Genomic DNA, 113618 nt, shown 5'->3' on the forward strand with positions numbered 1-113618 from the left:
CCGAGCGCCACCAGTATAGCCCCGACGGTCACCGCCCCGAGCGGCAGGGTGCCGTACAGGAGCGTCTGCGCCGTGGGGAGGAACGGCGACCCGGGAGCGCCCACGGCGTCAGCCGGCGGAAGGGGAGGCACCTCCACCGTGTTCGGCGTCGGCTGCGGCTCGGGCGCGCCGGTGCTCTCGGCCCGCCGGTACAGTCGCACCCACTCCCGCAGGTCGCCGAGCGGATTCTGCGTCACCTCCGGCACGGTCGCCGTGAGAGCCGCTGCGGCATCGATCAGCCCGTAGCCGTAGAGCGGATCGGGCACAGCAACCCCGGGCACGGGACGCGCGGTGGAGATGATCCGGTTGATGACGTTGGCCGCGTCGAGGTCGGGATAGGCGGAGCGCACCAGAGCGGCGACCCCGGCGACGATGGGGGCTGCCCCGCTGGTGCCGTTCCACGACACGACCCTGCCGTCGGCGGAGATGCCGAGGAGGTTCTCACTCGGTGCGGCGACGCCGATGGTGATCCCCTGCGTGGAGGCCTCCACACTCGCACGGCCCGCGGGGTCGACGCCGCCGACGGCGAGCACGCCGGGGATGGTCGCCGGAGCTCCGACCCGCGTCGTGCCGGTGCCGCGATTGCCCGCGGCCACCACGACGACCACGTCGTTGTCGAAGGCGTAGAGGAACGCATCATCCCAGCTGGGGTCCCAGTCGGGCGTGTTCGTCGTCAGCGAGAGGTTGATGATGTCGGCGCCGTTGTCCACGGACCAGCGGACGGCCTCGGCGATCTGCTCGGCGAAGGGCACCGGGGAGGAGTTGCCCACGCCGATCGAGACGGAGAGCAGTTCGGCCGCAGGCGCCACGCCGATCATGCCGGTGTCGGGACCGGTGCCGCGCGCCGCGGCGAGCGAGGCGACCCAGCTGCCGTGATTGCCGTCGACCGCGCCGACCGGCAGCCGGCCGTCGGGCGCTCCGATGTCGGAGACATCCGTGCCTCCGACGACCGCGCCGGCGAACTCGACGGGTCCGCGGCCGATCCCGGTGTCGATGATGGCGATGCGGGAGCCCTCACCGCGCGTCGTGCGCCACGCGTCACGGATGCCGTAGTCGTCGAGCCAGTACTCCGCCGCGCGCACCGGGTCGGTCGCCGCCGTGTCGGGGGTCGGCGTCGCGGCCGCGGCCGGGGTGACCAGACCCCCGATCAGACCCGCGACGACGAGCCCGATCGCCGCGGCCCGGCCGCGGCGGGTCATCCGCTCTCCTCCGGCGGGCAGGCGCAGACCTCGGACGACCACGCAGCCCGGGACAGTGCGGCATCGCCGACCGGGTTCACCCCGGGGCCGGCAGCGAGGGCGTGCGCCGCCAGCGCGTGAAGGCACTTCACGCGCGTGGGCATGCCACCCGCGGATATCCCGGCGATCTCGGGCACTTCGCCGAACTGCGCTCGGTCGGCGAGGTACTGCTCGTGGGCCCGGCGGTAGGCCGATATCAGCTCGGGGTCGGCCTCCATCTCTGCGAGGAGCTCGGGCATCACGTGTCCGGCCTCGAGCGCCGACATCGCGGCGGTCGCGGCGGGGTGGGTCAGGTAGTAGAACGTGGGGAACGGCGTCCCGTCGGGGAGGCGGGGCGCTGTCGCGACGACGGTGGGGTTGCCGCAGACGCATCGCGCGGCGATGCCCAGCACGCCGCGCGCCGGGCGCCCCAACTGCCGACGCAGCACGGCGAGATCGGCGTCGCTCACAGGCGGATACGGGGGCCTCGTCACCCCGCCAGGCTACCCGGGGTCGCTGACGCTGGTGGCCAGGCCCGCCTCGGTGACCGAGCGGATGAGCTGCGACATCCAGTCGGTGCGGGTGCGCTCGACCTCGTCACTGACCGCGCCCTGCTCCTGCGGCACATCCTCGGGCGGCAGGTCGTTGTCGACCAGGTAGACCACCTCTCCGGGGCGGACGTAGTAGAGCCGCTCCCGGGCCTCGGTCGTGATGTAGGCCGGGTCGGTCCATCGCTCGCGCTCGGACTCGAGTTCCTCGATCTGCTCCCGGGTGAGCTGTACCGACCGCTCGAGCGCAGCGATCTGCCGCCGCTGATCGAGGTAGGTGCCGACGGTCGGTACGAGGACGAAGGCGGCGAGCACCACCAGCCCCAGCATGATCACCATGAACCCCGACAGGCGGATGCCGCCGAGCCAGCCGCGCACGTCGACGGGGCGACGTCCCGGGCGCCGTCTCCGGCGCGCGGGGGATGGCGAAGGGGGAGCCGATCTCGTGGTCACGGCTCCCCCTTCGTCGATGATCAGCGGCGCGTCAGCCCCGGTAGCGGGGGAAGGCCGAGCGGCCGGCGAATTCCGCGGCGTCGCCCAGCTCCTCCTCGATGCGCAGAAGCTGATTGTATTTCGCGACGCGCTCGCTGCGAGCGGGCGCGCCGGTCTTGATCTGACCCGCGTTCACCGCCACCGCGAGGTCGGCGATGGTGGTGTCCTCGGTCTCGCCCGAGCGGTGGGAGAGCATGGAAGCGTACCCCGACCGGGTGGCGAGGGAGATGGCGTCCAGCGTCTCGGAGAGCGTGCCGATCTGGTTCACCTTCACCAGCAGCGCGTTGGCGACGCCGCGCGAGATGCCGTCGGCGAGACGGGTGGGGTTGGTGACGAACAGGTCATCGCCGACCAGCTGCACCTTCGACCCGATGGCGTCGGTCAGGCTCTTCCAGCCGTCCCAGTCGTCCTCGGCCAGCGCATCCTCGATGGTGACGATCGGGTAGTTCGCGACGAGGTCGGTGAAGTACGAGATGAGCTCGTCGACGCTCCACGCCTTGCCCTCGACGGTGTAGACGCCGTCGGCGAAGAACTCCGTCGCCGCCACGTCCAGACCCACGGCGATGTCGGCGCCCGGGGTGAAGCCGGCCTTCTCGATCGCGCGGATGAGGAAGTCCAGGCCCTCGCGGTTGCTCGGCAGATCGGGGGCGAAGCCCCCCTCGTCGCCGAGACCGGTGGCGAACCCGGCGGACTTCAGCTCGCCCTTCAGGACGTGGTAGACCTCGGTGCCCCACCGCAGCGACTCGGCGTAGGTGTCGGCTCCGATGGGAGCGAGGAAGAACTCCTGGAAGTCGATGCCGTTGTCGGCGTGCTCGCCGCCGTTGATGACGTTGAACAGCGGTACCGGCAGGAGGTGGGCGTTGGGTCCGCCCAGGTAGCGGAACAGCGGCAGGTCGGCGCTGTCGGCGGCGGCCTTGGCCACGGCGAGGCTGACGCCGAGGATGGCGTTGGCGCCCGTGCGGGACTTGTTCTCGGTGCCGTCGGTCTCGATCAGGATCTCGTCGATGATGCGCTGCTCGCTGGCCTCGACGCCTTCGATCGCGGGGCCGAGCTCGTCGATGACGGCGGCGACGGCCTTGAGCACGCCCTTGCCGCCGTAGCGGCTCTTGTCGCCGTCGCGCAACTCGTACGCTTCGAAGGCTCCGGTGGACGCGCCCGAGGGCACGGCCGCCCGCTGGACGATGCCGTCGTCGAGCAGCACCTCCACCTCGACGGTCGGGTTGCCGCGCGAATCCAGGATCTCGCGCGCGCCTACAGCCTCGATTGATGCCACGGGGTGTCTCCTTGCTCGTGGAGGGCGTCGTCCGCCCGATGAAACGGTGGAGCGTCGTCGGTCCGTCACCGAGTCTAGTGACGAGGATTCACACCACCACGGCCACCGCCACGCCGTCCCATCCCTTCGCATCCAGGGTCTGCAGGGCGGTGGCATCGAAACGCGGGTCGCGGGCGAGCATCTCCAGTCCCCGGCGCACACCGTGCACCTGCGGGGTCTCGCTGGCGGGATCGGCCACCCCGCCGGAGCGCACCACGTTGTCGACGATCACCACGGCGCCGGTCCTGGCGAGCCGAGCCGCCCAGTCGAGGTAGACGGTGTTGGACTCCTTGTCGGCGTCGATGAAGACCAGGTCGAACGGCTGCTCGTCGGCGAGAGTGGGAAGCACGTCGGCGGCGCGGCCCTCGAGGACCCGCACCCGGTCCGAGACCCCGGCGCGGGCGAGATTGGACCTCGCCACCTCGGCGTTGACGGGCTCGGCCTCGATCGTCACGACCACGCCGTCCGCCGGCAGCGCCCGCGCCATCCAGATCGCCGAGTATCCCCCGAGCGTTCCGATCTCCAGGACGCGGTGCGCTCCGCTCACGCGCACCATGAGGTGCAGGAACTTCCCGGTGAGCGGCGCCACCTCGATCGCGGGGAGCCCGGCGGCACGCTGGTCGGCGACCGCATCGCGGAGCGCAGGGTCGTCGCCGACGAGCGTGCGCGTGAGGTAGCGATCGACGCGCGACCACGATTCGGGCGTGGGCAGGGTCATTCCCCTAGCCAACAAGCGGCGGCCCTCGCGCGTCAAGGTCGAGCCGACCATTCCGCGGCCAGCGCGGGCACGAGCGCCTCGGCGGTGCGTCGGTACCCCTGGGCGCTCGGGTGGAACCTGTCGGCGCTGAACATCCTGTCGGGCTCCTCGGCGAACAGGCGTCCGACGGCGTGGCGCAGGGACACCGGCCGCGCGCCTTCGCGGCGCGCGACGCGTGCCTGAGCGATCGCGAGCCGACGCGACAACCGCGAGAGCAGCGTCCGCAGCGGCTGAGGCACCGGGCGGAGCGCTCCGAGGTCGGGGCAGGTCCCCACGACGACCCCCCGCCGCGGCCGCGGAGGACCCGGACGGCGTCGCCGAGGTGGCCGAGCGAGACATCCTTCGGCACGCGATGGGTGACATCGTTCCCCCCGACGATGATCAGCGCGAGCTGCGGACACAGATCGCGCGGGAGGTGCGCGATCTGGGAGGGGAGGTCGGATGACTCGGAGCCGACGACCGCGACGGATCGAAGTCGCACGGGGCGCGTCACCGCCGCCCCGAGGCCCTTGGCCACCCGCGCGCCGAGGGTGTCTTTCGGGCGTTCGGCGCCCAGACCCGCCGCGATGGAATCGCCGAGGACGACCAGGTCGAGCGGATCCCCGTGCTCACGGCGGCGCCAGACCCGGTTCGCATCCTGCACCTGCTCCCCCAGGGGCTTACCGATGCGGCGCCTGGCGAGGGCCGCCTGGCGGCGGAGGGCCCGGGGCGTGCTCAGCGCGATGAGGGCTCCGACCACGAGGAGGACGGGCGCGGCGCCCCGCATCGCTCGGGGAGCCCACGTCTGCGCCACGGGGCCATTGCACGCCGTCCCGGTGAACGGCCGGCGACCGGGAGGTGGCCGACGCGTCGTCCGGGCGCGATATGGTGCCGCTCGTGTCCACCCCCTCCCTCGCTCGGCGCCTCGGTCTCGGCGATGCGGTCTTCATCGGACTCGGCGCGATGCTCGGCGCCGGCGTCTTCGCCGCCTTCACTCCCGCGGCGCAGGCCGCGGGGGCAGGACTTCTCCTGGGGCTGGTGCTGGCCGGCGTGGTGGCATACGCCAACGCGACCTCCTCCGCGCAGCTCGCGGCGGTGTACCCGACCTCCGGCGGCACCTACGTCTACGGACGCGAGGAGCTGGGCGAGGGGTGGGGGTTCCTCGCGGGGTGGGGATTCGTCATCGGCAAGACCGCCAGCTGCGCGGCGATGGCCCTGACCTTCGCCGCCTACGTCGCCCCCGCGGGGTGGGAGCGCCCGCTCGCGATCGCCGCCGTCCTCGCCCTCGGCGCGGTCAACTGGTTCGGGATCACCCGGACCGCGCAGCTGACCCGCATCATCGTCGCCGTGGTGCTGTTCTGCTTGGCCGTCGCGGTGATCGCCGCCGGCGCGGGTGCGGCACAGGGCGCCGGGTCATCGTCCGTTCTCACAACGGACGTCTTCACCGGCGGGCCCTACGGCATCCTCCAGTCCGCGGGCCTGCTGTTCTTCGCCTTCGCCGGCTTCGCCCGCATCGCCACGATGGGCGAGGAGGTCCGCGATCCTGCGCGGATCATCCCGCGCGCGATCTCGCTCGCCTTCCTGATCGTCGTGGGCATCTACGCCGTCGTCGCCGTCGCGGTGCTCGCCGCCCTCGGCCCGGAGGCCACGGCCGCCTCATCCGATCCCGTTGCGGCGGCCGCAGCGACAGCGGGGTGGGCCTGGGTCGATCCGATCGTGCGGATCGGCGCGGCGGCCGCCTCACTCGGCGCCCTCCTCGCCCTCATCGCCGGAGTCGGACGAACGACGCTGGCGATGGCACGAGCACGCGATCTGCCGCCCTTCCTCGCGGCGGTGCACCCCCGATGGCGGGTGCCGCACCGCGCCGAGGCGGTGATCGTCCTGGTGGTGGTGCTGCTCGTGGCGTTCACCGACCTGCGCGGCGCGATCGGATTCTCCTCGTTCGGCGTGCTGACCTACTACCTCGTGGCGAACCTCTCCGCGCATCGGCAGCACGGGGACGCGCGACGCTACCCCCGCTGGCTGCAGGTCGTCGGCGCGGCAGGGTGCGTCGTGCTCTGCGTGACACTCCCCTGGCAGAGCGTGATCGCCGGCGCGGCGGTGCTCGCGATCGGTCTGCTCTACCGCGTGGTGCGTCTGCGCGTCACGCGCAACGGATGATCAGTCCAAGGGCTTGATCTGGAGCAGCTCCGCGTCGCTCTCACCGGCAGCCACCGTCGCGAAGGCCGTGAAGCCGTCGGCGCGGGCGCGCTCGAGCAGGGCCTTGATGTTCTTCGTCCGCTGCTCGAGGCGCACGCGTGCGCCGCGGCGAAGGAGCGCGGACTTCAGAGCCAACAGGTCCCCGACCGGCGCGTCGGAGTCGTGCACCAGCACGACGGCGTCGGAGACGGTCTCGTCGGTAGCCGGGACGAGGTCGACCAGGCGCTCGAAGCCCAGCGAGAACCCCACGGCGGGCACCTCCTGCCCGAGGAACCGCCCGATCATGCCGTCGTAGCGGCCTCCGCCGCCGAGCGAATACGACACCGCCGGGTGGGCGAGCTCGAAGATCGTGCCGGTGTAGTACCCCATCCCCCGCACGAGGAAGGGATCGAATCGGAGCGGGACGTCGGCACTGCCGGCCGCCATCCCGCGCGCCGCCGCCACGGCCTCGCCGAGCCCCACGAGGTGCGCCACGACGTCCTCGGGCATGCCACCGGGGAGTGCGCCACGGATCCCCTCCGCGGTGAGGGCGAAGCCGGAGCCGGCCGCAGAGGCGGCCAGGTGGGAGAGGTGGGCCGCCACCGCGCTCACCGCCTCGTCGGCTGCGCCGCGCTCGCGGAGCTCGGCCGTGACGCCGTCGGGGCCGACCTTGTCGAGCTTGTCGAGGGTGATGAGCATGCCCGCCCGCGCATCGACGGGGAACCCGAACGCCTCGAGCATCGCGTCCAGCAGCCGGCGGTCGTTGACGCGGACCTCGCCCCCCTCCAGACCCAGCGCATCGAGGGTGTCGAGGGTCGCCACGACCAGTTCGGCCTCGGCGCGCGACGTGGCGTCGCCGATGATGTCGATGTCGCACTGCACGAATTGGCGATACCGCCCCTTCTGCGGTCGCTCGGCGCGCCAGACCGGAGCGATCTGCACCGCGCGGAAGACGCGGGGAAGCTCGGCGCGGTGACTGGCGTAGAAGCGGGCGAGGGGCACGGTGAGGTCGTACCGCAGGCCGAGATCGGTCAGGGCCGAGGGATCCTCGGCGGCGGCGCGGATCGCGTCGGCGTCGAGTCCGCGCTTGAGCACGTTGTAGGCGAGCTTCTCGTTGTCACCGCCGATCCCCGCGTGGAGCCGCGCGTGATCCTCCATGACCGGCGTCTCGATCTCATCGAAGCCGTGCACCCGGTAGCGGTCGCGGATGGTGCGGAGCACGCGTTCGCGGCGGGCTTTGTCGGCGGGGAGGAAATCGCGCATGCCGCGCGGCGGGGTGACGGTGGGCACCGGACTATCTTCCCAGGTCCTCCCGGCCCGCTCCGTCGCGCTCCGCCCGCTCGGCAAAGCGGATCTCCTCGCCGAGCCGGCGCAGCGCACCGCGCAGCGCCCGATCGGCGTCCCATCCCTCCGCGCGGGCCCGGCCGACGAGGGCGAGGAGGGCGTCGCCGAGCTCGGCCTCGGTCGAGGGCGGGGATACGGCCGCGGGGGCGACGGCGGGAGGGGTGAGGCCGGGGACCCGCGCCGCCTTCCCGAGCATCTTCTGCGCGAGGGCGAGCGCCGGCATCCGCTCCGACACCCCGTCGAGGACGCTCGTGCGCTCGCTCTTCTCCGCCGCCTTGGCCGCGTTCCAGTGGACGAGCACCTCCTCGGGTGTCGCGGCGACGGCGTCGCCGAAGACGTGCGGGTGACGGCGGCGCATCTTCTCCGCGAGCGCGGCCGCGACGTCGTCGATGTCGAACGGATCGGCGGGGTCCTCCGAGGCGATCTCCGCATGGAAGAGCACCTGCCAGAGGAGGTCGCCGAGCTCTTCGCGCAGGTCCGGGCGCGACCCCTCCTCGACGGCGTCGATGAGTTCGGCCGACTCCTCGACGAGGTAGGGCACGAGGTCGTCGTGGGTGATCGTGCGCGACCAGGCGCACCGTTGCCGCACCGCGTGCATCACCTCGGCCGCTCGCCGCAGCCCGTCGTCCTCGCTCATGCCCACTCCTCGTGTCAGGCGATGTCCCCCGCCGTCTTGGCCGGCTCGGGCAGCTCCTCGTCGGCGGTCTCGGGAGACACCCGACGATAGTGGCGCGCACGCTGGGCGACGAGGAACGCCGCGAAAATGATCGAGATCGCGGAGCCCGCGAGCACACCGAGGGTCGCCTCGTCGCGGACGAGCGGGCTGCCGGCGAAGGCGAGTTCGGACAGCAGCAGCGAGACGGTGAACCCGATGCCGCCCAGGGCGCCCGCCGCCAGCAGGTCGAGGAACGACAGCGGCGGCGTGGCGCCGCGACTGAGCAGGCGCATCGAGATCCAGCTGAAGACCGAGATGCCGATGATCTTGCCGACGGGCAGGGCCACGAGGATGCCCCAGAAGGCCGGCGACAGCTGCGTCGGCGAGACCGCCGGGATGACGACGAGGGCGGCGGAGAACGCGAACAGCGGCAGGACGAGACCGTTCACCCACGGCTCGAGGGCGTGCCGAGTCCGGAGCGCGGGCTGCTGCGCCATCGCGATACCGAGCGCGACGCCCGCGATGGTCGCGTGGACGCCCGAGAGGTAGACCAGAACCCAGGTGGCGAGGCCGATCACGACGAGGACGACGCCGATGGGGAGGCGCCCGCGGGTGTCGAGGCGTCGACTGAGGAACCCGAAGGCGATGACCAGCAGCGCGGCGACGGCCAGGAGCCCGACGTTGACGTCGGTGGTGAAGAGCACCGCGATGAAGATGATGCCGACGATGTCGTCGAGGATCGCCAGCGCGAGGAGGAAGATCCGGATGCCGGAGGGCAGCCCCTTGCCGAAGACGGCGAGGACGCCCAGGGCGAAGGCGATGTCGGTGGCGGTGGGGATCGGCCATCCGCCTGCGGCGTCGGATCGACCGGCGATGAGGAGGAAGATCGCGACCGGGATGATGACACCCCCGGCCGCGGCGATCGCCGGCTGGAGCGCCTTCTTGGCCGAGTTCAGCTCACCGCTGGTGAGCTCGTACTGCAGCTCCACGGCCACGACGAAGAAGAAGATCGCCAGCAGGCCGTCCTGGATCCAGTGACCGACCGACATCTCGAACACCCCGGGGATGCCGAGGTAGGTCTCCTTGAGCGCCTGCGCGGCGGGACCGATCGGCGAGTTGGCGACGATGAGCGCGGCCGCGGCGGCGGCGAGCAGCACGATGGCGGGAAAACGGGCAGAGCGAAGCAGGGACACAGGCGGTCCTTTCGTCGGTGTCTGGCGAGCACGATGAGACGCACGCCGACCAGGCTTCCCGGCACACCGGTCCCCATTCTACCGGGCGTCACGTGTGACATCCCCGTCACATGGCGGCGATACCGTGGGACCATGCGCGAACTCACCCAGACCGAGGCCATCGATCTCGTCGGTCGCTACGAGGCAGGGCAGGGCATTCCCGAATCCATGCGGGCGAACGTCCGGCTCCTCGGCGCCCTTCTCGGACAGGTCCTGCGCGAGAGCGGCTCCCCCGAGCTGTTCGACGACGTCGAGCGCCTGCGGATCGCGACCATCCAGGCCTACACCGACGAGACCGATGAGGCGTTCGCCCGCGCCGCCGAGATCGCCGACTCGTTCTCGGTGGCTCGGGCTGACGAAGTGGCCCGGGCCTTCACCTGCTACTTCCATCTGGCGAACCTCGTCGAGGAGCATCAGCGCGTGCGGGTCCTGCGCGAGCGCGATCGCACACCCGACGCCGACGGCGATTCCATTCCCGCGGCGTTCCGCACGCTCACCCAGGAGGTGGGCGAGGACGCCGCGACGAACCGTCTGCAGTCGCTCCGCTTCCACCCGGTCTTCACGGCCCACCCCACCGAGGCGCGACGCCGGGCGGTGTCGACGAGCATCCGGCGGCTCGCGGCACTCCTCGCCGAGCACGAGAGCGCCCCCGAGGGCGGCAGCGAGAAGCGGCGAGCGCGCCGGCGCATGCTGGAGGAGATCGACACGCTGTGGCGGACCGCGCCGCTGCGGCACGAGAAGCCCACGCCGACCGACGAGGTGCGCGCGGTCATGGCGGTGTTCGACGAAACGCTCTACACCGCCGTGCCCCACGTCTACCGTCGTGTCGACGACGCGCTCCAGGCCGACCGCGCCGGCAGCGCCGCACCCCTCGTCCGCCCGTTCGTGCGCATCGGGTCGTGGGTCGGCGGCGACCGGGACGGCAACCCGTTCGTGACGGCATCGGTCACCCGGAAGGCCGCGGCGATCGCCAGCGAGCATGTGCTGCGCGGGCTCGAGCGCTCCGCCGAGCGCATCGGACGCACCCTGACCCTGGATGCCGCGACCACTCCCCCCAGTCCCGAGGCCATCGCGCTGTGGCAGCGTCTGCGCACCGAGGACGACGACGCGGCCGCGGAGATCGCCGCGCGGTCGCCGCAGGAGCCGCATCGGCAGATCCTCCTCATGGTCGCCCGCAAGATCGAGGCCACGAGGCTCCGCAACGCCGACCTCGCCTACAGCGACCCGGAGGAGCTGCACCGCCACCTGCGCGTGGTGCAGGACTCGCTCGTCGCCGCGCGGGCGCCCCGGCAGGCCTACGGGCACCTGCAGCAGCTCATCTGGCAGGTGCAGACCTACGGGTTCCACCTGAGCGAGTTGGAGGTGCGCCAGCACTCCGCCGTGCACGCGAAGGTCCTCGCCGAGCTCGATGCCGGCGACCCGCGCTCGGAGCTGACCGAGGAGGTGCTCGACGTCTTCCGGGCGGTGCTCTTCCTCCAGGATCGCTACGGCCCGCGCGCCGCGGGGCGCTACATCGTGTCGTTCACCCAGTCGGCCGGCGACCTCGCCGCCGTCCACCGTCTCGCCCGCTACGCGGCGGGACCTGACGGTCGGGTTCCGGTCCTGGACGTCATCCCGCTGTTCGAAACGTTCGCCGACCTGCAGGCAGCCCCTCGGATCCTCGCCGAGATCATCGATCACCCCGAGTTCCGTGCGCGACTGGATGCCACGGGCCGACGGATGGAGGTCATGCTCGGCTACTCCGACTCGTCGAAGGACGTCGGACCGGTCGCGGCGACCCTGGCCCTCTACCAGGCACAGGCGCAGATCTCCGCGTGGGCGCAGGAGAACGGCATCGAGCTGACGCTGTTCCACGGGCGCGGCGGGGCACTCGGCCGCGGCGGTGGTCCCGCCAATTCCGCGATCCTCGCCCAACCACCGGGGTCGGTGGACGGACGGTTCAAGCTCACCGAGCAGGGCGAGGTGATCTTCGCCCGCTACGGCGACCCGGCGATCGCGATGCGTCACATCGATCAGGTGGTCGCGGCGATGCTCCTGGCCTCCTCCCCCTCGATCGAGGCGCGCAACCGTGCCGCGGCGGAGCGGTTCGCCGCGGTCGCGGCCCGGATGGACGAGGCGTCCCGGGCGCGGTTCTTCGAGCTGGTGAAGGCGCCCGGCTTCGCCCCGTGGTTCGCCCAGGTCACCCCGATGGAGGAGATCGGACTGCTCGCGCTCGGATCCCGCCCGGCCCGCCGGGGCCTGTCGGTGGAATCGCTCGCCGATCTGCGCGCCATCCCGTGGGTGTTCGCGTGGACTCAGGCGCGGATCAACCTGGCCGGCTGGTTCGGTCTCGGAACGGCGCTGGAGGCCGTCGGCGACGAGGAGGTGCTGCGCAGCGCTTACCAGGAGTGGCCGCTGTTCCGTACCCTCATCGACAACGTCGCGATGAGCCTCGCCAAGGCCGACGCCCGCATCGCCCGTCGCTACCTCGACCTCGGCGACCGCGCCGACCTGGCGGATCTGGTGATGGACGAGATGGAGCTCACGCGGGCCTGGGTCATCCGGGTGACCGGCGGCGCCGAGCTACTCGGCAGCAAGCCGGTGCTGCAGCGCGCGGTGAAGATGCGCAGCCCCTACGTCGACGCCCTGTCCCTGCTGCAGCTGCGGGCGCTCAGGGCGCTGCGCCGGGACGCGCAGGCGGGCTCCCCCGCAGACCCCGAGCAGCAGCGCCTTCTGCTGCTCTCGGTCAGCGGGGTCGCGGCGGGTCTTCAGAACACCGGCTGACCCTCGGTGGCGGGTTCTCCGGCGGGTTCCGGCGCGGGCTCGGGCCACAGCTGCGCGAGGAGCTGATCGACCCAGGCCAGCAGCTCGGCGTCGCCGAGGGGTGCGTCGCCTGCCCGCGGCAGCGGCACGACCAGCGCCTCGCCGCCGGCGAGCAGCTTCGCCTTGGGGTGCAGCCGCTGGAGTCGAACCCGCAGGGAGTCGGGGAGGTCGGCCGGCGCGATCCGCAGGTTCGGACCCATCGCCACGACATCGGTGAGGCCCGCCCGCGCGGCCTTTCGCCGCAGCCGCGCGACCGCCACCAGTCCGTCGACCTCGGCGGGGGGCTCGCCGTACCGATCGCGCAGCTCGTCGATCACCGCGTCGATCGGATCGCGCTCGTCGGTCCCGCGCGCCACGGCGGTCGGTGCAGCGGCCGCCGAAAGCTTCTGGTAGGCCTCCAGGCGCAGACGCTCACTGTCGATGTAGTCCTCGGGAAGCCGCGCCTGCACCGGCAGCTCGAGCCGCAGCTCGGTCGGCCCCTCGGTGTCCTCCCCGCGGAAGGTGGCCACGGCCTCGCCGATCATGCGCAGGTACAGATCGAACCCGACACCGGCGATGTGACCGGCCTGTTCGGCACCCAGGAGGTTTCCCGCACCGCGCAGCTCGAGGTCCTTCAGCGCCACCTGCATGCCGCTGCCGAGGTCGTTGTTGACGGCGATCGTCTCCAGCCGGTCGGCGGCGGTCTCGGACAGCGGCTTGTTCTCGTCGTATAGGAAGTACGCGTAGGCCCGCTCGCGTGCCCGTCCCACCCGTCCGCGCAGCTGGTGCAGCTGCGACAGGCCGTACTTGTCGGCCCGGTCGATGATGATCGTGTTGGCATTGGCGATGTCGAGCCCGGTCTCGATGATGGTGGTGCAGACCAGCACGTCCGCCCGGCGCTCCCAGAAGTCGTCGACAACCTGTTCGAGCTGGTGCTCCCCCATCTGACCGTGCGCGACCGCCACACGTGCCTCGGGGACGAGCTCTGCGATGTGCGCCGCCACCCGCTGGATCGACGAGACCCGGTTGTGCACGTAGAACACCTGGCCCTCGCGCAGGAGCTCCCGTCGGATCGCCGCGGTGATCTGCTTGTCGTTGCGCGCGCCGACATAGGTCAGGATCGGATGCCGGTCCTCGGGCGGTGTCGCGAGGGTCGACATCTCGCGGATGCCGGTCACGGCCATCTCGAGCGTCCGCGGGATCGGGGTCGCGCTCATAGCGAGGATGTCGACATTGGTCTTGAGCTTCTTCAGGGCGTCCTTGTGCTCCACGCCAAAGCGCTGCTCCTCGTCGATGATCATGAGCCCGAGGTCTTTGAAGATCACCTGCTCGGTGAGGATCCGGTGGGTGCCGATGACCATGTCGATCGTCCCGTCGGCCAGGCCCGCGACGACCTCCTTGGCCTGCTTGTCGGTCTGGAACCGCGAGAGCGGCCGCACCTTGACGGGGAAGCCGGCGAAGCGCTCGGTGAAGGTCTCGAGGTGCTGCTTGACCAGCAGGGTCGTCGGCACGAGCATCGCGACCTGCTTGCCGTCCTGGATCGCCTTGAACGCCGCGCGCACCGCGACCTCGGTCTTGCCGAAGCCGACGTCGCCCGACAGCAGGCGATCCATGGGGATGGGCTTTTCCATGTCGGCCTTGATCTCATCGATCGTCTGCAGCTGATCCGGAGTCTCGGCGAACGGGAACGCCTCTTCCAGCTCGCGCTGCCACGGGGTGTCGGGCCCGAAGGCATGACCGCGTGCCGCCATCCGGGCCGAGTAGAGCTTGACCAGCTCGACGGCGATGTCACGGACGGCCTTGCGAGCCCGCCCCTTGGCCTGGGCCCAGTCGCTCCCGCCCATCTTCGACAGGGTGGGTGCCTCACCGCCGACGTACTTCGACAGCAGGTCGAGCTGATCGGTGGGGACGAAGAGCTTGTCGCCGGGGTAGCCGCGCTTGGACGGCGCGTACTCGAGCACCAGGTACTCCCGGACGCTCTTGACGGCGTTGCGCCCCCCGCTGGACACCTCGCGCTGGGTGAGCTCGACGAAGCGGCCGATGCCGTGAGTGGAGTGCACGACGTAGTCGCCGGGCTTCAGCTGCAGCGGATCAACGACGTTCCGTCGCCGCGACGCGAGCTTCTTCACCACGCGGGAGTCCCCGCCGACGGTTCGACCGTAGAACTCCGACTCGGTCATCACCGACAGCTGCGCCTCGGCGACCTCGAACCCGCGCTCGAGGGAGCAGGCGACGACCTGGGCGACGCCCGGCTCGGGCACGTCGTCGATGGAGTCCACCCGGCGGGCGGCGAGCCCCCGCTCGGCGAGCACGTCGCGGGCCCGCTCGACAAGTCCACCGCCGGAGGCCATGACCACGACCCGCCACCCCGCGCGGAGCCTGTCGGCGACATGGCTGATCGCTCCGTCGACGTTCCCCTGGAACGAGGGGACGGATGCCGCGGCCACGCGTGTGACGCCGGTGTCGGCGGCATCCAGCAATCCCTCGGCCGACGCATCGGCGGCCCCGGAGTCGAACGAGCTGAGGCTCCACCAGACGCCGCCGCGGGCGGCAGCGACCTCCCGCAGTCGCGGCAGGGGGACGAAATCGCCGGCACCCAGATCGATGGGCGACGCCGCTCCCGACGTCGCCGCGTTCCACGCGGCATCCAGGAACTCCCGGTTGGTGTCGCTGAGCGTGGTGGCCCTCGTCACCGCGCGCTCGGGATCGACCAGTGCCACCGCGGCACCGCGGGGGAAGTAGTCCACCAGCGTGACGAGCTGATCGACGACCGCCGGCATCAGCGACTCCATGCCCTCGACGGGAATGCCCTCGGCCATCTTCTCGAGCATGCCGCGGAGCCCCGGAAACTCGTCCTTCAACTGACGGGCGCGGTCGCGGACGGCGGGGGTCAGGATGAGCTCGCGGCTCGCGAGGAGACTGACCGCCGTGACCTCGCCCGGCAGCGAACGCTGGTCGGCCACGGAGAACGCCCGGATCTGGTCGACCTCGTCGCCGAAGAACTCCACCCGGTAGGGGTGCTCCGCCGTGGGCGGGAAGACGTCGAGGATGCCGCCGCGGAGGGCGAACTCGCCGCGCCGCGAGACCATGTCCACGCGGTGGTACGCGCGCTCGACGAGCATCGCGGCCACCTGGCCGAGGTCGTGACCGCGCTCGCCGACGGCGAGCTCGATGGGTGTGGCCTCGTCCAGACCCGCCGCCAGCGGCTGCACCGCGCCGCGCACCGAGGCGGTCACCACGAGGGTGTCGTCGGACCCCAGCCGCGCGAGGCGTCCGAGGACGTCGAGTCGGCGCCCCACGATCTCGGGGGTAGGACTCAGCCGCTCGTGCGGCAGGGTCTCCCAGGCCGGGAAGTGACGCACCTCGGCGTGGGGAAGCAGCGCCTGCAGCGCCGGGCCCAGGGTCTCCGCACGGCGACCGGTGGGCGCGATCGCCAGGAGCACCGCGGGCTTGCCCGCTGCGCGCCGGCGCTCCAGCAGGGCCGCGAGCAGCGGCGCATCCAGTCCTTCGATCACCGAGTACTCGGCGTCCGCCGCGCCGGCGGCCACCGCCTCCCGGAAGGAGTCAGCCTGCTCGAGGGCGCGCACGATCCCGGGAATTGTCACCGCAGAAGTCTACGGTCGCCCGCCGACATCGGCTCCTAGGATGTCAGCGTGACCACACCCGCAGCGCCCGGAGCGCCCACCCCCGGCGGCTACACCCCCTTTCCGGGCTCGTCCGCACCGCCGGCGTACGCAGCCCCCGCGGGTTACCTTCCCCCGTCCGGCTACGCCCCGGGATCCGGGTGGGCTCCCTCGCAGCCCACGCCCGCGCGCGGGGCCGCCCTGGGCCTCACGGCCTTCCTGCTGTCGATGGGGGCGGCGGTGCTCGCGCCCGCGGCCGCCGGGATCGGCGGCTACGCCATTGGCGCGGGCACCGGCGAGCGTCTCATGGCAGGCACCCTGGGCACGGACTTCGACTGGTCGCTGCTGAGCCCGGTGCGGGAATGGGTTCTGCTCGTCGAGGTCGGCTTCTGGGCCGGGACGGTCCTGGGCGTCTGGGCCATCGTGCAGGGGATCATCGCGATCGCCCGTCGGGCCGGGCGCGGCTGGGGCATCGCCGCGGTGGTCTGCGCGGCGGTCGGCCCCGTCATCTTCGGCCTGACGCTTCAGGCGGTGATCGTCGCCGGGCTTGCGGCGTCGGCCTCCACAGGCTGACCCGCGCCTCAGGCGCGGGGGGCGTGGAACCGCTGCTGGGCGGCGACGAGCCCCTGCTCGATCAGGTCCTCCACCGCATCGGCGGCGTCGGCGACGAGCATCGTCACGGCGTCGCGGTCTCCCGCGGCGAAAGGCTGCAGCACCCAGTCGGCGGCGTCCTGGCGGCCAGGGGGGCGGCCGATCCCCACCCTCACCCGCGCGAAGTCAGGGGAACCCAGGGCCGCGGCCACATCGCGCACGCCGTTGTGTCCCCCGTGTCCGCCGCCCGCCTTCAGCCGCACGGTGTCGAAGGGGATGTCGAGTTCGTCGTGGACGACGACGATGCGATCCGGCTCGGTCCGGTAGAAGCGCGCGAGCTGGGAGACCGGACCGCCGGAGACGTTCATGAACGAGTTCGGCTTGGCGAGGATGAGCTTGGCTCCGCCGGGACGCAGCCAGGTCTCCGCGACGCGCGCGTGAGCGCGATGCGCGCGGAAGGGGGCGTCACGACGGTCGGCCAGCTCGTCGAGGACGAGCTGGCCGACGTTGTGACGCGTGCGCTCGTAGCGGGGTCCCGGGTTACCGAGCCCCACTACGAGCCACGTGTCCGGCATGGCCGGTGGTCACTCGCTGTCGGAGGCCTCGTCGCCCGACGCCTCGCCGTCGCCCTGCTCGGACTCCTCGGCCTGCTCGGCGGCGACCTCGGCGTCGGCCTCGGCGATCTCCTCTTCGGCGATCAGGGTCGAGACCGGCACGGCGATCGCGACCACGAGCACATCGGCCTCGGTGACCAGCGACGCACCGCGCGGGAGGGTGAGGTCACCGGCGGTGATGTGCGTGCCGTCCTCCAGACCCTCCACGTCGACCTCGATGGTCTCGGGGATGTGGGTGGCCTCGACCTCGAGCGCGACCGTGGCCGAATCGAGGTTGGCGATCGTGCCCGCGAAGGGCTCACCGGTGATGACGACGGGGACGTCGACCTGGACCTTCTCACCCTTCTTCACCACGAGCAGGTCGATGTGCTCGATGATCTGGTGCACCGGGTCCTTCTGCACGTCCTTGACCAGAGCCAGCTGGGACGCACCGTCGACCGACAGGTCGAGGACGGCGTTCGCGCGACGGATCAGCAGCGCCGTCTGGTGGCCCGGCAGGGCGAGGTGGACCGGGTCGGTGCCGTGGCCGTAGAGGACGGCGGGGATCTTGCCGGCAGCGCGGAGGCGGCGGGCGAAACCCTTGCCGAAGTTCTCGCGGCGCTCGGCCACGACTGTCGTGTCGGTCTCGGTGGGCATGGTGTTCTCCTCGCAGGCTTTCGCCTGTCGTCTCGGCCTGGGCGGCCTGGGTCTGGGTCTGGGTCTGGGTCGACTCGAACGCGAGCGCGTGAGGAAAACGAGCCTTCACACCCTCGTCGATCACGGATCCGCTCGTCTGCTCTCGCAGAAGGGGTCCCTCGCCGAAGTCCAGTGGGAGAGTCTACCAGCGACCGGCGATAGCATGGGGGCACGGCCATCCCGACGGAGGACACATGGAATACGGCTTTCTCTCGCACGTGCTCGTCTGGGTCGTCGGGGCGATCACGGCGGTCGGAGCGGTGGGCTTGGTCCTGGCCGTCTTCGCGATGGGCCGCACCGCGTACCGCAAGGACTGACGCCCGTTCCGGCCGGGTCGGGCCGGTGGCGACCGACCCGATAATCTGAAGCCGTGACCGATCCTTCCCACGCGCCGAAGATCTCCACCGACCGCGACGACCAGCCCGGGTCGACCGAGGAACATGAGGGCGCTCCGGCGCCGGAAGACGTTCCCCGCCCTCGCGCCGAGGCCGGGGTCGCCGCCCCGTCCGATGCCGCCGCGACGGCGAACATCGGCGTCGTGGGCCTGGCGGTGATGGGCTCGAACCTCGCCCGCAATCTCGCCAGCCGTGAGGGCAACACTGTGGCGGTGTTCAACCGGAGCCGCGAGAAGACCGACCACCTGCTGCAGGCCCACCCCGAGGCGGGATTCGTCCCCGCCTTCTCGTACGAGGACTTCGCCGCGGCCCTGTCCACTCCCCGTACCGCCATCATCATGGTCAAGGCCGGCCGCGGCACCGACGCGGTCATCGACGAGCTCGTCCGCGTCTTCGAGCCCGGCGACATCATCGTCGACGGCGGCAACGCACTGTTCAGCGACACCATCCGCCGCGAGAAGGCCGTGCGCGAGACCGGGATCAACTTCGTCGGCATGGGTGTCTCGGGCGGCGAGGAGGGCGCGCTGCTCGGCCCGTCCCTCATGCCCGGCGGCTCGGATGAGTCCTGGGTGACGCTCGGTCCGATCCTGCGCTCCATCGCGGCCGTCGCCGAGGGCGAACCCTGCGTGACGCACGTGGGACACGACGGTGCGGGTCACTTCGTGAAGATGATCCACAACGGCATCGAGTACGCCGACATGCAGCTGATCGCCGAGGCGTACGACCTCATCCGTCGGGGCACCGGCAAGTCCCCCGCCGAGATCGCCGACGTCTTCGCCGAGTGGAACCGGGGCGAGCTGGAGTCGTACCTGATCGAGATCACCGCCGAGGTGCTCCGTCAGGTCGACGCCACGACCGACCGCCCGCTCGTGGACGTGATCGTCGATCAGGCGGGCGCCAAGGGCACCGGCGCGTGGACCGTGCAGACCGCCCTCGACCTGGGCGTGCCGGTCTCGGGCATCGCCGAGGCGGTCTTCGCCCGGTCGCTGTCGTCGCACCCCGAGCAGCGAGCGGCCGCGGCCGGACTCCCCGGACCCGCGGGCGACGCGGTGGGCGCGGCGGTCACCGATCCCGATGCATTCATCGAGCAGGTCCGACTCGCGCTGTACGCCTCGAAGATCGTCGCCTACTCGCAGGGTTTCGACGCCATCCGCGCCGGTGCCGCCCAGTACGGCTGGAAGATCGACCTCGGCGCGGTGTCGCGCATCTGGCGGGGTGGCTGCATCATCCGCGCCCAGTTCCTCAACCGCATCGCCGACGCCTACGCCGCGGCGGAGGATCTGCCGGTCCTGCTCTCTGCGCCCTACTTCGTCGAGGCGCTGGGCCGCGCGCAGGACGCGTGGCGGCACATCGTCGCGACGGCGGCGGAGGCGGGGATCCCCGCTCCCGCCTTCTCGTCGTCCCTGGCCTACTACGACGGGTTGCGCGCCGCGCGCCTGCCCGCAGCGCTCATCCAGGGTCAGCGAGACTTCTTCGGCGCCCACACCTACCGCCGCATCGACCGCGAGGGCACGTTCCACACGCTGTGGTCGGGGGATCGCTCCGAGGTCGCAGCCGAGGACACGCACTGATCTAGGGTCGGAGGATGACGCGACGCATCCTCTTCCTCGGCGGTACCGGAACGATCAGCGCGGCGTGCGTGCGCCGCGCGGTGGCGCGCGGGGACGAGGTCACCGTCGTCAACCGCGGCACCGGACGACGGCCGCTCCCGTCGGAGGTGCGCACGCTCACCGCCGATCTGCGCGACCCCGAGGCCGTGCGGGCGGCCGTGGGCGCAGCGGAGTTCGACGTCGTCCTGCAGTTCCTCGCCTTCACCCCCGAGCACGTCCAGACCGACCTGGACCTGTTCGAGGGACGCGTCGGGCAGTACGTGTTCGTCAGCTCGGCGTCGGCGTACCAGAAGCCGCCGGTGCGCCTTCCGGTGACCGAGTCCACGCCGCTGCGCAATCCCTTCTGGCAGTACTCGCGCGACAAGATCGCCGGCGAAGACCTGCTCGTCGCCGCCTACCGCGAGCGCGGCTTCCCGATGACGATCGTGCGTCCGTCGCACACGTACGACGAGCAGCTCCTTCCGACCCTGGGAGGCTGGACGGACATCGCGCGGATGCGGGAGGGTCGGCCCGTCATCGTCCACGGCGACGGGACGAGTCTGTGGACCATCACGCACAGCGACGATGTCGCCGTCGCGATCACGGGCCTCGCGGGCCGTCCCGACGCAATCGGTGAGGCGTTCACCGTGACCGGCGACCACGCACCCAGCTGGAACCGGATCTACGGCTGGCTGGCCGATGCGGCAGGTGTCCCCTCGCCCGACCTCGTCCACGTGGCATCCGAGACGATCGCCGCCTTCGCCCCCGACCTCGGCCCGACGCTCCTCGGCGACAAGGCGCACTCGATGGTCTTCGACAACGCCAAGGTGACCGCTCTGGTGCCGGAGTTCGAAACGACGATCACCTTCGACGAGGGCGCCCGACAGATCGTCGCCTTCTACGACGCCCATCCCGACCGTCGACAGGTCGACGCGGACCGCGATGCGCTGTTCGATCGCATCGCGGCCCACGCACGACAGGCGGGATGAGTGCCCTCACCGCGTGATGTCGCGGACCACTCCGTTCTCCAGGCGCAGCCGACGGCGGGCGCGCCCCGCGACCGCGGAATCGTGCGTGACCACGATGAGCGTGAGGCCCTCGTCGTTAAGTCGCTGGAGCACCCCGAGGATCTCGTCCCTCATGCTCTCGTCGAGGTTGCCGGTCGGTTCGTCGGCCAGCAGCACCCGCGGACGCTTGACGATGGCCCGCGCGATCGCGACGCGCTGCTGCTGACCCCCGGAGAGCTCCCCCGGCCGGTGGTCGGCGCGCTCCGCGAGGCCGACCCGGCCGAGCGCCTCGCTGACGCGCTCCCGTCTCTCGGGGGCCGCAAGGCGCAGCGGCTCGAGGGCCATGTCGACGTTCTCGCTCGCGGTGAGGGTCGGGATGAGGTTGAACCCCTGGAACACGAACCCGATCTCGTGCGCACGGATGCGACCGAGGCGGCGGTTGTCGGCAGTGGCGATGTCGAGCTCACCGAGGTGCACCGACCCGGTGCTCGGACGGTCGAGGGCGCCGAGCAGCTGCAGGAGCGTCGACTTCCCCCCTCCCGTGGGCCCCTGGATCGTGATGAAGTTTCCGGCCTCGATCTCCAGATCGACGCCGACGAGCGCAGACACTTCGCGTCCTTTCTGGGAATACGTGCGGGTGACGCCCTTCAGGCGGTAGAGCGGGGTCATGACGGGTTCTCCTGTCTGGGGTGCCGGATGAGAGGGGGCGTGGGGTTGAGGGGGCGCAGCGGAATGCCGGTCGGCCACGGTCAGCCCACCGATCTCAGTGCCTCGGCCGGGCTCAGCCGGGCGGCTCGCCATCCGCCGAAGGCGCCGGCGAGGAGACCGCCGAGGATCGAGATGCCGACGGCAGCGAGGATCACCCAGAGCGTGACGGGAGCCTGGAGGACCACGTCTGCCGCGGCCGTCGTCATCGCTTCGCCGAAGCCCCCGCCGCCCGGTCCGCCCGGACCGACGCCACCCTCGGGGCCGGTCGGGGTCTGCGCGGTGGCCGTCGACGAGAGGGTCGGCGCGACGAGATTGATCACGAGGATGCCCGCCAGTCCGAGGGCGACTCCCACCGCTCCCCCGATGAGACCCTGGACCACCGACTCCCCGGCCACCTGACCGACGACGCGGCCGTTCGACCAGCCGATGGCCTTCAGCGTGCCGAACTCCCGCGTGCGCCGCGACACACCCGAGATCGTGAAGAGGACGGCGAGCACCAGCGCGACCGCGAGGACGATGAGCGACAGCCAGGTGCCGAGGTTGGTGATGAGGGATGAGGCGCTGGAGAGCGACCCCGACACCGAGGCGGCGAGGTCGGACTGCGAACTCACGGTGGCATCGGGAAGCTCGTCCTGGATGGCCGTCTGAAGGGCGTCGATCGCATCGGACGATTCGGCCTGGACGTAGACGGTCGAGACGACGTCGCCGGCGCCGGAGAGCTCCTGGGCGACATCGAGCGGGATGTAGACGTTCGCGGCGGTGTCGGCCTCATCGGATGTGGATGCCACGATGCCGACGATCTCGAATTCGGTGCCACCAATCTCGATGGTGTCTCCGACGCCGAGCTCTTCACTCGTGGCGTAGGTCGCGTCGAGCACGGCGACCTCCTGCCCGGTGTCGTCGGCCATCAGCGCGCGTCCGTCCGCGACGTCGACGGCGGACATGGGTCCGATGCCCTCGGCGCCGGGTTCCAGTCCGAGCACGGTGAAGGAGTTCAGGTCGAAGGACCCGCCGCCGAATCCGCCGCCTCCGCCCCCGGACTGCTGGGGCGGCTGTCCCGGCATCGTCGTGTCGTCGCCGGTGCCGCTCGGCGGCTCGGGAAGCTCGCCGGAGAAGGTCACATTGGTCAGGCTCAGTGCGCCCACCGCGGAGGCGACGCCGTCGGTCGAGGTCACCGTGTCGATGACCGACGCGTCGAGGGTCGATCGGAAGGGCTCGGTCATCAGGCGCGACTGGTTCAACTGGGTGGTGCCGTCCTCGCCGGTCTCTCCGCCGTCCTCGTCGAAGTCGAACTGCGCCCCGCCCTGTCCGGGTTCGGCGGTGCCGCCGGTCACGGTGAGGTCGGTGCCGATTCCGTAGACCGATTCCAGGGCCTGGGCCTGGGCATCGCGGACACCGGCCGCCAGCGAGGTCACGATCATCACGAGGGCGATGGCCAGCGCGAGCCCGGCTGCCACGATGATCGTCTGCTTCTTTCGCCCGGCGAGCTCTCGCCGAAGGTACGTCCCGTACATGGGTCTCCTCTCGCCGGGCTGCGGTACCGGCTGTCGAAGCGACGCTAGGGATGCGGCCAAAGAGCATCGTCAGGAGGGGTTATGCGATCCCTATGGACGGCTCTCAGCCGGCGCATAGCGGACACCATAGGAAATCCATAGCTGAGCCCGCACACTGGGGTGCATGACGACCCTCGCACCCTCCGCACTCCGCCGCCCCGACGGGCAGGCGCTCCGCCTCCTCGTCGTGGACGACGAGCAGATGCTCACCGACCTGCTGTCGATGGCGCTGCGGATGGAGGGCTGGGAGGTGAAGACCGCAGCCTCGGGCTTCGAGGCGCTGCAGGCGGTGCGCGATTTCCGCCCGGACGCGATGGTGCTCGACATCATGATGCCCGACCTCGACGGGATGTCGGTGCTGCAGCGTCTGCGCGCCTCCGGCGATGACGTGCCGGTGCTCTTCCTCACCGCGAAGGACGCCGTCTCCGACCGTGTCGCGGGCCTGACGGCCGGCGGGGACGACTACGTCACCAAGCCGTTCAGTCTCGAGGAGGTCGTCGCGAGGCTTCGTGGCCTCATGCGCCGCGCGGGGACGGCCCAGACCGCCGAGGCCGAGCCCATCCTCCGCGTCGGCGACCTGTCGTTGAATGAGGACAGCCACGAGGTCCAGCGCGCCGGGGTGGAGATCGAGCTGACCGCGACGGAGTTCGAGCTGTTGCGCTTCCTCATGCGCAACCAGCGCCGCGTGGTGTCCAAGGCGCAGATCCTCGACCGGGTGTGGAACTACGACTTCGGCGGGCGCTCCAGCGTGGTCGAGCTCTACATCTCCTACCTCCGCAAGAAGATCGACCAGGGCCAGGAGCCCCTCATCCACACCGTGCGCGGCGTCGGGTACATGATCAAGGCGCCCCAGTGAGGCGAGCCCGCCACCCCTGGACGCTCCAGCGACGACTGATCGTCACGATCGCCGCGATCGTCTCGCTCATCCTCATCCTGGTGGGGGTCGCCACCTCCGCGATCCTCGGATCGGTGCTGGAGCGGAGCCTGGACAGTCAGGTGGAGGCGACGGCGAACCGGGCGGCGACCTGGATCCGGCCGCTGATCGGCAGCGGCGCCACCGCCGCCGACATCCTGGGGGAACAGGCGCCGCAGCCGGGCTTCCTGCTCGTGATGGGCGACCCCGTGACCGGGGAGACCACCGCGGCGGCCACCGACGACCGCGGACGCGTGGTCGAACTCAGCGACGCGCAGATCACCGAGCTGGTCGAGCGGCTCGACACGGCGGGTCCGGCGGTGACGGCGCTGGATGGGGTCGGCACCTATCGGCTGGCGAACGTCCCCGCCTCCCCGGCCATCGTCGTGGTGGGGATTTCCCGCACCGCCGTGGCGACCACCATCGGTGAGATGCTCCTGACGATCGCGCTGCTGACCCTGGGCGGACTGCTCCTGCTGGCAGTCGCCACGGCGTGGACGGTGCGCGCGGGGCTTGCTCCGCTGCGCTCCGTCGCCGAGACCGCCCGCCGGGTGGCGGCGCTTCCGCTCGATCAGGGCGAGGTCTCGATCAGGGACCGCGTTCCCGACGACGAGGCCGATCCGCGGACCGAGATCGGCCAGGTCGGGCAGGCCCTGAACACCCTTCTGGACCACGTGTCGACCTCGCTGACCGCACGGCAGCGGAACGAGGAGCGGATGCGCTCGTTCGTCGCCGACGCGAGCCACGAGCTGCGCACGCCTCTGGCGTCGATCCGCGGCTACTCGGAGCTGTCGCTGCGCGCTCTGGAGCGCGGCCACGACGGCGGAGCCCTCGACACCGCCGAGGCGTCGCTCGAGCGTATCCAAAGCCAGTCGCTGCGGATGACCTCGCTGGTGGAGGACCTGCTCCTGCTCGCCCGGCTCGACGAGGGTCAGGAGCTGGTGTACGGCGCGGTGGATCTGTCGCAGCTGGCCGTCGAGGCCCTCGGCGACGCCCAGGCGGCGGGGCCTGATCACCACTGGGTGGCCGAGGTGGGCGAAGATCCCGTCGTCGTCGCCGGCGATGCGCGGCGCCTCCACCAGGTCATGGCCAATCTCCTGGGCAACGCGCGGATCCACACCCCGGCCGGCACCACCGTCCGTGTCTCGGTCGAGCGCGAGGGGTCGGACGCGGTGGTCCGGGTTCGCGACGACGGCCCCGGCATCGACCCGGCGATCGCCGACGAGCTCTTCGAGCGGTTCTCCCGCGCCGACCGATCGCGGGCGCGCAACACCGGCGGCACCGGACTCGGTCTCTCGATCGCCCGCGCGATCGTGGTGGCCCACACCGGCACCCTCACCGTCACGAGCACGCCCGGGGACACGACGTTCGAGATGCGTCTGCCGGCTCGCCCGGAGGATCCCGCCGCGGATCAGTAGCCGCTGAAGGCGTCGGTGGTCAGCGACCGTGCCCGACGGAGCGCCGGGGCGAGCTCGGCGATCAGACCCGCCGGCCCCGAGACGAACGCGTGCCGTGCGGAGATGTCGGGAACGACCCCCAGCAACCCGTCGGCGTCGAGGCGCACGCCGCGCGCCCAGCGCCAGTGCGCCGGGAGGTCGGCGGGCGCCCCGCGGGTGAAGACGATGACCGGCACCCCCGAGGCGGCGATCTCGTCGCGGTAGGCGAGCTCCGCGGCATCCGAGGCGACATAGACGAGCACGATGTCGCGATCCTCGTCGGTCAGACGGTGGTGCCGCAGCTGCGAGACGAACGGGGTGATCCCGATGCCGGCGGCGACCAGAAGCACCGGGGCTGTCGTGCTCGAAGGCAGAAGGAAATCACCCCACACCCCGGTGACCCGCACCTCGGCACCGGCTGGGGTCTCGGCCAGAGCGCGTTTGAAACTCGACGGGGCGCCCGCCGCGGGCTCCCGGTAGGCGATCTTCAGTTCCGGGAGGTCCTCGGGCGCCGAGGCGATGCTGAACTCCCGGCGCGTGCCGCGTCCGTCGGCGCGTCGGTGCGGCACCTCGAGCTCGAGGTACTGCCCCGGCGCGAAGAACAGCGGCCCGGAGACGACGAAGGTGAGTTCGCGCACGGTGGGCGTCAGGTGCGCACGCTCGGCCAGTCGGAGTCGATGGGCCGTACGCACGGCGAGGAGGAAGGCGAGCACGTTGCCGATGAGGAGGGCCCGCTCCTGCCCGAGGCTGAACGCCCCGATGACGGTAGGCCAGCCCGCCAGCGCACCGACGACGAGGGCGACCAGCAGCTGCTGCCATCTCCTGGGCGGAAGGGTGAGCGGCTCGGAGAGCATGAAGGCACCGAGGAACAGGAACGGCGAGGAGAACAGCACCTGCGGAAGGATGTCGCCGAGCGCCACCGGCACACCCAGCGCGGCGTACTGCGAGAACACCCGGACGAGCGCGACCCCGACGGCGACGACGAGGAAGAGGGCGGCGATGCGGAGCTTCTCCGCCCGCCACAGCACGATCACCCCGAGGATGATCACGGGCGCCGCCAGGACCGGGCTTCCCACCCACCACGCCGAGGCGCCGAGCGCGGGCACCCAGACACTGAGCAGGGTGAGCGCCGAGGCGCCCGTCGCCGCGGGGTTGAGGATGTGTCGGCCGCGCCAGGCCAGGACGTACTTCGACAGCGCGGCGATCGCGCCGGCGAGGGCGGCCCCGAGGAGGAGCAGCGGATCCAGCGACGGGCGGAGGACGAACAGCAGGATGCCGGCGGTGATGACCGAGGACTCCCACCGCCAGGCCAGGCGCAGTACCCGCTGCGCGAGGAGGTCGACCGCTCCGCACGTGAGGACGAGCACGACGGCGGTGACGAGGATCTCCAGCGGCCCCTGCGTCAGCAGTCCGAACAGCGACAGCAGGACCGAGATCGCCGTGAGCGCGGCGAGCGCGAGCAGCATGACGCGATACATCGAGAAGCGGCCGAGAACCGCGAACACCCGGGCGGTGAGAGAGCGGAGGCCGACGGTCAGGGCGTTCACGATGCCACCGTATCCGCCCGCCGGAACAGCTCGGCGGGATTGCCCGGCGACCATTCCACCCGGCCGTCGGTGAACATCCTGACCCACTCCACGCCCCACCGGTGGGCGATCTCCGGACCGCCGTCAAAGAACAGCGCGGTGGCGATCGCATCCGCGGTCATGGCATCGGGCGCGAAGGCCCACGAGGCGGCGATCGTCCGCACCGGCTCGCCGGTGCGCGCGTCCAGGACGTGGTGCAGGCCGTCGCCCCATCGCCGCCGGTTGGTCGCCGAGGCGCAGACCGCTCCCGAGGCCGCGGTGATCACGCCGATCGCGCGGGTGGTGTCGAACGGGTGCTCGAGGGCGATCCGCAGCTCGGCCCCGGTCACCCGGAGATCTCCCGAGGCGTCGACCACGAGCGGTCCCGTCACACGCTCGGCGAGAAGACCGTGGACGATATCGACGAGGCGGCCCTTGCCGAGGGCCCCGACGTCGATCGTCGCCGGTCGGGAAAGGCGAAGGGTGTCCGGGCCCCAGGACAGCACATCGCGCCAGGAAGGCGCCGGTTCGGGTCCGCGGTCGGTCAGGGACATCCCCTCGTCGTACCCCCGACGGGCGAGGACCCCACCGACGAGCGGACTGACCGCGCCGCCGGTGGCATCGGCGATCTCGGTCAGGCGCGAGAGCAGCAGGTCGGTGTCTTCGGGCGCGAGCGTCTCTCCCCCGCGCCGGGCCAGGCCCATGACGACGGAGTCGTCGCGGAACCTCGACCACGCGCGATCGAAGGCATCGACAGCCGCGGCGACTTCCGCGCGGTCATCCGCGGTCAGCGCCTGGGCGGTGCCGACCTCCCACCGGGTGCCGATGGCCTCGAAGCGCCAGATCTCGGGCGTCGCGGGCGCTGCCCCGGGCGCGGTCATCTCACGCCGCCGCTTCAGCCTTGATCTCTTCGACAGCGGCGTTGAATCCGCCGCTGGTCAGCGAGGACCCCGCAACCCGGTCGACGGAGAGGTCGTCGATGTTCTGACCGACGACCTCGTCGGCGATGCCGCCGATGAACTGCGACTGGTATCGCTCGGACTCGGGACGCTGCGGGTCTCCGGTCACTTCGACGTCGGTGACGATGTCGTCCCGGAGCGTGAGGGTCACCGAGATCTGCTCGACCGACTCGGGGGTGTTGTACGTGCCTTCGGCGGTATACGTGCCGTCCGCATAGGGTCCTCCGCTCGTCCCGGTTCCCGCGTCGCCGGTGGACCCGGCTCCCTCGGTTCCGGCGGCGTCAGCCCCACTGGAGCATCCGGCCAGCAGAAGGACTCCGACGACGCCGACACCGGCGGCACCGACGCGGACGGGACGGGGGGCGAGGTTCAGACGGATCAAGGTTCCTCCTGGGGGTGGGAGTGGCTACCGTCATCCTGGCGCGGTGTTCCTATGCAACGGCTCGGAACGCGAAGACCCCCAGCTGATCCCGAGACTCGGGTCAGGCGGCACCGTCGAACATGCTCGTGACCGAGCCGTCTTCGAACACCTCGCGGATCGCGCGGGCGAGAAGGGGGGCGATGGGGAGGATGGTGAGCCCCGGGAAACGCTTCTCCTCGGGAACCGGAACGGTGTCGGTGACGACGACCTCGTCGATCGCGTCGCTGCGCAGACGCTGCGCCGCAGGGTCGCTGAAGATCGCGTGGGTCGCGGCGACGATCACGCGCTCGGCGCCGCTGGCCTTCAGCGCCTCGGCCGCCTTGACGATCGTGCCGCCGGTGTCGATCATGTCGTCGACGAGGAGGCAGACGCGGCCCTTCACCTCACCGACGATCTCGTTCACGGTGACCTGGTTGGCGACGTTCGGATCGCGGCGCTTGTGGATGATGGCCAGCGGAGCCCCGAGACTGTCCGACCACGTGTCCGCGACGCGCACCCGGCCGGTGTCGGGGGAGACGACGGTCAGCTTGGCGCGGTCGGCGGCGCTCAGGGTGTCGCGGAAGTACTCCAGGAGCACCGGCTTGGCGAACAGGTGGTCCACCGGTCCGTCGAAGAATCCCTGGATCTGCGCGGCGTGCAGGTCGACGCTCATGACGCGGTCGGCGCCGGCGGTGCGCAGGAGATCGGCGACCAGGCGGGCGCTGATCGGCTCACGGCCACGGCCCTTCTTGTCCTGCCGGCTGTAGGGGTAGTACGGCGCGACGACGGTGATGCGCTTCGCGGAGGCCCGCTTGGCCGCATCGAGCATGATGAGGGTCTCCATCAGCCACTCGTTGACCGGCGGCCCGAAGCTCTGCACCAGGAAGAAGTCGCAGCCGCGGATGGACACCTCGAAGCGCGTCAGGATCTCACCGGACGCGAACGTGCGGTACTCGGTGGGAACGAGCTGCGTTCCCAGGCCCGCCGCGACCTCGGCGGCGAGCTCCTGGTGCGACCGGCCGGCGGCGACGACGAGCCGCTTCTTGGTCTTGGCGACGATGCCCGGGGCGATGTCGTTGTCGCGGTCGAGGTCAACCGTCTTCGTTTTGCGCGCCATCGTCCGCTTTCTGTGACGTCCGGGCTCGCGCTGCGACCTCGGCCGCGGCCGTCCCGGGCCTGTTCTTCTCGACCCACCCCTCGATGTTGCGCTGAGGGGCCACACTCAGGGCCAGAGCACCGGCGGGGACATCCTTGCGGATGACGGCGCCGGCTCCGGTCTTCGCGCCGTCTCCGATCCTAACTGGCGCGACGAAGACGTTGTGCGAGCCGCTGTGGACCTCATCGCCGATCTCGGTGCGGTGCTTGGCCAGGTCGTCGTAGTTGGCCGTGATCGCTCCGGCGCCCAGGTTGACTCCTGTGCCGATAGTCGTGTCGCCGATGTAGGACAGGTGCGGCACCTTGCTGCGTGCGCCGATGTCGGAGTTCTTCACCTCCACGAACGTGCCGATCTTCCCGCCGGCTCCCAGGCGGGCGTTGGGGCGGAGGTACGCGAACGGGCCCACCGTCGCATCGGCGCCGATCACGGCGAGGGTCGCGTCGGTGCGGGTGACCGTGGCCCTCTCCCCCACCTCGCAGTCCACCAGGGTGGTGTCGGGGCCGACGACGGCCCCCTCTGCGATGACCGTGGCCCGAAGGACGTGCGTGCCCGGCAGCAGGGTGACATCGGGCGCGAGGGTCGCCGTGACGTCGATCCACGTCGTGGCCGGGTCCATGACGGTGACGCCCTCGCGTTGCCAGTGGCGGACCGTGCGGGCGTTGAGGGTGCGCGCCGCCTCGGACAGCTGGATGCGGTCGTTCACTCCGAGCGCGGCGGCCGCATCGGGCGCGGTGACCGCGGCGACGGGCAGCCCCGCGTCGCGCAGCAGGCCGATGACATCGGTGAGGTACTTCTCGCCCTGCGCGTTCGCGGTGCCCACGCGCGCGAGCTCACGCCGCAGCGACGCCGCCTGGAAGACGTAGACCCCCGCGTTGATCTCCGTGACCGCGAGTTCGTCGGGAGCGGCATCCTTCTGCTCGACGATCCGCGCGACGGTGTCGCCTTCGGAGCGGATGACCCGCCCGTACCCCGAGGCGTCGTCGAGGACGGCCGTGAGCAGGGTCGCTGCGGCCCGGCGGGCGCGGTGGGTGTCCAGGAGCGCGGTGAGCATCTCGGCCTCGAGGAGCGGCACGTCGCCGCTGAGGACCAGGATGTCGTCGTCCTCCTCGCCGAGGGCGGCAAGGCCGAGCTCGACCGCACGTCCCGTGCCGGCGACCTCGTCCTGGTCGACGATCACCGCCTCCGGCGACACCGCGGTCGCCTCGGACGCGACGAGATCGCGTTCGTGACGCACCACGACGGCCGTGCTCCGGGGGCGGAGCCCTGCGGCGGTCTGCAGGACGTGGCCGAGCAGCGAGCGCCCGCCGATGCGGTGGAGCACCTTGGGGGTGGCGGACTTCATCCGTGTGCCCTGCCCGGCGGCCAGGACGATCACCGAGAGCGAGGAGGAGGCGGTGGTGTCTGTCATGCTCCGCCGCCAGGACTCGAACCTAGACCTCACAGCTCCAAAGGCTGTCGTGCTGCCATTACACCACGGCGGATCGCCCCCGCAGAGGGCGCCCGACAAGTCTGCCAGAGTGGATGCATGCCCCGAGAGTCGGACGAAGTCGACCGCATCGTCGAGGCGTGGGGTGCCCAGCGGCCCGACCTCGACTTCTCGCCCCTGGAGGTGCTCTCGCGGGTCGACAGACTGTCGCGGCACCTCGACCGTGCCCGGCGCGAGGCGTTCCGCCGCAGCGAGTTGGAACCGTGGGAATGGGACGTCCTGTCGGCGCTGCGACGCGCCGGTGAGCCGTTCCAGCTGAGCCCCAAGCAGCTGCTGCTGCAGACCCTCGTCTCCAGCGGCACCATGACCAACCGGATCGACCGCCTCGTGGGACGCCGCCTGGTGCGTCGCGAGGCCGACCCCGGTGATGGCCGGAGCATCCTGGTGACCCTCACCGAGGAGGGACGGACACGGGTCGACGCCGCGATCACGCGCCTCGTCGATGCGGAGGCGCTCCTGCTCGGATCGCTCTCCCGAAGTGATCGCGACCGCCTCGCGGGACTGCTGCGGAAACTCAGCCTGGGTTTCGACGCCTGAGCGTCACCCGATCTGTTCGATCAGGGCGAACCACCGCTCCTCGGTCTCGTCGCGTTCGGCCTCGAGGGCGCTGATGCGGCTCATCTCCGCCGAGAGCCCCGCGTAGTCGGACTGGTCGTGATCGGCGAGGGCGATCTTGGCCCGCGACACCTCTTTCTCGAGCTTCTCGATGCGGCGCTCGAGCGCGGCGGCCTCCTTCTGCGCGGCGCGCAGGTCGGCACCGGTGAGCGCCGGGTTCGCCGCGGCGGAGGGTGAGGCCGCGGACGGCGGGGTGGCCGTCGGAGCCCGCCGGTCGGCGGCGAGCAGCCGCAGGTACTCGTCGACACCGGCGGGGAGGTGGCGCAGGCGACCGCCCAGCAGCGCGTACTGCTGATCGGTCACCCGCTCCATGAAATACCTGTCGTGCGAGACGACGATGAGGGTGCCCGGCCACGAGTCGAGGAGATCCTCGAGCGCCGCGAGCATGTCGGTGTCGAGATCATTGGTCGGCTCGTCGAGGATGAGGACGTTCGGCTGCGACAGCAGGATCAGCAGCAGCTGCAGCCGTCGCTTCTGCCCTCCCGAGAGGTCGCGGACCGGAGTGGAGAGCTGTGCGCTGGCGAATCCCATCCGCTCCAGCAGCTGCCCCGGTGACAGCTCCTGCGCCTTCGACCCGGCACCCAGGGTGTAGGTGGTCCGAAGCCCCGAGATGACGACCCGCACGGGATCGTCCAGGTGGGGGTCGAGTTCGTCCATGCGCTGGCTGAGGATCGCCACCCGCACGGTCTTGCCTCGCTTCACCCGGCCCGAGGTGGGTTCCTGCTCGCCGGAGATGAGCGAGAGGAGGGTGGACTTCCCAGCGCCGTTGATCCCCAGGATGCCGGTGCGTTCACCGGGCGCGATGCGCCACTCGACATCGTGGAAGACCTCGGTGCGGCTCCCCCCGTCGTCGTAGACGACCGAGACGTCGAGCAGGTCGACGACATCCTTTCCCAGTCGCGTGATGGCCAGAGCCTGGAGGGCGACGGGGTCACGCAGTTCCGGCACATCCTCGATCAGGGCGTTGGCGGCGTCGATGCGGAACTTCGGCTTCGACGTCCGCGCGGGGGCGCCGCGCCGGAGCCAGGCGAGTTCCTTTCGGGCGAGGTTCTGACGGCGAGCTTCGATGGCCGCCGCCTGCCGGTCGCGCTCGACCCGCTGCAGGATGTAGGCGGCGTATCCGCCCTCGAAAGGTTCGACGATGCGGTCGTGGACCTCCCACGTCGTGGTGCACACCTCGTCGAGGAACCAGCGATCGTGGGTGACGACGAGGAGCCCACCCTGATTCGCGGGCCAGCGCCCGCGGACGTGGTCGGCCAGCCACGCGATCGCCTCGACGTCGAGGTGGTTCGTCGGCTCATCGAGGAACAGCACGTCCCAGTCGCCGACGAGGAGCGCGGCGAGGGCCACCCGACGGCGCTGGCCGCCGGACAGGCCCGTGACCGGCCCCTCCCAATCGAGCCCCTCCAGGAGCCCCGCGATGACGTCGCGCACGCGCGGGTCACCCGCCCAGTCGTGGTCGGGGCGGTCTCCGACGACGGCGAAGCGCACGGTGTGCGCGTCGTCGAGGGTGTCGGACTGATCCAGGACGCCCACCCGAACGCCCCGCCGCACCGTCACCCGACCGGAATCGGGCTCCAGCCGCCCCGCGAGCATGGCGAGGAGGGTCGACTTGCCGTCGCCGTTGCGGCCCACGACGCCGATGCGGTCGCCCTCGTCGATACCGAGGGAGATGCCGTCGAAGACGACCTTCGTGGGAAATTCCAGGTGCAGGGCTTCGGCCCCGAGAAGATGCGCCATATCCCCTCCAGGCTATGGCCCCTGTTCGGGGCCGCCGACCAGGAGGTCAGTACCAGAAGCTCAGCCGCGGCGCCCGGGGCGTGAGGAAGAGGGGCGCGACGAGGTCGGCGTCGTCGACGGCGATGCGCCCCGCCGCGGCCAGGGTCGTCACCGACACGCCACCCAGGTAGATCGCCGAGAGCTCCTCGATCCCCAGTCGCAGGACGGGGGCGGTGGCGGCGGAGTCGCCGACGTCTTCGACGGTTCCGAGCCCGTCGATCACCCGCAGGAGCCATCGCCCGGTGGAGAGGCCCAGGGAGTCCTCCACGTCGAGGAGCACCTCGCCCGAACCGGTGTAGGTCCGCGCCTCCAGGGCGCGGGGGACGTCGAGGATCCGCACGTACTGGTGGTCGCGGACGGTGATCGTCACGGCGCGCTGATCGGCGATCATCCACCACAGCGGCTCATCGACGGCGAGCTCGCCGGCGCGGATCTCGCCGACGAGGTCGAGCTCGAGGAGGAAACGCCACAGCGCCGCGTAGGCGGCGGGTGTGGCGGCGATGAGGGAGAGCAGGTCGACACGGGACTTCGTCCAGTCCTCTCCGTTCTCGGTGACCGTGTACAGCGCCGCCCCGCGGATCCGTCCGGCGTCGTCGCGCCACTGGATCGCCCGCTTCTTGCCCGGGTCCTTCGCGTCGGGCCTCGTGCCGGCGAAGGAGTCCCAGTGGCCGGCGGGGATCTCCAGTTCGCCGGCCGAGCGCCGGCGGACCTCTTCGTGCAGGCCCGGCGCGATCTCGCGCCAGGTGTCCCGCGAGACGAAATCGACCCGACCCGACCGGCCGGGTCCGCGCCATCCTGCCCGCTTGGTGTCGATCACCCAGGTGGCCGCCGGAGCCGCCGGAGCGAAGCCGTAGCGGCCGTACAGGGTGGCCTCGCTGACCGTCAGCATCGCCAGGGGCACGTCGCCGGCGACCGCGCTGCGCAGCTCCGCCTCCAGCAGGGCGCGCGCGATCCCGCGCCGCCGATGGGTGGGGGCGACGGTGACGGCGCTGACGGCACTGCCCGCGAGCACCCCGCCGCCGGGCACCGTGAGCTCCGACAGCCACGAGGCGCTCGTGGCGACGGGAGCAGACGCCGACGGCGCCGCGGGGTCGTACACCCCCGTCATCCGCCGGTAGTCCCCGCGCGCGCGTGCCTCGCGCACCTGCTCCGCTGTCAGTTCCGGGTCGAGGAACCCCCGGGCGACGACCTGGATGAAGGCCTCCCGGTCGGCGTCGCCGGTGACGAGGGTCATCGTCAGCCCCTGGGCCTCCAGACGCTCCCGGGAGACGGGATCGACGTCGCGTGCGAGATGAGCGGCGGCAGCAGAAGCATCCATGGCCCCCACGCTACTGAGGGGCACCGACAGGCGCACGCCCGTCGATGCCCCTCCGCGAAAGCGACTCAGGAGATGCCGTTCTCCTCGAGCCACTGGGTGGCGATCTCGTCGCTGGAGAGCTGGTCGGCCGTGCTCTGCACGTTCAGGGCGACCAGCGCCTCCGGGGTCAGCGCGGCGCTCACCTGGTTGATGACGTCGGCGATCTCATCGGCGATGTCGGCGCTGGCGACCGGCACCACGTTCGAGGCGAGGAACAGCCCCTCGGGGTCGTCGAGCACGACGAGGTCCTCGGTCTGGATGCGCGGGTCGGCGGTGAAGACGTTGGCCACGTTGACGGTGCCGGCGACGAGGTCTTCCACCGTCGTGTCGCCCGTCGCAGAGAACGACACGTCCACCCCGTAGGTCTCGGCGAGCCCTGCCGGACCGTAGGGACGCTCGGCGAGCTCGGGCGGACCGCCGAGGGTCAGCGGCACGTCCACGTTCGCCAGGTCGGCGATCGAGGACAGCGAGTACTCGTCGGCGAACGCCGCGGTCACGGTGTAGGAATCCTGGTCGCTGGCGGTGGACTGGTCGAGCACCGTCAGCCCCTCGGGGAGCGCATCGGGAAGCGCCGCATACACTTCTTCGGCGGTGCGGGCGGTGGTCTCCTCGTCGAAGTACTGCAGCAGGTTGCCGCTGTACTCGGGGAAGAGGTTGACCTCGCCGCTCTCGAGCAGCGGGACGTAGGCGTCGCGCTGCCCGATGTTGAACTGGCGCTCCACGTCGAACCCGGCGTTCTCGAGTGCCTGTGCGTAGATCTCGGCGATGATCTCGTTGGAGTAGTAGGCCTGCGAGCCGACGACGATCGTGCTGCTGTCGCCGGCGCCGGCGCTTTCGTCGCCACCACCGGAGTCGAGCGGGTCGCTCGTGGCGCAACCGGCCATCGTGACGACGGCACCGGTCAGGATCGCAGCGCCCGCGAGCCCCTTTCGGAGTCGTGCTGTGAACATGTTTTCCTCTTTTCTGATGCGGATAGGGAGGTCGGGAGGCTCACGCGGCGGCGACGCGCGGGGCCCGGGTGCGGGATGAGGCGGTCGACCGCTGACCGGCGAGGACGCCGCGGGGAACCGCGACGCGCTGGAGGACGGCGAACACGCCGTCGAGGACGAGGGCGAGGACCGCGACGAGTATCGCACCGCCGATGATGACCTCGATGCGGCGCAATTCCAAGCCCGTGATGATGTATTGCCCGAGGCCGCCGAGTCCGATATACGCGGCGATCGTGACCGTGGCGACGACCTGGAGCGTCGCGGAGCGGATGCCGCCCACCAGGAGCGAGAGTCCGAGGGGCACCTCGATCCGCCAGAGGATCTGCCCCTCGGTCATCCCCATCGAGCGACCGGCGTCGATGACCCGGCGATCGATCGCCTCGAACCCGGCGTAGGCGCCGGCGAGGATGGACGGGATGGCGAGGACGACGAAGGTGATGACAGCGGCCTCGGGCTTGCGCAGCACCCCGAGGAGCAGCGTGAGGAGGATCAGCAGTCCGAACGAGGGGATCGCGCGTGCGGCCCCCGAGATCGCCACCGCGATCTCCCGGCCCTTGCCGGTGTGCCCGATCCACCACCCGATCGGCGTCGCGATGACGCCGGCGATGACGATCGACACCAGGGTGTAGGCGAGCTGCTGCGCGAAAGCGAGCGGGATGGGATCGAGATAGCCGGTGTCGCCACCGAAGATCCACGCGAACGCGTCGATGAAGTAGTTCATGCGGCCGCTCCCGAAAGCGCGACACGTCCGGGCCTCACCCGGGTGCCCGCCACGCGCCGGGTCCACGGCATGAGGAGCCGTCCCGCGATGAGGAGGACGAGGTCGACGACGAGGGCGAGGACGACGACGGCGACCACTCCCGCCACCACCTCGGGGATGATGCGGCGGTCGAGGCCGTTGGTGAACAGGTAGCCGAGATTGATGATGCCGGCGAGGATGCCGACGGTCGCCAGCGCGATCGTGCTCGCCGCCGTGACCCGGAGACCCGCCAGGATCACCGGGCCGGCGAGCGGGAACTCGACCGCCCAGAATCGGCGGAACGAGCCGTACCCCATCGCCGTGGACGCCTGTCGGACACCCTCGTCGACGGAATCCAGCCCATCCGCCACCGCACGGACGAGGATGGCGATCGCGTAGATGGTGAGGGCGACGACGAGGTTGGTCTCGCTGGTGATGGAGTACAGGCCCGTGGCGCTGGGCAGGAGCACCAGGAGGGCGATCGAGGGGATCGTGTACAGCAGACCGGTGATCGTGATGACCCCGCTGCGCACCAGCCGGTAGCGCCACGCCACCCATCCCAGGGGGACGGAGATGACGAACCCCAGCACGAGGGCGATCACACTCTGCCGCAGGTGCACCACGGCGAGCTCCCCGATCAGCCCGAGGTTGTTGAGGACCCAGGTCACGTGCGAGCGCCATCCTCGATGAGGGCTCCCTGCGTGCGTCCCTCGCCGTCCACGACGACGGTTCCGTGCGGCGTCCGCTTCAGCCGCAGCGCGCGCTTTCCCCTGTCGGCGCCGATGAAGGAGGCGACGAAGTCGGTGGCGGGTGCCTCGATGATCTCGTCGGGGGTGCCGCGCTGGGCGACCTGCGCCCCCTTCTCCAGGATCACCACCTGATCTCCGAGGAGGAACGCCTCGTCGATGTCGTGGGTGACGAAGACGATCGTCTTGGCGACCTCGCGCTGGATGCGCAGCAGCTCCTCCTGGAGCTCGGCGCGCACGATCGGGTCGACCGCGCCGAACGGCTCGTCCATGAGGAGGATGTTGGGATCGGCAGCGAGCCCCCGTGCCACGCCGACCCGCTGCTGCTGGCCACCGGAGAGCTGGCTGGGGTAGCGATCGGCCATCCCCCGGTCAAGACCCACCGTGTCCATGAGCTCGAGCGCCTGCGCCCGGGCCTTCTTGCGTTTCGCGCCCTCCAGCACGGGGACCGTGGCGATGTTCTCGGCCACGGTGAAATGCGGCAGGAGGCCCGAGTTCTGCATGACGTAGCCGATGCTCCGGCGCAGCTTCACCGGGTCTCGCCCGGCGATGTCCTCGCCGTCGATGAGGATCGTGCCGTCACTGGGCTCGACCATGCGGTTGATCATGCGCAGGAGCGTGGTCTTGCCGCATCCGGATGACCCGACGAAGACCGTCGTGGTGTGCGCGGGCACGACGAGATCGAAGGATCGGACCGCCTCCGTGCCGTCGGGGAAACGCTTGGTGACGCCTCGGAACTCGATCATGGCGCGGTGCGTCCGGTCGACTCAGTCGACGACCTGGACTTCCTTCCAGAACGCGACGTACCCCGAGAAGTCCTTGCCGACGCGCTCGATCGCGGTCGGGTACGGGGTGGGGTACGACCAGGCGCGGTCCTTCAGCGCCTTCCCGCCCGACGTCACGTCGAAGTACTGGCACTCCCCCTTCCACGGGCAGGTGTAGGGGGTGGGGCTCTCGACGAGCACACCCTCGGCGACGCTCGAGGGCGGGAAGTACCAGTTGCCCTCGATGGAGACGAGGTCGTCCTTCGGCGCCTCGGCGATCACCGTTCCGTCCAGTACAGCCTTCATGGGGTCCTCCCGACGTCGTGCCGATCCGCCGCCGGAGCGACGACCCTGTTCACGCTAGCCGACACCGGCGACACCGGGACGGAAATGGCGATCTACTCCGACACAATCCGCGCGCCCGGAACCGGACCGTGGACGTGCAGGGCGTGGTGTCCGGCGACGCTCAGCGCGACCTGCAGCTCGAGCGCGGACTCGGGATCGGCCGCGAGGAACGCCGAGGTCGGACCCGATCCCGACACCATTCCCACGAGCGCCCCCGAGCTCTCACCGAGCTCGAGGACGTCGCGCAGGTCGGGCCGCAGCGACAGCGCCGCCGCCTGCAGGTCGTTGCGCACGTGCGCGGCGAGGGCGACGGCGTCGCCGATCCGCAGCGCCTGGAGGACTCCCGGATCGACATCGGGGCTGCGCGGCGACGGAGCGATGTCGGAGCGCGCCCTCATCGCGTCGAGGTGGCTGTAGACCTCCGGTGTCGACAGCCCTTCTTCCGAGGTGACGACGACCCAGTCGAAGCGGCCCTTCGCGAGCGCCCGGTTCAGCTGGTCGCCTCGCCCGGTGCCGATCGCCGTCCCGCCCATGAGCGCGAACGGCACGTCCGCCCCGAGGCGACGGGCCAGGCGATGAAGTCCGGATGACCCGAGCTCGGCCCCCCACAGGGCGTCGCACGCGACGAGGGCGGCCGCCGCATCCGCCGACCCGCCGCCCATCCCTCCGGCGACGGGCACGTGCTTGTCGATGTGCAGCCGCACTCCGCCGCGATGCCCGATCTCGCTCGCCACCAGCCGCGCCGCCCGCAGGGCGAGATTGCGATCGTCCACCGGCACGCCCGAGACATCCACCGAGCCCGACACCGTCAGCGAGAAGTCGTCGTCGCGTTCGGCCCACAGGTCCTCCACGAGCGAGACCGCCTGATAGGCCGATGCGACGTCGTGATAGCCGTCGGGCTGGACAGCCCCCACCTCGAAGAAGACGTTGAGCTTCCCCGGCGCGCGGACGTGGACGCGATCGGCGGGGCCGGCGGGGTCCACGGTCATGCTTCGAGGCTATCGTCCGCGGCGCCGGCGAAACGCCGAGGAAACAGAAGGAGAACTACAGTTGTCCGGTGCCCCGTGCGGGGCGCGCTCCACCTGACTTCGCGAGGAGGTTCCCATGGCACGTGTCGCTCCCCTTCCGTCGATGAGCGATCCCTGGACGAACCTGCTCGCGCGCGACGACGTGCGGCTGGTCGACGGGATGCTCCACACCGTCCACGAGACACTCCCGGTGGGCGAAGCGGCGGTGGTCGATCTGCTGGCCGTCGCCGATGCGCTCGCCGCCGAGGGGATCGACGTGCTGCTCGTCCGGGATGCCGAGCGTCGAGACCGACTCGTCGTGGACGCAGAGGACGGCGCGCGGACGTTTCAGACGCTGCGACGCCTGGGCACCGACGAACCGTTCTACGCCCGTACCCCCGGTGAGGAGCCGGTGCCGTTGCACACCCTCGCCGATCCGGTGGGGCTCGCCACGGTGACCGTCTTCCGACCACGGGTCACCCCGGGCGGCACCCTCCGCTACGGATCGTCCTCGGGCACCCGCGTCGACCTGTGGCGGTTCGGAGCCGAGCTCATCGAGGCGCCCCGACCCACCCTCCTCACCCGCCGGACGATGGCCGCCGACGATGTGTCGTACACCGAGATCGAACGCCACGGCAGGCGCTGGCGCACGCTGTCGGGCATGTACGAGACCCACGCCACGGAGTTCTCCGGCGACGTGGACATGGTCTTCTCCTGGGTCGACGGCTCCTCCAGCGAGTTCCAGCGCAGCCGCGCGGCGCGCATGCAGAGCTACGTCGTGGGCGACGGCGACGACGCCCCCGCACGGTATCGGCAGATCGACGAGCTGAAGTACGCGCTGCGCAGTGTCTACATGCACGCCCCGTGGGTGCGGCGGATCTTCATCGCCACCGACTCCCCCGCGCCGGCGTGGCTGGCCGACCATCCCCGGGTGACGATCGTGCGCAGCGAGGAGTTCTTCGCCGACCCGGCCGGACTGCCGACGCACAACTCGCACGCCGTCGAGGCGCAGCTGCACCGCATCGACGGACTCGCCGAGCACTTCCTGTACAGCAACGACGACATGTTCTTCGGGCGACCCGTCGACCCCGAGCTGTTCTTCTCCCCGGGCGGGGTGAGCACGTTCGTCGAGAGCCGCGTGCGCATCGGCACCGGAGATCCGCGTCCCGAACGCAGCGGCCACGACAACGGTCTGCGCGTCAACCGCGCGCTGCTGCGCGAGCGATTCGGGCGGCTCATCACCCACGACCTCGAGCACTGCGCGGTGCCGATGCGCCGCTCGGTCGCCTACGAGCTGGAGCGCGAGTTCGCCGAGGACTACGCCCGCACGGCGGGAAGCCCCTTCCGATCGGCCACCGACATCTCCGTCACCAACAGCCTGTATCACTACTACGCGCTGCTGACCGGGCGGGCGATCGTGACGACCAAGCCCCGGGTGCGGTACATCCAGACCACCCAGCTCGCGTCGCTGCGTCGCATGGAGCGGCTCCTCGCCCGTCGCGACACCGACATGTTCTGCCTGAACGACGGGAGCGTCCCCGAGCTCCCCGAGGAGGTGCGCATCCGCGCGATCCGCGACAGCCTCGAGCGCTACTTCCCCGTGCGCGCGCCGTGGGAGCGCGACGAGGTCAGTGCAGCACCGGCAGCGGAGACGTCGGCGGCGAGCTCCCGCTGACCGTGTCGGCGTCGGCGTCCTCCGCCCCGCGGAGCTCGACACCGGCATCGTCCAGGCGACGGCGCGACTCCTCCGCGTCGACGAAGTCGAGCACCGGGCCGGCGTCCACCGGCACGACCGAATGCACGACGGTGTCGTCGTAGATGTGCACCACGTTGAACGCCTGCGCGGCATCCTGGGGTCTCGTGCCGCCGACGGGGACGGTGAGGTCCTGCGTGTAACAGGTCGCCGAGGCCACCGACACCGGAACGCCGGCGAACGTGGCGAAGGTCGAGTAGTGCAGATGGCCGGCGAGGATCGCCCGCACGTCGGTGGACCGGATGACCTCGGCGAGGCGTGACTGCTCGCGAAGCTCGACGCTCGCGGCAAGGTCCAGCACGCTCGGCACCGGCGGGTGGTGCATCGCGAGGATGGTTCCCAGGGGCGCGGGGACGGCGAGGACACGTCGGAGCCAGGAGAGCTGCGCGTCGGAGAGCTCGCCGTGGTGCTTGCCGGGAACGCTGGTGTCGAGGGTGACGATGCGGAGCCCGTCGATCTCGTCGACGCGGTCGACCGGCCGCCCCGAATCATCCCGGCGTCCCCAGAGCCCGGCGTGGAAGGCCGCCCGCTCGTCGTGATTGCCCATCACCCAGACCACGCGGGCGCCGACGGCCTCGGCAACCGGGTCGACGAGGGCTCGCACCCGCTCGTAGGCCTCGGGCTCGCCGAAATCGGCGAGGTCGCCGGTGAACACCAGGGCGTGGGGCCGCATGCCCGAGTCGGTGATGGCCGTCAGGGCCTTCCCGAGCCTCTCTTCGGCATCGATGCGGTCGTAGAGACGCGATCCGTGGGCCCGCAGGTGCGTGTCGCTGAGGTGCAGGAGCACGCGTTCGGGTCTGGGGTACTCGGCGAGGAGTCTGTCCACTGTCTTCTCCGCCCCCTTGGGGTGTCGGGTGCGTCCGATGGTAGTCGGATATGTGAACCGTAGGGTGCGTTCAGGTGAATACAGGCGGCACACCCCGTGTACACGGGATGTCGTCAGGCCGGGAGCGCGTGGGCGATGCGGAGGAAATCCCCCACGACGAGCTCCTCGCCCCTCGCCGTCGGTGCCACCCCGGCCCTCTCCAGGATCGCCGACGCCTCCGCCGAGCCGCCGCCCAGGGCGCCGGCGAGGGCCTGCCGCAGCATCTTTCGGCGCTGCCCGAACGCGGCGTCGATGAGGGCGAAGGTCGCCCGTCGCTCGGCCTCGGTGCCGGTCGGCTCGGGGTGACGGTGGAACCCCACGAGGACACTGTCCACGTTCGGAACCGGCCAGAACACCTGGCGCGGCACGGTGCCCGCCAGGCGCCACACCCCGTACCACGAAGCCTTGACGCTCGGCGAACCGTAGGCCTTCGTGCGCGGAGCGGCCGCGAGCCGCTCCCCCACCTCGGCCTGCACCATCACCACCCCGCGCTCGAGCGCGGGGAATGTCTCGAGGAAGTGCAGGAGCACCGGCACCGAGACGTTGTACGGGAGATTCGCCACGAGGACCGACGGGTCACCCGGGAGGGCGGTGACCGCGAGCGCATCGGCGTCGATGACCCGCAGCGATCCGGGCGGAGCCCCGTGAGCGGCGGCGGTGGCCGGCAGTCGCGCGGCCAGTCGATGGTCGATCTCGACGGCGGTCACCTCGGCGCCCGCGCCCAGGATGGCCAGCGTCAGCGAGCCGAGTCCCGGTCCGACCTCGACGACGTGCTCGCCGGGGGCGACCCGGGCGACCTGCACGATCCGCCGGACGGTGTTGGCGTCCACGACGAAGTTCTGACCGAGCTTCTTGGTCGGGGTGACATCGAGCTCGGCGGCGAGGGCGCGGATCTCGCCCGCGCCGAGAAGGGTCACCGCCATGGCTTCCACCCTAGTGACTCGCCGCGCAAGCCCTCACGCGCCGAACCCCGCGGGGCTATGGTGACCCCCGTGAGCTCCTCAGCGTCGATTCCCACTCAGGCTTTCTCCATGCGCAGCCCCTTCGGACGCCGAGCGGTGGCCCTGTCGATCGCGGCCGCGGTCGGCGGGTTCCTGTTCGGGTTCGACTCGTCGGTGATCAACGGCGCCGTCGACTCGATCGAGAGCCAGTTCGACCTCACCGCGGTGATCACCGGGTTCGTCGTCGCCGTCGCGCTCCTGGGCTGCGCGCTGGGGGCGGTGCTGGCGGGTGTCCTCAGCGACCGCTGGGGGCGCCTGCGGGTGATGATGCTCGGCTCGGTGCTCTTCTTCGTCAGCGCGATCGGTTCGGGGCTCGCCTTCAGCGCGATCGACCTGACCGTCTGGCGCTTCATCGGCGGACTCGGCATCGGAATCGCCTCGGTGGTGGCGCCGGCCTACATCGCCGAGGTCGCCCCGCGTCAGATCCGCGGCACGCTCGGCTCGTTGCAGCAGCTGGCGATCACGCTCGGCATCTTCGGCGCCCTGCTCTCCAACGCCCTTCTCGCCGGCGTCGCGGGGGGCGCATCCTCGCAGCTGTGGCTGGGGCTGGAAGCCTGGAGATGGATGCTGCTGGTCGAGGCCGTTCCCGCCGTCGTCTACGGCGTGCTGGCCTTCACCATGCCCGAGTCGCCGCGCTTCCTTATCTCGCAGGGGAAGTACGACGAAGCGCGGGCCATCTTCGCCCACCTCGTCCCCGAGGCCGACCTGAACCAGACGATGAAGGACCTCGAGCAGGCGATCGCCGCCGACAAGAAGAGCAAGGGCGTGTCGCTGCGCGGCCCCCGATTCGGTCTCCAGGGGATCGTCTGGGTCGGCATCATCCTGTCGGTGTTCCAGCAGTTCGTCGGCATCAACGTGATCTTCTACTACTCCACGACGCTGTGGCGGGCCGTCGGCTTCACCGAGCAGAACTCCCTGCTGATCAGCGTCATCACGTCGGTGACGAACGTGCTCGTCACGATCGTGGCGATCGTGCTGGTCGACAGGGTGGGCCGCAAACCCATCCTCCTTACCGGCTCGATCCTCATGACCGTGTCGCTCGGCGCCATGGCGCTCTCCTTCGCCTTCGCCGAGACCGTGGACGGCGAGGTGAGTCTTCCCGGCGCCTGGGGTCCGATCGCGCTGGTCGCGGCGAACCTGTTCGTGATCGGGTTCGGCGCGTCGTGGGGACCGCTGGTCTGGGTGCTGCTGGGCGAGATCTTCCCCAGTCGCATCCGCGGCAAGGCGCTCGGCGTCGCCGCGGGCGCCCAGTGGATCGCCAACTTCCTCATCACCGTCAGCTTCCCGGCGATGTCGAACTGGTCGCTCCCGCTCACCTACGCCATGTACGCGATCTTCGCCGGTCTGTCCTTCGTGTACGTGCTGCTGAAGATCCCCGAGACCAAGGGCATGGAGCTCGAGCAGACCGAGACGCTGTTCGTCTCGAAGGCGAAGGCCGGCAGAAGCGCCTGACGGAAGCCGTCGGAAGCGGCATCCGATCCTAGGATGATCGGATGCCCTCCCTCGGCGACCTCATCGCACCCCGTCGCCTCGGGCGGGATTTCCGGTGGCTGCTGGCGTCGTCGTGGACGAGCAATCTCGGCGACGGGATCGCCCTCGCCGCCGCTCCCCTGCTCATCGCGTCGCTGACGTCGTCGCCGATCCTCGTCGCCGCCGGCGCCATGATGCAGTTCCTGCCGTGGCTGCTGTTCGGTCTGCTCGCGGGGGCTGTCGCCGACCACCATGACCGGCGCCGGCTGGTGATGCTCGCCAATGCCCTGCGCGCCCTGGTCATCCTCGGGCTCGTGATCTTCCTCCTCACCGGGCAGGCCACCGTCTGGCTGGTGCTCGTGACGTCGTTCCTCTACGGCACCGCCGAGGTCTTCGCCGATTCGGCCGGAAGCACCCTGCTGCCCATGCTCGTGAGGCCCGCGGACCTCGGCGTCGGGAACGCGCGGATGCAGGCGGGATTCCTCGTGGGCAATCAGCTGGCGGGGCCGCCGCTGGGCGCCTTCCTCTTCGCCGCGGGATCGTTCGTGCCGTTCCTGCTGCAGGTGTTCTGCGTGAGCCTGGCGATCCTGCTCATCTCCCGGATCGCGCGCACCCCCGTGCCCGATTCAGGCGAGACCGAACGGGAGTCCAAGCTCCGCGCCATCCGTGAAGGTCTTCGTTGGCTCCGGCACAACGCACCGGTGCGCACACTCGTGGTGATCATCCTCGTCTTCAACGTCACCTGGGCAGCCCCGTGGGGGGTGCTCGTGCTCTACGCCACCGAGTATCTCGGCATGGGGCCCGTCGGGTACGGGGCGCTGACGACCGCATCCGCGCTGGGCGGGATCATCGCGATCTTCAGTTTCGGATTCCTCGAGAAGCGGATCCGCTTCGCCACGCTCATGCGCGTGTGTCTGACCTGCGAGGTGCTCATGCACCTGGCCTTCGCGCTGACCACGGCGCCTGCGATCGCGTTCGTGATCATGTTCGGATTCGGTCTCTACGCCTTCGTGTGGGGCACGATCTCGACCACCGTGCGTCAGCGCCTGGTGCCGATGGCCCTGCAGGGCCGGATCGCCTCGGTGAACATGGTGGGGGTGTTCGGCGGGCTCGTGATCGGCCAGTTCCTCGGCGGGGTGATCGCCCAGATCTGGGGTCCGACCGGGCCCTGGTGGTTCGCGTTCGCGGGTTCGGCGGTCACCCTGGCCCTGGTGTGGCGCTCGATCTCCCATATCGCCGCGGCTCCCCCGGCCCTCGGCGCCACCCCGACCCCGGCCTGACCGTCAGCTCCGGATCCGCGCCCGCAGCGGCTCACCGAGTTCGCGCAGACGCCGCACCCACGGCCCTGCCATCTCGCCTGCGGCCGTGCGGGCGAAGACGGTCTCGACCGGCGCCCATTCGGCCTCGCTGACCTCGGCGGGATCGGGCACGACCGCGGGATCGTCGACCCGCGCGAGGTACAGATCGAACAGCGCCCGCTCCTCCCGCACGCGACCGACGAGCGCGAGAGCGGCGGGGTCGACGACGACACCGGTCTCCTCGGCGAGCTCGCGCACCGCTGCCTGCCGACTGGTCTCTCCGGCCAGGGCGCTGCCCGCGGGGAACTCCCACGACAGGGGCCAGTCCTTCACCGCCGCGCGGCGGGTGGTCAGCACCCGACCGTCCGGCCGGACCGCGCACACCGACACGACGAGATGGAACGTCCCGTCGGGAAAGGCCGGGTCATCCCGCCGGTGGGTCCGGCCGAGCGGACGCCCTGTCTCATCGATCAGGTCCCACAGCTCGGTCATCGCATCTCAGCCGGTGAAGGAGCCGTAGACGGCGAGGGTGTTCTCGGCAAGTTGCGCGCACAGCTCATCGACCTCGACCTCGAGTTCGGCGGCGAGGAAGCGCACCGTCACGGGCACGAGGTAGGGCGCGTTCGGGCGGCCCCGGTGCGGCGTCGGGGTGAGGAAGGGCGCGTCGGTCTCGACCAGCACCCGCTCCCGGGGCGTCACCTTCAGGGCGTCGCGCAGGTTCTGGGCGTTCTTGAACGTCACATTGCCGGCGAAGGACAGGTAGTAGCCCTCGTCCGCGCAGCGGCGGGCCATCTCGGCGTCGCCCGAGAAGCAGTGGAAGACGGTCCGGTCGGGCGCCCCCACGCGGTCGAGGGTCTCGAGGACGGCTTCGTGCGCGCCGCGGTCGTGGATCTGCATCGAGATCCCGTGCTTCTTCGCCAGGGCGATGTGCGCCTCGAACGAGGCGTGCTGGGCGGCCAGCCCCTCCTCGCCGGTGCGAAAGAAATCCAGGCCCGTCTCGCCGATGGCGCGCACGCGCGGTTCGGCGGCGAGCGCATCGATCACCGCGATCGCCTCGTCGAGGCGTCCGGCCTCGGCGTAGGCAGGCGCTTCGTTGGGGTGGATGGCGACAGCGGCGAGGACGTCGGGGTGGGATGCCGCGGCGGCAGCCGACCAGCGACTGGATTCGATGTCGCCGCCGGCCTGCACCACCCCGATGACGCCGACGGCGCGCGCGCGGGCGAGCTGGGCGTCGAGGTCGAGCGGCTCGTCACCGTCGGTGATCTCCAGGTGCGCGTGGTTGTCGTAGACCGGTACGCGCAGCGGCTCGGGCGCCGCGGGCCAGCGGACATCGCGCGAGCCGTCGTTGTGGCGCTCCCGGATGTATCCGCTCGGATCGGTCACGCCTTCGCCGCCCCCGGCTGGCCGTCGCCGGGCTGCTCCACGCGCGGGAAGAGCGGCGCGAGCGCGTTGACACTCGTGCCCGGGCGGAGCTGCCCCCACCGCCCCGCGTCGCGGAGCGCCTGATCCTGCAGTCGGCCGAGCGACTCGGCGGCGCCGAGCCCCACCCACAGCTTCTCTGTGGCGATCGGCATGATGGGCGACAGCAGCACCGCGAGCGCGCGGAGCCCCTCGGCGGCGGTGTAGAGCACGGTGTCCAGGCGGCTGCGGAGGCCCTCGTCCTTCGCGAGCACCCAGGGCTCGTTCTCGGTGATGTACAGGTTCAGCGCGTCGACGATCGTCCAGATCGCGGCGATCGCCTCGTCCAGCCGGAACCGTTCGATCGCGGCATCCGCTCTTTCCACGGCATTCGCCACGGTCTCGCGGATGACCCGGTCGCCGTCGGTCTCCTCCCCCGCGGGCGGCACGATCCCCTCCCGGTACCGGGCGATCATCGCCGTCGTGCGCGAGGCGAGGTTGCCGAAGCCGTTGGCGAGCTCCGCCTGGTACCGGGCCGAGAGGTCCTCCCACGAGAACGAGCCGTCCTGGCCGAACGCGATCGCGGAGAGGAAGTAGAACCGGTACGCATCCGACCCGAAGACGTCGGTGATCTCGGTGGGGGCGATCCCGGTCAGCTTCGACTTCGACATCTTCTCGCCGCCGACCAGCAGCCACCCGTGGGCGAAGACACCGCGGGGCACCTCGACGCCGGCCGCCATGAGCATGGCGGGCCAGATGACGGCGTGGAAGCGCAGGATGTCCTTGCCGACGACGTGGTACGCGGGCCATCGCCGGGCGAACTCCTCGGGGTCGGAGCCGAATCCCACGGCGGTGGCGTAGTTCAGCAGCGCGTCCACCCAGACGTAGATGACGTGGGTCTCATCCCACGGCACCTTGATGCCCCAGTCGAACGTCGATCGCGAGATCGAGAGGTCTTTCAGGCCCTGCTTGACGAAGGAGACGACTTCGTTCCGCGCCGATTCGGGCCGGATGAAATCGGGGTTCTCGGCGTACAGCTTCAGCAGCGGCTCGGTGAACTCGCTGAGCTTGAAGAAGTAGTTCTTCTCCTGCAGGAGCTCGAGGGGCTTGGAGTGGATGGCGCACACCTTCAACCCCTCGAAGGCGCCGGTGCCGTCCACAATCTCGGACTCGGTCTTGAACTCCTCGCAGCCCACGCAGTACAGCGCCTCGAACTCACCGGCGTAGATGTACCCGCGGTCGTGGATCGCCTGCACGAACTGACGCACGCGCTCCTCGTGCCGCGGCTGGGTGGTGCGGATGAAGTCGTCGTTGGCGACATCGAGGGTCTTCAGGAGCGGGAACCACGACTCCGCCACCAGCCGGTCCACCCACTCCTGCGGGGTGGCCCCGTTCGCGGCGGCAGCCCGCAGCATCTTCTGACCGTGCTCGTCGGTGCCGGTGAGCATCCAGGTGTCGTCACCGGCCTGGCGGTGCCAGCGCGCCAGCGCGTCCACGGCGACGGTGGTGTAGCCGTGGCCGATGTGGGGCACGTCGCTCGGGTAGTAGATCGGCGTCGTGATGTAGAAGGATCGGCCGGAAGTCACCCGAGAATTCTAGGTGGAGCCGATGCCGCCGTCCGCCGTGTGACGGGCAGCCAGCGCCGCTTCGTACAGATCGCGCCGCGACAGGCCGGTCTGACCGGCCACCTCGGCCGCGGCATCCTTCAATCGCACACCCCCGGCGACCAGGCGCGTGACCTCGCCCACGCCGTCGGCGAGCGACACCCCGCGGCGCTCGGCGCCGCCCACGACGACGACGATCTCGCCACGGACTCCGCCGGCCGCCCACCCCGCGAGCTCGCCGAGGGTGCCCCGGCGGATCTCCTCGTGGAGTTTGGTGAGCTCTCGGCAGACCGCGGCGGGGCGATCGGGTCCGAAAGCGCGGGCGAGGGCGCCGAGGGTCTCGGCGATCCGGGACGGCGCTTCGAAGAAGACCATCGTCCGCCGCTCGGTCGACAGCTCCCCGAAGAGGGTGTCGCGTTCCCCCGCCTTCCGGGGTGGGAACCCCTCGAACGAGAACCGATCCGTCGGCAGCCCCGATGCGGCCAGCGCCGTCACCACGGCGCTCGGACCCGGGATGACGGTGACGCCGACCCCCTCGGCGGCGGCCTGAGCGACGACGGAGAAGCCCGGATCGCTCACCGTGGGCATGCCGGCGTCGCTGAGAAGGAGGACATCCTGCTCGCGGGCGAGGGCGACGATCTCCGCTGCCCGGTCCTTCTCGTTGTGATCGTGCAGCGCGATCAGCCGGGGGCGGTTGTCCACCCCGAGCGCGGCGAGGAGGCGCTGGGTCGTGCGGGTGTCCTCCGCCGCGATGACGGCGGTGTCGGCCAGCGCGCGGCGGAGGCGATCCGACGCGTCGCCGAGGTTGCCGATCGGGGTGGCCGCGAGGATCAGCATGCCGTCAGCTTAGGCGCGCGCCGCCCTTAGGCTGGTCGACGTGACCGCCCCCGCCCCCGCGCTGAGCCAGCCGTCGGCGTGGGATCGGTGGCAGGAGCGGATCTCCGGCGAGGGGCCGATCGCCCGTCGCTGGACGGTCCTCGCCGCGGCCGCGGTGACCCTCCTCGCCGCCGTGCTGCGGTTCTGGAACCTCGGTCACCCGGACGCCCTGGTCTTCGACGAGACGTACTACGTCAAGGACGCCTGGAGCCAGTGGGTGCTGGGGTACGCCGCCAAGTGGCCGGATGCTGACGACACCAACGACCGGTTCGTCGCCGGCGAGACCGAGATCTTCAACGCCGACGATCCCGCGTTCGTCGTGCATCCACCGCTCGGGAAGCTCCTCATCGGCGCGGGGATGGCGCTCTTCGGCGCCGACTCGTCGTTCGGCTGGCGGTTCGCGACCGCGCTCGCGGGGACGGCGCTCGTGCTCGTGCTGTTCCTCCTCGCCCGCACGCTCACCGCCTCCACCGTCTTCGCCACCGTCGCGGGTCTGCTGCTCGCCGTCGACGGCCTCGCCATCGTGATGAGCAGGGTGGCCCTCCTGGACATCTTCGTGGCGCTGTTCGTGCTCATGGCGTTCTGGTTCCTCGCCCTCGACCGGCGGCGCCTCCCCGATCGGCTCGCCACGGCGCTGGCCCTGCGATCCCCCGACGACGAGGGCGGCCAGCGCCTCGGACCCGTGCTGTGGGACCGGCCGTGGCTCGTCGCGGCCGGGGTCGCCGCCGGCGCCGCGAGCGGGGTGAAGTGGTCGGGGCTGTATGCGCTCGCGGGGATCGGCATCTACGCCGTCGTCACCGACCTCCTCGCCCGGCGACGGGCCGGCATCCGGCTCTGGGCGGTCGACGGCGTGCTGCGGCAGGGGCCGGTGTCGTTCCTGCTGCTCGTCCCGGTCGCCGCGCTCATCTACCTCGCGTCATGGTGGGGGTGGCTGGCCACGACCGGAGGTTATGGGCGTCAGCGCGGCGCGACGGCGCTCGAGAGCCTGTGGATCTACCACCAGGGCATCTACAACTTCCACGTCGGGCTCGACACCGACCACGCCTACCAGAGCCCCGCGTGGCAGTGGCCGCTGCTGCTGCGCCCGACGTCGATGTACTACGACCAGACCGACGCCGGGGTGCAGAACATCTACTCGATGCCGAACCCGCTGATCTGGTGGGCGGGGGTCGCGGCGGTGGTCTACCTCGCGTACCGGTTCTTCCGCGATCGCGACTGGCGGCACGCTCTCGTCCTCACCGGCGTCGCGGTGACCTACCTGCCGTGGCTGCTCTACCCCGAGCGCACGGTGTTCCAGTTCTACACCGTCGCGATCCTGCCCTTCACGGTGCTCGCGCTCACCTTCGCCCTGCGCGACATCACCCGATCCCCCGACCCGCAGCGCCGCCTGCCCGGCAGGGTGGCCGTCGCCTCCTTCCTCGTGATCGTGCTGCTGGTGTCGGCGTTCTGGTACCCGATCCTCACCGCCACGTCCGTGCCCTACGACTTCTGGCGGGCGCACAACTGGCTTCCCGGCTGGGTCTAGGCCTCGGGAGGGGTGGCCGCGGCCGCCGCGGCGGCCGCCCGGGGAAGCGCGGCGAGGATCCTCTCCAGCGCCTCGTCGTCGTGCGCGGCCGTGAGGAACCACGCCTCGAACACGCTCGGCGGGAGGGACACCCCCGCATGGAGCATCGCGTGGAAGAACGCGCGGTAGCGCCATCCTTCCTGGGCCCGGGCGTCGTCGTAGTCGCGCACCGGCTGGTCGCGGAAGGCGATCGAGAACAGGCTCCCGGCGTGGGTGATGACGTGGGCGACACCGGCGGCGTCCAGGGCCTCGCCGGCCGCGCGGGAGACGACGCCGGCGGCGCGATCGACGTGGGCGTAGACGGGCTCGTCGGCCAGGCGCAGGGTAGCGAGTCCCGCGGCCACCGCGAGCGGGTTCCCGCTCAGGGTCCCCGCCTGGTAGACGGGTCCGAGCGGGGCGAGCAGCTCCATCAGGTCTCGGCGACCACCGATGCCCGCAAGCGGCATCCCGCCCCCGATGACCTTGCCGAAGGTGACGAGATCGGGCGTCCAGGACGCCCCGGCCCGGTGCTCGAGTCCCCACCAGCCGGCGGGATCCACCCGGAAGCCGGTGAGCACCTCGTCGGAGATCAGCAGGGCGCCGTGAGCATGCGCGGTGTCGGCGAGGAAGGCGTTGAAGCCGTCCTCGGGGAGGAGGATCCCTGCATTGGCGCCGGCGGCCTCGGTGATGACGGCGGCGATGCGATCCCCGTGACGGGCGAACGCCTCCTCGATCGCGCCCCGGTCGTTGTAGGGCAGCACGAGGGTGAGCGCCGCGATGTCAGCAGGGACCCCTGCCGAGCCGGGGAGGCCCAGGGTCGCCACCCCGGAGCCCGACTCGGCGAGGAGGCCGTCGGAGTGACCGTGGTAGTGCCCGGCGAACTTCACGATGAGATCGCGCTGGGTCGCGCCGCGCGCGATGCGGATCGCCGTCATCGTCGCCTCGGTGCCGGTGGACACCAGGCGCAGCCGCTCGATCTCCGAGGCCCCACCGACACGGAGTCGGTCGATGACCGCCTCGGCCAGGAGCGTCTCCCCCGGGGTCGAGGCGCCGAAGGACAGTCCGCGGGCGGCCGCCTCCTGCACCGCGGCAACGACGCCCGGGTGGGCGTGGCCGAGAAAGGCGGGGCCCCACGAGGCCACGAGATCGACATACTCGCGCCCCGAGACGTCGCGGACGTAGGCGCCGTGCGCGCCCACGATCGACAGCGGGGTGCCCCCCACCGAGCCGAAGGCGCGGACGGGCGAGTTCACGCCGCCGGGGATCACCGCTCGAGCCCGCGCGGCGGCCTCGACGTTGTCGGTCGGAGTGAGGGTCGTACTCATCGCGCCCACCTTTCTGCCGCCTCCACGGCCCAGTACGTCAGCACCGCGTCGGCGCCCGCGCGGACGATGCTCTGCAGCGACTCGTCGACGGCGCGATCCCGATCGATCCAGCCGTGCGCGGCGGCGGCCTCGATCATGGCGTACTCGCCGCTGACCTGGTACGCCCAGACGGGCGCCGGGGAGGATGCCGCGGCGTCGGCCAGCACGTCGAGATACGACATCGCGGGCTTGACCATCACGATGTCCGCGCCCTCGGCGACATCCAGCGCGACTTCGAGGGCGCCCTCGCGGCGGTTCCCCGGATCGAGCTGATACGTGCGCCGGTCGCCCTGCAAGGAGGACTGGACGGCCTCGCGGAAGGGGCCGTAGAACGCCGAGGCGTACTTGGCCGCGTACGCCAGCAGTGCGACGTGGGAGAACCCGGCCTCGTCGAGGGCCGAGCGGATGACGCCGACCTGGCCGTCCATCATCCCGGAGAGTCCCAGGAGTTCCGACCCCGCCGCGGCCTGCGCGAGGGCCATGGCGCGGTAACGCTCCAGGGTCGCGTCGTTGTCGACGTGCCCGGCCGCGTCGAGCACACCGCAGTGACCGTGGTCGGTGAACTCGTCGAGGCAGAGGTCGGTCTGCACGACGAGGTCGGAACCGACCTCCTCCGCCGCGATGCGGGTGGCGACGTTGAGGATCCCGTCGGGATCCGTCGCGCCCGAACCCCGGGCGTCCTTGTGCTCGGGGACGCCGAAGAGCATGACGCCGCCGATGCCCGCCGCCGCGGCGCGGTGCAGCTCGGCGCGGAACGAGTCGAGGGAGTGCTGCTGCACGCCCGGCATCGAACCGATCGGCAGAGCCTCGTCGGCGTTCTCGCGGACGAACATCGGCAGCACCAGCTGGGCGGGGTGCACGCGGGTCTCGGCGACCAGGCGCCGCCAGGCGGCGCTCTGCCGGAGCCGCCGGGGGCGGGTGGCGGGGAAGGGCGGCGGGGTGGGGGTCATGCGCGGTCCTCTCGCGCGCCGGGGCCGAGCGGCGCCAGGTCGGCCGCGCCCTCGGCCAGGAGCTCGTCGGCCACGCGCGCGGCGAGCTCTGCGGCGACGCCGGGGTCGTCGGCGTCGGCGGCGTGGGCGCTGGTGAGCTGTGCCGTGCCGTCGGGACGGTAGATCCGCGCGGTGAGGAACATCAGGCCGTCGTCGAAGAAGGCGTGGGCTCCGATCGGGGCCGCGCAGCCCGCCTCCAGACGCGCGAGGACGCCGCGCTCGGCGTCGACGGCCAGGCGGGTGGGGCGGTGGTCCAACCGCGAGACGCGGTGCTCTTCTCCGGCACGCGTCTCGACGGCGAGGGCGCCCTGCGCGGGCGCGGTGGGCCAGCGCTCCAGGGGGAGGAACTCCGTCGCCGCGTCGGAGCGATCGATGCGGCTGAGCCCGGCGGCGGCGAGGAGGATGGCGTCAAGACGCCGCTCCGGGTCATCCGACCCCACCCGGGAGAGGCGGGTGTCGATGTTGCCGCGGATGTCGACGAGGTCGAGGTCGGGGCGCCGCGCGGCCAGCTGCGCGCGACGACGGGGGGAGCCCGTGCCCACGCGCGCGCCCTCGGGAAGGGTGTCGAGAGTGAGTCCGTCGCGTGCGCAGAGCGCATCGCGCGCGTCCGCGCGGGTCGGAACGGCTCCGATCGCAAGGCCGTCCTCGGGCGCGGTCGGGAGGTCCTTGTACGAGTGGACGACGACGTCCACCTCTCCCGCGCGGAGGGCCGCCCGCAACGCGGTGGCGAACACGCCGGCACCGCCGAGCGACGCCAGCGGCGCGCTCGAGCGGTCGCCGTCGGAGATGATCGGCACGAGCTCCGCACCGAGGGCCGCGGCAACAGTGCCCGCCTGCGCCATCGCCAGCGCACTGGCGCGGGTTCCCAGCCGCAGGGTCATCGCACCACGTCGACGATCTCGGCGGGGTCGATCAGGCGTCCGGTGAAGAACGGCACCTCTTCGCGCACGTGACGGCGCGCCTCGGTGGCCCGGAGGTAGCGCATGAGATCGACGAGGTCGATGACGTCGTCGGCTTCGAGGGCGAGGAGCCACTCGTAGTCGCCGAGCGCGAAGCTCGCCACGGTGTTGCTCTGCACCTGCGGGTAGTCCCGGCCCATCCGGCCGTGCTCACCGAGCATCTTGCCGCGTTCTTCGGCGGGGAGGAGGTACCACTCGTAGCTGCGCACGAAGGGGTACACCGTCAGCCACTCTTTCGGCGCGAGGCCCCGGGCGAAGGCCGGGCTGTGGTCGCGGCTGAACTCCGCGTCGCGGTGCACGCCCATGGCGTTCCAGGTCGGCGCGAGCGGGGCGAGCTCGCGGGTGCGCCGGAGGTCGCGCAGCACCGCCTGCAGGTGCTCGGCGGAGTTCCCGACGAGCCAGAGCAGGATGTCGGCGTCGGCGCGCAGGCCCGAGACGTCGTAGACGCCGCGCAGGGTGTCGCCGGCGGCTGTCGCCGCGTCGACGATCGACGGCAGCCCCTCGGCCACCGGTGTCCCGGGCGCACGTCGCAGCACCGCCCAGAGGGCGTAGTGGCGGTCGTTCGGGGTCTCGGGCGAAGCGGAGGGGGCGGTATCGGTCACCCCTCCATCCTCCCCCGTTCCCCGGAGGAGTGGCCACTCGCCCTCTCGACGGTGAGAGATGTCGCGAGCGCCTCGGCCTGGCGGACGACGGCGGAAAGCCCCGTGCCCGCCCGCTCTTCACCGACGGTGAGGGCGGCGTCATCCGAGACGGCGCGGCCGGAGCGATCCCACGTGCGGACGGTGTGGTCCAGGAGCGCGTCGACGGGTGCGCCGAGCAGCGTCTCGGCATCGCGGACGGCCGCGGCCGCGGCATCCGGAGCAGCCGATCCGTCGTACGACAACCGCACCGCCTCCCGGTCCCCCATCGCCTCGCGGACCCACGGCCACTTCGCGGTGAGGTGGGTGAGGGCCCGCGCCCGCACGCCCCGGGCGCCCGGGCCCACAAGCACCCCCGTTCCGCGCGGGGCGTCCCGCCACCCGGGCGCCGCCACGACGAGGGTGACCACGGTGATCCGCCGGGCGGGATCGGGCGGCCGCTGCGCGCGGGCGAGGATCGGGATGCCGCGGAGGCGGCGTCCGCCCACCTCGATGCCGTCGTCGGTGACAGCCGTGACCCGGGCGCCGGCGGTGAGGTCGGCGCCGTGCGCGGCGGCGTCGGCAGTGAGGGCGTCGACGAGACGGAACACCCCGCCGCGCACGCCCGCGACCTGACTGCCGGCCGGCGATGTCGAGCGGATCGCCGCGACGGCGGCGGCCAGCGACCCGGTGCGGAGGAACTCGGCGCGCAGGCGTGGTGACGCGCTGTCCAGCGGCAGCGCGTCGGGGGTGGTCGAGTGCACGCCCCGGACGACGGGCGCGACCAGGGCGTCGACGACCCGGTCTCCCATGCGCGCCCGCACCAGCGCGCCGAGCGTCTCGGACTCGGCGCCGTGATCGGACGGGAGGTCGGCGTCCTGGCGGGCGCGGGCCAGTCCCGCGTCGCCGAGCGCGGGAAGGAGGGACTCGTCGACGATCGTGGGGATGCCGAGGAGACCGGCGGCGGGAAGCGGGAAGGCGTGGTCGTCGTCCTCCTGCACCCAGGCGGGCGACCCGGCCGCGGGTGCGACGATGTCGCCGGCCAGACCGAGCTCGCCGAGGAGGCCCCTCACCGTCCCGGGCCCGTCGCCGCCCCGGGTCGCGAACGATTCCGCCCCGGCGTCGAGCGCGACGCCGGCGACATCCTGTCTCGCGACCTGACCGCCGAAGACGGGCGCGGCCTCGAAGAGCCTCACGCGAAGACCTGCGAGCGCCGCGCGGCGGGCGAACACCAGCCCCGCCACTCCCCCGCCGACGACGAGGAGGTCAGCGGTCATGGACGAACGCGACGATGCGCGTGAGGGCGTCGGGGTCGGTCTCGGGCGGGACCCCGTGACCGAGGTTCAGGATGTGGGCGGGCGCGGCCGCCCCCGCCTCGATGACGTCCTCGACGTGGCGCTGGAGCAATCGCCACGGGGCGTTCAACAGGGCAGGATCGATGTTCCCCTGCAGCGGGACACGACCCCCGAGGCGGCGGCTCGCCTCATCGAGCGGGAGTCGCCAGTCGATGCCGACCACGTCGGCGCCGATGCCCGGCAGCAGATCGAGCACCTCGCCGAGGCCCAGACCGAAGTGGATGCGGGAGACGTCGGTTCCCCGCAGCGCATCGAACGCGCGACGGGAGTGCGGCGCGACACGCTTCTGGTAGTCGCCGCGGGAGAGCGAGCCCGCCCAGGAGTCGAACAGCTGCGCCACGCTCGCGCCCGCCTCGACCTGGGCGCGCAGGAAGGCGCCCGTGACGTCGGCGCACCAGTTCAGCAGCGCCGCCCAGGCGTGGGGATCAGTGCGCATGAGGGCGCGGGTGCGCAGCTGCTCCTTGGAGGGGCCTCCCTCGACGAGGTAGCTCGCGAGCGTGTAGGGGGCGCCGCCGAATCCGACGAGCGGGGTGGAACCGAGCTCGGCGACGACGATCCCGACGGCCTCGCGGATCGGGGCCAGAGCCTCGGGATCGAGGGGGCGCAGGCGCAGTATGTCGGCGGACGAGCGCACGGGCTGGTCGATGACCGGCCCCCGACCGGGGACGATGGTGACGTCGACCCCGGCCAGCAGCACGGGCACGACGATGTCGCTGAAGAAGACCGCCGCATCCACGCCGTGCCGGCGCACGGGCTGCAGGGTGATCTCGGCAGCGAGGTCGGGGGTGAGGCAGGCGTCGAGCATCTCCGTGCCGGCCCGGGAGGCCCGGTACTCCGGCAGCGACCTGCCGGCCTGCCGCATGAACCACACCGGCGGACGTTCCTGACGCTCGCCCCGAGCGGCGCGCACGAGGGGACTGTCGGTGGTGCGGCCGTCGATCAGGGGGTGCGAGGCGGGAAGGAGGGGCGTGGATTCGGGGGATGACACGCCCTCAAGGCTAGACGCGCGCGGCCTTCGACTCGTCGGTTGGGTAGACTTGTCCGGTGCTGTTCTGTGTGACGGCGAATCATCGCAATACGGATTTCGAGGTGCTGGGTCGCATCTCGGCCGTCGCCGAATCCACCGGGCGAGCGCTCGTCTCCGAGCACGATTTCGTCCGCGGCGCGGTCGTGCTGTCGACCTGCAACCGCTTCGAGGCGTATCTCGAGCTCGACGAACCCCTCACCGGCGGCGCCGTCGTCGCCCGCGAAGCCGTGCTCAAGGCTCTCGGCGAGGCCGCCGGCGAAGATGCGCACGCGCTCCGGGAATCGGCGGTGTCGCTGTGCGGCGACGACGTCGTGCGTCACCTGTTCGCGGTGAGCTCGGGCCTGGAGTCGATGGTCGTCGGCGAGGAGGAGATCAGCGGTCAGGTGCAGCGGGCGCTGGTGCAGGCCCGCACCGACGGCACGACCAGCACCCAGCTCGAGCAGGTCTTCCAGCGCGCGACCCACGCCACCCGCGAGATGCGGGCCAAGGCGGATGTCGGCGCGGGGCGCCGCTCGCTGGCGCGTCTGGCCCTCGACCTCGTCGACACCCGCGTCACCGACTGGGCCACCGTGCCGGTTCTCCTCGTCGGCACCGGCAGCTACGCCGCGACCACCATCGCGGCCCTGCGCGCCCGGGGCGCGCGCGATATCGGCGTGTACTCCGCCACCGGCCGGGCCGCACGGTTCGCCGCGCGCTACGGGGTCCGCCCCGAGGCGGACTTGTCCCGCGCGATCGCGCACGCCGAGATCGTCATCACCTGCACCGCCCGCTACGTCGTCACCCCCGACGACATCCCCGACACCGCGCGGCGGATCGTCATCGACCTGGGCCTGCCCCGCAACGTCTCCCCCGAGGTGGGCGAGCTCCCCGGCGTCGAGCTGCTCGACCTCGAGCTGCTCGGCCGTCACGCCGCGCTCCCCGAGCTCGGCCCCGGAGCCCACGAGCTGGTCGGATCGGCAGCGGCGACCTTCACCGCGGAGCGGGCCGCCGCCCCGGCGATCGTCGCCGTGCGGCGTCACATCCAGGACGCCCTCGACGACGAGCTGTCGCGACTGCCCGAAGACGCCGAGCAGGCTCGCGCTGCACTCCGGCACCTCGCCGGAGTGCTGTCGCACCGGCCCTCCGTCCGGGCGCGCGAGGCCGCGGCCGCCGGCGACCTGCAGGAGTTCGAGCGCGCCCTGGACCTGGTGTTCGGGATCACCGTCGACCACGGCGCGCACGGCGCAGCCGAAGCCGGCGGCGCGGTGTCACCGGCCGCCGGCTGAGGCGCTGCGGGTCAGTTGACCTCGTCGATGGTGGCGCCCACGCGCCCCTCGTCGGCCCGATCGAGCGCGTCGATCGACGCCATCTGGTCGGTGGTCAGCTCGAAGTCGAACAGGTCGAAGTTCTCCTCCAGGCGCGAGCGGCGCACCGACTTCGGGAAGACGATGAAGCCGTGCTGGATGTGCCAACGCAGCACCGCCTGAGCGGGCGTCTTGCCGTGCGCGGCGGCGGCGTCGGCGACGGCCGGGAGCTCGAACAGGTCGTACTTGCCCTGACCCAGCGGCCCCCACGACTCGATGTGCACGTCGTGGTCGGCGGCCCAGTCGCTGATGTCGCGGCGCTGGTAGGCCGGGTGAAGCTCGACCTGGTTGATCGCCGGGGTCACACCGGTGGCCGCGATCACCTCTTCGAGGTGGCTGACGTGGAAGTTCGACACCCCGATCGAGCGGGCCTTGCCCGCGTCGCGGATCGCGACGAGCTTCTCCCAGGCGTTGACGTAGGTGCCGCGCTTCGGCGCCGGCCAGTGGATCAGGTAAAGGTCGACGTGGTCGAGGCCGAGCTTGCCGAGGCTCTCGTCGATCGCCGCGAGCGGCTCGTCGCCGCCCTGCCGGTCGTTCCAGAGCTTCGTGGTGATGAACAGCTCGTCGCGCGGGATGCCCGACTTCGCGATGGCGGCGCCGACGCCCTCCTCGTTGCGGTAGATCGCGGCGGTGTCGATGTGACGGTAGCCGATCTCGAGGGCCTCGCTCACGGCCCGCTCGGTGTCCTCCGGCGGAACCAGGAAGACGCCGTAGCCGAGCTGAGGGATCTCGTGTCCATCATTGAGTTTCACAGTGGGGATGGTCATGTCCTCAGCCTAGAATCGCCGCGCGCGCCGGGGTCGCGTGTTGCGTCATCCGCCCCCCACCCGCTAGCGACGCCCCCGCGGCCGTACGATGGAGGGCTATGCCCCCGACCGCCCCGGTGATCACCTACCCGCCCGAGCTGCCCGTCAGCGCGGCCCGGGATGAGATCGCCGCCGCCATCCGCGACCACCAGGTGGTGATCGTCGCCGGGGCGACCGGGTCGGGAAAGACCACGCAGCTGCCGAAGATCTGCCTCGAACTCGGGCGGGAGCGCATCGCGCACACCCAGCCCCGCCGCATCGCCGCCCGCTCGATCGCGGAGCGCATCGCCGAGGAGCTCGAGACGCCCCTCGGCGGCACGGTCGGATACAAGGTGCGCTTCACCGACCAGGTCTCCGAAGACACCCGCGTCGCTCTCATGACCGACGGGATCCTCCTGAACGAGATCCACCGCGACCGGCTCCTGCGCCGGTACGACACGATCATCGTCGACGAGGCGCACGAGCGGTCGCTGAACGTCGACTTCCTCATCGGCTACCTCACCCGCATCCTCCCCAAACGTCCCGACCTCAAGGTCATCATCACCTCCGCCACGATCGACCCCCAGAGCTTCGCGGCGCACTTCGCCGACCGGTCGGGCACCCCGGCGCCGATCATCGAGGTTTCGGGCCGCACCTACCCGGTCGAGATCCGCTACCGCCCCGCCACCGAGCACGAGGACGACGACATCGACGGGCTGCTGTCGGCGCTGCGCGAACTCGACCGCGAACCGGCGGGCGATGTCCTCTTCTTCCTGCCGGGTGAGGCCGAGATCCGCGACGCTATGGATGCCGTGCGCGGCATGTACGCCAAGGACGTCTCGCCCACCGAGGTGCTCCCCCTCTACGGCCGGCTCACCTCGGCGGAGCAGCACCGGGTGTTCGAACGGTCGCGCACCGCGGGCCTGCGTCGCCGCGTCATCCTCGCGACCAACGTCGCCGAGACGAGCCTCACGGTGCCCGGCATCCGGTACGTCGTCGACACCGGAACGGCCCGCATCTCGCGGTACAGCAACCGCAGCAAGATCCAGCGCCTGCCGATCGAACCGGTGTCCCAGGCCTCGGCGCAGCAGCGTGCCGGCCGCGCCGGGCGCACCGCGCCCGGCGTCGCGATCCGCCTCTACGCCGAAGACGATTTCACCGCGCGTCCGGAATTTACCGAGCCCGAGATCCTTCGCACGAGCCTGGCCGCCGTGCTCCTGCAGATGCTCAGCCTCGGCTTCGGCGACGTGGCATCCTTCCCCTTCCTTACCCGGCCCGACTCTCGCGGCGTGAAGGCGGCGCTCGACCTCCTCACCGAGCTCGGCGCCGTTCACGCCGGGGAGCGCGGCCCGCGGCTCACCGACATCGGACGCCGCATCGCGCGACTGCCCATCGACCCGCGCTTCGCGCGCATGCTCATCGAGGCCGAGCGGACGAAGGTGCTCGCTCCGGTGCTCGCGATCGTCGCAGGCCTGTCCATCCAGGATGTGCGGGAGCGCCCTGAGGAGCGCCGTGAGGAGGCCGACCGCCTCCACGCCCGCTTCACCGATCCGACCAGCGACTTCCTCACCCTGCTGAACCTGTGGAACCACCTGCGGGAGCAGCAGGCCGAGCTCGGCTCAAGCGCGTTCCGGCGCCTGTGCCGCAGCGAGCACCTGAACTACGTGCGGGTTCGGGAATGGTTCGACGTGCACCGGCAGCTCAGTGCGCTGCTGGGTGCGAGAAGAGCGGATGCCGCGGTCACGGCCGATCCGGATGACATCCACCGGGCGATCCTCGCCGGCCTGCTCTCGCAGATCGGCATCCTCGACGAGCGCCCCAGCTCCCGACCCGACGAGCGCGGCCGCGATCGCAAGCGCGGCGACCAGGGTCGCGCCGAGTACCGCGGCGCCCGGGGCACCCGCTTCGCGATGTTCCCCGGCTCGGGGCTGCGCAAGCGCCGTCCCGCCGCGGTGATGGCCGCCGAGCTCGTGGAGACCTCGCGCCTGTTCGCCCGGACCGTCGCCGAGATCGACCCGGCGTGGGCGGAGGCCCTCGCGGGCGACCTCGCCCATCGCAGCGTCAGCGAGCCCCACTGGTCCAAGAGTGCGGGCGCGGCGTCGGCGTACGAGAAGATCACGCTGTTCGGGGTGGAGATCATCCCGCGGCGTCGGGTGCAGCTCGCCCGGTTCGACCGCGCCCTCGCCCGCGAGCTGTTCCTCCGCCACGCGCTCGTCGAGGGCGATGTCGATCTGTCGCACCTCGACAAGCGACTGAGCGCATTCGAGCGACGGAACGCCGACCTCCGACGACGACTGGAGAAGCTCGAGGAGCGCGAGCGACGCCGCGACATCCTCGCCGGGGACGAGGCCGTCTACGCCTTCTACGACGCACGCCTTCCCGTCGACGTCTACGACGTGCGCTCGTTCGAGCGGTGGTGGAAGGACGCCTCCTCCCGCACCCCGCGCCTGTTGGACATGACCGAGGCCGACCTCCTCGACGACGCCGCCCGCGCGGACGAGCGCGACTTCCCCGCCCGCTGGCAGCAGGGCGACCAGGTGCTGTCCCTCGCCTACCGCTTCGAGCCCGGCGCTCCCGACGACGGCGTCACCGTCGTCATCCCGCTGCCGCTTCTCGCGCAGCTGCGCCCCGACGGCTTCGACTGGCAGGTGCCGGGGCTTCGTCCCGAGCTCATCGCCGCGCTCATCCGCTCCCTTCCCAAGGCCATCCGCCGTCACGTGGTCCCCGCCGCCGACTGGGCTTCCCGGCTCGGCGACGAGCTCGAGGGCCAGGGTCCGGAGGCCACCGAAGGCCTCCCGCCGGCGACGCTGACCGCCGCGCTCGCCCGGCTGATCCAGCGAGCGGCGAGCCAGCCGGTCGGCGCGGACGACTTCGACCTCGAGCGCGTTCCCGGCCACCTCCGGATGTCGTTCCGCGCCGTGGACGATCGGGGCCGGGCCCTCGGCAGCGATCGCAATCTCACCGCACTCCAGGACCGCCTCCGCGGCCGCGCACGTTCCTCGGTCGCCCGCACCCTCGAGCGCCCGACGGCGAAAGTCGCCGCGGCCGGCGCGTCGGCGACCGGGCCCAGGGGAGTCACGGTGGCCGAGCGCGCGGGCATCACGACCTGGGACCTCGGCGACCTCCCGGCCGTCGTGGACACCCGGGTCGCGGGCGGCGTCGTGCGCGGGTACCCCGCCCTCGTCGACGAGCGGGAGAGCGTGGCGCTGCGGATCGAGTCGACTCCGGATGCCGCGGCCTCGGCCCTGCGCGCAGGCGTCCGCCGTCTGCTGCTGCTCGCGGTCCCCTCCCCCGCGACCTACGTCCTCGAGCACCTCACCGCGCCGGAGAAGCTCGCGCTCGCCGCGAGCCCCTACCCGTCGGCCCGGGCGCTCATCGAGGACGCGCGCTCGACGCTCGCCGACGCGGTCCTCGACCGTGTCGCAGGTTCGGAGCCCGTCAGGTCGGCCGCGGTCTTCGCGCGGGCCCGGGAGGAGTTCTCACGCGCAGGCGTCGACGAGCTGTTCGCCCTGGTGTCCCTGGCAGCGAAGATCCTCACGGCCGGGCGCGAGGTCGAGCGGGCTGTCCGCGCCGTGACCTCGATGGCGCTCCTCGGCGCTCTCGGCGACATCAAGGCGCAGCTGTCGGGCCTGATCTTCCCCGGCTTCCTCTCCCGCACCGGCGCCGCCCGGCTCGCCCACCTCCCGCGCTACCTGCGTGCCGCCGCCGACCGGGCGTCCACCCTCACCGACAACCCCGGCCGCGACCGGCAGCGGATGACCGAGTTCGAACGCGCCGCGGCGGCCTACGCCGAGGCAGGCGGGGTCATCCCGCTCCCCCCGGCCGCACCGCCCGCACTCGTGCGTGCCCGGTGGATGCTCGAGGAGTACCGGGTGAGCCTGTTCGCCCAGCCGCTCGGCACGGCCGAGCCGGTGTCGCTGCAGCGCATCCAGAGGGCACTCCGGGAATAGCCGACGCCGTCCTGCGTTCCCCGGGGTATGGCTCAGGCGATCGTGTACTCCTCCTTCGGCGACCCCGACGTTCTGACCCTCGTGGACATCCCCGATCCCCTCGCCGGGCCGGGCGAGGTCGTCGTCCGGGTCGAAGCGGTGGGGGTCAACCCCATCGATCACAAACTGCGTTCGGGTCTGCGTCCCTCGCCGGCGATCGAGGAGCCGCGGCGCATCGGAAACGATGCCGCCGGCATCGTCACCGCCGTGGGCGAGGGAGTGGACGGCTTCCGCACGGGGGATCCCGTGGTCGTCTTCGGCGCGACGGGCACCTACGCCACCGACCTCGCCGTCCCCGTCCGCTCGGTACAGCCCCGCCCCGCGTCCGTCACCGCCGCCGAAGGCGCGGCACTCGGTGTCCCGGTCGGCACGGCCTATCAGTCGCTGCGGTCGCTCGGCGTCCGTGACGGCGACACCTTGCTCCTCCATGCCGGATCCGGCGCGGTCGGTCAGGCCGCCATCCAGCTCGCCACGCTCTGGGGCGCCCGGGTGATCGCGACGGCCTCGCCGGAGCGCTTCGACCGCGTCCACGACCTCGGTGCAGAGCCTGTGGCGTACGGCGAGGGCCTCGCCGACCGGGTTCGCGCCGCGGCGCCCGAGGGCATCTCCGTCGCCCTGGACGCGGCGGGAACGGATGAGGCGATCCGCACCTCCCTGGCTCTCGCCCCAGCCGAGCGCATCGCGACGCTCGTGCGAGGGCGAGACGCGGAAGGCTTCGGCATCCGCGCCTTCGGAGGCGGTGCGCCGCACCCGCTCACAGCGCAGCAGCTGGCCTGGCGTGCCGAGGCGCTGCCGGTGGCGCTCTCGCTCCTGGCCGCGGGCTCGTTCTCCGTGGAGCGGGGTCCCTCCTTCCCCCTCGGCGACGCCGCGGCCGCGCACCGCGCCGTCGAGCAGGGCGCCCCGGGGAAGGTCATCCTGCTTCCGTGAGGCCACCGGCCACCCCGGTACGCTCGAACCCATGACTGGACTTCGCTGGGGCATCCTCGCCACCGGGGGGATCGCGCACGCGTTCGCCTCCGACCTTCGCACCGCCGAGCGCGACATGATCGCCGTCGGCTCGCGGCGTGAGGAGGCATCACGCGAGTTCGCCGCCGAATTCGGCATCCCCCACGCGCACTCCTCCTACGAGGCGCTCGTCGCCGACCCCGATGTCGACATCCTCTACATCGCCACCCCTCACCCCTTCCACGCCGAGAACGCGATCCTCGCGCTCGAGCACGGCAAGCACGTCCTGGTCGAGAAGCCCTTCACGCTGAACGCCGCCGAAGCCGCGGCGATCCGCGACGCTGCCCGTGCGAACGGCCTGCTGGCGATGGAGGCGATGTGGACGCGGTACCTCCCCCACATGATCCGCATCCGCGAGATCATTGCCGCCGGCACCCTGGGCGAGATCCGCGCCGTCTTCGCCGACCACACCCAGAAGATCAGCGCTGATCCCTCGCACCGGCTGAACGCGCTCGAGCTGGGCGGCGGGGCGCTCCTGGACCTCGGGATCTACCCGATCTCGTTCTTCTGGGACATCCTCGGCGCACCGACGTCGGTCGCCGCACGCGCGCGACTGGCCGACACCGGCGCCGACGCCGACGTCGCGACGATCTTCACCCACGCCTCGGGCGCCATCTCGACCTCGGTCACCTCGTCGCGTTCGGCCGGCCCGAACACCGCCCACATCATCGGCACCGACGCCCGCATCGACATCGACCGCACCTGGTACACGCCCACGAGCTTCCGCGTCATCGGGCCGGACGGCACCGTGATCGAGGACTACGTGAGCGACATCGCCGGACGGGGGATGCAGTTCCAGGCTCTGGCGGCCGAGGAGATCATCGCTCGCGGTGAGATCGACAGCCCGCTGCTCGGGATCGATGAGACGGTCGCGATCATGGCGACCCTCGACGAGATCCGCGCGCAGATCGGCGTCCGCTACCCCGGGGAGAAGTGATGGCCGATCCGCACGGCCGCGTGGCGGTCTACCTCGACTTCGACAACATCGTCATGTCCTGGTACGACCGGGTGCACGGACGCAACTCCTACGCCCGTGACCGTCAGCGCATCGTCGCCGGCGACGGCGACGCCGAGATCACCGAGCGCCTCGCCGCGGCGATGATCGACGTCGGCGCGATCATCGACTACGCCGCCACCTTCGGCACGCTCGTCCTGACCCGCGCGTACGCGGACTGGTCCTCTCCGGTGAACGCGGTGTACCGCTCGCAGCTCGTCGCCCGCGCGGTCGACCTGGTGCAGCTCTTCCCGGCCGCGGCGTACGCCAAGAACGGGGCGGACATCAGGCTCGCCGTCGACACCGTCGAGGACATGTTCCGCCTCGACGACCTCACCCACGTCGTCATCGTCGCGGGCGACTCCGACTACGTCCCGCTCGCGCAGCGCTGCAAGCGACTCGGACGCTTCGTCGTCGGCATCGGGGTGGCGGGATCCACCGCCAAGTCCCTCGCGGCCGCGTGCGACCAGTTCCACGCGTACGACGCCCTTCCCGGCATCCCCGCCCCGGAGGTGACGGAGAAGCCGGAGACGGCGCGCAGCCGGTCGCGGAAGAAGACCGTCGACCCGGGAGCCGAGCTCCTCCGGCGCGCACTGCGCCTGGAGAGCGACCGCGAGGGCGAGGACTGGCAGCACGCCTCGGCGGTGAAGAGCCTCATCAAGCGCCTCGACCCGTCCTTCAGCGAGAAGGCCTACGGGTTCCGCAGCTTCTCGGAGTTCGTCAAGGCCCACGGCGACGTCGCCGAGGTGGACGAGTCCGGCCACATCGTGCTGGTCCGCCTCGCCGGCGAGAAGACCTGACCCGCTACAGTGTGCATGTGATCCGCCGAGAGACGCCGCCGGGCTCGCAGTCGTCACTGCGTGAAGCCAACCGCGCGCGTCTGCTCGAGACGCTGAAGCGTCACGGCCGGATGACGCAGGTCGAACTCGCCGGCATCACGGGCCTCTCACCGGCCACGGTGTCGAACATCGTCAAGGAGCTCGTCGCATCGGGCGTGCTCCACACCTCGATCACCTCGCGCAGCGGTCGCCGCGCCACTCTGGTCTCGCTCGCCCGGCAGCTCGGCCTCGTCGCCGGAGCGCACTTCAGTTCCCGGCAGCTGCACATCGCGATCTCGGATGTCACCCGCACCGTGGTCAGCCAGAGCTCGCTCCCCCTTCCCCTCGACCACCGCCACGATGCCGAGCTCGACCGCCTGGCGCTGCTCCTCGGCGACATGATGGACTCCCTCGGCGGATCCGTCGACGATCTCCTGGCCGTCGGTCTCGCCCTCCCGGCTCCGATCGACCCGCGGACCGGGATGGTGAGCGCCGCCGGCATCCTCCGCGGCTGGGAGAACGTCGACATCGCGGCATCCCTCACCGCCCGCATCCAGCGCCCGGTGCTCGTCGACAGCGAGGCGAACCTCGGTGCGCTTGCCGAGGCGCGCGAGGGGGTGTCGCGGGATGTCCCGTCGTCGGTGTACCTCCGCGTCGGCCACACGATCAGCGCGGGCATGGTCGTCGCGGGCGAGCTGTTCCGCGGCGTGAACGGCAAGGCCGGGCAGATCGGGCATGTCACGATCGACGAGAACGGGCCCATCTGCCGCTGCAGCAACCGCGGGTGCCTCGAGACCTATGCCGGCGGACCCGCGCTCCTCTCGCTGTTCCCGCCGGGCGAGGGGATGCGGCGCCTCAGTGACCTCATTCAGGCCGCCGAGTCCGGCGACGGCAGTGCGCGGCGGGTCATCGCCGACGCCGGACGGCACATCGGCATCGCTGCGGCGAGCCTGTGCAACCTCCTCGATCCCGGGCTGCTCGTGGTCGGCGGCGAACTGGCCGAGGCCGGCGAGATCCTGATGGCACCGATGCGGCACTCGCTGGAGCGCACGGCGCTGGCGAGCGGGAACGGCCTGCCCGAGATCGTCGCGAGCTCGTTCGGGGAGTGGACCGAGACCCGCGGGGCGATCGCAGCCGCGCTCGACGCCGTCGCCTTCGATCACGTCGCGGTCGACACCGGAGTCGATCGCGCCACCGCGTGAGCGGCCCATGACCGCATCGCTCCGCCGCATCGGTGCGGCCCTCCTCGCGACGGCGATGGCGCTGGCGGCGGCCGGGTGCGCTGCGCAGAGCGGCGGGACGGAGGGGACGATCGCGCTCCTCCTTCCCGACGCCAAGACCGCTCGCTACGAGACCTTCGACCGCCCGTACTTCGAAGAGCGCGTCGCGGAGCTCGGCGACTTCCGCGTGCTGTACTCCAACGCCGACCAGGATGCGGCGAAACAGCAGCAGCAGGCGGAGGCCGCCCTCACCGGGGGCGCCGGGGTGCTCGTGCTCGACCCGGTCGACGCCAACGCCGCCGTCACGATCGTCCGGGAGGCCAACGCGCAGGGCGTTCCGGTGATCTCCTACGACCGGCTCGTCGCGGGGGGCGATCTGGCTTACTATGTCTCGTTCGACAACGAGAAGGTCGGCCAGCTGCAGGCGTCCGCGCTCACCGAGGCCCTGGCCGCGGATGTCGGCGCGATCGAACCCGACACGCAGCAGAGAGGCATCCTGATGGTGAACGGTTCGCCCACCGACAGCAATGCCGCGCTGTTCAAATCCGGTGCCGAAGAGGTCATTGACGAGGCGGGGATCACCGTGCTGTCATCCTTCGACACCCCGGAGTGGAGCCCCGACCTCGCGCAGGAGTGGGTCGCCGGGCAGGTCGCCCAGTTCGGCGATCGCATCGCCGCGGTCTATGCCGCCAACGACGCCACCGCCGGCGGCGCCGTGGCGGCGCTGCGGGCCGGGAACGTCACCCCGTTCCCGATCGTGACCGGGCAGGATGCGGAGCTGACGGCCATCCAACGCATCCTCACCGGCGATCAGTACATGACCGTCTACAAGGCCATCCGCCCGCAGGCGGAGCGGGCCGCCGACGTGGCGGTCGCCCTGCTCCGGGGCGAGGAGGTGGAGGCACCGCTGGAGATCGACGGAACGCCCACGACCCTCCTCGACCCCGTCGCCGTGACGATCGAGGACATCGCCGACACCGTCGTCGCCGACGGATTCTGGACCATCGACGACATCTGCACCGCCGAGTACGCCGAGGCCTGCGAGCGAGCGGGGCTTCGATGAACGGCGGCATGGCGGCGCCACGCCCCCGCCCCCGCGAGCGTGTGCTGACGATGCACGGTGTCGGGAAGCGGTTCGGTGCCGTACGGGCGCTCAGCGACGTGGACTTCTGGGTCGACGAGGGAGAGGTGGTCGCCCTCGTCGGCGACAACGGGGCCGGGAAGTCGACCCTGGTGAAGATCCTCGCCGGTGTCTACACCGCCGACACCGGGGTCATCGAGTTCGACGGTTCCCCGGTGCGTCTGCAGAGCCCCGCCGACGCCCAGGAGCTCGGCATCGCGACGGTGTTCCAAGACCTCGCCCTCTGCGACAACCTCGACGTCGTGGCCAACCTCTGGCTCGGTCGGGAGCTGGTCTCAGGGCGACGGCTGAACGAGGTCGAGATGGAGCAGCGCACCTGGACGCTGCTGCGCGAGCTTGCCGCGAAGCTCCCCTCGGTGCGCGTGCCCGTGGCGTCGCTCTCGGGAGGCCAACGTCAGACCGTGGCGATCGCCCGCTCGCTCATCGGCGATCCGCGGGTGGTGATCCTCGACGAACCCACCGCGGCGCTCGGGGTGGCGCAGACCGCCGAAGTGCTGAACCTCATCGAGCGCCTCCGGGAACGCGGGCACGGCGTCATCCTCATCAGCCACAACATGGCCGACGTGATGGCGGTGGCAGACCGCGCGGTGGTCCTGAGGCTCGGGCGCAACAACGGCGAGTACGACATCGCCGACATCACCACCGAGACCCTGATCGCGGCCATCACGGGCGCCACCTCCGACGCGCCGGTGCGCCCGGCCCCGGTGCCCGAGCAGACCACGCCGGGCCGCATCATCCCCCTCCCCACCGACCGACCGCGCCGACGTCCGCGCGCGCGGGACCTCGACGGATGACCGCGGCCGACACCGTCTCACGCGTCGCCGCGCGCGTGCGGGAGGGCGACCTGGGTGCGCTGCCGGTCATCGTCGGGGTGGTCGTCATCTGGTCGGTCTTCCAGTCGCTGAACCCGCTGTTCCTGTCCCCTCAGAACCTCGTCAACCTGACGATGCAGTGCGCGGCGATCGGGACCATCGCCCTCGGGGTCGTGCTGGTGCTCCTCGTCGGCGAGATCGACCTGTCCGTGGGATCGGTATCCGGCCTTGCCGCCGCGATCCTCGCGGTGACCTTCGTCCAGCTGCAGTGGGATCTGATCCTGGCCATCGTGGCCGCCGTCGCAGCCGGAGCCGCGATCGGCGCCGGATACGGGCTCCTGCTGACCCGGTTCGCCCTGCCGAGTTTCGTGATCACCCTCGCGGGTCTCCTCGGATTCCTCGGCCTGCAGCTCTGGGTGCTCGGCGAGACGGGCTCGATCAATCTGCCCTTCGACTCCTGGCTCGTGGTCTTCGCCCAGCAGCTCTTCCTCCCCGCCTGGCTCTCCTACCTCCTCGTCATCCTCGCCGTCGCCGGCTACCTCGTCACCCGGGTGCGCCGCGCCCAGCGGCGCGTGCAGGCGAATCTCGACAGCCAGAGCTATCGCGAGATCGCGGTGCGAACCCTCATCCTGGGTGTCTTCCTCGCCGGTGCCACCTGGTACTTGAACCTCTCGCGCGGCGTCGGGGTCATGTTCCTGTTCTTCCTCGCGCTCATCGTCGTCGTCGACATCGTGCTGCAGCAGACACGGTGGGGCCGGGCGGTCTATGCGGTGGGCGGGTCGAAGGAGGCCGCCCGACGGGCCGGGATCCGCGTGGGACGCATCTACGTGACGGTCTTCGCCCTGTGCTCCAGTCTCGCCGCCGTCGGCGGCATCCTCGCCGCCTCACGGCTGGCGGCAGTCAGCCAGAGTTCGGGCGCCAGCGACACGAACCTCAACGCCATCGCCGCGGCGGTGATCGGCGGGGCGAGCCTCTTCGGCGGGCGCGGCACGGCGTACTCCGCGCTGTTGGGCATCATCGTCATCCAGTCGATCTCGTCAGGGCTGACGCTGCTGAACCTCGACTCGTCGGTGCGCTTCATGATCACCGGTCTCGTCCTCGTCATCGCCGTCATCATCGATTCGCTGTCCCGGCGGACCCGGGAGGCCACCGGCCGGTAACTGCCTTCACGGACCGAACGCATGAGCGCCGTTGCCAAAGCGTTACGTTCACTACTTGACGCCAAGGGTCACCACTCGGGATGATCGCTTTCGTGAGCGGCTCCATGGGGGCGTCGCGCTCACCGTTCGACGATGAAAGGTGAACAATGAAGAAATCCTTCCTCTCGGCCGCGGCGGTCGCCGGCGCAGCCGTGATGCTGCTGGCGGGCTGTTCCAGCTCGACCGGTAGTGACAGCGGTGATGGCGGCGGCGACACCGGCGGCGGCGACGCCGCGGGCCGCGCCTGCGTCATCCTTCCCGACGCGGCGTCCTCGCCCCGCTGGGAGAACTTCGACCGCAAGTACCTGCAGGAGGGCCTGGAAGCCGCCGGCTTCGAGGTCGACATCCAGAACGCCCAGGGCAACACCAACACCTACTCCACGATCGCCGACCAGCAGCTCACCCAGGGCTGCGGCGTGATGCTGCTGGTGGACTACCAGGGCGCGGCCGAAGCGGTCGCCGCCGACGCCAGCGCCGAGGGCATCCCGGTGATCGCGTACGACCGTCCCTTCGAGGGCGCCGACTACTACGTCTCGTTCGACAACGAGGAGGTCGGTCGCCTGCAGGGCCAGACCGTGCTCGACGGCCTCGAGGCCGCGGGCAAGGACCCCGCGTCCGCGACGGTGGTCTACATGGGCGGTGACCCCACCGACGGCAACGCCGCGATGTTCAAGTCCGGTGCCGTGGAGGTCATGGAGGCAGCCGGCATCACCCCGGCCGCCGAGCCCCCGGGCGTGTGGGACCAGGCGGAGTCGCAGACCAACTTCGAGCAGGCTCTGACCTCGCTCGGCGGACAGGTCGACGGCGTGTGGGTGGCCAACGACACCAACGCCGCGGGCGTCATCAAGGTGCTGCAGGACAACAACCTCGAGGGCGTGGCCGTCTCCGGTCAGGACGCGAACGTCGCGGGCCTGCAGAACATCCTCCTCGGCTGGCAGACCGCGACGGTCTACAAGCCGGTTAAGGATGAGGCCGACGCGGCCGTCGAGCTCGCCGTGGCGCTGCTCAACGGCGAAGAGGTCACCGCCGAGGCTGAGCTCGAGGACGGCACGCCGTACATCCAGGTCACGCCGGTCCTCGTCGGACCGAACGAGGTCAAGGACGTCATCGCCGCGGGCGACGCCTCCTACGACGACGTCTGCACCCCCGACGTGATGGCCGCGTGCGAGGAGTTCGGCGTCACCGAGTGATGCCCCGCGCGTGTTGACGCGCCGAACCGGGGGCGCCACGGCACCGCGCCGTGGCGCCCCCGCCGCGCCCCTCCACCCGGTCGCAAGGAAGCGAGCATGACAGACACCATTCACACCTCCACCGCCGTGGAGCCCATCATCGAACTCGTCGGGGTCAAGAAGTCCTTCGGTCCCGTCACCGTCCTCAAGGGCGTGAACCTCAAGGTCCACCCCGGCAAGGTGACCGCTCTCGTCGGCGACAACGGCGCCGGCAAATCCACCCTGATCAAGGGACTCGCCGGCGTGCAGCCCTACGACGAGGGCGAGGTCCTCATCGACGGCCAGCACCGCGACCTCCACGCACCGCGCGACGCCTCGGGCCTCGGCATCGAGGTCGTCTACCAGGACCTCGCGCTCTGCGACAACCTCGACATCGTCCAGAACATGTTCCTCGGGCGCGAGGAGCTCACTTTCGGCATGTTCGATGAGGGGCGCATGGAGAAGGAGGCCTCCGACACGCTGCGGTCCCTCTCGGTGCGCACAGTCAAGTCGGTGCGCCAGAAGGTCTCCTCCCTCTCCGGCGGGCAGCGGCAGACGGTTGCCATCGCGCGCGCGGTGCTGAAGAAGGCCCGTGTGGTCATCCTCGACGAGCCGACCGCCGCGCTCGGCGTCGCCCAGACCGAGCAGGTGCTGAACCTCGTTCAGCGCCTTGCGCAGCAGGGTGTCGCCGTCATCCTCATCAGCCACAACCTGGCGGACGTCTTCGCCGTGGCCGACGACATCGCGGTGCTCTACCTCGGTCAGATGGTGGTGCAGATCCCGACCTCCGAGACGACCCGCGACGACGTGGTCGGTTACATCACCGGTACCAAGACGAACGGGGTCGACATCATCGACACCACCACCCTCAGCACGGGAGGAGCCGAATGAGCAGCAACGCGACCCGGACCGAGGCGGCACCCGACCCGGTGACCAGCGACCTCATCGGCAGCGGCGTCGAAGGCGGACTGATGGACCAGGTTCGCGCCTGGCTCCAGCGCGTCCGCGGCGGCGACATGGGAGCCCTTCCCGCGATCGGCGGACTGCTGGTTCTCGCCGTCCTGTTCTCCACCCTCAGTCCGTTCTTCCTCACCGAGCGCAACTTCGCCAACCTGCTGAACCAGGCGGCGACGCTCGTCGTGCTGGGCATGGCCCTCGTCTTCGTCCTGCTCCTCGGTGAGATCGACCTGTCCGCCGGCGTGACCGGCGGCGTCGGGATGGCGCTCTTCGTGGTGCTCACCGCGCAGTTCGGCGTGCCGTGGCCGCTCGCGCTCCTCATCGGATTCGGGTTCGGCTTCCTCACGGGGGCCTTCATCGGGTTCTTCGTGGCGAGGGTGGGGATCCCCTCCTTCGTCGTGACCCTGGGGTTGTTCCTGGGCTTCCAGGGGCTCGCGCTCACCGTCATCGGACCCGGCGGCCTCTACCGCGTCGAGGTGCCCGAGCTCCTGGCGCTGCAGAACGGGAACCTGCCCGTGTGGGGCGGCTGGGCGATGCTGGTGGTGATGCTGCTCATCTCGGCGGCGACGAGCTTCTGGGACCGCAACCGCCGCACCCGCGCCGGGGTGCCCAACCGGGCGCTGTCGCTGGTGTGGATCAAGCTCGCCGCGATCGCCGTCATCGGCGGCGTCGTGGTGTACGTCCTCAACCAGAACCGCGGCCAGTCGGTCGTCGCCGTGGAGGGCGTCCCGATCATCGTCCCCGTCGTGCTGACGATCCTGTGGATCGGAACACTCGTGCTCGACCGGACGAAGTTCGGCCGCTACATCTACGCCATCGGCGGCAACGCCGAGGCCGCACGCCGCTCGGGCGTGAAGGTGCGGTGGGTGAAGTGGTGGGCGTTCGTCATCTGCTCGAGCCTCGCCGTCGCCTCGGCCCTCCTGGCGGTGACCCGTGTCGGGTCGGTGGATGCGACGGTCGGTCGAGACATCGTGCTGAGCGGTGTCGCGGCGGCGGTCGTGGGTGGCGTCAGCCTCTTCGGCGGACGCGGGCGCCTGGTCCACGCGGCCATCGGTGCGCTCGTCATCGCGGTCATCACGAACGGCCTGGGCCTGCTGAACCTGCCCGCGGGCGTCAACCTGCTGGTCACCGGCGGTGTGCTGATCCTCGCGGCCACGGTCGATGCGCTGTCGCGGCTGAGGTCGGGCGGCATCAGGATCTGACTACCGGTCAGGGCGGAGCTCGGACACCCAGGCGGGAACGACCTGGGAGGCCGGGCCCGCCCTGACCTCGTCGAACGGGACCGCCGCGTCGCTCGGCACGAGGTTCAATTCGACGGTGCGGGCGCCCAGCGCCGAGGCGAAGGCGACGTACCCGGCTGCCGGGTAGACGTTGCCCGACGTGCCGATCGACACGAAGACATCGGCCGTCACCAGCGCCCGTTCGATCCGGTCGAGGTCGTAGGGCATCTCGCCGAACCACACCACGTCGGGGCGGAGTGCGCGTGATGCGCACTCCGGACACGCCGGGCGGCCCTCGAGGTCGTCCACGATGACCGAGACCGCGTCGCACGCGGTGCACAGCGCGTGGGCGAGGGTGCCGTGCATGTGCACCAGACGCCTCGTCCCGGCGCGCTCGTGCAGGTCGTCGACGTTCTGGGTGACGACGAGGAGGTCGTCGCCGATCGCCCGCTCCAGTTCCGCGAGGGCGAGATGGGCGGGGTTGGGCAGAGCGGATGCGACGGCCCGGCGACGTGCGTCGTAGAAGCGCAGCACGGTGTCGGGGTCTCGCTCGAACGCCTCCGGCGTGGCGACATCCTCGACCCGGTGCCCCTCCCAGAGTCCGTCGGAGTCACGGAACGTCGGCACGCCGCTCTCGGCGGAGATCCCCGCGCCGGTGAGGACGACGATGCGCACGGTCAACCCCGCAGGAGCGCCCGAAGCGCGTCGATCGTGTCGGCCTCGGCGGGCGTCTTGTCGGGTCGGTACCCCTTGACGCGCGCGAAGCGGAGCGCGACACCGCCGGGATACCGCGTCGAGCGCTGCACGCCGTCGATGGCGATCTCGACGACGGTCTCGGGCCGGACGTGCACGGTGTGCGCACTCCGCGACGTCTCGATCGTCGGGAAGTGGGCGGTCTGCCACGCGAGGAGCCGGTCGGTGAGACCCTTGAAGGTCTTCCCGACCATCACGAACCCGCCGGGCGGTCCGAATGCGCCGTCGGGGTCGTGAGCCCCGAGATGCAGGTTCGAGAGCAGCCCACTGCGGCGACCGGATCCCTCCTCCACGGCGAGGACCACGAGGTCGAAGGTGAGGACGGGCTTGACCTTCAGCCAGCTCTTCCCGCGCCGCCCGGCCTGATAGGCCGCATCGACACCCTTGACCATGACGCCCTCGTGCCCGGCGGCGAGGGCGGCGCGCGCGGTCTCCTCCGCCACAACCGGATCGGCGGTGCGCACCGCGGGAACGCGCCACTCCCCCGCGACGCGCTGGAGTTCCGCCTGGCGGACATGGAGCGGCTCGTCGAGCAGGTCGCGGCCGTCGAGGTGCAAAAGGTCGAAGAACCAGGGACGCAGCGCCACCGCCGTGGCCGTCTCGGAACCGAACCGCGCCATCGTCTCCTGGAACGCGCGCGGAGCGCCGTCCTCGTCGAGCGCGAGCGTCTCGCCGTCGAAGATCGCCGAGCGCACCGGCAAGCCGCGGACCGTGTCGACGATCTCGGGAAGCCGGTGGGTGACGTCGGCGAGGGTCCGGGTGAAGATCCGCACCTCGTCGCCGTCGCGGTGCACCTGGATGCGCGCCCCGTCCAGCTTGTACTCGACCGACGAGTCTCCGGTCGCCGCCACCGCGTCAGCCGCCGAGGACGCCGTCGCGGCGAGCATCGGCAGCACGGCGCGGCCGACCACGAGCCCGACGTCCTCCAGCGCATCGGGGCCGTCGAACAGCGCCACCGCGGCCGCCTCGCCGAGATCTCCCGAGAGCATCGCCGCACGTCGCACCGATGCCGCCGGGCGATCGGCGGCGAGAGCCACGGCGTCGAGGAGGACCCCCTCCAGGGCGCCGGTGCGCAGCTCGCCGAGGATCACGCGCGAGAGGAAGTCCCACTCCCCTGCGGTCGCGGCCCCGGCGAGGGCGTCGAGCTCGGTCTGACGGCGCGCGGCGGAGCCGCTTCCGGTCGCGACCGCCAGACGATCGAAGGCGGCGTCGACGTCGAGGACGCCGAGCGTGGCGGTCGGGGCGTGCGAGCGCTCGGCGGCGAGGGTGCGCCACCCGACGCCCAGCCGTCCCTGTCTCGGCTTGGCGAGCAGGAGCCCCACCGCACTTGGCACCTCCTCCGGCGTGAGGCGTCTCAGCACCTCGGCGAGGACGCCGATCTTCGCCTTCCTCGACGCCGTGCGTGAGACGGCGTCGGCGGCCTCGACCACCTCTCGAAGGAGCATGAGCGCGATTCTGCCACGCCCCTCCGACACCCGGTCAGGGCGCGACGAGTTCCGCCCCGCGATCGATGAAGCGCCGGGCCGCGGGGGTGTCGGCGGGATCCGCGATGATCATCCTCAGCACCACCTCGTCGGCGGCGTGGAGATACGCCGGCAGGCGTGCGGCAGCGGCCTGCGGGGTGATGACCGTGTCGGCGGGTGACAGCCCGAGACGGGCGAAGTTCGCGGCGTACGCGGCATAGCCGGCGTACGCATCGCGCTCCGCCTCGAGCCGGGGCACCGCGTCGGGATCGAATGCGGCACGGACATACAGGGCCGCGTGCGCCCCCGCGTCGGCGTCATGCGCCTCCGCCGTCTGGATCGCCGCGATCTCGGGGTCCAGCCAGCTGAGCAGAACGCCGTCGCCCGCCGTGGCGCCGAGGCGTCGCATCCGCGGTCCGAGAGCGCCCACGACGATGCGGGCATCGATCGCCTCGCGAAGGGGGATGATCGCCTCGCGCACCGCATCGAGGGCACCGCGTCGACGTCCTCCGGAACCGATGCCCAGCGTGAGGCGGTCGCTCGGCAGCTCCCGCTCGCGGACCTGCTCGGCGATCTCCTCCCCCGATCGCCGATCCACCGGGAGGACGCCGGTGGCGAGCCCGAGGGTCTCGGTGACCTCGGCGACGGCCGCGAGCACCTCGAGCGCATCATGCCCCGGGGTGTCGTTGACCCACAGCGCGGCGAACCCGGCCCGTTCCACCGCCGGGGCGATCTCGCGGGCGAAGGCGGGCCCGGCCGCGGCGGCGATTCCGATGGAGCATGCCATGACCTCAGCATGCCCCATCGGACCGGGCGTCAGGCCGCAGCGGCGACCGTCGCGACGGCGGCGACCCGCAGCATCCCCTCCCGGGCGTCGAGTCGGACCGTTCCCCCGTCGCTGAGCTCACCGGAGACGAAGAGGTCGGCGATCCGGTCGTCGACCTCGCGCTGGATGAGGCGGCGCAGCGGCCGCGCCCCGTACTCGGGCTCGTAGCCGTTCTCCGCGAGCCACGCGATCGCGGTGTCGTCGATCTCGAGCGACACCTCGCGCGCGGCGAGCCGCACCCGGGTGGCGCCGAGCAGGAGGGCGACGATCTGCTCCAGCTGCTCCTTCTCGAGCTTGCGGAACAGCACGATCTCGTCGATCCGGTTGAGGAACTCCGGACGCATGGCGTCGCGCAGACGCCCCATCACGCGGTCGCGCAGGTCCTTCTCCGAGCCGAAGCCGGTGGCTCCGCCGCCGTCCGCGATGAAGCCGATGGCGCCCGACCGGGAGGCGAGGAACTCGCTGCCGATGTTGGAGGTCATGACGACCACCGTGTTGCGGAAGTCGACAGTGCGCCCCTGCCCGTCGGTGAGGCGACCGTCGTCGAGCACCTGCAGCAGCAGGTTGAACACGTCGGGGTGGGCCTTCTCGATCTCGTCGAAGAGGACGATCGAGTACGGGTTCCGGCGGACGCGCTCGGTCAGCTGGCCGGCCTCGTCGTAGCCGACGTACCCCGGAGGGGCGCCGACCAGACGCGACACCGTGTGCCGCTCGCCGAACTCGCTCATGTCGAAGCGGATGACCGCGCCCTCGTCGTCGAAGAGGGACTGCGCCAGGGCCTTTGCGAGCTCCGTCTTCCCCACCCCCGTCGGACCGAGGAAGAGGAACGAACCGACCGGGCGACGGCTGTCGCCCATGCCCGTGCGGTTGCGACGCACGGCCTTGGCGACGGCGGTCACCGCGTCATCCTGTCCGATCACCCGCGCGTGCAGCTCGCTCTCGAGCACGGCGAGGCGCTCCCGCTCGGTCTCGGTGAGCCGCTGGACGGGGATGCCGGTCGCGCGGCTGATCACCGCCGCGATCTCGGGCTCGTCCACGACGGCGGCGCCGACCCCGACACCGGACTCGGTCGCTTCGCGCAGGCGCTCCTGCACGGCGGCGATCTCGTCGCGGATCTGCGATGCCTCCTCGTAGCGCTCGGTCGAGACCGCCGCGTTCTTGTCGGCCTCGAGCGTGGCGAGCCGCTCCATCAGCTCGCGCGTGTCGACCTTCACGCCCAGGCGCAGCCGCAGGCGGGCGCCCGCCTGGTCGATGAGGTCGATCGCCTTGTCGGGAAGCACCCGATCGGTGAGGTAGCGGTCGCTCAGCTCGACGGCGGCGCGCAGCGCCTCGTCGGTGTAGGAGACGCCGTGGTGCTCCTCGTAGGCGCCGCGGAGCCCACGGAGGATCTCCACCGCGTCGGGGAGTGAGGGCTCGCCGACCTTCACCGGCTGGAAACGGCGTTCCAGCGCCGGGTCCTTCTCGATCGTCCGGTACTCCTTGAGCGTGGTGGCGCCGACGAGGTGCAGCTCACCGCGGGCGAGCCGGGGCTTCAGGATGTTGCCGGCGTCCATCGCGCCCTCGCCGCCGCCTCCGGCGCCGACGACGGTGTGCACCTCGTCGATGAAGACGATCAACTCCTGCGAGCGCTCCGCGATCTCGTTCATCGTGTTCGTCAGGCGCTCTTCGAAGTCGCCGCGGTAGCGGGTTCCGGCGAGCATGGCGGGAAGGTCCAGGGCGATCACGCGCTTGTCGCGCAGCTGCTCGGGGACGGCGCCCGACACGATCGCCTGCGCCAGACCCTCGACGATGGCGGTCTTGCCCACGCCCGCCTCGCCCACCAGAACGGGGTTGTTCTTGGTCCGGCGGCTGAGGATCTCGATGGTCTGCTCGATCTCGTCCGCGCGCCCGATGACGGGGTCGAGCAGACCGTCACGGGCACGGGCCGTCAGGTCGGTGCCGAAACGGTCGAGCATGGGGGAATCGGATGCCGCGGCATCCGCGTTCTCGTCCGTGCTCGCCCCACCGGGGGTGACCGTCTCGCGCACGCTCTGGGTGAGCGCCTCCGCGGTCACGCCCGCCTGCGCGAGGATCTGCCCGGCGGGGGTGTCCTGTGCCAGGACCAGGGCGAAGAAGAGGTGCTCGGGGTCGACGTAGGTCGAGCCTGAGGAGCGTGCCACCTGGAAGGCGTGGAAGAGGGCGCGCTGCACCGACGGGGTGACGACGGCGCCGTCGACGTCGGCGGCCGACGAGGCGGCGGGGAGCCGCTCCTCGGCGGCGCGGGCGATCGCGCCCGGGTCGGCGCCGATGCGGGCGACCGCGTCCTTCGCCGGTGCGTGGTCGACGAGGACGCGCAGGACGTGCAGCGCGTCGAGCTCTCGCTGGCCGCGCTCGAGGGCGTAGCGGCCGGAGCGCTGCAGCATCTCCTGCGTGCGGGCGCTCAGGAAGCGGCTGAGATCGATCGAGCGCTCCGCGCGTGCCCGCTCGCCCGCGAGGTAGCGAGCGAGGAACTCGTCGAACGCACTCTGACCGTCTCCGGTCGGGGGGAAGTCTTCGGGCATGTCACTCTCCGTGAATGGTGATGCGAAGCCTGCTCGGTCGCCCCTCGCGGGGAACTTGAGCAGACACGTATCAACTTCAACGCGAGTGGGCGACCACTATTCCCGCCGTCGCTCACCGAATCGACGGGTTCGGATCGTCCCAGGTCCGCACGGTCTCTGCGATCCAGAACGCCGCGAACAGCAGCAGGAGGGCGACCTCGCCGACCAGCACGAGGGGGTCGACGTCGGCGAGGAGGAACACCACGAAAAGGAAGGCGATCGCGGCGAGGATTCCGACGGCGAGCGCCCCGTAGAGCCCCCGCGAGACGGGGCTCGAGGAGGAGGGCACCCACGCGGTCCACCCGGCGACGGCGGCGACGAGGGCGAAGAAGGCCAGTGTCGCCGTCAGGTGGCCGAAGCGGAGCAGTCCGTCCAGGTCCACGGCCGCCCAGGTGGGGAACCCGACGATCAGGATCCCCGCGACCGCCGCGGTCGAGAGGACGCCGCGGGTGAGGCTCCTCTGGGCGCGCGCGACGACGAGGGCGGTGATGAGCGCCGCGATCCCGACGATCGCGAAGGTGAGGAGGCCGTTGACGACGTCGGCGTGCACGGCCTCGGGCACGACGCCGTCGACGGGCGTCGGGATGATGGCGATCAGCGGGGCGAGGACGGCAGCGATGTCGAGGAGCGCCTGCGGGACGCTCCGCCCCGACAGTGCGAGAAGAGCCAGGGAGACGGCGAAGAGCGACCCCGTGAACACGGTGCGGGCCGGGGTGTAGAAGCCGGCGCTCAGCGATTTCGGCGTCACACCGGTGCCGATCGCCACCGCGGCGACGGAGACGAGGATCGCGAGCACCGCTCCGAGGATGGCCAGCCGGACGTACCGGTAGGTGCGGGCGAGGGATGTCGCTGCGGCGACCTGGCTCACCGGAAGCGCCGCCCCGCCGCCCACACGGCTTCGACCTCGAGAGCAGAGCTCAGGAGCACGACGTCTGCGGCGAAACCGGGGTCGAGGCGTCCGAGTCGATCCGCTCGCCCGAGGACCGCCGCCGGTGTCTCGGTGAGTGCGGCGACGGCCGCGGGGAGGGACAGCCCCACGTCGTCGACGGCCCGGCGGAGCGCGGCGTCCTGGGTGAGGGTGGACCCGGCGATCGTCTCCGAGCCCGCGAGCCTCGCGACCCCTCCCGAGACCGTGACCTCCAGCTCGCCGAGGACGTAGTCGCCGTCGGCGGCGCCCGCGGCCGCCATCGCATCGGTGACGAGCGCGACGCGCCCCGGGGCGAGATCGAACAGCATGCGGACGACCGCGGGGTCGAGGTGACTGCCGTCGAGGATCGCCTCGAGGAAGACGCCCGGGGTGTTCACCGCGGCCAGCACCGGCCCCGGCGCCCGATGATGGATGCCGCGCATCGCATTGAACGCGTGGGTGAGAAGGGTCGCGCCCCGCTCGAACGCGGCGTCGGCGAGGTCACGGTCGGCACCGGTGTGGCCGACGGCCACGACGACGCCCGCGTGCGCGAACGTCTCGATCGCCGTCAGCGCCTGGGGTCGATCGGGGGCCACGGTGATCTGGATGAGGGCGTCGCCCGCGGCATCCCGCAGCCGACCGACCGTCGCCGGGTCGGGGTCGCGAAGAGCCTCGGGGTCGTGCGCGCCCCGGAAGTCGGGGTGGAGGAACGGTCCCTCCAGGTGCGCGCCGAGCACGCGGGGGTCGCGGGCCTTCGCCTCCGCGATCGCCGCCAGGCGCGAGGAGAGGACGTCGACGGGGGCGCTGACCAGCGACAGCACCGAACGCGTCGTGCCGTGGCGGGTGTGGGCGTCCACGACCCGGGCGATCGAGTCCGCCCCGTCGTCGACGGCCGCTCCCCCGCCGCCGTGGCAGTGGAGGTCGATGAACCCGGGGGTGAGGATGCCGCCGGCGGCGTCGACGACCTCCGCCGCCCCGTTTCGCGGCCAGTCATCGCCGGTGCCGCGGGCGGCGACGGCCCCGTCCTCGAGCAGCAGCCAGGCGTCGTCGGCGATCGCGCCGCCCGACACCAGCCGGGCAGAATGCAGGATCGTCGTGCCGGTCGCGCTCACTCCGCCACGATATCCGTCCCCGCCTCGCTATCCTTCACAGGGCCGGAAGGAGCGGGATGTCGGAGCTGTGGCGCGGGGTGGGGCTTCTCCTTCGCGGGTTCGGGTGGTGGGCGCGTCGCCCCGCGGCGATGGCCCTCGGGCTCATCCCGGCGATCGTGGTGGCCGCGGTCTTCCTCGTGGGGCTGATCGTCCTGGGCGCCTGGGTGCCCGAGGTGGCCGAGTGGCTCACGCCGTTCGCCGCGGGATGGCCGGAGTTCTGGACCGGGGTCCTCCGCATCGCCGTGAGCGCCGCGCTCCTGGGCGGGGCGGGCATCATCGCGATCGTGTCGTTCACCGCCGTCACACTCATCGTCGGCGAGCCGTTCTACGACCGCATCTGGCGGTCGGTCGAGAAGAGCGCGGGCGGCGACATCCCCGGCGTGGACTACGGCTTCTGGCGATCGGTCGGGGACGCGCTCTCACTTCTCGGCCGCGGCATCCTCATCGCGATCTGCGCCGCGCTCCTCGGGTTCATCCCGGTCGTCGGAACGGTCCTCGGGACGATCACCGGCACGGTGCTGACCGGCTGGATCCTCGCCGACGAGCTGACCTCGCGTGCGCTGACGGCCCGCGGGATCTCGCGGAAGGCGCGGCGTGCGCTCCTCCGCCGCGCCCGCCCGCGCGTCTGGGGGTTCGGGATCGCGACCCAGCTGTGCTTTCTCGTGCCCCTGGGCGCGGTGGCGGTCATGCCGGCGGCGACCGCGGGCGCGACGATGCTCGCGCGGACGCTCGTCGGGGAGGAGGCGAGCGGCTAGCGCCGTCCGTCCGGTGTGGACCACAGCGCCACGGCGACGAGGACCGGCTGGAAGAACAGCCGGAGGAATCGCTTCCGATCGGTGTCGAGGCCGAAGCCGTCGCGCTTCTTCAGGTACTGCTCGACATTGCCCGGGAAGATCGCGACGAAGAACGCGGCGAGGAAGTTCCCGAGCGTGCGGCGGGACCCCGGGAGGACGACGAGGGACGCCCCGAGCATGACCTCCAGCACCCCCGAGACGATGACGACGTCGTCCTTGTCGAATCCGGTTCCCCGGGTCGTCCAGTCGGGGACCTGCGCCTGGAACTCCTTGCGACCCCAGAACAGGTGGGTGAGGCCGGCGAAGACCATCGCGCCGGCCAGCGACCAACGGGCGAGGGTGCGCAGAGGGCTCCTGGTGTCCGGCATCTGGTCAGCCTAACCGCGCTGCGCTCAGTCCCGGCCGCCGGGAGGTCCGACGATCAGCAGCACGACGAACAGCAGCACGACGGCTGCCGCGATGAGGAGGGCGAGCACCCACGGGCGCTGGAGGAAGAACCGCAGCATCCGGTCCAGGATCCGGGCGTCGCGGGGGTCGGAGGTCTCCTGTGTGCGCCAGGCGCCGCGAAGCCGTCCGGACCGCTGCAACCAGATCTCGGTGGGGATCGTCGCGTAGGGGATCACGGCGCTTCCGATCGCCACGATCGCAGGCCCCGGCGCCCAGCGCTGGTTGAGCGCGACGAGGACCGCCGTCGCGCCGTAGGCGAGGAAGACGAAGCCGTGGATGCCGCCACCGATCGTCACCGCGATGTCAAGGCCCGCGGTCGCGCGGAGGATCAGTCCGGTGATGAGCAGGGTCCATGACACCGCCTCGGCGATGGCGAGGGTGCGGAAGAGGGTCAGGGGCGTGCGGAACACGGGTTCTCCTCGGCGAGGGACGGGGTTTCCAGCCTAGAGAAGCGCGGAGAGCGGCCCAGGTCGATCGTGTCGATGTCAAGAGATCGCGGCGGCGTTTAGCGTGGTGGTGTGGAGTTCCCCTTCGACGCGCTGAGGCGGTGGCCCGACGTCGAGGCACCGGATCTCGTCGCCGTCGACGCCGCCGACCGGCTGATCCTGGATCTGTCCCGAGACGCGCGTTCAGACGCGGCACCGGGCGGGGTCGTCGTGATCGGCGATGCCTACGGGGCGCTCTCCCTCGCTTCGGCCGTCGACGGCCCGCCCGTGCGGGTGCACCAGGACTCCCTTCTCGGTGAGCAGGCGCTGGCCGCGAACGCCGCGAGGCTCGGGATGATCGGTCGGACGGAGTCCCTCCCCCTGAACGCGGACCTCGTTCGCGACGCGCGGCTGGTGCTCGTGCGCCTTCCTCGTTCTCTGGACGCGCTGGAGGACATCGCGGGGCTCATCGCGAAGTACGCCGACCCCCGGGTGCGGGTCTTCGCCGGCGGGCGGGTGAAGCACATGGCCCTCACCATGAACGCCGTCCTGCGAAGGCACTTCGGGCGTCTGGACATCAGCCCGGCGCGGCAGAAGGCACGCGTCCTCATCGCCGCGGAACCCTACGGCGGCCACGATCCCGAGCCGAGGCGCGCACGCGTCGGGGATCTCGAGGTCTGCGCCTTCGGCGGCGTCTTCGCCGGCGCCGGCCTCGACATCGGCACACGGTTCCTGCTGGAGAACCTGCCGCAGGAGATATCGGATGACGCTGTCGTCGTCGACCTCGCCTGTGGCACGGGTGTCGTGGGTGTGACCCTCGCCCAGCGTCATCCTCGCCTTCGGATCCACGCCTCGGACGTCTCGGCCGCCGCCGTCGCCTCGGCGCGGGCCACGGCTGCCGCGAGCGGCGTCGCGGAGCGCGTCGAGGTGATCCAGGATGTCGGCCTGTCCCGCCTCGCCGATGGTGTGGCCGACCTGATCGCACTGAACCCGCCGTTCCACACCGGCGCAGCCGTGCACGAGCGGCTCGCCCACGGTCTGTTCAAGGATGCCGCTCGGGTACTCGCCCCGGGCGGGGAGCTCTGGACTGTCTGGAATTCGCATCTCCGCTACCGGTCGGCACTCGAACGACTCGTCGGTCCCACGCGCCAGGTCGCCCGGAACGCGAAGTTCACCGTCACCGTGTCCAGGAGCGCCTGACATGCACGACGTCGGCCGGTGGACCGTCGCCCTCTCGACGCTGATCGGTCTGGGGCTGGCGCTCGGATTGAACCCCACTCTGTACGGCGCAACGGCCGACATGCTGGCGCGCAATACGCAGGTGGCTGCGCGGATGGCGTGGATGGTCGGGGGCCTTGCAACGGGAGCCACGATCCTCTTCGTGGCCCTGCAGAGCTTCAACCCGGCCAACCTGGTCAGTGCGGTAGAGCGCGAGGCCGACGCCCTGGCGCTCAGCCGCACCGTCGACCTCATCGCCGGCGTGGTCTTCCTGGCCGCGGCGGTCGGTGTCGTCATCTGGCGCCTTCGGGTCCCTCGACGGGCAGCGTCCGCCCGCCCGACGCAGGCGCGCGCGCATCCGGGCAGCTACTTCTGGCTGGGTCTCAGCTGCTCGATCGTCGGCTTCACGACGCTGCCGATCATGTACACCACGGGCCGCGTGACCGCGGGGCTCAGCGACGAGGTGGTCCCTCGGATTCTGGCCTACGCCGTCTTCCTTCTCGCTCTCATCGCCCCCTTCGTCCTGCTCGCCGGTCTGTGGTCGCGGCTGCCCGGTACTGCCGCCTTCGTCTCGCGCACCTACGACCGACTTATCCACCTCGACTACCGGTGGACGTACGCGGTGGTCCTGGCCGTCGCCGGCATCGTGTGTCTCGGCTTCGGACTTCTGGCCGGGCGATGACGGGAGGGCACGTCGTCCCTTCTCAGGCACGGCGTCCGCACGCTCTGACGCGACGGCCGTCGTCAGAGCGGCGGGGTCGCCCGAGCGGCGGGGTTGTCAGAAGGGTGGGGGTTGTCGGGGGTCGTCGGGGTGTTCGCTGGTGATGCGGAACTCGATGCCGGGGTTGGTCCAATTCGCCCACACGTCCTCAGGCAAATCCTCCTCCGGGGTGAAATGCACCCCGTGTCCGGGTGGGTTGTCGATGTAGACCCGGCCGGTCGGGGAGGTCCACTCGATGACGCCGCCGTCGAGTTGTTTCACTTTCCAGGCGGTGAACTGTTTCATGCTGTGGTGTCGTTGGCACAGGCAGCACAGGTTGCAGATCTCCGTCTTCCCGCCCAGGGCCGCGTCATGGTTGTGGTCGACTTCGCATTTCCTCGCGGGCATGCGGCAGCCGGGCCATCGGCAGTGCTTGTCCCGGCCTTTGAGGTACCGGTCCATGGCTGTGGTGCGCTGGTAGGTGTCCACCGCCATCGTCAACCCGGTGATGGGGTGGGTAAGTAGCCGTTCCCACGTGTCGTAACTGTTTCCCGCCAGCAGCCTCGCGGTTCCCGCATCGATCGGTCCCACCCCGGCGAGGTCGCAGGGGACATCGCTTTGCCCCATGAGCGCCATCACCGGGATCACGACCTGCACCTTCGCTTTGATCGCGCCGAGCCCGCCCGCCCGGCCGCCCGGGCGGCCGCCCGGGCGGCCACCGTCACCGACGGGGTCACTGGTGGGGTCGATGGTGGGGATGGCGGTGAGGAGCATGTCGGCGAACAGGTCCGCACGGACCTCGTCCAGGGACCGGGTATCACCGGATTCCGGTTCCCGGGCGGCGATGACGACGTTGGCCTGGTCGGTGACGCGTTGGAAGATCCCCTCGATCAACACCGAGGAGTGCACAGACCGCAGCTCTGACATCCCCTCCCCGATCGTGTACCGGACGATCTTCCGCCCCCGAAACGCCTCACCATGTCGTTCGGTGAGGGTGCGCGGGTTCATCCGCTCCGCGAGGATCTCGAGATCCGCGCGGGCACGGCCCGGGGTCTCGTCCAGGCAGATCTCCGCGGCGAGCTGATCGAACTCACCCTTCACCTCCGGCGGCAGCCGCCGGCCGATGTCCTCCACCACCGCCACATGCGCCCGCGTGAGCAACCCCTTCTCCCAGCAGTGCACCGTCGCGGGGAAGTCGTTGACCAGCGTGTAGGCGGAGTCGATCTGGCGCTGCACCGCGCGGTCGGACACCCGCACCGCCGCCGCGATCTCCGCCGCCACACCCCGGAGCGCCATATCCCGGTCCCGCACCACCGCGGACGACCCCTCCGCCAACCGCGCCGCGAACGCACCCGCCTCAGCCAGCGCCCGCGCCTGCTCAGCTTCGGCAGCCGCGAGCGCCACCTGCGCGGCCTCCACCCGGGTGAGCACACCGGTCAGCTCACCACGGTCCTCGTCGCTGAGGAGGGTAAGCCGCGGGTTCGAACGCATGTATGAAGCATCCCACCACCCTCCGACATCCACACCCGAAACCCTCAACCAGAGGTTGAACCCGAATCAAGGCCAGAGGCGCCGGCCCCAGCCGGAAGAAACCCCGCTCAGATGAGTGGACCCTGACCATCGCGCACCTCGAAGAGGAGCTGCGTCTCGGTCGCCCGCACAACGGGGTGCACGGTGATGTGCTCCAACACCACATCGCGCAGCGCTTCCGGATCGCGCACGGCCACATGGACGAGGAAGTCGTCCACTCCGGCGACGTGGAAGACACGCAGCGCGGACGGGATCGCACAGAGCGCATCGAACAGGTTGCGGACGCGAGAGGCGGAGTGGCTCCCCAGCCGGACGCGGATGAGCGCCTGGATCGGATAGCCCAGCGCAGCCTCGTTCACGCGCACCTGGGATCCGCGGATCACTCCCCGCGCGCGCAGCACGCGAACCCGATGGGCACACGTGGACTCGGCCAGGCCGAGCTGTTCGGCAAGAGCCCGGTTGGTGAAGTCGCCGTCACGCTGAAGCAGCCGCAGGATGCGGAGGTCGGTGTCATCCAGGAGCTCATCTCCGCTTTGAGATTTCATCAAGAACCCCTCCCCCGAACGCACCCGTCATGGAGAAAATTCGGATCAGCCACGCTTCTTCCGCTCTTTCAGCCGGCAGACCGGCCGCCTTCTTGCGATTACCCTCACACTAGCTGCATGGAATCTGCTCACCGCCACCACGACACCGTCGCCGTGCACGCCGGACGGGCCGACCTCGAGGGTCTCGGCGTTCACGCGCTCCCGATCGACCTGTCGACGACGAACCCCATCCCCGACCTGGAAGCCGGCGGGCTGTCGTACGAATCCATGGCGAGCGGGGGGCACCCGCTCGCCGACGGCGGGCTCGTCTACGCGCGGCTGTGGAATCCCACCGTCGCCCGCTTCGAGAGCGCGCTGGCCGAACTCGAGGGCGCCGAGGAGGCAGTCGCTTTCGCCTCGGGCATGGCGGCGATGACCGCCGCGATCATCGCCCACAGTGCGGCGTCGGGGAGATCCCACATCATCGCGGTGCGCCCGCTCTACGGCGGGACCGACCACCTGCTTTCGTCGGGACTCCTCGGCATCGAGGTCACGTACTGTCACGAGGACGAGATCGCCGCCGCCATCCGACCCGACACGGGGCTGATCGTCGTCGAGACGCCCGCCAACCCCACGCTCGACCTCGTCGACATCGCTGCGGTGGTGGCGTCGGCCGGCGGCATCCCGGTCCTCGTCGACAACACGTTCGCCACACCACTGCTGCAGAACCCGGTCGCGCTCGGAGCGACGATGTCGCTGCACAGCGCCACGAAGTACCTCGGCGGACACGGCGACGTCATCGCCGGTGTCATCGCATGCGATGCCGAGACCGCTGCCGCGCTCCGTCGAGTGCGCGCGGTGACCGGTGGGCTCCTGCACCCCCTCGGCGCGTACCTGCTCCACCGAGGACTGCCGACCCTGCCGGTGCGTCTGGAACGGCAGCAGGGTTCGGCGCGCCGGCTGGTGGAATGGTTGCAGGAGCAGCCGGAGATCGCAGAGGTGCACTACCCCGGACTGGACGGGGATCCGCGCGGTCTGCTCCGACGTCAGATGCGAGGAACCGGCGCGATGATCTCGGTGAGACTTCGCGGAGGGTTCGAGGCCGCGGCCGCCGCCACCTCAGCGGTCACGCTCTTCACGCACGCCGTGTCGCTGGGAGGGGTCGACTCCCTCATCCAGCACCCGGCTGCCCTGACGCACCGCCCGGTCCCCCCGCACGCGCGGCCGCACGCGGGTCTCGTGCGACTGTCGATCGGGCTCGAACACGTTGACGATCTCCGCAACGACCTCGCCCGCGCGCTGCGCGCGATTCCCGCCGAGCTGGTCAGCGCGTAACCCCACCCGGCGTCAGGATCGGGAGGTCAGAAGTCCCAGTCGTCGTCCTCGGTCGCGACGGCCTTGCCGATGACGTACGACGAGCCCGACCCGCTGAAGAAGTCGTGGTTCCTTTCCCGTGGCGGCCGTCAGCGGCTCACCCGCGGAATTACGCCCATCCGAGCCCGATAGAGCACGGCAAAACCCGATATCGGTCGCCGAACCTGTGGGCAAAATGTGGGCAAGTCACCCCGCCCTGCGCGGCTCGCGCGCCGCTCGTCGAACCTCCCGCACGCGCCGCAGACGGTGCGTCAGCATCGGGTTAAGCTCGAGCGCCTCACGGGTGTCGATCGCCCGATCGAGAAGCTGGTAATAGCGAGCGGGCGGAACCTCGAAGCGGGCACGGATCGCCTCTTCCTTCCAGCCCGAGTGACGCGGATGCGCGCCCTCGAAAGCGAGGAGCTCGTCGACGGGGATGGGGGCAGACATGGCATTTAGGATGCCACCGGCCTCCGACATCGACGTAGGCTCACGGTCATGATCGATGACCTCGAGCAGCCGCGCTGCCCCACCTGCCACACGGTGATGCGCGACGACCCGCGCGGGTTCGAGTGCGTCACCTGCGGCACGGTTCACCTCCGCGACGGGGGACGGTTCCAGCGCGTCGTTGACGCCGGGTAACATCATCGTTCTCGGCCGGAGGAAGGATGACCCGGCCACCCGTGACGAAGAACCGCCGCTACGAAGCGCACTACGACAACCTCAACGACCAACGCATCCAGCAAGGCACCAGTCGCCGACGCGCCTGCACCCTCGGGAGCAACGCCTACGGACCGCAGCCGATCCAGTGGGCTCCGCGCGGGCAGCTTCCGAAAGTGTGGGCGTGGATCTCTTGGGCGGATGATCCCGCCTCCCGCATCCCCGCCGAGGCGTCCGGCTGGAACGACCGCGTCGTGATTGTCGAGTGGGAAGACGACGGAGGGCGTCGCAGCGTCGTCGTGTGGCGGAACGCGGTCAGCCGCAGAAACGACAGAAACGCCCCGCGTCCACCCACCCGAGGGTGAGGGACGCGGGGCGTCGATGTGTATCTATCTGAGGGAGAAGGTGGCTGCCTGTAGGCGGACGCGTCCTGTCCGCGGTAGTTTCTTCAGCGTGGAGCGGACACCATTCGAGAAGCTTGGGGACTGGATCTCATCCCACCGGGCGACGATTGTCCGCCAGCGGTGGCAGATCGTGGCCGTGACCGTTCTGGCGGTCTACATCCTCGCGTTGGCAATAGCGAACTGAGGCGCTGTGCCCGCCCTGGGGGAGGCGAGAATCTGCGCGTTCAGTAGCACCCCGCCAGCGAGAATCAGAAACACCAGATTCTGCGGGTCGCCGATCACCGACGAGTTGTCGCCGAGGCCGTGAACGAAAGCCCAAAGGAACGCTGTCCCGGCGAGTGCGAAGCCGAGCCGTTCGTGCTTGGTCGCATTGACCGTTTGAGCCCTGAGCATAATCGTCAACACCACGATCACGAGCGCGACATTCGCGGTGGCGAACCCGAGGCCACCGTCCAGCCAGGCTTGCAGGAGCCAGTTGTGCACCGGGCGTGACGAGAAACCGAGGACAAATGTCCCCGCTTCGAGTTCGCGGGTCCAGTTCCCGAACCCGAGGCCGAACACCGGTGATCCGCCGATGGCGTTCAGTGCCGCACCCCACAAGATGAGCCGCGGTGTGAGGGTGTCGGCCGACGCCTGCACGTACTCATCGGCCGTGCTGAGGAACACCTGCGCACCGACCACGGCGACAACGAGGGCGACGAGAACCGCCCCGATCCGGCCAGCGGGACGCTGCGACCCAGCGGCGCGGGCCAGGAAGAACGCGAACAGCGGCATGACGATCAGCAACGCAAGACCCGTCTTTGACCCCGTCGCAACGATGGCGCCCGCGAGCGGCAGCGCCACCCAGATCGGCCACCGCTTCCGCGCAAGCGCGGCGTACGCGAGATAGGTGACGAGCATGATTCCCATCACGAGCGATGCGCGGTTGACGCTGACGAACAGGAATCCGCCGGCGCGCTCGAGCGCCACGACGTTGTTGTATCCCTGCTCGGTAGTGAGCGCCTGGCCAGCGCCCCCGAGGAACGGACGGCTCAGCCCCGACGCGTAGTAGTTCGCTTCAACGGTGGGAACGAACCGGAACAGCACGGTCGTCGCCGCCTGGGCGAGGGCGACCGGCGCCATAGCGGCGAGTATCTTCCCGGCTGCGGGGAGCCCGTCGCTCTGGATCATGTTCACGGCGACGACGGTCAACGTTCCGAGCGCGAACCATCGAGCCGCGGTGATGAACGCCAACGGTCCCGGCTCCGACCACACGGCCGACGCGGCAGCGACCACCGCACCGACCATGAGCACAGTCACGAGGGCCGATAGCCCCCTGACCGGCTGTGCAGGTCGGCGTCCACGGAGCAGACCCATCAACCCGCCGACGACCGCGAACACGGGGACGCCGAGAGCAGCGACACCCGAGAACAGGGAGCTCGCCCAGCCCAGGCCGGTGAGCATCCACGACCGCCTGACGGCGATCCCGATCAGCAGCAGGACCGGGATCGCCGCCAGCAAGACTAGGGTCTCCACCCCTGCATCTTGCCACGCGCGGTGCTCTACGCGACGCCCACCAGCAGGGGGACGCGGTTCATCGACGGTGTGAGGTTCGCGCCCGACGGTGCCGGGTTCGGGGCGGGATGCGCCGAGACCGACACGCTCCGGTAGTAGAACCCGGCTTGCAGGGAGGACGCGGTGCCGCTCAGACCCGCGAACACCGCGGTGACGTTGTCGCAGGACAGCGCGAGGAAGTCACCCGGCTCCACGTCGACCGCGGCACCGAGCGAAACCTCCGCGTACCCGACCGCGGGACACGCAACCGCGCCAGACGTCGCAGCGCGGGCCCCGGGCACCAGCGCACCCCCAGGCCCGCCCGCGCCACGGTAGACGGCGACGCTGATGTTCCCGTTCGACACCATCACCTCGAGAGCGATCTTCGAGATACGCCCGCCCTCCGTCACAGCGGCGAACGCGATCAGGTTGGACGTCGGCCACGTCTGATTCGTGACGACAGCCGCCCCACGGTCGAAGCCGCGGAGCGCTAGTTGAGACACGGCCTTCCCCGACGCGATCTCACTCCCCGACAGGTCTCCGACAATCGCGCCCGAGATCCGCTTCGGGGAAACACCGATCGCGCGAAGCTTCCCCGACAGGCGGATGTTGAGTGCGCCAGCACCGCGGAACCCGTCGCCAACGATTGTCAGATCGCCGCCGTACGTGGTGCCCGTCCCGTCGAGGTTGGAACCCGCGAACACGAGTTCACCGGAGCCCTCGATACGTCCGGTCTGAACGTCGAGGACGATGTCGGTTGCCTGCTCAATCACCGCGAGCCCGCGGCCTGAGTAGACGGTTGCCTCGGGCGCCACGATCCGCATCCCGGAGGAGGCGGCGCAAGCAAGGAAGGCGACCCCGCGGCCCGTGTAAGAGGGATCGATCACGCGGAAGCGCTTGTCGGGACCGTATTGACCGTTCCCGAACTGCCACCCCGAGGAGAAGGATCGTTCGTTAACGACAGTGTCACGCTTCGAGTAACAGTCCACGGCGCCGTGACCGTGGGTCTGGAAAGCCCCGAAGTAGGTGTTGTGCGCCGTCGCGTCGACCGAGCCGCACCGCACCGCCTGAACATGCGTTACGTGGTGGCGGGCGCCGCGCGACTCTCCTCCCACAACCTTTGAATCGGTGGACCGAATGAACCGCACAAGGTGTCCACAGCCTGACGTTGCGGGACGGAATGGGTCTACGCCGTTGACGTTGATCTCGGCATTCGCGGAGTCCCACACCTTCGCGGCGACGCCCTGCCACCCGATCACGGTGACGTCATCCACACGTGCGTCGACCGTGTAACGGAAGCTTAGGAGGTCGGCGTGGCTGCCGTAGATGCTGTTCGCTGTGACCGGGTCGTTCCCCGGGTTCGTGTCTCGGATGGTCCCGTTAGAAATGCGGGGGGAGGTGATCACGTTCAGTTTCACGAGCTGCGGGCTCACAGTCATACCCCACGGTGCTGGCGCGGCGAGGGTCACCGTGGACGCTCCGATGGCGACGATGGTTGTGAGGAACCTCTGACCGGTGGAGAACCAGGCGCCCGTGTCCCACTTGAGCAGTTCGGTCGAGTCTCGGATCTGCACCCAGTCACCGACAGCGAGTCCGCTGACGCTGTTCACCGACACGGTGAAGTCGCCCTCTGTCACCGAGGCGGTGATCGTCTTGAACGCGCCTTCCGATCCCGCGAACCCGAACAGGGGGGCCTCCGTGGATGAGCCCGTCCGGGTGCGGGTGATGACGGTTGAGCCGTTCAGGTCGAAGTGAAGCGCCTTATTGATCGTGATCGGGTCGATGCGGTAACGCCCCGCGCGGTCGAACAGGATCGTCGCCCCCGCCGGGGCCGCGTCTACTAGAGCTTGCAGTGCCACGGTGTCATTTGTGCCCGAGCCGCTTGCGTCGTTGCCCACCCAGTTCCCGACGAGTCCGTTCTGCCAAACGGGGATAACGGCGGCGTTGCGACTAGCAAACGCGGCAGAAAGGGCCTCTTTCGCCGGCCCGTTCTGAGTGACCGCGTCCGCGATCGCCTGCTGCGTCGGAACGGTGTTCGGACCTGCCGGGCCGACGGGACCCGCGGGACCAACCGGACCTGCCGGGCCGCGAACGCTTCCGATGAGAACCTTGCTCACTGCTCGTACCTCCACACGTTTCCTGTGTCACTGTCAAATCCGAGATCCCCGTTCACGGCGGTCGGCGGGAAGTCCAGACCTCCCGTGAGATCCCACCAGTAGGGGTTGGCGCCGCCCTCACCGCCGCCGCGGTTGAAAAGGAGCTCGCTGTACGACATCGTCTGGACGTCGGGGACGGACAGCGTGAAGCGAGCCACATTCTCGCCGTCGAGATCCTGCTCGAGCTCGAGGTACACGCCTTCCGGCGTTGCGGGAAGCGACCATGCGCCCGACGCGACAGTAGGAATGCCGTCGCGAACGTTGGCGGTGCTGGCGGCCTGGGTCACGTGGCCGGCTCCAGTATCGAAGGGCCGGGATGCGACGACGCGGAGAATCCCGTTCGCCGGCCTCCCCGCGGAATCGAGAATCGGACCTGTGATCGTAGGCATCCGGCCTACCCCCTGTTCGTTTCGTCAATGCGGCCCTGCAGGGCGCGCAGCTGGTTGGAGAGCCACTGGCGGTCGCTCGAGGGAACGGGGTAGCCGCCAGCGACGCGCTCGGGCGCGCACTGCAGCGTGACGTCGCCCTCGGCGTCGAACGAGATCCGGACGATGCGGACGCGGTAGATGCCGGCGGGGACGCGGGCGGTCGCGGCAACCTTGATCTTGGCCCAGTCCCCCGGCCAGTAGGTTCCGAGCTTCGGGTCCTCGTCGCGCGAGACCTTGAGGGTGAAGGTCTCGGTGAACGCGGAGTAGCGGACAACGGCCTCGTCGACGTACGCCTGCAAGGTCTCTGCACGGAGGACGCTGTTGCGGTTCTCGACGGTCTCCATCATCGGGAAGCCGGCGTCCAGCAGCGCGGTCGAGGACGCCTTCGCCTCGAGGCGGATCTGTGTCTCGTCGTTCGTCGCGCCGACGCCCCACGCGTGCGTGGCGAGATCGCGGCCGTCGCGGTCGAGGTCCGAGATGTAGGCGTTCGGTCCGGGCGCCGACACGTCCCAGTAGTGGTCGACGCCGCCCTGCGTGAGATCGGGGTCGCCGGTGAGCAGATCCCAGCGGACGTGGCGCGGGCCGTCGAGCTTCGGGCGGAAGGCGATGTCGGGACCGTCCTCGACCTCCGTGAGGTTCGTGAGGGCCTCGGCAACCCACATGAGATCCGCGCCGGGGTACTCCCGTTCGTTGGTGCCGGCAAAGTCGGGCTCGTAGTCGATCGGGATGCCGGCGGCCGGCCAGGCACAGGCCTGCTCGACGAGCCGCTTCGCGATCGTGCGGAGCGAAGTGTTGGTCCACTTCGAGGTGACGTTCGAGGGAAGCTGCGCGGCCGTGAGGACGGGGAGCACCTTGCGCTTGGCGAAGTACTCCCACGCGCCGGCGGCGGTGAGCGTCGACGAGTAGGGGAAGGCGAACGGGTCGCCCTGGATCTGGCCGGCGGCGAGGAGGACGCCGTTCTCGACCCAGCCGATGAAGTCGCGCTGCGGGAGCAGCTGGTTGGGGATGTCGAGGGCGACGTCGGTGGCCGGATCCACGTACGGCAGCTGCAGCTGCGCCCGCAGGGTCTCGGGGGCGTTGAGCGTGAGCTCCACGCCGCACGAGAGCGGGACCAGCTTGCGCAGGGTGATCTCTCCGGAGAGGAATCGCCCGCCCACGAGGTATCCGGCCACCGGCGTTCTCCCTTCTGTCAGCCGAGCGCGCGGCGGATCTCGGTCGCGGCTGCCGCGGCGTCGACTCCGCTGTTGCCGGCGATGACCGTGATGGTGGCCACGCGGCCGCTGCCGGCCTCTCCTGCGTCGATCGGGGCCCGGGTGGGGTCAGCGGGCAGGGTGGCCAGGATGAGGCGCAGGAGCGAGAGCCCAGCGGCGATGAGGGACGCCTGCAGGACGGTGGACCAGTCGACGTCGGTCAGGAACGTCGCAGGGGCGATGCCGGCGGCAAGGGCCTGGAAGAACGTCTTGACGACGCGCTCCACGGCGGCGAGCCACCAGGGCAGGTTCACGCCTTCCACCTCGGGGAGGCCGAACAGCGACGTCGCGAGCGAGGCGATGAAGCCGACCGCGGCCGCGGACAGCATCGCGAGCCACGGGACGTCGGCGACGAGCGAGCCGCCGACGTAGGGGATGGCGATCGCGACGGCGGTGTAGAGGCCGCGCAGCGCGGCGTCCTTCCACCAGCTCGCGTTCGCGAGGTTGGACAGGTGCATGGTGACCTCCTCAGTCACGTGGGGTTGATGGTGTCCTCGAGGCCGTCCGGGAGGGCGTCGGGGCTGATGCCGGCCATGCGAAGGCGGAAGGCGAGAAGGCCGGCGTACTCCTGCCAGGCGATGCGCCGGCGGCGTTCGTCGTCCGCGCGATCGCGTTCGTCGTCGGCGCGCTTGATAGCAGCGTCGCGCTGGCCGATGATGTCGTTCTTGCGGTTGGTCTCCCGGGTGGAGACACCGCGGCGGACCTTGGAAACGATGTCGGCGATCTCCCTGGCGAACGCGCCTAGTCCGCCTGCGCCGAGGACCGCGACGATGATGGTGACGAAGTTGACGTTCTCCACGCCTACTCCTCTCGCGGAGCGACGTTGCCCGTTCGCCTCCGTAGCGCTTCCGCGACCCGATCAGCGAAGCCGTGCACGTTCGGGTCCGTGCCGAAGATCTGCAGCTCGATGTAGCGCCGGAACATCTGGATGAGCGCGTAGAACACGAGCGTCGTCGCGACACCGGCGGTGACCGATGTGAAGAGCGTGCCGCCGAGCACCACGAAGTAGATCGCGGCGCCGGCGATCGCGGCGACGTCGGCCGGTGGCTCGAGGATCCAGATGCGGCTGATGCGCCCGACCATGCCGAGCCCGCCGCCGACGAGAAGGAAGCCCGCCCAGAGCGGGACGAGCCACTCGGCGCCCGCGAGCTCGCGCTGCACGCTGTCAGGCGTCCAGAAGAGCGCGTAGCAGCCGCCGACGAAGATGATGAAGTAGGCGACGATGTCGATGATCCGGATGATCGCCTCGAGCACGCGCCGCTTCTCCTGCGGGACCGCGTAACGTTCGACCATCAGCGCCCTCCCGTCAGCAACGGCAGCGACCAGGTGAGCTCCCAGATCAGCAGCGGCACCATCGCGAGGAGCAGGACGCTCGGTGGCCAGGGGCCGCGCCACCACGAGGTGTGGGGACGCGGCCCCGCGTGGCGCGGACCCTGGGAGCGCATCAGAGCGCCTTGTAGTTCTCGGCCTCGGCGCGAGCTGCGGCGGCCTTCATGTTGGGGCCCCACAGGTCGTCGTTGTCCGTGTAACCCCACTTTGCACGGAGCCACGCAGCGAGCGATCCGCCGTGGTTCTGGTCGAGGAAGCGCTGCAGGCCGGCCTGCGAGCCGCCGCCCCACTTGTTGTCCATCCAGGTCGACTGGGCCTGGCCCTTGCCGTAGCCGTAGAGGTGCGCGATCTTCTGCAGACCGTTCACCCACTGCAGCTCGGCGAGGTCGGCGACGGTGGCTCGGTGATAGGCGGGGTTGGGCTTCGGGGTCGTTTGCGCGACCCACTCGGCGTAGCGCTTCTCGTGGCCGGCCTGGGTCTTCGGGCCCCAGGCGTTGTCGATTTCGCCGTCGTACCAGCCGCGGCCCTTGAGGTACTGCTGGTAGCGGCCGACCGCGGCGCGGTAGAGCGGGCCGGCGAGGCCGTCGACGACGAGCTTCTCGCCCTGCGCGGCGTTGAGGAAGTTCTGCTCGTTCGCGACCTTCTGGGAGAAGGCGATCGTGATGTCGTTGTCGGCGCCGACCTGTCGGGCGAAGTCGAGCGTGTTGCCGAAGGTGTCGGCGTGGCCGGGCATGAGGGTGACGTGCACGTGCGCGCCGACGCCCCAGTCCTTGCCGTTTGCGGAGGCGCCCGAGTAGCCGACGACGTCGCCGCGGCGGACCTTCTGGCCCGAGTTGACGGTGATGCGCGACAGGTGGAGGTAGCGGACCGACTGGCCGTCGTTGAGGCGGATCTTGACGACGCGGCCCATCGCGCCGGACGCGCTGGTCTTGACGTACTCGATGTAGCCGTCTTCGGGGGCGCGGAGGGTCGAACCGTAGGCGATGCCGTAGTCGGTGCCGGGCTCCTGGGACGGTGGCCGGCGGTTCTTGTGGTCCTGCCAGCTCGAGCTGACGTAGTTGCTGGTCGCGGGCAGCTGGTAGCCGCCCTTCACTTCGGGCATTTCGGTGTCCTTTCATGGCGAAGCCCCCGACGGGCGCCGGGGGCGGTCGTGCTGTCTGCGGGTCAGCGGACGGCGCGCCAGGCGCCGTTCTGCTTCACGTAGGGGCGGGCGCGGCGCCAGACGCCGTTGACCTTGATCCAGGGCGTCGCTTCGCGCCAGGTGCCGCCGACCTTGATGCGGCCGCCGGCGTCCGTCGTGAGCGCGATGCTCGCGGACGGGCTGTTGCCCACGTTGCTGCGGGCGTAGACGTAGACGTGATAGGTCGTGCCGGGCTTGAGCTGCGGAGCGCCGGCGACGGCGCCGCCCTGCGGGTCTGTGTAGCCCTGCGAGTTGAGGTCGCGCCAGACGAGCGGGTTGTTCGCGTTGTTGATCTCGTACCAGTCGGCGGTGTACCCCTGCGGCGAGGATCCGCGCCAGTCGGCGGGGCCGTCGTAGCGGACGCCGGCGCTGATCGGCGACACGTTCTCGACGCGCAGGTTGCGTGGGGCCGTCGGGGGCTTCGGGATGCGGGGGGCGTCGACCCAGGCCTGCCCGGATCCGCCTTCGCCGATGTTCGAGTGCGGGACTTTGATGTAGGCGTCGCTCGCGAAGCCGGGGCGGAAGCCCTCGCCGTCGTGGCCGTGCCACGTCGACCCTGACAGGACGACGCGGTTCTGACCGGCGGTGCTCTGCGGGATGGTGAAGGTGCCGTAGTAATTGACACCGCCGATCGACGCCCAGACCTCACAGGTGCTGTTCGTCCACGATCCCCAGCCGGCAGCGTCGATGAGCTGCACGTTCCAGTCGAACCGGGAGCGGTTGCCGGGCCAGTCCTGGACGCCCGAGTACCAGATGTCGATGCGCGCGCGGTAGTCGCGCGCGCCGTTGAGCTGTCCCTCGGATACGGCCATGTCGACCCCCTACTCAGAGCGGCTGGAAGTACACGTCGCCGTCGCGGCCGAGCGTGTTCGCCGGCGCGCCGGATCCGCTGTGGGTGGTGGGGATGCCGAGGGCGATGCGGGCGTCGCCGGGGCTGGTGGAGCCGGTGCCGCCTTGTGCGACCGTGACGACGCCGACGTTGAGCCCGGACAGCGGTGCGATGTTGGTGAACGGCTTGCCGGCCTGGGTGTTGGTCGCGCCGGCAGCGATCTCCTTGCGTGCGAGCTCGAAGGCGCCGGCGGGGAGTGCTGGGGGCAGCGGGGAGGCTGCGGGGTCTCCCGACACGACGTCGATGATGAACTCGGTGTCGACGGCGGCACCGTCGATCGGCGGGTCGGGCTGCTTCGCGTAGATCCGGTCGATGCGCGGGTTGACGCCGTCGGCGGGATCCGTCGGCACGGTGACGCTCGAGGGCATCCCGACGAGGTAGGCGCCGCCGGACGCGGTCCGCACGAGAACCAGGCCGCCGCCGCTGACGGAGTACTCCATCGACGCCGGCGCACCGGCGACGACGAAGTGATCGGCGCCCATGCGGCCAGGTGTGGCCACGCCGGGCGCGGACTGCTTGAGCAGGACCGCGAGCGCTCGGCGGAAGCCGATGCTCGTCGTCCCGTCGCCGTCGTCATTCAGGTCGATCGCCAGTCCGGCGGTCACGGTCACCATCAGAGCCACGCTCCTTCCGAGTAGTCGATCGCCAGCTGCGAGCCCGGCTGCGGGTCTTCGGGGCTGAACAGGTAGCCGCGGGTCTCGCCTGGCCGGATCGGGACCCAGTCGGCGCGCAGCAGGTTGTGGGACACGTCGGCGCCGGCGAGGTGTGCGCGGCCGCCGGCGTAGGGCGTGATCGTGAGCTCCTGACCTCGGCCGATCGCGGCGTCGTACTCGATGACGCTGGACTCCGACGTGATCGCGAACCGTGGGATCGGCCCGCGGACGGTGAAGCGCTCGGGCACCAGGTCGGCGGTGCCCTGGTTGTGGATGACGAAGACACCGGGGAACAGCACTCCCCCGGACGTGCCGAACGACACGGCGCCGTCGACGAGGGGGAACTGCAGGCCGCCGGACGGTTCGATCGCGGCGTCCATCTCGATGCGGGCCTTGGGTCCGAACTTGCGCGGATCCGCGGCCCAGATGGGGATCTCGAACTCGGTGAAGGTCTCGTCGAGGTCGCGGACCTTGATCTGTCCGCGGATCTTCGCGTTGCGCAGCGACAACCACTGACCGCCGACGAACGCCCGGAAGCCGAGATCCTTCTTCTTGACGAGCGACGCGAGCCACGGCCGAACGACTCGGTCTGCCCAGGCACCGGACGAGGCCTCGCAGAAGCCGCGCACGACGACGCGTCGCGGCTCGAGCAGGATCTCGCTCGGGTCGAAGGCACCATCCTCCCCGGGGATGAGGTTCTCGTCGAACCGCGTCCCCGGGGAGTCGTAGAAGCCCTCGAGCTCAGTGAGCCACCATGCGCCGGGGCTGCCCGGCTCGATGTGGAGCCGGCGCCCGTCGATCTCGACCATCAGCGCGTCCATCGGAACTCCCTCGCGATGAGCTCGGCCTGCTCCTGCGGGCTCATGCCCGGCAGCGCCTGCACGGTGATGTTGGTGTCCCCGCCGCCGCGGCCGGCGACGTAGGCCGCCGATTGCTCCGGGGTGAGGACGGCCTCGGGGCGGCCGGACAGGTTCACTGCCATGCCGCCGTGAGGGATCCATCCGCCCTGGTCGTAGAGCTTCGGGACGACGCCGCCGTTCGCCATCGCCCAGTGGACGTGGTTGAAGTGCTGCGCGCGGACCGCGCCACCCCAGAGGTGTTCCTTGCCGTTGAGCAGCTGTCTGCTGCCGGCCGGGGAGAAGATCAGCTCGCTCGAGTTGGGGAACGCGCTCTTGAGCCAGTTGAAGATCTCCATGCGGGGCGGCAGGTCGATCGCGCGCCCAAGGGCGTGGTACGACTGGCCACCGTTGACGGTGCGGGCGCCGGGACGCAGCGCCGAGTTGAGCGTCGCGTCGGGGAAGCGGCCCCGGACGATGTCCCACATCGCCTGCCAGCCCATCCCCTTGCCTCCCGGCACGGTCGGCGCTGCGGCCTTGAACAGGTCGGCCATGCTCTTCACGGTGTTGATCGCGAGCCCGCCGACGGTCTGCCCGAAGATGTTCTGCCCCGCGAGCATCGGCTTGAGGAGCCCGTCGACGACGTGCGTCTGGATCGCGGCGGCGGGGTTGGAGAGGAACTCCCACGCGACCGATGCGGCCTTCTGCACGTTCTCCCACACGTCCCCGACGAAGTCGCCGAAGCCGTCGCCGATCTCGCCGCGGCGCGCGGCCGCGTTGAGCGCGTCGACGCCCGCCGGCCCGCCCACTGCGCGAGTGAACTCGGGCCGCATGATGGCCTCGCCGCCAGAGAGCGCGAGACCGCCGGCGGTGGGCGACCAGAACCGGTGCACGTCGCGCCCGGGCGTGTAGCCGGGCAGGACGCCACCGGAGGCGAACTTCACGAGGTCTGCCTTCGGCAGCTTCATGTCGTCGAGGCCGAGGGTGCCGACAAGGTCGTTCCAGAACGAGCGGAGCCCGTTGTTCCAGATCGTGTCGAGCACGAAGTTGATCGGCGTGGCGGCGGCGGCCTTGATGCCGTCCCAGGCGACGCCGATGGCCTTCGCTACGCCCTCGAACGCCTTGCCGACGAGGTCGATGCCGATCTTGAACGGGGTGAAGACGTTCTGGTCGATCCAGTTCCAGACCGTGCTGATGGTGCTCGAGATCCCGTCCCATACGGGCTTGATGACGTTCGCGTACAGCCAGTCGAAGACGATTCCGAGCCCGCGCAGAGCGAGCGCGATGTAGTCGACGACCGGCTGGATGACTGTCTGCCAGACCCAGTTGAAGACCTCGCCGATCGCCGCGAATACCGGCGACAGCACGTTCTCCCACAGCCACGTCGCGACCGCGCCCCAGAACCGGAAGTAGTTCACGACAAGCCCCACGATGGGGCTGATGACGTTCTCCCAGATCCAGGTGAACACGGCCCCGATGGCCTCGAACACCGGCGACAGGACGTTCTCCCAGAGCCAGGTCGCCGCGGTGGCGAGCGCCTGGAAGCTGTCCTCGACGAGCCAGATGATGACGTCGGCGACGACCTGGATCGCTCCGGTCAGGATGCCGAGCACCGGTGTCAGCACGGCCGCGATGATCTGCGCGACGACCGTGAGGATCGGTGCCAGCGCCTGCACGAGCGCGCCGATGAGCGGCATGATCGCGCCGAGCAACGACATGATGACCGGGACGATCGCGCCGAGGATCGGCTCGAGCGAGCTCAGCAGCACGTCGACGAGCGGCATGACTGCCACGAGCACGTCGGCGAACAGTCCGGCGAGCATCGTCACCAGCGGCAGCACCACCGGCAGCACCTGGCCGGCGAGGTCCGTGAGGATCCCGATGACCATGCCCAGGGTGGGCAGCACCGCCTGCAGCGCGCCGCCGAGCGCGGACGCGATGACGCCGGCCGCCTGGCCGAGGGCCGACCCGATCTGCGGCAGCAGCGGCGCGAGCACCTGGAAGACGAGCCCCAGCGGGGTGACGTACTGCAGCAGCTCGGCGAACTGGCTGACGTCGACGCTGCCGGACAGCGCGTCCCAGAAGCCGAGGACGGCATCGCGGAGGCTGAGCAGGAAGTCGACGACGGGAGAGTCCTCGGCGACGCCGAACGCCTGCGCGAACGCGCCGGTGAAGTCGCCGGCGACGATGATGTCGCGGAGTCCTCCGAGTGCGCCGCCGGCCCATCCGATGAAGCCGCTGAGGACGTCGGCGGCGCCGGTGATGGCACCGGTCAGCATGGGCTTGAGCGCGGTGAGCGCGTCCGACATGCCGCCGATGACGACGGCCTTGAGGGAGCCGAGGGCGCCCTCGAGGGTTTCCGTGGACTTGGCGGCTTCGACGGCGACGGGTTCGGAGCCGAGTTGCAGCAGCGCGGCGTTGAACTCCTCCGCGGTGATCTCGCCCTTCTCCATCGCCTCGCGGAAGTTGCCGGTGTAGGCGCCGTTTGCGAGCATGGCCGCCTGCAGCCGCCCGGAGGCTCCCGGGATGGCGTCCGAGAGCTGGTTCCAGTTTTCCGTCGTCAGCTTCCCGGCGCCGGCGGTCTGCGTGAGCACCATGCCCAGGGACTTGAAGGTGTCCGCGTTGCCGCCGGCGACGGCGTTGAGGTTGCCACCGGCCTCGACGAGGCGGTCGTAGTCCTTCACCCCGTTCGCGGCGAGCTGCGCCGTGGTGTTCTGGATGGTGGTGAGGTCGTAGATCGTCGCGTCGGCGTAGGCCCGCGTGGATGCCGACAGCCGGTCGATGGTCCCCGAGTCGATGTTCGCGAACTCGAGGGTCTTGGCGAACTTCTGGACGCCGTCCGACGTCGCCGCGGCTTCCGCGCCGAAGGATGACAGCGCGGAGAACGCGCGGTCGGCCAACTGGGACGCCACACCGGCCACAGCACCCGCGAGGGTGCCCATCCAGACGCTCGAGGAACGGACCTTCTCCTCGACGCCGCCGAGGGCACCCTTCATGCGGCCCCACAGCGACACCTGGCGGCCGCCGGCCGATTCCACGGCCTGCGAGGCGGACGACTGTTCGCGCTGCGCGTCAGCGACCGACCGGGCCGCGCGCTCGTGGCCGCGCTCGGCGTCGGCGAGTGCGACCTTCTTGAGCCGGACGCGCTCCTCCGCGGCGGCCAGCGTGGACGCAGACGCGGTTCCCTTCGCGCGCAGCTCGTTGAGCCGGATCTCCGCGATCTCGACCTGCTTGGCTGCGGCGGTGCGAGCGTTCGCTGCACGGGTGAGGCCGTCCTCGGCCTTGGCGAGCGAAGCGGTCGCCTTCTCGAGCGACTCCTTCGCGGCCGAGGAGGCGGCCGCGGAGGCGGCCTTCATCGCCGACGACATGCGCGAGCCCATTGCCTTGCCGAGCGCCTGGCCCATGTCGCCGCCGACGCCCGATGCGTTGACTGCCGAGGCGATGTCGCGGGCGGCGTTGGGCAGTCGGACGGTGAGTGCGACGTACGCGTTGGCGATCTCGAGCGCGTTCTTCGGCATCAGCACCCCCGTCTAGGTCTTGCTTGCCCGCCGTTTCTGGCGCGCGGCGTGGCGCTCGGCCTTCGCCGTCTGCTTGGCCTGCTCCTTGCGCACCTCGTGCGCGGGACGCGGCAGGTCGATTCGCTTCGGCGGGGTGCCCTTGGATCCGCCGTTGTGCCAGTCGATGACCTCGAGGCGGAAGATCGCCTCGCGCAGGAGGTGCGCCTCGTCGGTGAGCGCGATGGGCCCACCGGCAGCGCGCCAGAGCGCGCACCCGTGCGGGAGGCCCGCGACGAGGTCGCCGAGCTCGCTCGGCGTACGCTCCGGGTCGGTGCGGCCGTCGCGGAGCAGGCGAATACCGTACTCGGCTTGGAGCGATGCCCGCAGGGCGCCCTCGTGGTCGTCGAGGGCGCCCGCGAGCACGATCAGTTTGGGTTGAGCGCCTGGAACAGGTCGAGGACGAACTGCGCGCCGTCCGACGTCGTCACGCGGCCGTTGGGGCCACGGAGCTGGTCGAGGACGCTGCGGTACTGCTCGCCGACGAGGCGGCGCAGCAGGGACGGCAGGCGCGATGCGTCGTTCGCGTCCTGGACGGCGCGGATGTCGTCAAGGACCTCGAAGTCGTCGAGGGCCTCGTCGGCGACCTCGACGTCGATGCCGCGGAGCGTGACGCGCCGGCCGGGGATGGTGCGCTCGTCACCGTCCTCGGTGATCGTGATGGTGATCTTCTCGACCTTGGGCTTCTCGGTCTTGGGCTGGTGGTCCTGCGGTGCCTTGGCGGCGGTGGGCCTGGTGGCCATGATGTGTCTCCTCCGACTGTGTTCTCCGACTGGTGGATGGGGGCGGTGGGCGGAGCCGTCGGAGGAAGCTCCGCCCACCGGTCTGTGGGCGCGGTCAGTCGGCCGCCGGCAGCGCGGGCTGCGTGGGCGGCTCGGCCTCGGCCGCAGCGGCGGCCTCCGCGTCGAGGGTGTGCTTGTTGCCGAACCGGTCCTGACGGTAGACCTCGCCAACCTTCGGCTGCTGCGTGCGCTTGCGGGCGGCCATCACGCACCTGCCTCTTCGAGATCGGTGGCGAGATGGGTGTAGTCGCCGATGATCTCCCCGAGGAAGGGGTAGGCGGCGATGTCCGACCCGACGAACGTGCGATCGCCGTTGGGGGCGATTTCGAAGCGCGGGATGATGAAGCGCTCCTTGACGTCGTCGTCGTCCGCGTCGAAGAGGTCGATAACGGCCGCGCGGACCTGGATTCGCTGGCCGGCCCCGCGGGTGGCCTTGCGCACGCCGGCTGTCGTGGTGTCGACGACCTTCTCGTGGTAGCGCAGCGAGTTGGTCTGCGCCTTGGACTCGAGGCCGACGAACGCGATCTGCGTGCCGGACTCGTTCATCAGGGTGCGGACGACGCCGCGGCCCTGGTGCCCGCGCCGACGCTCGACGGAACCGGTGAGGGTCTCGGTGAGGCCGTCCTCCGACAGCCAGCCGACGTCCTCGAAGGCGGGATCGAGCGCGCCGTCGATCGTCGTCGGCAGCGTGGTGCCGAACGGCGCGAGGTGGATCGCGTCGGAGTCCGACCCGAAGATTCGGGCGAGCTCAGCTTTCACGGTCATGGTGTCTCTCTTTCGTGTGAGCCGGGGCATGACCGGCGTTGTGGACTCCCCTGGACCGGGGAGGGTCAGCGGGCCGCGCGGACGCGCAGCTGGACGGTGAACCGGTAGACGGGGGTCTCCGTGTCCTCGTCCGGGGTGAAGTAGGGGCCGGTGACGTCCTCGACGCGGCGAACCAACGGCATCGCCGTGTACTGCTGCAGGAGCGCGTCGCGGGCCTCGTTCGCGAGGCGTGCCGCGGTCTCGTCGTCGCTGGCCCAGGCCTCGACGGTGATCTGCGGCTGGTCGAGGACGCGGTTCGCTGCAGCGCCGCCGTTGCGCCAGGCGCGCAGGAAGGCCGGCGGCCGCGGCGACGGCACGCGCAGGGACACGGGCGCGTCGACGCGCTCCTCGAGGAAGGCGATGACGGCCGACTCGATGTCGGTGAACCTCACTGCCGGACCGCCCCGATCGCGCGCTCGAGCACGGCGTCGCGGGCCTGCCGGCGACGGGCGCGCGCGGTGGTCGCCTGCACGTAGCCGCGCGCCATCCAGCGGTGCGGCCGGGGGACGTACTCGAAGCCCTCGCCGGCGGCGGCGGCCATCTTCCGGCCAGCGGAGTCGACGACGGCCTGGACCGGCGCCGAGCGCATGAGCGTGTTGATCGCGGCGAGGTTGAGCTTGACGTCGTGCGCTGCCATGAGGGCCTCCTATCCGTCGGTGCGGCCGGCCTCGCTGGGGCGGTTCCAGCGCGTGGGCGCCTGGGTGTACGCCTGCGGGTCGCCGATGATCGTCACCGGCTCTCCCCCGCGGATCCGCACGCGGCATCCGGCGAGGCTCTTCGTGTAGGTCTTCGGCCAGTAGAGGGACCACTCGACGCGCACCCCGGCCGGGCGGGCAGCGTCGGACACGTCGGCGAGCGGGCCGGGGAACACGAGCACGTTGTGCACGTCCTCGTCGGCCCACTCGAAGCGCGGTTCGTTGCGGGAGTTCTTCCCGACCTGCGTCGGGCGCTCGACCACGACCGTCTCGCCGCGGATCATGTGTACGTCTCCGGCCACAGGCGACTCACCAGGCCCGGATCGGGGAACGACCCCATTGGGAGGCCCGGCGAGGAAGTCAGGCCGCACAGCGAGCGCAGAGACGCCTTGTCGTCTTCGGTGAAGCACGAGCCGATGTCGCGGTACGTCTCGCGCATCGGGCCGACGCCCGTCGAAGCGAGCGACCGGGGCGGAAGAGCGGCCGCCTCGGCGGCCACGCCGCGGAGGACGGCGATCGCGTCCTCCCGCAGCGGGCTGTCGTCGGGCAGCGTCTCGACGCAGGGGGCGATGATCCGCGCGAGCACGAGGATCCGGCGGGCCAGATCGGGATCTACCCCGAGGTGCTCAGGCTTGATCGGCATCATCGCCCCCTTCTGTCAGGACTGCTGCTTGGCGTCGTCGGCGACGAGAGCCGCGACCAGCTCCGGCCGGTTGCCCGGCTCGGCGACGCTGATCTTGTCGGCGTCCTCGCGGCTCTCGTTCCGCTTCTCGATCGCGGCCTTCAGGTCCGCGACCTTGACGCCCTCGTACGGCTCGTCCTCTTCGGACTCGTCGGGCTCGACGACCTCCGGCGGCGCCTCTTCCGGGTTGAGCCGGTCGAAGCGCTCGAGGTCGTCGTCGTGCACGTCCACCTCGTCGCCGAGGTAGCCGGTCTGCGGGCGGCCGGCCGCGTCCGTGAAGACGATGAAGCCGGCCCGGACGGTGCGGGCGGCCATCAGCCGGCCAGCCCCGTCAGCTTGAACACCGAGTACGGGTCGGTGATGTACGAGACGAAGCGGGCGTCGGTCTGCACCCACGTGCGCTGCGTCTCGGGCTCGCGCCACGTCTCGGTCGAGAGCGCCTTCTCGGGGCGGATCTCGCCGGGCTGGCCCGCGGCGAGCGCGTAGCCGGTGCCGGCGGCGACACGGTTCGAGACGCGGAAGTTCTCGATGCCGTACGTCTCCAGCAGCGACGACAGGTCGTCGCCGTAGACGATGCGGAGCTGCAGCGCCTGCGCCGGGTTCAGGATCAGGGTGTCGATCTCGACGCCCAGCTCCTGCGTGTCGGCGAGGGTCTGCACCCGCGCGATGTCGGACGCCGGCCACAGGGCCGCGTTCGTCTGGCCGGAGCCGCCGGTCACGACGTTGTTCCAGTTCGTGCCGACCACGACCTGCGACGAGAACTCGGCGAGCGCCGCGTCCACGATCGCGATCGAGCGCGCGTCCTGGCGTCGCACCATCGCGTTGATGAGCTTGCGGCCCTCGCGCTGGATGACGCCCTGGTCGTTGCGGTCGCGAGCCTCGTCGAGGACGAAGAACTTGCCACCGTGCTTCTCGACGGCAGCGGTCTTCGGCGTCGGGTTCTCGGACGTGATGTTCGGGAACTCGCTACCGGGAGCGACCTCCTGCACATCGCGCGTCGGGAACAGGTCGTTCAGCGTGAGCTGGTCGTAGACGACCGCACCGCCGGACACACCGCCCGGGCTGGAGAAGAACAGCCCGCTGATGTAGTTCCGGAGGGTGATGTCCGACAGGTATCGGGTGATACGCGTCGGCTGGTTGAGCATCGTCTCCACCGTGATGGTGGAGCCGTTGACGCTCGGCGCCGCGAGAGGGTACGCGACCGAGTTGGGAGTGGGCATGCGCGGGCTCCTTTCAGTAGAGCTCGATGAAGACGTCGGATCCGGACGTTCCGGCCGACCAGGCGCGGCCGCGGGCCTTGCCGGAGGCGAGCGTGACGGCACGCCCGTTGGAGCCGACCTCGACCTCGGCGCCGACGGCGATGGTGCCGCCCGCCGTGACGGGGACGACGGTGCCCTTGCCCCGGAGGACATGGAGCTTGGCGCCGGCCGCGGTGTCGCGCGAGGCGACGCCCACGGAGAGCCCGGCGGCGGTGGCGGGGCCGACGGTGATCGGCGTGCCGTTCGCCACGTTGAGCGCGGCGGTGATGTCGACGAACGTCTTACCGACGACTCCGCCGGCAGCGGCCGTCGCGGTGAGGTCGGCGCCCGGGCGGTACGCCGGGATGCTCTCGTTGGTCATGGTTCAGTGCTCCTCTCAGCGCTTCCAGTGCGCGGGGTAGGCGTCGTCGCGGGGCTCGCCGGCGGCGTGTCCCAGCTCGGAGGTGGGCAGGGCGGTGTTCTCGGGCAGGCCCGCGAGCACGCCCGCGAACTCGGCCTCGTCCTTGTCGAGACGGGCACGCCAGGTGGCGCGCGACTCGGCGGTGATGCGGCCGGTACGAAGCGCCTCCGCGACGATGCCGTCACGGCGCACACGGTCCTGCTCGGCAGCCGCCTCAGCGCCGCGCGTGGCGTTCGCCTGGAGCTGCGCGAGCACCGTGGCGTCGACCGCGACGACGCCCTCGGGCAGCGCGGCGGTGGGAGCCGGAGTCTCGGCGGTTTCGGTGGTCGGCTCGGCGCGCTCTTCGAGCGCCTCATCGACCGCGGCGAGGATCTCGTCGTCGGTGGCCTCGGCGCGCACGCCGAGCCGCTGGACGAGGCCCGCCTTGATGGTGTCGCTCATCGTGAGCGCCTCCTTCGTGTTGGGTTCTCCCGGCTCGGACGAGCTCGGGGGCTTTGGAGCCGCGGCGCGCGCGGATGCGGCGGCGGCACGGACTCGGGCGGAGCGCGCTTCGGCGTCCGCGTCGTCGGGTTCGTCGGGCAGGTACACGACGTCGATCTCGTCGTCCTCGTCGGCGCCGACCGTGGTGGAGGTGCCCGCATCCGGCACGACGGTGACGGCGTCGGCAAGCCCGAGCGCGACGGTGTCCGCGGCCGTCAGCCACGTCTCGTCGGCCAGCAGCGTCGGCCAGTCCTGGTCGCCCGCCTTCGCGGTGTAGACCTCGACCATCGACTCCTGGAGCTTGTCCAGGAAGTCGGCGTTCTTCCGCATCTCGGCGGCGTTGCCCCACGCGATCGCGGACGGCGAGTGGATCATCATCTGGCTGCCGGGGCTCATGAACGTCTTGTCGCAGCTCGCGGCGATGAACGACGCTGCCGACGCGGCGAGCCCGTCGACGACGGCCGTCACGCTCGCGCGGTGTGCGCCGAGCATGTTGAGGATCGCCATCGCCTCCCACACCTCGCCGCCGGGCGAGTTGATGCGGAGCACGATCTCCTCGACCGACTCGGGCAGGGCGTCGAGCACGCGGCCGACGTCTTCGGTGGAGATGCCCCACCAGCCGCCCCACGAGTCGATCGGCCCGTACATCCGGATCGTCGCGACGGTCGCGTCGCCGTCCACAGCGGACGGAGCGGTCACGGCGCTGAAGAAGTCGGCCTTCGCGGTGGGCGGCTCGACCGAGCCCCAGTAGCGGCGAGCCTGGCGCTCGTCGCCCTGGGCATCCTTCGCGTTCGGGCGGGCGCGCCCGGGGGCGGCCGATCGGATGGTGGTCATGCGGCCTCCTCAGGCTCTTCGGTCGAATCAGGGTCGGCGGCGGGCTCCGGCGTCGGCTCGGGCGTGGTATCCACGCGCACGGGCAGGCCATAGAGCCCGCGGAGGTGCGCCTCGAGCGCCGGATCCCACCGGACGGCGCCGGAGTCGAGCAGGGCCCGGATGGCTTCGGCGGTGGCGGGGTGCTCGGCGCCGATCTTCGGCGGGACGAGGCGGGGTGCAGGTTCGTTCGGTCCCCAGTTCGCGTCCACGAGGTCTTCGATCACGTGCTGTTGCGTCGTCGTGGCGATGTGCCGCGCGAGCGCGTTGAGCGAGTTCGTGAAGAAGTTGGCGAACGTGTCACCGAGGGCGTACGAGCCGGTCGAGTTGTCCCCGCCGAGGTTCAGGAAGTTCGCGAGTACTGCGCGCGCGATCTGCTCGTCGTAGTATCGGATCTGCTTGTCGAGGTCCGGCACCTTGCCCGTGACGCCCTCGAAGCGGAACGTCGCGCCGTGCGGCAGCGAGGCGCCGGCGGCGTCGCCCGCACGCGCACCCTTGGCGATCGCGAGGCCGCGCGCGATCTCGTCGTCGAGCCACTGCTTCTTCTGCTCGTAGCTGGCGTTGTCGGGCGGCGGAGCGCTCGTGTACACCGGCAGTCCGAGCCCGTTGCGTTCGGCGGCCAGGGCCTGGACGCGGAGCGTGCGGTCCTTCAGGAGCCACATCTTGTAGGCCGCGCGCAGCAGCGAGACGCCGATCCAGTTCGCGCCCTCGCGCTCGTTGACGTAGACGACGAGGCGGTCGACGGGGATGCGCACGCCCGCGATGGCGTTGATGAAGTTCGAGCGCCCGACGGAGGGGCCGAACGCGACGCCGTGCTGGCGAACGGAGACCAGGCCGCCGTCGGCTGCGACGTCGAAGCTCTCGATCGTGCGCGGCGGCCGCCATGCCAGCTTCGACAGGTGGGCGCGACCGAACGCGTCGATCGAGTAGACCTGCTCGAACACGGAGTGCCCGAACACCAGCTCGAGCAGCGCGAGGCGTAGGAACTCGTCCCACGAGAAGCGGCCCTTGGTGCGCAGCGGCGCCTTGCGGGGCTGGCCCTTGATCGCGAGGCCGAGGTCGTCGGCGACGTGCTGCGCGACCTCAGGCCGGACGCCGCTGTCGTCGAGCTGCCATTCCGTCTCCTGGATCGGGAGGGTGACGGCGCGCAGCACCGACATGACCTGAGGATCCTCGCGGCGCATCCGGTCGTAGACGATGTTCGACTGCGGCCACTGCAGCTCGGGGTTCGTCTCGGCGGCGGCCTCAGCGAGCATGCCCGCCCACCCCTGGAGCGGGGCGGTCTGGTATCCGATCTCTGCCAAAGCGGGCCTCCTGTCAGAATCGGGCGTAGGCGAGGTTCACCTCGCTCCGGCCGTCGACGTCGTCGCGGGTGATGATCTGCGCGGCCGGGGGCGGCGGCGACTGTTCGGGCGGCGCCGGCGGCGTCAGCACTTCGAGCCCGTAGAGCGCTTCGCTGAGCGCCACGAGCCCGGAGATGTCGACGGGCATCGACTTGCGTCGTGACCACGCCTTGTTCTCGGCGTACTCGGTGACCACGCCGCCCTCGATCGCGGTGTCGATGTCGGGCTGCTCGACGACGACGAGGCGCCGATCGAGCACGCGGTCACGGGTGCGGCCGGTGGCGGAGGCGAACGCGCCGCCATCGAGTGCGTGTACGGTCAGCCCGGCCTCTTCGAGCAGCGGCACGAACTCGGCCGCGGGGCATCCGCGGGCCTGCACGACCACCTCGCGGTGGCCGGACGCTTCGGCCAGGTCGGTCATGTACTTCGGGAGCCAGAGCATGCCGGCGCGGCGCATCCTCACCGTGGCGAACGGGCGGCCGTCGGCGGTGAGTACTGCGGCGCCCACCCAGGTGGTGGAGCGGTCCTCCGAGGTGTCGACCGCCCAGACGGTACGCGCGCCCTTCGGGATCGCGACCTCCGCGACGGGCACACGGCGTGGGCGCCAGTCCCGCGGTGAGATGAACGACTTGACCTGCGACGTCACCCACTGGCACAGCACCTCGGTGCGGTAGGACGCCTCGAGCATGTCGCGGGCGTCCTGGAGGCACATCTCGACGGTGATCTCGCCGTACCCGATGCTCGGGTTCGCCTGGAGGATCGCGTCGATGTCGTCGAGCGCGCAGCCGTCCGGCGCCGACCACTCGAAGAGCGCGGCCGTCGGGGCGACGAGCTCGCCGTTGGCGTAGGCCTCCAGCTCGTCCACGCCGCGGGCGAGCCAATCCTCGATCTCGGCGATGCGCGTCTCGCGCTGCTTCCGGAGCACGACCGAGCGCACGTCGCCGGCGTTCGAGATGCCCCAGAGCTGCGAGTTGAACACGGCCTTGGTGGTCTGCGCGACGGAGTCCCATGCGTCCCACGTCTGCTGCTCGCGCATCTCGTCCATCAGCACGCGCGCGGCCGACTTGCCGCGGCCGCCCTTGCGGGATGCCGCGCGGACTTCGTAGTGCGCGCCGTTGCGGAGGTAGATGCCGGGCTGGCCGTTCTTCCGCTGCAGCTTCTGTACGGCCTTCGCGAGCTCGGGCACGTGGCCCTCGTTCTCCTTGTCGCACCAGCGCCCGGTGAGGTTCCAGACGTCCTGCGCGGTGTCGAGGTTCTGGGCGGTGCCCAGCACCTTGAACCGGAACGGCGGCAGCCGGTCCTCGAAGCGGTCAGCGTCGACGAACAGCCACCAGGCGGCGAGTACTGCGGCGAGCATCGACTTGCCGTTCTGGCGCGCGACGAGAACGATCACGCGGCGGAAGCGGAACGTCCCGTCGGGGTTAAGCTCGAGCGCGTGGATCAGGAGCCACTTCTGCCAGGGGTAGAGGTCGATGCCGAGGAACAGCAGCGCGAACTCGATGACCTCGAAGCCGAGCGACGTCTCCGGGGTGAGCGGGCGCAGCGGCCGCGTCCACAGGCGAGGCTCCTCCGAGCCCTTCAGGTCGGCGTAGTCAGACGGCGCCTCCACGACGGCGGTTCTTGAAGTCGTCGAGGTCAACCGGGCTCCCCTCCTTCGGAGGCTCAGCCGGCGCGTCAGGGCTCGGCGTCGGCATCGATGCGTTCAGGGCGGCGCGAGCGGCCGGCGTCGCGCCGAGCTCTCGGAGCCCGTTCCACAGGTGCGGCAGCAGGTACATCGCCTTCGTCGCTTCGAGCGACGTCCCGTTCGCGACCGCGTGGTCGATCTGGCGCGCGACCTGCCGACACGACGCGATGAGCGCCTCGTCGGCGGCCGTCGTCGTGATCTCGGCGAGCGTCTTCTCGAAGGCGTCGGTGATCGCGTCCTTCACGCGCGTGGGCTCGCCCAGCAGGCGCTCCCGCTCCTGCATGAGCTTGATCACGCGATCGGTGGATGCCGCATCGCCGTTGATCGCCTTCTGCCAGTGCGCGCGGTGCAGGGCGTCGATGCGCTCGAGGTGCAGGATCCGCGCGGCGGTCTGGTCGAGAGCGACGGGCGACTCGTCGATCGCCTTCGCGACGGCCGACTTCGCCTGTGCGACCGTGCAGCCGAGCTGCACCGCGATCTGCTCGTACGGCACCGCGGCACGGAAGAGCGCGAACGCCTTCTTCCGGTCAGGCGCCGGCATCGGTCACCGTGAAGTCGACGGCCGCTCCATCGCGCACCGGCAGGACGCCCGTGTGCTCCTGAAAGCGGCGGCAGATGACGTCCGCGTAGGACGGGTCCAGCTCGACGAGGAACGCCTTCCGCGCGAGGCGGTGCGCCGCGATGAGCGTGGAGCCGGATCCGGCGAAGCCGTCGATCACCCA

111 protein-coding genes, 1 tRNA gene and 1 pseudogene (2 of these 113 running past the window's edge) are annotated in these 113618 nt (G+C 70.9%); 31 read left to right on the forward strand and 82 right to left on the reverse strand.

Translation table 11 applies throughout. The features are described from left to right. The 7 genes and pseudogenes from MA875_RS04070 to MA875_RS17735 all read right to left on the reverse strand — a co-directional run. On the reverse strand, nt 1-1238 hold the 5' portion of the coding sequence (locus MA875_RS04070) for a S8 family serine peptidase (protein WP_248240443.1). 55 nt of this gene lie to the left of the window's left edge; only the first 1238 of its 1293 coding nucleotides appear in the window; the start codon lies at nt 1236-1238; the stop codon falls past the left edge of the window. Next, nucleotides 1235-1750 carry a DUF501 domain-containing protein gene (locus tag MA875_RS04075; RefSeq protein ID WP_248240444.1) on the reverse strand — a complete coding sequence of 172 codons (516 nt, stop codon included), beginning with the start codon at nt 1748-1750 and terminating at the stop codon, nt 1235-1237. The genes MA875_RS04070 and MA875_RS04075 overlap by 4 nt, the downstream gene beginning before the upstream one ends. Nucleotides 1751-1759: 9 nt before the next feature. Next, nucleotides 1760-2182 carry a septum formation initiator family protein gene (locus MA875_RS04080; protein ID WP_248240445.1) on the reverse strand — a complete coding sequence of 141 codons (423 nt, stop codon included), beginning with the start codon at nt 2180-2182 and terminating at the stop codon, nt 1760-1762. Between the two features lie 106 nt (nt 2183-2288). After that, on the reverse strand, nt 2289-3569 hold the full coding sequence (gene eno, locus MA875_RS04085; RefSeq protein WP_248240447.1) for a phosphopyruvate hydratase: 1281 nt from the start codon (nt 3567-3569) through the stop codon (nt 2289-2291). Nucleotides 3570-3657: 88 nt separating this feature from the next. Then, the gene (locus tag MA875_RS04090; RefSeq protein ID WP_248240449.1) at nt 3658-4326 is read right to left on the reverse strand and encodes an O-methyltransferase; all 669 of its coding nucleotides are present in this window, start codon (nt 4324-4326) and stop codon (nt 3658-3660) included. 32 nt (nt 4327-4358) lie between these two features. After that, a complete protein-coding gene (locus MA875_RS17730; protein WP_248240681.1) occupies nt 4359-4640 on the reverse strand; it encodes an SGNH/GDSL hydrolase family protein in 282 nt (93 codons plus the stop codon). A gap of 62 nt (nt 4641-4702) precedes the next feature. Further along, nucleotides 4703-5131: pseudogene (locus MA875_RS17735) on the reverse strand (GDSL-type esterase/lipase family protein); the annotation flags it as partial. 110 nt (nt 5132-5241) lie between these two features. Here MA875_RS17735 and MA875_RS04105 point away from each other — a divergent pair. Beyond that, on the forward strand, nt 5242-6504 hold the full coding sequence (locus MA875_RS04105) for an APC family permease (RefSeq protein WP_248240451.1): 1263 nt from the start codon (nt 5242-5244) through the stop codon (nt 6502-6504). Here MA875_RS04105 and hisS read toward each other — a convergent pair whose 3' ends face one another. From hisS to MA875_RS04120, 3 genes are read right to left on the reverse strand one after another with little or no spacing between them, the layout of a single operon-like run. Beyond that, complete coding sequence (hisS, locus tag MA875_RS04110) at nt 6505-7785, reverse strand: histidine--tRNA ligase (protein WP_248240669.1); 1281 nt, start codon at nt 7783-7785, stop codon at nt 6505-6507. A 31-nt stretch (nt 7786-7816) separates the two neighbouring features. Next, nucleotides 7817-8503: a nucleoside triphosphate pyrophosphohydrolase gene (locus tag MA875_RS04115; protein WP_248240453.1), complete on the reverse strand. Its 687-nt coding sequence runs from the start codon at nt 8501-8503 to the stop codon at nt 7817-7819. 14 nt (nt 8504-8517) lie between these two features. Next, nucleotides 8518-9714, reverse strand: a complete 1197-nt coding sequence (locus MA875_RS04120) for a Na+/H+ antiporter NhaA (protein ID WP_248240455.1) — start codon at nt 9712-9714, stop codon at nt 8518-8520. A 132-nt stretch (nt 9715-9846) separates the two neighbouring features. Here MA875_RS04120 and MA875_RS04125 point away from each other — a divergent pair, with 132 nt between their 5' ends. Further along, nucleotides 9847-12516: a phosphoenolpyruvate carboxylase gene (locus tag MA875_RS04125; RefSeq protein WP_248240458.1), complete on the forward strand. Its 2670-nt coding sequence runs from the start codon at nt 9847-9849 to the stop codon at nt 12514-12516. Here the strand turns inward: MA875_RS04125 and mfd are convergent. Beyond that, nucleotides 12501-16139: a transcription-repair coupling factor gene (gene mfd, locus MA875_RS04130; RefSeq protein WP_248240459.1), complete on the reverse strand. Its 3639-nt coding sequence runs from the start codon at nt 16137-16139 to the stop codon at nt 12501-12503. The genes MA875_RS04125 and mfd overlap by 16 nt on opposite strands. Before the next feature lie 48 nt (nt 16140-16187). Here mfd and MA875_RS04135 point away from each other — a divergent pair, with 48 nt between their 5' ends. Then, the gene (locus tag MA875_RS04135) at nt 16188-16730 is read left to right on the forward strand and encodes a hypothetical protein (RefSeq protein ID WP_248240460.1); all 543 of its coding nucleotides are present in this window, start codon (nt 16188-16190) and stop codon (nt 16728-16730) included. Between the two features lie 8 nt (nt 16731-16738). Here MA875_RS04135 and pth read toward each other — a convergent pair whose 3' ends face one another. Both pth and MA875_RS04145 read right to left on the reverse strand, forming a co-directional pair. After that, nucleotides 16739-17323, reverse strand: a complete 585-nt coding sequence (pth, locus tag MA875_RS04140) for an aminoacyl-tRNA hydrolase (protein WP_248240461.1) — start codon at nt 17321-17323, stop codon at nt 16739-16741. Nucleotides 17324-17332: 9 nt separating this feature from the next. Then, on the reverse strand, nt 17333-17998 hold the full coding sequence (locus tag MA875_RS04145; RefSeq protein ID WP_248240462.1) for a 50S ribosomal protein L25/general stress protein Ctc: 666 nt from the start codon (nt 17996-17998) through the stop codon (nt 17333-17335). A 233-nt stretch (nt 17999-18231) separates the two neighbouring features. Here MA875_RS04145 and MA875_RS17425 point away from each other — a divergent pair, with 233 nt between their 5' ends. From MA875_RS17425 to MA875_RS04155, 3 genes are read left to right on the forward strand one after another with little or no spacing between them, the layout of a single operon-like run. Next, on the forward strand, nt 18232-18354 hold the full coding sequence (locus MA875_RS17425) for a hypothetical protein (RefSeq protein WP_282448644.1): 123 nt from the start codon (nt 18232-18234) through the stop codon (nt 18352-18354). A 53-nt stretch (nt 18355-18407) separates the two neighbouring features. Beyond that, nucleotides 18408-20003 carry an NADP-dependent phosphogluconate dehydrogenase gene (gene gnd / locus MA875_RS04150; protein ID WP_372492512.1) on the forward strand — a complete coding sequence of 532 codons (1596 nt, stop codon included), beginning with the start codon at nt 18408-18410 and terminating at the stop codon, nt 20001-20003. Nucleotides 20004-20017: 14 nt separating this feature from the next. Then, nucleotides 20018-21010: an NAD-dependent epimerase/dehydratase family protein gene (locus MA875_RS04155; RefSeq protein WP_248240463.1), complete on the forward strand. Its 993-nt coding sequence runs from the start codon at nt 20018-20020 to the stop codon at nt 21008-21010. 6 nt (nt 21011-21016) lie between these two features. On the opposite strand, the gene MA875_RS04160 is transcribed toward MA875_RS04155, so the two are convergent. Both MA875_RS04160 and MA875_RS04165 read right to left on the reverse strand, forming a co-directional pair. Next, entirely contained in the window at nt 21017-21697 is a 681-nt protein-coding gene (locus MA875_RS04160) for an ABC transporter ATP-binding protein (RefSeq protein ID WP_248240464.1), read from the reverse strand. An 80-nt stretch (nt 21698-21777) separates the two neighbouring features. Beyond that, nucleotides 21778-23250: an ABC transporter permease gene (locus MA875_RS04165; protein ID WP_248240465.1), complete on the reverse strand. Its 1473-nt coding sequence runs from the start codon at nt 23248-23250 to the stop codon at nt 21778-21780. Between the two features lie 163 nt (nt 23251-23413). Here MA875_RS04165 and MA875_RS04170 point away from each other — a divergent pair, with 163 nt between their 5' ends. Both MA875_RS04170 and MA875_RS04175 read left to right on the forward strand, forming a co-directional pair. Continuing rightward, nucleotides 23414-24145 carry a response regulator transcription factor gene (locus tag MA875_RS04170; RefSeq protein ID WP_248240466.1) on the forward strand — a complete coding sequence of 244 codons (732 nt, stop codon included), beginning with the start codon at nt 23414-23416 and terminating at the stop codon, nt 24143-24145. Then, nucleotides 24142-25620 (forward strand): sensor histidine kinase, encoded by a 1479-nt coding sequence (locus MA875_RS04175; RefSeq protein WP_248240468.1) that lies wholly within the window; start codon nt 24142-24144, stop codon nt 25618-25620. The genes MA875_RS04170 and MA875_RS04175 overlap by 4 nt, the downstream gene beginning before the upstream one ends. Here the strand turns inward: MA875_RS04175 and MA875_RS04180 are convergent. The 6 genes from MA875_RS04180 to MA875_RS04205 form a co-directional block, all read right to left on the reverse strand. Next, nucleotides 25614-27116 (reverse strand): FAD-dependent oxidoreductase, encoded by a 1503-nt coding sequence (locus MA875_RS04180; protein WP_248240672.1) that lies wholly within the window; start codon nt 27114-27116, stop codon nt 25614-25616. The genes MA875_RS04175 and MA875_RS04180 overlap by 7 nt on opposite strands. 65 nt (nt 27117-27181) lie before the next feature. Then, nucleotides 27182-28084 (reverse strand): FAD:protein FMN transferase, encoded by a 903-nt coding sequence (locus tag MA875_RS04185; protein ID WP_248240469.1) that lies wholly within the window; start codon nt 28082-28084, stop codon nt 27182-27184. Between the two features lies 1 nt (nt 28085). Continuing rightward, on the reverse strand, nt 28086-28544 hold the full coding sequence (locus MA875_RS04190; RefSeq protein ID WP_248240472.1) for an FMN-binding protein: 459 nt from the start codon (nt 28542-28544) through the stop codon (nt 28086-28088). A 100-nt stretch (nt 28545-28644) separates the two neighbouring features. After that, nucleotides 28645-29679, reverse strand: a complete 1035-nt coding sequence (locus MA875_RS04195; protein WP_248240473.1) for a ribose-phosphate diphosphokinase — start codon at nt 29677-29679, stop codon at nt 28645-28647. Next, entirely contained in the window at nt 29654-31126 is a 1473-nt protein-coding gene (gene glmU, locus MA875_RS04200) for a bifunctional UDP-N-acetylglucosamine diphosphorylase/glucosamine-1-phosphate N-acetyltransferase GlmU (protein WP_248240474.1), read from the reverse strand. Before glmU ends, MA875_RS04195 begins: the two co-directional genes overlap by 26 nt. Nucleotide 31127: 1 nt before the next feature. Further along, nucleotides 31128-31199: transfer RNA gene (locus MA875_RS04205), tRNA-Gln, on the reverse strand. Nucleotides 31200-31243: 44 nt separating this feature from the next. On the opposite strand from MA875_RS04205, the gene MA875_RS04210 reads away from it, so the two are divergent. Next, entirely contained in the window at nt 31244-31741 is a 498-nt protein-coding gene (locus MA875_RS04210; RefSeq protein WP_248240475.1) for a MarR family winged helix-turn-helix transcriptional regulator, read from the forward strand. Nucleotides 31742-31744: 3 nt separating this feature from the next. Here MA875_RS04210 and MA875_RS04215 read toward each other — a convergent pair whose 3' ends face one another. The 8 genes from MA875_RS04215 to MA875_RS04250 all read right to left on the reverse strand — a co-directional run bounded on the left by MA875_RS04215 (nt 31745) and on the right by MA875_RS04250 (nt 39527). Then, complete coding sequence (locus MA875_RS04215) at nt 31745-33559, reverse strand: ABC-F family ATP-binding cassette domain-containing protein (protein WP_248240476.1); 1815 nt, start codon at nt 33557-33559, stop codon at nt 31745-31747. Nucleotides 33560-33605: 46 nt separating this feature from the next. Beyond that, complete coding sequence (locus MA875_RS04220; RefSeq protein WP_248240477.1) at nt 33606-34916, reverse strand: GNAT family N-acetyltransferase; 1311 nt, start codon at nt 34914-34916, stop codon at nt 33606-33608. A gap of 65 nt (nt 34917-34981) precedes the next feature. Continuing rightward, nucleotides 34982-35905 carry an ABC transporter substrate-binding protein gene (locus MA875_RS04225; protein WP_248240478.1) on the reverse strand — a complete coding sequence of 308 codons (924 nt, stop codon included), beginning with the start codon at nt 35903-35905 and terminating at the stop codon, nt 34982-34984. A gap of 40 nt (nt 35906-35945) precedes the next feature. Further along, nucleotides 35946-36665: an ABC transporter permease gene (locus MA875_RS04230; protein WP_248240480.1), complete on the reverse strand. Its 720-nt coding sequence runs from the start codon at nt 36663-36665 to the stop codon at nt 35946-35948. After that, nucleotides 36662-37351 carry an ABC transporter permease gene (locus tag MA875_RS04235; RefSeq protein WP_248240481.1) on the reverse strand — a complete coding sequence of 230 codons (690 nt, stop codon included), beginning with the start codon at nt 37349-37351 and terminating at the stop codon, nt 36662-36664. The genes MA875_RS04230 and MA875_RS04235 overlap by 4 nt, the downstream gene beginning before the upstream one ends. Then, complete coding sequence (locus MA875_RS04240) at nt 37348-38175, reverse strand: ABC transporter ATP-binding protein (protein WP_248240482.1); 828 nt, start codon at nt 38173-38175, stop codon at nt 37348-37350. The genes MA875_RS04235 and MA875_RS04240 overlap by 4 nt, the downstream gene beginning before the upstream one ends. 21 nt (nt 38176-38196) lie before the next feature. Further along, the gene (locus MA875_RS04245) at nt 38197-38499 is read right to left on the reverse strand and encodes a DUF427 domain-containing protein (protein WP_248240483.1); all 303 of its coding nucleotides are present in this window, start codon (nt 38497-38499) and stop codon (nt 38197-38199) included. Nucleotides 38500-38591: 92 nt separating this feature from the next. Beyond that, nucleotides 38592-39527, reverse strand: coding sequence for a 4-(cytidine 5'-diphospho)-2-C-methyl-D-erythritol kinase (locus MA875_RS04250; protein ID WP_248240484.1), 936 nt, complete (start codon nt 39525-39527; stop codon nt 38592-38594). 115 nt (nt 39528-39642) lie between these two features. Here MA875_RS04250 and MA875_RS04255 point away from each other — a divergent pair, with 115 nt between their 5' ends. Continuing rightward, the gene (locus MA875_RS04255; RefSeq protein WP_248240485.1) at nt 39643-41220 is read left to right on the forward strand and encodes a stealth family protein; all 1578 of its coding nucleotides are present in this window, start codon (nt 39643-39645) and stop codon (nt 41218-41220) included. Here the strand turns inward: MA875_RS04255 and MA875_RS04260 are convergent. Both MA875_RS04260 and rsmA read right to left on the reverse strand, forming a co-directional pair. Then, nucleotides 41174-42124, reverse strand: coding sequence for a phosphodiesterase (locus MA875_RS04260; protein WP_248240486.1), 951 nt, complete (start codon nt 42122-42124; stop codon nt 41174-41176). The two genes, MA875_RS04255 and MA875_RS04260, sit on opposite strands and share 47 nt — an antisense overlap. Nucleotides 42125-42237: 113 nt before the next feature. Next, the gene (rsmA, locus tag MA875_RS04265) at nt 42238-43086 is read right to left on the reverse strand and encodes a 16S rRNA (adenine(1518)-N(6)/adenine(1519)-N(6))-dimethyltransferase RsmA (protein WP_248240487.1); all 849 of its coding nucleotides are present in this window, start codon (nt 43084-43086) and stop codon (nt 42238-42240) included. A gap of 108 nt (nt 43087-43194) precedes the next feature. On the opposite strand from rsmA, the gene MA875_RS04270 reads away from it, so the two are divergent. Next, nucleotides 43195-44616 (forward strand): sugar porter family MFS transporter, encoded by a 1422-nt coding sequence (locus MA875_RS04270; RefSeq protein ID WP_248240488.1) that lies wholly within the window; start codon nt 43195-43197, stop codon nt 44614-44616. A 41-nt stretch (nt 44617-44657) separates the two neighbouring features. Beyond that, nucleotides 44658-45914 carry an MFS transporter gene (locus MA875_RS04275; RefSeq protein WP_248240489.1) on the forward strand — a complete coding sequence of 419 codons (1257 nt, stop codon included), beginning with the start codon at nt 44658-44660 and terminating at the stop codon, nt 45912-45914. Between the two features lie 3 nt (nt 45915-45917). Here MA875_RS04275 and MA875_RS04280 read toward each other — a convergent pair whose 3' ends face one another. The 4 genes from MA875_RS04280 to rsmI are packed head-to-tail and all read right to left on the reverse strand — an operon-like array spanning nt 45918 to nt 49771. Beyond that, nucleotides 45918-46424, reverse strand: coding sequence for an NUDIX hydrolase (locus tag MA875_RS04280; RefSeq protein WP_248240490.1), 507 nt, complete (start codon nt 46422-46424; stop codon nt 45918-45920). 6 nt (nt 46425-46430) lie between these two features. Further along, the gene (locus MA875_RS04285) at nt 46431-47315 is read right to left on the reverse strand and encodes a TatD family hydrolase (protein ID WP_248240491.1); all 885 of its coding nucleotides are present in this window, start codon (nt 47313-47315) and stop codon (nt 46431-46433) included. Continuing rightward, the gene (gene metG / locus MA875_RS04290) at nt 47312-48916 is read right to left on the reverse strand and encodes a methionine--tRNA ligase (protein WP_248240492.1); all 1605 of its coding nucleotides are present in this window, start codon (nt 48914-48916) and stop codon (nt 47312-47314) included. Before metG ends, MA875_RS04285 begins: the two co-directional genes overlap by 4 nt. A gap of 9 nt (nt 48917-48925) precedes the next feature. Continuing rightward, nucleotides 48926-49771 carry a 16S rRNA (cytidine(1402)-2'-O)-methyltransferase gene (gene rsmI, locus MA875_RS04295; RefSeq protein ID WP_248240493.1) on the reverse strand — a complete coding sequence of 282 codons (846 nt, stop codon included), beginning with the start codon at nt 49769-49771 and terminating at the stop codon, nt 48926-48928. 40 nt (nt 49772-49811) lie between these two features. Here rsmI and MA875_RS04300 point away from each other — a divergent pair, with 40 nt between their 5' ends. Next, complete coding sequence (locus MA875_RS04300; RefSeq protein WP_248240494.1) at nt 49812-51335, forward strand: dolichyl-phosphate-mannose--protein mannosyltransferase; 1524 nt, start codon at nt 49812-49814, stop codon at nt 51333-51335. Here MA875_RS04300 and hemL read toward each other — a convergent pair. Genes hemL through hemE form a run of 6 tightly spaced genes read right to left on the reverse strand, consistent with a single transcriptional unit; the run spans nt 51332 to nt 57625 of the window. After that, on the reverse strand, nt 51332-52678 hold the full coding sequence (gene hemL / locus MA875_RS04305; RefSeq protein ID WP_248240495.1) for a glutamate-1-semialdehyde 2,1-aminomutase: 1347 nt from the start codon (nt 52676-52678) through the stop codon (nt 51332-51334). The genes MA875_RS04300 and hemL overlap by 4 nt on opposite strands. Beyond that, nucleotides 52675-53667 carry a porphobilinogen synthase gene (gene hemB, locus MA875_RS04310; RefSeq protein ID WP_248240496.1) on the reverse strand — a complete coding sequence of 331 codons (993 nt, stop codon included), beginning with the start codon at nt 53665-53667 and terminating at the stop codon, nt 52675-52677. Before hemB ends, hemL begins: the two co-directional genes overlap by 4 nt. Continuing rightward, on the reverse strand, nt 53664-54587 hold the full coding sequence (hemC, locus tag MA875_RS04315; RefSeq protein ID WP_248240497.1) for a hydroxymethylbilane synthase: 924 nt from the start codon (nt 54585-54587) through the stop codon (nt 53664-53666). The genes hemB and hemC overlap by 4 nt, the downstream gene beginning before the upstream one ends. Beyond that, nucleotides 54584-55267, reverse strand: coding sequence for a hydrogen peroxide-dependent heme synthase (gene hemQ, locus MA875_RS04320; RefSeq protein WP_248240499.1), 684 nt, complete (start codon nt 55265-55267; stop codon nt 54584-54586). The genes hemC and hemQ overlap by 4 nt, the downstream gene beginning before the upstream one ends. Further along, nucleotides 55264-56559, reverse strand: coding sequence for a protoporphyrinogen/coproporphyrinogen oxidase (locus MA875_RS04325; RefSeq protein WP_248240500.1), 1296 nt, complete (start codon nt 56557-56559; stop codon nt 55264-55266). The genes hemQ and MA875_RS04325 overlap by 4 nt, the downstream gene beginning before the upstream one ends. Continuing rightward, nucleotides 56549-57625, reverse strand: coding sequence for a uroporphyrinogen decarboxylase (hemE, locus tag MA875_RS04330; RefSeq protein WP_248240501.1), 1077 nt, complete (start codon nt 57623-57625; stop codon nt 56549-56551). Before hemE ends, MA875_RS04325 begins: the two co-directional genes overlap by 11 nt. A 56-nt stretch (nt 57626-57681) precedes the next feature. Here hemE and MA875_RS04335 point away from each other — a divergent pair, with 56 nt between their 5' ends. After that, entirely contained in the window at nt 57682-58929 is a 1248-nt protein-coding gene (locus MA875_RS04335; protein WP_248240502.1) for a glutamyl-tRNA reductase, read from the forward strand. Nucleotides 58930-58940: 11 nt separating this feature from the next. Here MA875_RS04335 and MA875_RS04340 read toward each other — a convergent pair whose 3' ends face one another. After that, nucleotides 58941-59774 (reverse strand): aldo/keto reductase, encoded by an 834-nt coding sequence (locus MA875_RS04340; protein ID WP_248240503.1) that lies wholly within the window; start codon nt 59772-59774, stop codon nt 58941-58943. A gap of 98 nt (nt 59775-59872) precedes the next feature. On the opposite strand from MA875_RS04340, the gene hrpA reads away from it, so the two are divergent. The 11 genes from hrpA to MA875_RS04395 all read left to right on the forward strand — a co-directional run bounded on the left by hrpA (nt 59873) and on the right by MA875_RS04395 (nt 74337). After that, on the forward strand, nt 59873-63742 hold the full coding sequence (gene hrpA, locus MA875_RS04345; protein WP_248240504.1) for an ATP-dependent RNA helicase HrpA: 3870 nt from the start codon (nt 59873-59875) through the stop codon (nt 63740-63742). Nucleotides 63743-63769: 27 nt separating this feature from the next. Beyond that, entirely contained in the window at nt 63770-64708 is a 939-nt protein-coding gene (locus MA875_RS04350) for a quinone oxidoreductase family protein (protein WP_248240505.1), read from the forward strand. Nucleotides 64709-64739: 31 nt separating this feature from the next. Continuing rightward, complete coding sequence (locus tag MA875_RS04355; RefSeq protein WP_248240506.1) at nt 64740-65723, forward strand: Gfo/Idh/MocA family protein; 984 nt, start codon at nt 64740-64742, stop codon at nt 65721-65723. Continuing rightward, complete coding sequence (locus MA875_RS04360; RefSeq protein WP_248240507.1) at nt 65723-66580, forward strand: NYN domain-containing protein; 858 nt, start codon at nt 65723-65725, stop codon at nt 66578-66580. The genes MA875_RS04355 and MA875_RS04360 overlap by 1 nt, the downstream gene beginning before the upstream one ends. A gap of 17 nt (nt 66581-66597) precedes the next feature. Then, a complete protein-coding gene (locus MA875_RS04365) occupies nt 66598-67800 on the forward strand; it encodes an ROK family transcriptional regulator (RefSeq protein ID WP_248240508.1) in 1203 nt (400 codons plus the stop codon). Between the two features lie 7 nt (nt 67801-67807). Continuing rightward, nucleotides 67808-68881: a sugar ABC transporter substrate-binding protein gene (locus tag MA875_RS04370; protein ID WP_248240509.1), complete on the forward strand. Its 1074-nt coding sequence runs from the start codon at nt 67808-67810 to the stop codon at nt 68879-68881. An 8-nt stretch (nt 68882-68889) separates the two neighbouring features. Further along, nucleotides 68890-69753, forward strand: coding sequence for an ATP-binding cassette domain-containing protein (locus tag MA875_RS04375; protein ID WP_248240510.1), 864 nt, complete (start codon nt 68890-68892; stop codon nt 69751-69753). Beyond that, the gene (locus tag MA875_RS04380; RefSeq protein ID WP_248240512.1) at nt 69750-70931 is read left to right on the forward strand and encodes a sugar ABC transporter permease; all 1182 of its coding nucleotides are present in this window, start codon (nt 69750-69752) and stop codon (nt 70929-70931) included. The genes MA875_RS04375 and MA875_RS04380 overlap by 4 nt, the downstream gene beginning before the upstream one ends. Nucleotides 70932-71077: 146 nt before the next feature. Further along, nucleotides 71078-72160, forward strand: coding sequence for a sugar ABC transporter substrate-binding protein (locus MA875_RS04385; protein WP_248240513.1), 1083 nt, complete (start codon nt 71078-71080; stop codon nt 72158-72160). Nucleotides 72161-72256: 96 nt separating this feature from the next. Beyond that, nucleotides 72257-73069: an ATP-binding cassette domain-containing protein gene (locus tag MA875_RS04390; RefSeq protein ID WP_248240514.1), complete on the forward strand. Its 813-nt coding sequence runs from the start codon at nt 72257-72259 to the stop codon at nt 73067-73069. Beyond that, nucleotides 73066-74337, forward strand: a complete 1272-nt coding sequence (locus tag MA875_RS04395; protein ID WP_248240515.1) for a sugar ABC transporter permease — start codon at nt 73066-73068, stop codon at nt 74335-74337. The genes MA875_RS04390 and MA875_RS04395 overlap by 4 nt, the downstream gene beginning before the upstream one ends. Here MA875_RS04395 and MA875_RS04400 read toward each other — a convergent pair whose 3' ends face one another. From MA875_RS04400 to nagA, 6 genes are all read right to left on the reverse strand, one after another. Beyond that, entirely contained in the window at nt 74338-75030 is a 693-nt protein-coding gene (locus MA875_RS04400; RefSeq protein ID WP_248240673.1) for an NAD-dependent deacylase, read from the reverse strand. Between the two features lie 2 nt (nt 75031-75032). Further along, the gene (locus tag MA875_RS04405; RefSeq protein WP_248240516.1) at nt 75033-76553 is read right to left on the reverse strand and encodes an ATP-dependent DNA ligase; all 1521 of its coding nucleotides are present in this window, start codon (nt 76551-76553) and stop codon (nt 75033-75035) included. 34 nt (nt 76554-76587) lie between these two features. Next, nucleotides 76588-77358 carry an LLM class flavin-dependent oxidoreductase gene (locus tag MA875_RS04410; RefSeq protein WP_248240517.1) on the reverse strand — a complete coding sequence of 257 codons (771 nt, stop codon included), beginning with the start codon at nt 77356-77358 and terminating at the stop codon, nt 76588-76590. A gap of 29 nt (nt 77359-77387) precedes the next feature. Beyond that, a complete protein-coding gene (locus tag MA875_RS04415) occupies nt 77388-79937 on the reverse strand; it encodes an ATP-dependent Clp protease ATP-binding subunit (RefSeq protein ID WP_248240518.1) in 2550 nt (849 codons plus the stop codon). A gap of 112 nt (nt 79938-80049) precedes the next feature. Then, a complete protein-coding gene (locus MA875_RS04420; RefSeq protein ID WP_248240519.1) occupies nt 80050-80844 on the reverse strand; it encodes a hypothetical protein in 795 nt (264 codons plus the stop codon). Next, complete coding sequence (gene nagA, locus MA875_RS04425; protein ID WP_248240521.1) at nt 80841-81995, reverse strand: N-acetylglucosamine-6-phosphate deacetylase; 1155 nt, start codon at nt 81993-81995, stop codon at nt 80841-80843. The genes MA875_RS04420 and nagA overlap by 4 nt, the downstream gene beginning before the upstream one ends. A gap of 56 nt (nt 81996-82051) precedes the next feature. Here nagA and MA875_RS04430 point away from each other — a divergent pair, with 56 nt between their 5' ends. Continuing rightward, a complete protein-coding gene (locus tag MA875_RS04430) occupies nt 82052-82789 on the forward strand; it encodes an EI24 domain-containing protein (RefSeq protein ID WP_248240523.1) in 738 nt (245 codons plus the stop codon). Here MA875_RS04430 and MA875_RS04435 read toward each other — a convergent pair. Beyond that, entirely contained in the window at nt 82786-83196 is a 411-nt protein-coding gene (locus tag MA875_RS04435) for a DoxX family protein (protein WP_248240524.1), read from the reverse strand. The two genes, MA875_RS04430 and MA875_RS04435, sit on opposite strands and share 4 nt — an antisense overlap. Before the next feature lie 24 nt (nt 83197-83220). Then, nucleotides 83221-83685 (reverse strand): DUF3817 domain-containing protein, encoded by a 465-nt coding sequence (locus tag MA875_RS04440; protein WP_248240526.1) that lies wholly within the window; start codon nt 83683-83685, stop codon nt 83221-83223. A gap of 108 nt (nt 83686-83793) precedes the next feature. Here MA875_RS04440 and MA875_RS04445 point away from each other — a divergent pair, with 108 nt between their 5' ends. Next, the gene (locus MA875_RS04445; RefSeq protein WP_248240528.1) at nt 83794-84900 is read left to right on the forward strand and encodes a class I SAM-dependent methyltransferase; all 1107 of its coding nucleotides are present in this window, start codon (nt 83794-83796) and stop codon (nt 84898-84900) included. Nucleotide 84901: 1 nt separating this feature from the next. Further along, nucleotides 84902-85600 carry a GAP family protein gene (locus tag MA875_RS04450; protein WP_248240530.1) on the forward strand — a complete coding sequence of 233 codons (699 nt, stop codon included), beginning with the start codon at nt 84902-84904 and terminating at the stop codon, nt 85598-85600. A 96-nt stretch (nt 85601-85696) separates the two neighbouring features. On the opposite strand, the gene MA875_RS04455 is transcribed toward MA875_RS04450, so the two are convergent. Continuing rightward, entirely contained in the window at nt 85697-87109 is a 1413-nt protein-coding gene (locus MA875_RS04455; protein ID WP_248240531.1) for an HNH endonuclease signature motif containing protein, read from the reverse strand. Between the two features lie 107 nt (nt 87110-87216). After that, on the reverse strand, nt 87217-87693 hold the full coding sequence (locus MA875_RS04460) for an Lrp/AsnC family transcriptional regulator (protein WP_248240532.1): 477 nt from the start codon (nt 87691-87693) through the stop codon (nt 87217-87219). Nucleotides 87694-87810: 117 nt separating this feature from the next. Here MA875_RS04460 and MA875_RS04465 point away from each other — a divergent pair, with 117 nt between their 5' ends. Continuing rightward, a complete protein-coding gene (locus MA875_RS04465) occupies nt 87811-89007 on the forward strand; it encodes a trans-sulfuration enzyme family protein (RefSeq protein WP_248240533.1) in 1197 nt (398 codons plus the stop codon). A gap of 225 nt (nt 89008-89232) precedes the next feature. Here the strand turns inward: MA875_RS04465 and MA875_RS04470 are convergent, their stop codons facing one another. Continuing rightward, nucleotides 89233-89475 (reverse strand): DUF3263 domain-containing protein, encoded by a 243-nt coding sequence (locus tag MA875_RS04470; protein WP_248240534.1) that lies wholly within the window; start codon nt 89473-89475, stop codon nt 89233-89235. 48 nt (nt 89476-89523) lie between these two features. On the opposite strand from MA875_RS04470, the gene MA875_RS04475 reads away from it, so the two are divergent. Continuing rightward, nucleotides 89524-89667: a hypothetical protein gene (locus MA875_RS04475; RefSeq protein ID WP_248240535.1), complete on the forward strand. Its 144-nt coding sequence runs from the start codon at nt 89524-89526 to the stop codon at nt 89665-89667. Nucleotides 89668-89693: 26 nt separating this feature from the next. Further along, nucleotides 89694-90050, forward strand: a complete 357-nt coding sequence (locus MA875_RS04480; RefSeq protein ID WP_248240536.1) for a hypothetical protein — start codon at nt 89694-89696, stop codon at nt 90048-90050. Between the two features lie 192 nt (nt 90051-90242). Here the strand turns inward: MA875_RS04480 and MA875_RS04485 are convergent, their stop codons facing one another. The 29 genes from MA875_RS04485 to MA875_RS04625 form a co-directional block, all read right to left on the reverse strand. Beyond that, nucleotides 90243-91322, reverse strand: coding sequence for an O-antigen ligase family protein (locus tag MA875_RS04485; protein ID WP_248240538.1), 1080 nt, complete (start codon nt 91320-91322; stop codon nt 90243-90245). Between the two features lie 308 nt (nt 91323-91630). Next, a complete protein-coding gene (locus tag MA875_RS04490; protein ID WP_248240539.1) occupies nt 91631-93481 on the reverse strand; it encodes a hypothetical protein in 1851 nt (616 codons plus the stop codon). A gap of 254 nt (nt 93482-93735) precedes the next feature. Then, the gene (locus tag MA875_RS04495; protein WP_248240540.1) at nt 93736-94065 is read right to left on the reverse strand and encodes a hypothetical protein; all 330 of its coding nucleotides are present in this window, start codon (nt 94063-94065) and stop codon (nt 93736-93738) included. Between the two features lie 107 nt (nt 94066-94172). After that, nucleotides 94173-95378 carry a hypothetical protein gene (locus tag MA875_RS04500; protein ID WP_248240542.1) on the reverse strand — a complete coding sequence of 402 codons (1206 nt, stop codon included), beginning with the start codon at nt 95376-95378 and terminating at the stop codon, nt 94173-94175. Between the two features lie 17 nt (nt 95379-95395). Next, nucleotides 95396-95932, reverse strand: coding sequence for a holin (locus MA875_RS04505; protein WP_248240544.1), 537 nt, complete (start codon nt 95930-95932; stop codon nt 95396-95398). Then, entirely contained in the window at nt 95929-96255 is a 327-nt protein-coding gene (locus MA875_RS04510) for a hypothetical protein (RefSeq protein WP_248240546.1), read from the reverse strand. The genes MA875_RS04505 and MA875_RS04510 overlap by 4 nt, the downstream gene beginning before the upstream one ends. Nucleotides 96256-96257: 2 nt before the next feature. Next, nucleotides 96258-96749, reverse strand: a complete 492-nt coding sequence (locus MA875_RS04515) for a hypothetical protein (protein ID WP_248240548.1) — start codon at nt 96747-96749, stop codon at nt 96258-96260. Then, on the reverse strand, nt 96749-96901 hold the full coding sequence (locus tag MA875_RS04520; protein ID WP_248240550.1) for a hypothetical protein: 153 nt from the start codon (nt 96899-96901) through the stop codon (nt 96749-96751). The genes MA875_RS04515 and MA875_RS04520 overlap by 1 nt, the downstream gene beginning before the upstream one ends. After that, nucleotides 96901-97887 (reverse strand): M23 family metallopeptidase, encoded by a 987-nt coding sequence (locus tag MA875_RS04525; RefSeq protein WP_248240551.1) that lies wholly within the window; start codon nt 97885-97887, stop codon nt 96901-96903. The genes MA875_RS04520 and MA875_RS04525 overlap by 1 nt, the downstream gene beginning before the upstream one ends. Nucleotides 97888-97949: 62 nt before the next feature. Continuing rightward, nucleotides 97950-98777: a fibronectin type III domain-containing protein gene (locus MA875_RS04530; protein WP_248240552.1), complete on the reverse strand. Its 828-nt coding sequence runs from the start codon at nt 98775-98777 to the stop codon at nt 97950-97952. Between the two features lie 13 nt (nt 98778-98790). Beyond that, nucleotides 98791-99468, reverse strand: coding sequence for a hypothetical protein (locus MA875_RS04535; RefSeq protein ID WP_248240553.1), 678 nt, complete (start codon nt 99466-99468; stop codon nt 98791-98793). Next, the gene (locus MA875_RS04540) at nt 99468-100328 is read right to left on the reverse strand and encodes a hypothetical protein (protein ID WP_248240554.1); all 861 of its coding nucleotides are present in this window, start codon (nt 100326-100328) and stop codon (nt 99468-99470) included. The genes MA875_RS04535 and MA875_RS04540 overlap by 1 nt, the downstream gene beginning before the upstream one ends. Beyond that, on the reverse strand, nt 100316-103861 hold the full coding sequence (locus tag MA875_RS04545; protein WP_248240555.1) for a tape measure protein: 3546 nt from the start codon (nt 103859-103861) through the stop codon (nt 100316-100318). The genes MA875_RS04540 and MA875_RS04545 overlap by 13 nt, the downstream gene beginning before the upstream one ends. A gap of 12 nt (nt 103862-103873) precedes the next feature. Continuing rightward, on the reverse strand, nt 103874-104263 hold the full coding sequence (locus MA875_RS04550) for a hypothetical protein (protein ID WP_248240556.1): 390 nt from the start codon (nt 104261-104263) through the stop codon (nt 103874-103876). 2 nt (nt 104264-104265) lie between these two features. Next, nucleotides 104266-104640: a hypothetical protein gene (locus MA875_RS04555; protein ID WP_248240557.1), complete on the reverse strand. Its 375-nt coding sequence runs from the start codon at nt 104638-104640 to the stop codon at nt 104266-104268. Between the two features lie 94 nt (nt 104641-104734). Beyond that, a complete protein-coding gene (locus tag MA875_RS04560; RefSeq protein ID WP_248240559.1) occupies nt 104735-104884 on the reverse strand; it encodes a hypothetical protein in 150 nt (49 codons plus the stop codon). After that, nucleotides 104884-105444 carry a phage tail tube protein gene (locus tag MA875_RS04565; protein ID WP_248240560.1) on the reverse strand — a complete coding sequence of 187 codons (561 nt, stop codon included), beginning with the start codon at nt 105442-105444 and terminating at the stop codon, nt 104884-104886. Before MA875_RS04565 ends, MA875_RS04560 begins: the two co-directional genes overlap by 1 nt. Nucleotides 105445-105509: 65 nt before the next feature. After that, nucleotides 105510-105875: a hypothetical protein gene (locus tag MA875_RS04570; RefSeq protein ID WP_248240561.1), complete on the reverse strand. Its 366-nt coding sequence runs from the start codon at nt 105873-105875 to the stop codon at nt 105510-105512. Next, on the reverse strand, nt 105872-106120 hold the full coding sequence (locus tag MA875_RS04575; protein WP_248240562.1) for a hypothetical protein: 249 nt from the start codon (nt 106118-106120) through the stop codon (nt 105872-105874). The genes MA875_RS04570 and MA875_RS04575 overlap by 4 nt, the downstream gene beginning before the upstream one ends. Before the next feature lie 9 nt (nt 106121-106129). Continuing rightward, nucleotides 106130-106462 (reverse strand): hypothetical protein, encoded by a 333-nt coding sequence (locus MA875_RS04580; RefSeq protein ID WP_248240563.1) that lies wholly within the window; start codon nt 106460-106462, stop codon nt 106130-106132. Further along, nucleotides 106459-106821, reverse strand: coding sequence for a hypothetical protein (locus MA875_RS04585; RefSeq protein ID WP_248240564.1), 363 nt, complete (start codon nt 106819-106821; stop codon nt 106459-106461). Before MA875_RS04585 ends, MA875_RS04580 begins: the two co-directional genes overlap by 4 nt. A 15-nt stretch (nt 106822-106836) precedes the next feature. Continuing rightward, nucleotides 106837-107175 carry a hypothetical protein gene (locus tag MA875_RS04590; protein WP_248240566.1) on the reverse strand — a complete coding sequence of 113 codons (339 nt, stop codon included), beginning with the start codon at nt 107173-107175 and terminating at the stop codon, nt 106837-106839. Then, on the reverse strand, nt 107175-108080 hold the full coding sequence (locus MA875_RS04595; protein WP_248240569.1) for a major capsid protein: 906 nt from the start codon (nt 108078-108080) through the stop codon (nt 107175-107177). Before MA875_RS04595 ends, MA875_RS04590 begins: the two co-directional genes overlap by 1 nt. 13 nt (nt 108081-108093) lie before the next feature. Continuing rightward, a complete protein-coding gene (locus MA875_RS04600) occupies nt 108094-108480 on the reverse strand; it encodes a capsid cement protein (RefSeq protein ID WP_248240570.1) in 387 nt (128 codons plus the stop codon). Between the two features lie 15 nt (nt 108481-108495). After that, nucleotides 108496-109833, reverse strand: coding sequence for a head maturation protease, ClpP-related (locus tag MA875_RS04605; RefSeq protein WP_248240571.1), 1338 nt, complete (start codon nt 109831-109833; stop codon nt 108496-108498). Continuing rightward, entirely contained in the window at nt 109830-111173 is a 1344-nt protein-coding gene (locus MA875_RS04610) for a phage portal protein family protein (RefSeq protein ID WP_248240572.1), read from the reverse strand. Before MA875_RS04610 ends, MA875_RS04605 begins: the two co-directional genes overlap by 4 nt. A gap of 13 nt (nt 111174-111186) precedes the next feature. Beyond that, a complete protein-coding gene (locus tag MA875_RS04615; protein WP_248240573.1) occupies nt 111187-112851 on the reverse strand; it encodes a terminase large subunit domain-containing protein in 1665 nt (554 codons plus the stop codon). Continuing rightward, nucleotides 112805-113437: a terminase small subunit gene (locus MA875_RS04620; RefSeq protein WP_248240574.1), complete on the reverse strand. Its 633-nt coding sequence runs from the start codon at nt 113435-113437 to the stop codon at nt 112805-112807. The genes MA875_RS04615 and MA875_RS04620 overlap by 47 nt, the downstream gene beginning before the upstream one ends. Further along, nucleotides 113424-113618, reverse strand: the final stretch of a protein-coding gene (locus MA875_RS04625; protein ID WP_248240575.1) for a DNA modification methylase. 1098 nt of this gene lie beyond the right edge of the window; the window shows 195 of its 1293 coding nt (coding positions 1099-1293); its start codon lies off the right edge, out of view; the stop codon is at nt 113424-113426. The genes MA875_RS04620 and MA875_RS04625 overlap by 14 nt, the downstream gene beginning before the upstream one ends.

It is taken from the genome of Microbacterium kunmingense (genome assembly GCF_023155745.1).
GTDB classification, from domain to species: Bacteria; Actinomycetota; Actinomycetes; order Actinomycetales; family Microbacteriaceae; genus Microbacterium; species Microbacterium kunmingense.

Coding starts and splice junctions, on each gene's coding strand:
- MA875_RS04280 (WP_248240490.1), bottom strand. CDS start 46,424: ATGACCGAGCTGTGGGACCTGATCGATGAGACAGGGCGTCCGCTCGGC.
- MA875_RS04540 (WP_248240554.1), bottom strand. CDS start 100,328: ATGGACGCGCTGATGGTCGAGATCGACGGGCGCCGGCTCCACATCGAG.
- MA875_RS04360 (WP_248240507.1), top strand. CDS start 65,723: ATGGCCGATCCGCACGGCCGCGTGGCGGTCTACCTCGACTTCGACAAC.
- MA875_RS04600 (WP_248240570.1), bottom strand. CDS start 108,480: ATGACCAACGAGAGCATCCCGGCGTACCGCCCGGGCGCCGACCTCACC.
- pth (WP_248240461.1), bottom strand. CDS start 17,323: ATGCCGGACACGTGGCTCGTAGTGGGGCTCGGTAACCCGGGACCCCGC.
- MA875_RS04525 (WP_248240551.1), bottom strand. CDS start 97,887: ATGCCCGAAGTGAAGGGCGGCTACCAGCTGCCCGCGACCAGCAACTAC.
- MA875_RS04545 (WP_248240555.1), bottom strand. CDS start 103,861: ATGCCGAAGAACGCGCTCGAGATCGCCAACGCGTACGTCGCACTCACC.
- MA875_RS04585 (WP_248240564.1), bottom strand. CDS start 106,821: ATGCCGATCAAGCCTGAGCACCTCGGGGTAGATCCCGATCTGGCCCGC.
- MA875_RS04560 (WP_248240559.1), bottom strand. CDS start 104,884: ATGGCCGCCCGCAAGCGCACGCAGCAGCCGAAGGTTGGCGAGGTCTAC.
- MA875_RS04620 (WP_248240574.1), bottom strand. CDS start 113,437: ATGCCGGCGCCTGACCGGAAGAAGGCGTTCGCGCTCTTCCGTGCCGCG.
- MA875_RS04555 (WP_248240557.1), bottom strand. CDS start 104,640: ATGGCCACCAGGCCCACCGCCGCCAAGGCACCGCAGGACCACCAGCCC.
- MA875_RS04370 (WP_248240509.1), top strand. CDS start 67,808: ATGACCGCATCGCTCCGCCGCATCGGTGCGGCCCTCCTCGCGACGGCG.
- MA875_RS17425 (WP_282448644.1), top strand. CDS start 18,232: ATGGAATACGGCTTTCTCTCGCACGTGCTCGTCTGGGTCGTCGGGGCG.
- MA875_RS04460 (WP_248240532.1), bottom strand. CDS start 87,693: ATGAAATCTCAAAGCGGAGATGAGCTCCTGGATGACACCGACCTCCGC.
- MA875_RS04340 (WP_248240503.1), bottom strand. CDS start 59,774: ATGACCATCCCCACTGTGAAACTCAATGATGGACACGAGATCCCTCAG.
- hemL (WP_248240495.1), bottom strand. CDS start 52,678: ATGAGTACGACCCTCACTCCGACCGACAACGTCGAGGCCGCCGCGCGG.
- rsmI (WP_248240493.1), bottom strand. CDS start 49,771: ATGCTGATCCTCGCGGCCACCCCGATCGGCAACCTCGGCGACGCGTCG.
- MA875_RS04255 (WP_248240485.1), top strand. CDS start 39,643: ATGGCACGTGTCGCTCCCCTTCCGTCGATGAGCGATCCCTGGACGAAC.
- MA875_RS04450 (WP_248240530.1), top strand. CDS start 84,902: ATGCACGACGTCGGCCGGTGGACCGTCGCCCTCTCGACGCTGATCGGT.
- MA875_RS04430 (WP_248240523.1), top strand. CDS start 82,052: ATGTCGGAGCTGTGGCGCGGGGTGGGGCTTCTCCTTCGCGGGTTCGGG.
- MA875_RS04375 (WP_248240510.1), top strand. CDS start 68,890: ATGGCGGCGCCACGCCCCCGCCCCCGCGAGCGTGTGCTGACGATGCAC.
- MA875_RS04565 (WP_248240560.1), bottom strand. CDS start 105,444: ATGACCGTGAAAGCTGAGCTCGCCCGAATCTTCGGGTCGGACTCCGAC.
- hemC (WP_248240497.1), bottom strand. CDS start 54,587: ATGACCCTGCGGCTGGGAACCCGCGCCAGTGCGCTGGCGATGGCGCAG.
- MA875_RS04480 (WP_248240536.1), top strand. CDS start 89,694: ATGACCCGGCCACCCGTGACGAAGAACCGCCGCTACGAAGCGCACTAC.
- MA875_RS04225 (WP_248240478.1), bottom strand. CDS start 35,905: ATGTTCACAGCACGACTCCGAAAGGGGCTCGCGGGCGCTGCGATCCTG.
- MA875_RS04455 (WP_248240531.1), bottom strand. CDS start 87,109: ATGCGTTCGAACCCGCGGCTTACCCTCCTCAGCGACGAGGACCGTGGT.
- hisS (WP_248240669.1), bottom strand. CDS start 7,785: ATGCGCGATTTCCTCCCCGCCGACAAAGCCCGCCGCGAACGCGTGCTC.
- MA875_RS04515 (WP_248240548.1), bottom strand. CDS start 96,749: ATGGTCGAACGTTACGCGGTCCCGCAGGAGAAGCGGCGCGTGCTCGAG.
- MA875_RS04415 (WP_248240518.1), bottom strand. CDS start 79,937: ATGCCCGAAGACTTCCCCCCGACCGGAGACGGTCAGAGTGCGTTCGAC.
- MA875_RS04145 (WP_248240462.1), bottom strand. CDS start 17,998: ATGCCCACCGAGACCGACACGACAGTCGTGGCCGAGCGCCGCGAGAAC.
- MA875_RS04155 (WP_248240463.1), top strand. CDS start 20,018: ATGACGCGACGCATCCTCTTCCTCGGCGGTACCGGAACGATCAGCGCG.
- MA875_RS04390 (WP_248240514.1), top strand. CDS start 72,257: ATGACAGACACCATTCACACCTCCACCGCCGTGGAGCCCATCATCGAA.
- MA875_RS04575 (WP_248240562.1), bottom strand. CDS start 106,120: ATGGCAGCGCACGACGTCAAGCTCAACCTCGCCGCGATCAACACGCTC.
- MA875_RS04250 (WP_248240484.1), bottom strand. CDS start 39,527: ATGACCGTGGACCCCGCCGGCCCCGCCGATCGCGTCCACGTCCGCGCG.
- MA875_RS04470 (WP_248240534.1), bottom strand. CDS start 89,475: ATGTCTGCCCCCATCCCCGTCGACGAGCTCCTCGCTTTCGAGGGCGCG.
- MA875_RS04240 (WP_248240482.1), bottom strand. CDS start 38,175: ATGATCGAGTTCCGAGGCGTCACCAAGCGTTTCCCCGACGGCACGGAG.
- MA875_RS04435 (WP_248240524.1), bottom strand. CDS start 83,196: ATGCCGGACACCAGGAGCCCTCTGCGCACCCTCGCCCGTTGGTCGCTG.
- MA875_RS04605 (WP_248240571.1), bottom strand. CDS start 109,833: ATGACCACCATCCGATCGGCCGCCCCCGGGCGCGCCCGCCCGAACGCG.
- MA875_RS04220 (WP_248240477.1), bottom strand. CDS start 34,916: ATGGATGCTTCTGCTGCCGCCGCTCATCTCGCACGCGACGTCGATCCC.
- MA875_RS04355 (WP_248240506.1), top strand. CDS start 64,740: ATGACTGGACTTCGCTGGGGCATCCTCGCCACCGGGGGGATCGCGCAC.
- MA875_RS04395 (WP_248240515.1), top strand. CDS start 73,066: ATGAGCAGCAACGCGACCCGGACCGAGGCGGCACCCGACCCGGTGACC.
- MA875_RS04275 (WP_248240489.1), top strand. CDS start 44,658: ATGCCCTCCCTCGGCGACCTCATCGCACCCCGTCGCCTCGGGCGGGAT.
- hrpA (WP_248240504.1), top strand. CDS start 59,873: ATGCCCCCGACCGCCCCGGTGATCACCTACCCGCCCGAGCTGCCCGTC.
- MA875_RS04115 (WP_248240453.1), bottom strand. CDS start 8,503: ATGAGCGAGGACGACGGGCTGCGGCGAGCGGCCGAGGTGATGCACGCG.
- MA875_RS04230 (WP_248240480.1), bottom strand. CDS start 36,665: ATGAACTACTTCATCGACGCGTTCGCGTGGATCTTCGGTGGCGACACC.
- MA875_RS04180 (WP_248240672.1), bottom strand. CDS start 27,116: ATGTATCGCGTCATGCTGCTCGCGCTCGCCGCGCTCACGGCGATCTCG.
- MA875_RS04195 (WP_248240473.1), bottom strand. CDS start 29,679: ATGGCGCGCAAAACGAAGACGGTTGACCTCGACCGCGACAACGACATC.
- MA875_RS04125 (WP_248240458.1), top strand. CDS start 9,847: ATGCGCGAACTCACCCAGACCGAGGCCATCGATCTCGTCGGTCGCTAC.
- MA875_RS04245 (WP_248240483.1), bottom strand. CDS start 38,499: ATGAAGGCTGTACTGGACGGAACGGTGATCGCCGAGGCGCCGAAGGAC.
- hemB (WP_248240496.1), bottom strand. CDS start 53,667: ATGACCCCCACCCCGCCGCCCTTCCCCGCCACCCGCCCCCGGCGGCTC.
- MA875_RS04535 (WP_248240553.1), bottom strand. CDS start 99,468: ATGGTGACCGTGACCGCCGGACTGGCGATCGACCTGAATGACGACGGC.
- rsmA (WP_248240487.1), bottom strand. CDS start 43,086: ATGGCGGTGACCCTTCTCGGCGCGGGCGAGATCCGCGCCCTCGCCGCC.
- MA875_RS04210 (WP_248240475.1), top strand. CDS start 31,244: ATGCCCCGAGAGTCGGACGAAGTCGACCGCATCGTCGAGGCGTGGGGT.
- MA875_RS04215 (WP_248240476.1), bottom strand. CDS start 33,559: ATGGCGCATCTTCTCGGGGCCGAAGCCCTGCACCTGGAATTTCCCACG.
- MA875_RS04165 (WP_248240465.1), bottom strand. CDS start 23,250: ATGTACGGGACGTACCTTCGGCGAGAGCTCGCCGGGCGAAAGAAGCAG.
- MA875_RS04520 (WP_248240550.1), bottom strand. CDS start 96,901: ATGCGCTCCCAGGGTCCGCGCCACGCGGGGCCGCGTCCCCACACCTCG.
- glmU (WP_248240474.1), bottom strand. CDS start 31,126: ATGACAGACACCACCGCCTCCTCCTCGCTCTCGGTGATCGTCCTGGCC.
- MA875_RS04380 (WP_248240512.1), top strand. CDS start 69,750: ATGACCGCGGCCGACACCGTCTCACGCGTCGCCGCGCGCGTGCGGGAG.
- MA875_RS04595 (WP_248240569.1), bottom strand. CDS start 108,080: ATGCCCACTCCCAACTCGGTCGCGTACCCTCTCGCGGCGCCGAGCGTC.
- MA875_RS04580 (WP_248240563.1), bottom strand. CDS start 106,462: ATGATCCGCGGCGAGACGGTCGTGGTCGAGCGCCCGACGCAGGTCGGG.
- MA875_RS04410 (WP_248240517.1), bottom strand. CDS start 77,358: ATGGCATGCTCCATCGGAATCGCCGCCGCGGCCGGGCCCGCCTTCGCC.
- MA875_RS04465 (WP_248240533.1), top strand. CDS start 87,811: ATGGAATCTGCTCACCGCCACCACGACACCGTCGCCGTGCACGCCGGA.
- MA875_RS04530 (WP_248240552.1), bottom strand. CDS start 98,777: ATGGCCGTATCCGAGGGACAGCTCAACGGCGCGCGCGACTACCGCGCG.
- MA875_RS04475 (WP_248240535.1), top strand. CDS start 89,524: ATGATCGATGACCTCGAGCAGCCGCGCTGCCCCACCTGCCACACGGTG.
- MA875_RS04405 (WP_248240516.1), bottom strand. CDS start 76,553: ATGCTCCTTCGAGAGGTGGTCGAGGCCGCCGACGCCGTCTCACGCACG.
- MA875_RS04090 (WP_248240449.1), bottom strand. CDS start 4,326: ATGACCCTGCCCACGCCCGAATCGTGGTCGCGCGTCGATCGCTACCTC.
- MA875_RS04590 (WP_248240566.1), bottom strand. CDS start 107,175: ATGGCCGCCCGCACCGTCCGGGCCGGCTTCATCGTCTTCACGGACGCG.
- MA875_RS04350 (WP_248240505.1), top strand. CDS start 63,770: ATGGCTCAGGCGATCGTGTACTCCTCCTTCGGCGACCCCGACGTTCTG.
- MA875_RS04160 (WP_248240464.1), bottom strand. CDS start 21,697: ATGACCCCGCTCTACCGCCTGAAGGGCGTCACCCGCACGTATTCCCAG.
- MA875_RS04325 (WP_248240500.1), bottom strand. CDS start 56,559: ATGACCGCTGACCTCCTCGTCGTCGGCGGGGGAGTGGCGGGGCTGGTG.
- MA875_RS04170 (WP_248240466.1), top strand. CDS start 23,414: ATGACGACCCTCGCACCCTCCGCACTCCGCCGCCCCGACGGGCAGGCG.
- MA875_RS04270 (WP_248240488.1), top strand. CDS start 43,195: ATGCGCAGCCCCTTCGGACGCCGAGCGGTGGCCCTGTCGATCGCGGCC.
- MA875_RS04385 (WP_248240513.1), top strand. CDS start 71,078: ATGAAGAAATCCTTCCTCTCGGCCGCGGCGGTCGCCGGCGCAGCCGTG.
- MA875_RS04185 (WP_248240469.1), bottom strand. CDS start 28,084: ATGACCGCGCCCGGGGCAGCGCCCGCGACGCCCGAGATCTGGCGCTTC.